Below are 90,531 nucleotides of genomic sequence, written 5' to 3' on the forward strand. Positions count from 1 at the left end.
GGGGGGAGCCACAGACCGTACTGGGCGCGGCCGTCCTCGTGCTCGTGAACTTCCTGTCGGTCAACTTCGCCGCGCTGGCCGTCCTCAGCTACCAGGGCTACCGACCGTTCCAGTGGTTCCGACAGGACGAGGCGACCGAGTCGACGTGGCGACGCATCGCCACCATCGGCGTCGTCCTCCTCGTGCTCTCGGCGTTCCTCGGCGGCGTGACGTTCACTACGCTCCAGACCTCGCAGTTCGAAGACGACACACGCGACGCCATCCAGAACGTCACTTCGGGGGCCGACGTTCGACTGCTCTCCATCGACTACGTCTACGGCGACTTCCCGGTTCGCCACCCACAGCAGGTGACGGTCACGGTAGGCTACCCGCCGACGGAGACGCCGCCGTCGCTCAAGTCGGAACTCGAACGGCGGATCAACGCCGCCTACGAGCCGCCGTTCGGCCTCGACGGAGACCACCACGTCGAGGTCGAAGTCCGCTACGTCGCCGTCGAGTAAGGCGAGACGGCGTGTGACGTGGCGAGCCGAGACAGAAGACATTTGTAATCACTCTCGAACCGTGAAACGATGTCGAGCGACAGGTCCTCACGTCGCGGGTTCCTCGCACTCGTCGGGGGTGCGGCGGCCGCCGGCTGTGCGACGCTCCCCTCCTCCGACGACTCGACGGCGACGACGTCACTACCACCGACGAGCGCACCGCTCGGCGACGCTCCGCCGGAGGGGTCGTGGCCGACGCTCGATCGCGACGCCGCCCGGACCGGGTTCGACCCGACGACGGCGGCGGCGGCGGAGCCCGCACTGACGTGGCGACGGTCGCTCGCGGGGCCGGCGACCTCGCCGGTCGTCGTCGGCGACACGCTCTATCTCACCAGAGGTGTGCCCGCCGACCGGGGCGCGGAGGCGACGCTCGAAGCGTTCGCACTCGAGTCGGGCGAACGCCGGTGGAGCGAGTCGCTCGGCGTCAGGTTCAGCGACTGGGCGCAGCCCGTCTACCACCGGGGCGTGCTGTTCGTCGCCACCGGCGGGGCGGCGTTCGCCCTCGACGCCGACAGTCGCGAACGGTACTGGCGGACGGTGTTCGAGGACCGGACGACTACGGACACACGAGGCCGGTCCGACACCGAACACCACAAGCTCGAGGGACCGATCGCCGCCACCGACGACGGCGTGTTCGTCTCGGACATCAGCCGCGCACTCGTCTGTTTGAACCGGGACGGCACAGAGCGCTGGCGGTGGGGCTCGAGACCGTACGTCCACCGCCCGCCGCCGGTCGTCGACGCGGTGAGCCTCGACGGGAAGAGGCGGTGGGCGAGAGAGACGTTCACCGACGGCGGGCTCCCGCCGGTCGTCGCCGACGACCGGCTGTACGTCGCCGACGACGACGGCAACGCCGCGGCCTTCGACCTCGAGTCGGGGCAGCGAGTGTGGGGGACGGAGCTCTACGACGAGGTCGACGGGAGTGGACGCCCCACCCTCGTCGACGGCGCGTTTCTGGTCTGCTACGTCGTCGACGGGCGCGTGACTCTCACGGCGCTGGACACCGAGTCGGGTGATCGACGCTGGCGACTCGCGCGCCACGCCGTCGGCGCGGGCGGACCGGTCGCCTCGAACGGGTGGTTGACGTTCGTCACGCGGACGACGGAGCGCGGCGGCGACCGCTGGACGGACGAACCCGCCGAGACGACGAGTTCGCTGTACGGGTTCTCGGCGTCGGCCACGGACGATATGTGAAACCGACCTTTGCGCTTAGCGCGTATTGAATATCGCGGCCGTCGAATAGCTCTCATGCGACCGTTACTTCCCGTCGTGTTCGCCGCGATGCTCCTCCTCGCAGGCTGTGTCGCTCCGCTACAGACAGACGGCGGCGTCTCCGCCGCCGGTTCCGACGACCCGGAGGTACCCCCGAGTATCTCCGTCTCCGGGACCGGAACCGCCTCCGCCGACGCCGACCTCGCGCTCGTCTCGGTGTCCGTGACCGCCCTCGAGGCCGACGCGGAGTCCGCCCGCGCCCGCGTCGCCGAGGACTCTCGGGCGCTGTTCGAGGCGCTAACGGACGCCGGCGTCGACACCGACGAGGCGGTGCGAACCACCGCGTTCCGCATCTCGCCGGAGTACGACTTCCGCGAGGGCGGCCGTGAGCTGCTCGGTTACCGCGCTGTCCACGCCTACGAGGTAGAGGTCTCACCAGAGCAGGCTGGCACGGTCATCGACGCCGCGGTCGGTGCGGTCTCCGGTGACAGCGACGGCGAGGACGGCATCGTCGTCGACGGCGTCCAGTACACGCTGAGCGAGGAGACGCGCGCCGAGGTTCGCGCCGAGGCGCTCGAGAAGGCCGTCGACGCCGCTCGCGCCGACGCCGACACCGTCGCCGGCGCGGCCGACGTGAGCGTCGCCGGCGTCCGCACCATCTCCGTCGGCGCCGACGTCGACTCGTTCCCGCAACCGCGCTTCGCCGCAGAGGCCGCCGACAGCGGGTCGACGGTGCTACAGCCCGGTCCGGTCGAGGTGACCGCGACGGTCACCATCAGCTACGACGTCGAGTAGACGCACGACCGCCGTCGACACACGCTACCACTGACACTCGCAGGCTCTCCACGCTCGCCACCCGGTCGGTGACCGACCCGACTCGAACAGACTCACGGGTCGCGAGACCGGCTATCCATCGGTCCTCTTTTGTTCGGTTTCCGACTCTCTAGAGAACGATATGCAGATGGGAACGGACACCCCCTCGTCGCGGTGCTCGTGATGCTGTTCGGGGGGTTCAGCCAGTCGAGCGACACCGGACTGTTCCTCGGAGACACCGGTCTCTACGTGATGGCCGTCGGGCTGTTCGTCGGCCTCCTCGGCTTCTGGCAGGCCGCGAGAGAAGCAGTCCGTGAGTAAGAGAAACCGGCTACGCCTGTCGCGACGGCGGGATGTCCGGCTCGAAGCCGACCGCCTCGACCGCGAGGTCCACCACGCCGTCGACGTTCTCGCCTTCGGTGACGCTCATGTAGGCGTCGGCGTCGACGTCGCGGGAGCGGTCGCTCTTGTTGCAGACGGTGAGCACGGGGATGTCGCGCTCGGCGAACCGCCGTTCGACGGCGTCGCGGAGTTCGAGCTGTGCCGCAAGCGGGTAGCCGCAGTCGCCGCTGGGGTCGACGAAGAACAGCACCGTGTCGGCGAGATGCTCGATGGCGCTGACGGCCTGCCGCTCGATGTCGTTGCGATCCGCCTCGGGTCGGTCGAGCAGCCCCGGCGTGTCGATGATCTGGTACCGGATGCGGTCGCGCTCGAAGTGACCGATCTGGACGCCTTTGGTCGTGAAGGGGTACTCGGCGATCTCGTTCGACGCGCGGGTGACCGCGTTGACGAACGAGGACTTGCCGACGTTGGGGTAGCCGGCGACGACGATGGCCGGTTCGTCCGGGCGGATGTCGGGCAGGTTCTTCAGCGCGTCGCGCGCCTCGCCGATGCGGAGCAGGTCGTCTTCGACCTCCTCGACGATGTCGGCCATCCGGGCGAACGCCTGTTTGCGGTGTTTGCGACCCGTCTCGAGGTTGGCGTTACGGAGCTTCGACTGGTACTCGCTGCGGAGCTCCGATATCTGTCGACTCGCCCACATCACCTCAGAGAGGCTCCGTCGCAGGTCGTCGACGTCGACGATGGCGTCGGCCAGTTCGTAGTAGAACTGGTCGACGAGGCTGAAGTCCGGCCACGCGACCGCGACGTTCTCGAGGTTGTCCGAGAGGATGTTCGACGCGGTGATCAGCATCGACTCCTGGGCCTCCAGACCGCTCTTGGCCCGGCCGGCCCGCGACGCCCGCGAGAACGCCTTGTCGATGAGCTCCTCCGACCGGGGCGTGGTCGGCAGGTTCTCGAAAATCATATTCACCAGTTCGTCGTCCGAGCGTAAAAGCCCGTTCGTTTGTCGACGCGCCCGATTTCGTGTGGAAGAGGCTGTCACACGAGAGTCGGTGCGACGCGGCTACACCACCCGGTTGACGGGTTCCTCGCGACGTCGGAGCCGCTCGACGTTCGTCCGCACCAACCCGGCGACGTCGCGGTGGTAGTCCCGCGTCTGCGCACCGGCGTGTGGCGTCACGACGACCTCCTCGAGATCCCACAGCGGCGACTCCGAACTCAGGGGTTCGGACTCGAAGACGTCCAGCGCCGCACCCGTGATCGCATCCGAACCGAGCGCGTCGACCAGCGCCGACTCGTCGACGACGGCCCCGCGCGCGACGTTGACGAGATAGGCGTCCTCGCGCATCGTCTCGAACTCCGGCGCGCCGAACAGCCCCTCCGTCTCCGGGGTGAGCGGCGTCGCCAGCGCGACGAACCGGGCGTCTTCGATGGCCTCGTGGAGGTTCTCGGTGGCGTAGACCTCGCGGACGCCGGGCACCGGGTCGGTCGAGCGGCGGACGCCGACGACGTCCATCCCGAGCGCGTCGGCCCGCTCGGCGATCCCCCGGCCGAGCGTCCCGAGTCCGACGACGCAGAGGCGCTCGCCCTCGAGCGTGAACGGTTCGGCGTAGGGGAGGTCGCGCCACTCGTGGTCGGCCTGCGCGTCGCGGTAGACGTGGAGGCGACGCGCGAACGAGAGCAGGTAGCCGGCGACCGTCTCGCCGATGGCCGTCCCGTGGATACCGGTGCTGTTGGTCAGCGTCACGCCCGCCGACTCGTACGCGTCGACGTCGAACTCGTCGTAGCCCGCGCGGATGCAGTGGACCCAGTCGGCGTCGAGGAACCCCGAACCCGGACCGAACGCGACGACGCCGTCGCCGGCGCCGAACTCCGTGTCGTCGTCGGCGACCGCGACCGCGACGTCGAGGTCGGCGAACTCGTCGAGCAAGAGCTGTGGTGGGAAGACGATGTCGACGGAGTCGTGGACGAACAGCCGATCGAGGTGCATGCGCATCGGTGCGGGGAGCGTCCTCAAGGAGATTGCGACTTCGGGGTAGAGTGTCGGACGCACCGCTCACGAGTTCGAGAGGGCGGCTCGGGAAAGTCCATCGTCACAAGGGGCTCGGTGGGGGTAACTGTCGTCACGGCCGCCCTAGAGGGGGCTACTGCGCGGCGGCTTTTGACGGTTGCCATCGCCGGTCGCCCGGTCCCGTCGAGAGTGACGAAAGCGTTCGGACAGTCGACTCGTATACTCTCTGAGAGTTATCAGAAGCAGCGTGCAACAGATAGAGGGTATATACAGCAGTTCGGTAGTGCCCGAGAGAGACTCTTCCTCGGGCTGGGGGTCGCAGTCGGGGGCAGAGGGGGATGTTCAGTCCTCCGACTTGTTCGAAAGCTTGAGTCCGGCGACGAGGCGAGCGGTAATGACCTGCTCGACGATGGCGAGCAACTGGGCGTCGTCAGTCGTGTAGTCGGCAAAAATCCCGAGCGGGATTTCACCGCCCGCCACATCATGGTGGCCACCGGCACTCCCGACGTCTTCGAACACTTCTCTGAGCACGTCCCCAATGTGGATGCGTGGATCTGGCGACCGCGCACTGAGGTGAATGGCGTCGTGGATGACCCCGAAGATGATTGTCGTGTCGACGCCCTCCAGCGTCGCGAGATAGTCGGCGGCCTGGGGGAGCGCATCCCGTTCGGTCGTCCGGCCGACGTGCGAGATGAGCACTGCCCCCTTCGTCATGCGGTTGTCTATCGCAGTCGAAATCGCGTCGATGGTTTCCCCTGTGACCGACGGGCTCGAAATCTGCCGAAGCAACTTCCGATCCGCGTGGGCGTGAAGGAAGCCCGCCGCGTCGTATTCCGCACAGGTCGCTCCCCGGAGAAACCCGAGGGTCTCGCTCCGGATGGCAAACAAGAGTGCTGTCGCGAGCGTATCGTCAAGGTCGACGTCGAGTTCACGCACGTACTGGGTGAGCATCGTCGCAGCGGCCCCGAGTTCCTCCCGGTGATCGACGAACCTGGCATCAATGCCTTCGGCAGGATGGTGGTCGATCACGATATCCACGGCAGTTCCCGGGGGAACCCGATTGTTCGCGCCCGGAACCGAGTGGTCGACGAAGGCCAGCAACGAGCCCGGAGGGAGATCCTGAATGGCCGCGGGATCGAATTGTTTGAGGTCGATCTCGAGCAGGTTGACGAACGCCCGATTCTGCTGGTGGGAAATATCGCCGCTGTAGAAGATGTGGCGCTCGTCGATGCCCGCCGCTGACGCAATCCGCCCCAACGCGAGCGCGCTCGCCAGGCAATCCGGATCGGGATTGTTGTGACAGACGATATTGAGCTCGCTGCCTTCGGTGAGGAGGTCGTGGAGTTGCTGGGCCGTGCTCATGGTCCTACCTAGACGCTCGAGCGAGTTAGGAGTGCGTAGCTGTCTTGCGTCGGTAAGGACAATCTCTCAGGCGACGATTGGTAGGAGATCCTGCAAGATGCGCGCTCTGTATCTAACGACGCAACCCGTCGATAGCGACTACTCCGTTCGTGACCGATTCGCGCTCTCTATTCAGCACACCGATTTCGACAGTTAAACGATGTGTAACGTCGGGAAAGTACGAAAGCTTACGCTAATTACTGTCGGGGTTGCTGTCGTTCCACGTCGCCATCCGCCGGTGCTCGGCGGCGATCTCGGCCACCTCGTCGGCGTCGAGCACGCCCGATTCAGTGACGAGACCGGCGACGAGGTCGCCCGGCGTCCGGTCGAAGATAGGGTTGCACACGTCGACGTCGCGGTCGCCGTCGTACACCGCCTCGGCGTCGCCGAACTCGGGGTGAAAGTCGTCGCCGGAGCTGATCTTGTCGCGGGCGGTGACGACGTAGAGGGGGACGTCCGCCCGCGCCGCGGCCAGCGCGAGCAGTCGCGTGCCGACCTTGTTGGCGACGGTCGCGTCGGCGAAGACGGTGTCCGCGCCGACAAACGCCGCGTCGACGGACTCCTCGGCGAGCACGTAGCCCGTCGCGGCGTCGGTGACGAGCGTCACGTCGAGTCCGGCACGGGCGAGTTCGTCGGCGACGCCGACACCCTCGCGAGCAGGCCGCGACTCGGCGACGACGACGCGGTCGGGTCGCGCCGAGAGCAACGCGCCGAGCACCGTCCCCGAGCGCGAGAGCGTGAGGACGGTCCCCGAGAGCAGTTCTGCGGCGTTCGCCGCCGCCTCCTCGTCGGCGCGGACCGCGTCGTCGACGGCGGCCTGCGCCCGGTCGCGTACCGCCTCGGGGATGTGACCAGCCTCGGCTGCCTCCGTCGTTTCAGTCGTCTCGTTGACCTCGGTCGCTTCACTCGCTTCGCTCATCACCCGGTCGATTCGGTTCCGCAGCGCGGCCATACTGGGACGTGCGTCCCGGAGCTCGCGGGCGACGGTCGCCACGGCCGCCCAGTCGTCGGCGACGGCCGCGCAGTCGCGGAGTACCTCGAGCGCCCGTACCGAGACGTACGCCGACCCGTGAGTCTCGTCGTCGCGGACGTCGGCGACGGTCGGTGCGACGGCCTCGTACGCCGCCCAGAGCGCGGGAACCGTCGCCCGATCGAGGACGGCCGGTGGGTGGACCCACTCGACGGCCGCCAGTTCCTCGTTCGGCGCGAGTTCGCCGTCGTCGTTCCACTCGAAGAGGAGGGGGTGGACCGTCCACTCGCGGTCGCCGTCGACGACCTCGATGGGGTCGCCCGCCCGGACGAGCGTCGCGTCGAGTACCCCGACTTCCTCGGCGAGTTCACGGCGTGCGTCGGTCAGCGCGTCGTCCGGGTCGCCCTCGACGTAGCCGGAGATCCCACCCCAGCGATCGGGATACGTCCCGACCGCGTCGCTGCGGCGGACGAGGAGAATCCGACCTCGATGGCGGAGAAAGGCGGTGACGACGTCGGTCATAGCTCTCCTTTGCCGTCGGGCACAACGACTTTTGCGGTGCTGAGCGGAGACCGGAGTATGGAACTAGCGCTCATCAGCGACACGCATCTGCCCGGACGAGCCAGCGACGTTCCCGACTGGGTACGGAGACGAGTCGAGGCCGCGGACCACACCGTTCACGCCGGCGACTTCGACGCGCCGGCGACGGTCGAGTTGGTCGAGTCGCTCGCCGACGGGAGCCTGACCGCCGTCGGCGGCAACGTCGACGGCGCGGACGTCGATCTCCCGGACGTCGCGACGCTCACCGTCGAGGGGGTCACGTTCGTCGTCACCCACGGCACCGGGTCGCGGGCGGGGTACGAAAAGCGCGTCGCCGGTCTCGTCCGTAACAAGGCCGGTCCGGACGCCGTCGGCGTCGCCGGCCACACCCACGAACCGATGGACGACGTCGTCGAAGGCGTCAGGCTGCTGAACCCGGGGACGGCGACGGCCGCGAACCCGGACGACGAGGCGACGATGATGACGCTCGACGTCGAGGACGGCGAGTTCACCGTCCACCTCCACCGCGAGTGAGCGGCCGGCGGCGTCGACACCGGTTCCCTTCGCCACCTTCGGCGGCCTTTTGAGCGCACGTCACACATCCTCGGTATGGAACTGTTCGCCGTCCCGGACCTCCCGGAGGTTCAACCGGGAGACGACCTCGGGGCACTCATCCGCGAGCGGGTCGACCTGCGCGACGACGACGTGGTCTGTGTCGCCTCCACCGTCGTCTCGAAGGCCGAGGGTCGACAGGCAGACCTCGACGACTTCCCGGCGGGGCCGCGAGCGACGGAACTCGCCGCTCGCCTCGGCGAGATCGCCGGCGAGGAGAAAGACCCCCGGTTCGCACAGGCGGTGCTCGAAGAGAGCACCGAGATCATCATGGAGGCACCGTTCCTCCTGACCGAGAGCAGGTTCGGCCACGTCGGCGTCAACGCGGGGATCGACCGCTCGAACGTCCCGGACGCCGATCTCCTCTTGCTCCCGACGCGACCGACCCGGAGCGCCGAGCGCATCCGTAGCGAGATCGAGGCCGATAACGTCGTCGTCACCGACACCTGCGGTCGACCCTTCCGCCACGGCCAGCGCGGCGTCGCAATCGGGTGGGCAGGGATCTCGGCGAGTCGCGACTGGCGTGGCGAGACCGACCGCGACGGGCGGGAGCTCGGCGTCACCGTCCAGAACGTCGTCGACGAACTCGCCGCCGCGGCCAACCTCGTCGCCGGCGAGGGTGCCGGAGGGACGCCCGTCGTCGTCGTCCGCGGGTTCGAGTTCGGCGACCACGCCGGCAGCGACAACCACTTCCGGGACGTCGAGAGCGACTTCGTCCGACAGGCGCTGCGCGAGTGGGAGTACGAGGGCTGATGTTCGGCGTCGAACTCACCCCCGAGCATCCCGTCTCGCGACTGACCGACCTCGGCGTGCGGGCCGAGGAGGAGGGGTACGACGTGGTCTTCACGAGCTGTCACTACAACAACCGCGACCCCTTCGCCGCCCTGACGAGCATCGCCGCGGCGACCGACGAGATCCGACTCGGGCCGGGCGTCGCCAACCCCTACGAGACCCACCCGGTGACGCTCGCCTCGAAGGTCGCGACGCTCGCGGAGACGAGCGACGGGCGGGCCGTCTTCGGCATCGGCCCCGGCGACCCCTCGACGCTCCGGAACCTCGGACTCGAGGACCAGCGCGGGCTCCGGCCGGTCATCGAGGCGTTCAAGACGGCCCGGAAGCTCTGGGCGGGCGAGCGCGTCGACGTCGACGGGACGTTCACCGCCCGCGACGCCGGGCTCAACTACGACCCGCCGGGCGAGATCCCGGTCTACGTCGGCGGCGAGGGACCGCACATGTGCCGGATGGCCGGCAAGCACGCCGACGGCCTGCTGTTCAACGGGTCGCACCCTGACGACCTCGCGTGGGCGCGCGAGCAGGTCGAGCAGGGGAAAGAGGACCGCCTCAGTGAGTTGGGAGCGTTCGACCTCGCCGCCTACGCCTCGGTGAGCGTCGCCGAAGACGGCGAGGCCGCCCGCGAGGCCGCCCGCCCGCCCGTGGCGTTCATCGCCGCGGGTGCCGCCCCACCCGTGCTCGCTCGCCACGGCATCGACGAGGAACTGGCGAGCGACATCGGCGAGAAGATCAGCGCGGGCGAGTTCTCCGAAGCGTTCGGCCTCGTGACGCCCGCGATGGTCGACGCGTTCTGCATGGCCGGCACTGTCGAGGAGGTCGGCGAGAGAATGGCGGCGGTGCGCGAACACGCGGACAGTCTCGTGGTCGGATCGCCGCTGGGCCCCGACCTCGAGGAGGCGATTACTCTTGCTGCGGCGGCTTCCCGGCTTCGAAGCTGATAGCGCCGCCGAACAGTTCGGCCACCGCGCCGAGCACAAGGTAGCCGAAGAAGGCGACCGAGATGCCGACGAAGATACTGCCGGAGACGAACGCGAAGATGGACAGCGGGTCGCCGCCGCCGACGACGTCGAACAGGAAGATCCGAACGAGGTCGACCACGCTCGTCAGCAACTGTACGATGAACTCCGTAACTGAGACCATGTCGAGTCCTTTGCAGTAGGGGTACTTGTGTGTTCGTGGTTGACGTGGGCGATCGGCGACTCGACGGAGCGGCGAGACGGTGAGCGCCGTTCGATCGGTGTCCAAAGACGCCGCGACGACCTCGCCGTCAGACGGGAGATTTCGGCGGTCGTGCTGAACGAGGGCGCACATGCGTCAGTAGAGTCAGCGATGACGAGATTCCTCTGAGGCGTAAGAGATGGGAACTACCGATACCGCGGAAGTCAGAGATCGTTGTGCCGAACCAACCACTGAGTCCGAACGGAACTAACGTATCCGTAGAGGGAAAAACTAAATCGGGCAGTAATTGGCCAATCATGGTATCATGTTCAACGATTTTTCAAAACGCCCGAGGCTTTATCCGCGTGAAGTGCTGTGTTTAGTGAAATGGAAACTGCAGTTCTTCACTCACACCGAGTCATCGGACTCGCGAAAGCGTTCGAGATGAACGGCCGCTCGAATCGACATCATGATTCAAGAGAAACTTGATCGGGATACGAGCGGCGAAGACGATCGATCGTCCCCTCCGCAAAACGAAGACGGATACTACCTCTGTTATCGGGAGTGTGAGGACGGGACCCCGTGTCAAAGAACCACGTTCACACCACGAAAACCCTGTTATCAGCACTTCGGCCGACAACCGGTGGAGATGGGAGGAGAGAACAGATGACCGAATCGAACGACAGGGAGACAGAGACAGTCTACAAATGCAGTAACGGGCGTTATTACGGTGATACGGACGTGTGGACCCGTCTCGAATCGGGAGCCTGGAAACCTTTTTGCTGGGATACGGAGTCTGGAGAAGAGTGGGTGGAGACACAACAGGAAGAGACACTCCTTCTGGTCCCGATCCCCCACAGCTCTCTGCCCGAGGAAGTGGAAACCGAACGTGTCTCTGCCGGTATCAGCGTCACTCTCAGTCGTTCCACCCATCCTGACGAACGATGAATAGACAGAGCCGCAAACTCCCCTTCGGGGAATCCCACGACTTCAGTCGTGTGGAGGATGTCGAGTCGATACGTCATCGTGTTCGCGAAATGGGAGCGACAGTCGTCACCCCTAAACAGGGTCGCCGACAGGACGAACCATGAACGAGGATCGGTCGCTGGACGACTTCGTGGAGAGCAACGCCGACGAAACCGGAGAGGACGAGAGCGAGAAGCGAGCGCAGACCGAACCGGCCACGCCGACCTACCGCTTCTCGCCCGAGGGCGTCGGCTGCGACGCCTGTGACGTCACGGTGCAGAAACGCTGGCAGGACGACGGACGGTTCGTCTGCGCCGACTGCAAGGAGTGGTAGCTACTCCGAGTCGTCGAGGTCGTCCGCGTCGTCCCGCCGCCTCTCACCGGTGTCCGTCTTCCGCTCGTCTCTCCCCATCTCCTTACGAATCGTCGACAGCTCGTCCTCGATCTCGTCGTCCGTCCGCAACTGGGCGAGCTCCGCCTCGAGATCCTCCTCGTCGTCGAAGACGCCGCGCTCCTCCAGCTCTTCGAGCGCCGCGGCGCGGGCCTCGCGCTCGTCGATCTCCTCGGCGGCGGAGTCGGCGTAGCGACCGGCCTCGCCGCCGACGTCGCCGACGCCGCCCTTCGCCGCGAGGTCGGCGTGAGCGGCCGTCTCGCGGGCGGCGGTCCGGGCGCGCTCGGCGCGGTAGTGGTCGACCCGACGTTCCAGCTCCTCGCTGCGCTCGACGAGTTCCTCCTGGGCGTCGGCGAGGTCGGCGATCTGCTCGTCGAGGTCCTCCAGGTCGTTCAACTCGCGCTGTTTCTTCCGAAGCAGCTCGCGGGCGAGGTCGTCGCGGCCCGCGGCGACCGCCTCGCGGGCCTGCTCGTTTCGCTCCTCGATCCGCTCCTGGAGTCGGTCGCGCCGCTGCTCCAGTCGTTTCTTCTCGGTGACGAGGTCGAGAATCGCCTCCTTGACGCGCCTCAGTTCGTCGCGGAGGCGTTCGACGGCGTAGTCTGCGCTCTCGGCGTCGTCTTCGAGGCGGTCGAGGAGGGCGTTCACGCGGGTGTTCAACAGGTCGGTGGTCCGGTCGGTGAGACCCATGCTTCGAGATAGCCGTCGCAGAACTTAGCAGTTGTCCGAGACGTGGAGCGCGCGAGGTGGCGAGCGCGTCACCCGAGTCGCGTCCCACCGCGGCCGAACCCCGTCGCGAACGTCTCCTCGTCGATGGAGAGTACCGTCGGCCGCCCGTGTGGACAGGCGAACGGTCGCTCGCACTCGCCGAGGCGGCCCAGCAGATCGGCCGCCGTCTCGCCGTCGAGCGTGTCGCCGGCCTTCAGCGACGGGTGACAGGCGAGATCCTTCAGCAACTCGTCGCGGGCGTCCTCGGGGTCGTCGCCGGCGCGGAGCGCGTCGACGGCGTCCCGGAACGCCGAGACGTCGGCCACGCGACCGAGCGGGGCCGGAAGCCCCGTCACTCGATACGTCCCGCCGCCGAACGTCGAGAACTCGAAGCCGAGTCGCGCGAGCGTCTCGCGTTCGTCGGCGGCGACGGCGGCCTCCGCAGGCGAGAGCGAGACGGTCTCGGCGGGGTCGACGAGCGCCGAGTCGACCGGCGAGTCCGCCAGCGCCGCTCGCAGTCGTTCGTAGTTGATGCGCTCGTGGGCGGCGTGCTGGTCGACCACGAGCAGGTCGTCGTCGGCCTCACAGAGCAGGTAGAGCTCTCTGAACTGGCCGATGACGGTCACCTCGTCGAACAGCGAGTCGCCGTCGACGCGTTCGAGCGTCGTCTCCAGATCCATCGCCACCTCGCCGCTCTGCCGGAGGTCGGCGGTCGTCAGCGCCTCGTGGACTGCTTCCTCGACGGCAGACTCGACTGCGTCGCCGTCGGCGAACGCCACCTCGTCCTTCGAGGGGTGGACGTTGGCGTCGACAAGCGCGGGCGAGAGCGACACCGAGACGACGGCGATCGGGTCACGACCCGAGGGGAGCAGCGTCCCGTACCCCGAGACGACGGCGCGCTTCAGCCCCGCGTTGCCGACGACCCGCCCGTTGACGGCGGCGTGGACGTGGTCGCGACGGGAGCGCGTCACCGAGGGGTAGACGAGCAGTCCCTCGACGGTGAGTGAGTGCTCGTCGCCGTCGATCTCGACCGCTGCCTCGTGGTCGAACGTCGTGCTCTGGCCGGCGACGGTGCGGTCGTAGACGCCGAGGACGGCGTCGGTGTAGCTCCCGGAGCCGGGCGTAGAGAACACGTCGCGGCCGTCGTGACGCAGCCGGAACCGGACGTCGGGTCGGACGAGCGCGTAGCGGGAGACGACGTCGCTGATCCGGCCGAACTCGGTGTTCGAAAGCGACTTTCGTCGGGCGGGCCGGTTGTGGAACAGCTCTCGGACCTCGACGGTCGTCCCGGTCGCCCGGCCCGCAGGCGACGTGGTCGTCTCGCCGTCCTCGACGAGCACCCGCGTGCCGCGTGGGCCGCCGTCGTTCGTCGTCACGTCGAGCGTCGCGACGGCGGCGACGCTCGGCAGCGCCTCGCCCCGGAAGCCGAGCGTCGAGACGCGCTCGATGTCGTCGCTCCCGCTCAGCTTGCTCGTCGTGTGGTGGTCCACGGCGAGTTCGGCGTCCGCCTCGGACATCCCGTGACCGTCGTCGGCGACTTTCAGCCGCTCGGTCCCGTCGCCGTCGACCTCGACGGTGACGCTCCCCGCGCCGGCGTCGAGGCTGTTCTCGACGAGTTCCTTCACGACACTCGCCGGGCGAGTGACCACCTCGCCCGCGGCGATGCGTTCGACCGTCTCGCTGTCGAGTCTTCTAACTGTCATCGAGTAGGTTCTTGAGGTCGTTCAGCGTGGTGAGCGCCTCCAGCGGCGTCGTCTGGGCGACGTCGACGGCGTCGAGCTCGGCGGCGACCGCTTCGAGCGCCGCCTCGCGTCCGTGTCGCGGTGTCTCGGCCCCGTCGCCCCCACCGACGCCGTTCGTCAGCGTCGTCTGCCGCCCGGCCTCTTGGGCACCCACCTCGCCGTGTCCGTTCGACCGTGGTTGGGGCCGCGGCGACTTGCGGGTTTCGTCCGGTGAACCCTCCTCGTCGCCCGGTGCGTCGTCGACGTCGTTTCTGTCTTCCGCATCGCTTCTGCCGTTCGCGTCGCTCCCACCGGCCTCGCTCTCGACCAGTTCCTGCGAGCGGGCGACGACCCGGTCGGGGACGCCCGCCATCCGTGCGACCTCGACGCCGTACGACGAGGAGGACGCGCCGGGTTCGACGCGGTGGAGGAACGTCACGTCGTCACCGTCGCTCTCCGCCGTGAAGTGGAGGTTGAACACGTCCTCGCGCTCGTCGGCGACGGCCGTGAGTTCGTGGTAGTGGGTCGCAAACAGCGTGTACGCGCCGACCTCGTCGTCGACGAACTCCGTCGTCGCACGGGCGATGGCCCGACCGTCCGCCGTCGAGGTGCCGCGACCGACCTCGTCCAAGAGGACCAGCGAGTGCTCGGTCGCACCGTGGAGGATGTCGGTCAGTTCGGCCATCTCGCGCATGAACGTCGACTGGCCGCCCGCGATGTCGTCACTCGCGCCGACGCGGGTGAACACGCGGTCGACGACGGGGAGCCGTGCGGCGTCGGCCGGGACGAAACTCCCGGTCTGCGCCAGCACGACGATCAGCGCGACCTGCCGCATGTAGGTGGACTTCCCGGACATGTTCGGCCCGGTGACGACGGCGACGTTCCCCTCGTCGCCGCCGAGTCGGGTGTCGTTCGGGACGAACTCCGACCGCGTGCGCTCGACGACGGGGTGGCGACCACCCTCGACGTGGATACCGCGCTCCCCGTCGGTGTGGAACGTCGGGCGGACGTAGTCGTTGTCGACGGCGACGGCCGCCAGCGTCGCGAGCACGTCGAGTTCCGAGAGCGCCGCGGCGACCGCCTGCACCCGGTCGGCTTCGGCGGCGACGTCGCTCCGGACGTCGGTGAACAGCTCGTACTCCAACTTGTCGGCCCGCTCTGCGGCGCCCAGAATCTCGTCCTCTCGGCGTTTGAGCTCGGGCGTGTAGAACCGCTCGGAGTTCTTCAGCGTCTGCCGGCGCTGGTAGTCGTCCGGAACCCGATCGAGGTTGGGGTTCGTCACCTCGATGTAGTAGCCGTGGACCTGGTTGTAGCCGACGTCCAGCGAGTCGATCCCCGTCCGCTCGCGTTCGCTCGCTTCGAGGTCGGCCACCCACTCGCGACCCTCCCGTTCCGTCCGCCGGAGGTCGTCCAGTTCGTCGTCGAACCCCTCGCGGACGACGCCGCCCTCCGTGATCTCGACGGGCGGGTCCTCGGCGACGGCGCGGTCGATCAACTCCCGGACGTCCGCGAGTTCGTCGAGCGCGTCGCGGAGTTCGCGGAGTCGCTCGGCGTCGACGTCGCGCAGCTCGGCTCTGAGTTCGGGGACGACGTCGAGCGTCGTCTTCAGCGAGCGCAGGTCGCGGGCGTTCGCCCGACCACGGGAGACCCGCGCGACGAGTCGCTCGACGTCGTAGACGTCTTTGAGCCGTTCGTGAACCGCTTCGCGGACGAGCGGCGTCTCGACGAACTCCGCGACGGCGTCGTGCCGCGCCGCGATACGTTCGCGGTCGACGAGCGGCCGGCGGAGCCACTGGGTTAGTTCCCGACGACCGAGCGCACAGGCGGTGTCGTCCAGCACGTCGACGAGTGCGTGGCCCGAACTCGCCCCACGTGTCTCGAACAGTTCGAGGCTTCGCAAGGCCGTCGCGTCGAGTCGAAGCGACTCCCGCGGGTCGTAGCGCGTCACCCGTGAGACGTAGTCCAACCGTTCGTCGCCTTGCGTGTACTCGGCGTAGGCGAGCAGGCCGCCGCACGCCCGGAGTTCGGCGTCGTTGGCGACGACGGCCTCCGGGGAGGGGACGTACCCGGCGAGCGTGTCGCGAGCGGAGTCGGGGTCGAAGGCGTCGGCGTCGAAGTCGGTCACCATCGCCTCGGCGGCGACGACGTCGGGGTCGAAGGCGTCGGCGTCGACGTCCGACCCGAAGAGCAGCTCGGCGGGTGCGACGCGTTCGAGTTCCTCGACGATTCGCTCGCGGTCGGCGCTGGTGACGAGACACTCGCCGGTAGAGACGTCGACTGCGGCCAGCGAGAACACGTCGTCTTCGCGGGCGAGGGCGGCGACGTAGTTCGTCGTCCCCGCCGACAGCAGTTCCTCGTCGACGACGGTGCCCGGCGTGACGATTCGGGTCACCGCACGGTCGACGAGTCCGGAGGCCTCCTCGGCGTCCTCCACCTGGTCGGCGACGGCGACGCGGTAGCCGGCGTCCAGGAGGCGTTCGACGTAGGAGGCGGCGTTGTCGATGGGGATGCCCGCCATCGGGTAGGTGCCCGTCGAGTCCTCGCGTTTGGTGAGCGTCACCTCGCAGATGCGGGCGACGGCCGCCGCCGCGTCGCAGAACGCCTCGTAGAAGTCGCCCACCTGGAAGAGCACGAGCGACGCCTCGTACTCCTCACAGAGGGCGAGATACTGCGACATCATCGGCGTGAGGTCCTCGCGGACGGCGACCATCTTCTCGGGTGGGCCGGTCACCGAAGTCATGTCCGAACGGGGGTGACGAACGGGCTTAAGCGACCGGGAAACGAGTCGGTAGTCGAGATGCAGTCGGACGAGGGGACCGCGTTACCTCCCGGCAGAGTTAGGTGGTTTCCGTGACAAGAGAGCCTGTGAATCGTGTGCACGGACCACGAACGGCGAACCACAGTCCGGCACAAGAGACTTATCAGCTGCCGGAGCAGTGTTCGGCGGGTCCCCAGAGATACAAATGACTGACGCAGAGACGACCGAGGCCGAAGTCAGCGACCGTACCGCACTCCCAGTGTCCGAGGCCGCCGACCTGAGCGCGCGCATCACCGAGAACGTCGAACGGGTCATCGTCGGTCACCACGACGCCATCGAGCACATCCTCATCGCCACGCTCGCCCGCGGTCATCTCCTCTTGGAGGACGTGCCGGGCGTCGGCAAGACGATGCTCGCACGCTCGCTCGCGAGGTCGGTCGACGGCAGTTTCAAGCGGGTGCAGTTCACGCCCGATCTGCTACCGTCGGACGTCACCGGCGTGAACGTCTTCAACCAGCAGACGCGGGAGTTCGAGTTCCAGCCCGGACCCGTGTTCGCGAACCTGGTGCTCGGCGACGAGATCAACCGCGCGCCGCCGAAGACCCAGTCGTCGCTGCTCGAGGCGATGGAGGAAGGACAGGTGACCGTCGACGGCGTGACGCGCGAACTCCCCGACCCCTTTACCGTCGTCGCGACGCAGAACGACGTCGAACAGGGGCGGACGTACGACCTGCCGGTCGCCGAGATCGACCGGTTCATGAAGAAACTGCGACTGGGCTACCCCGACGAGGCCGCCGAGACCGACATGCTGGGCCGGGTCGCCGGACGACACCCCATCGAGTCGCTGGAACCCGTCGCGACGGTCGAGGAACTCCGACGGGCACGTACGACCGTCGCCGAGGTCGAGGTGTCGGAGCCAGTGCGTAGCTACGTCAGTCGACTCGCGGGCTACACCCGGAACCGCGCGCAGTTGGGCGTCAGCCCCAGAGGGAGCATCGCCCTGCTCCGGGCCGCACAGGCGCGAGCGGTGCTCGACGAACGCGACTACGTCGTCCCGGACGACGTCCAGACGGAGGCGCCGACCGTCCTCAGCCACCGCATCGTCACACAGTCGGCGACGGAGACCGGAGGGGCGGTCGTCGAGGACGCCCTCGACGCCGTCGCGGTCGAATGAGGCTCACCCGCCGCGGGAAGGCGCTCGTCGCCGTCTGCGTCGGCGGGTTCGTCCTCGCCGCCCTCTTCGGTGCCCGCGCGCTGAACGCCGTCGTCCTCCCCGGCGTCGTCGCGCTCGCGGCCGGCGCGCTCCAGATCCGGAGTCTCGACCCACCGACCGTCGACCGCGACGTCCCAGGGGACGACTTCGTCGGGTCGACACACGAGGTGACCCTTCGGTTCCGCGACGTCGGCCGCCCGTTCGTCGGCACCGTCACGGACGAGGTCAGCGAGGGACTGACGAGCGAACAGCGGGAGACGACGACCACCGTCGGCGACGGACCGGTCACCTACTCGGTCACCTACGAGACCCGCGGCGAGCACCGACTCGGTCCCGCCCGCGTCGTCGGTCGGGACGTTTTCGGTCTGTTCGAGCGAGAGCTCCGCTGTTCCGGCGACGACTCGTTTCTGGCGTATCCGACGGTTTACGGCGTCGCCGGCGGGGTCAGACGTGACCTCCTCGCCCTGCACGAGACCGACAGCGCCGACGAGCGCGCGGAGTTCGACAACCTTCGGGAGTACGTCCGCGGCGACGCACTCAGAGACGTCCACTGGAAGTCCAGCGCCAAGCGCGACGACCTCGTCGTCCAGGAGTTCACCGCCGACCGCGACCTCGTCGACGTCACCATCGCCGGCGGCACGACGGCCGCGGGGGCCGACCGGTTGGCCGAGGCGGTCGCGAGTCTCGCCGCGGCTCTCAACGACGCGGACGTCCCGGTGGCGCTGGCGCTTCCGAACGGGCGCGTCGAGGCCGACGCCGACCGCGTCGGACGGACGCGCCTCCTCGAACACTGCGCACGGGTCGTCGACGGGCCGGTGCCGACCGACGAGGCGGACGTCGTCGTCGAAGCACGCGACTCGAGCGTCGAGATCAGACTCAGAGACCGACGGCTGACGTTCGACGACGTGCAGGGACGCGAGACGCTGTCGGCGACGGCGGATGGACCGCCGAGGGGGACGACCGCATGACGGCTGTCTCCAGAGACGGAGAGGGGGGCGGGGTCGGAGGCGAATCCGGCTTCGACCTCCGCCAACCGGCGCTGCTCGGGGTGGTCGCCCTGACGCTCTCGTATCTGAGCGTGCTCTACCACGTCACGGACGTCGTCGGCGGCAGCACGACGCTGCTGCTCGTCGTCGGCGCGACGCTCGCGCTGGCGACGGTGCTCGGCCGGTTCCTCCGCGTGCGGAGCGCGCTCGTCCTCACCGCGCTCATCCTCGGGGGCGGGCTGGCCGCGTACTTCTTCTCGGTGCCGGCGAGCAACCGGGCGCTGTTCACCGTCGAGCGGGTCGTCTCGGACACGGTCGCCCTCCTGACCGGGCTCTCTGTGCTCCGACTGACGAAGGCCGGCACGTGGGCGCTCGCCATCGCCCCCGGTCCGGTGTTTCTCTCGTGGTACCTCGCCGTCCGACGGAAGTACGTCTGGTCGGTCGTCGTCGGCGGCGGCGCGCTCGTCTTCTTCGTGCTGACGGGCGACGCCGGGACGACGACGACGCTGTTCGGCGTTGTCGGCGCGGCGGCCGCCGTCGGCCTCGCGACGCTCGGTGACCGCAGTGCGTGGGCCGCACAGCTCGACACGCTCGCGCTCGTGTTGGCGGCGATGGTCGTCCTGTCGGCGACGCTCTCTGTCGTCCCCGGCGGCGCGGCTCAACCGCTCCTACAGGACCGGGGGTCGCCGACCGTCGAGTCGAGTCTCGTCTCCTCGAACGACCAGGTGAACATCCTCGGGAGCATCCGCCTGTCGCCGGAGGTCCGCTTCGAGGTCAGAAGCGACTCCAGGGAGTACTGGCAGACCGCCGCGTACGACCGCTACACCGGCGACGGCTGGGTGCGCTCCGGCGAGGACGAGGCGTACTCGGGGCGACTCGGCGGGCCGCCGGGGAGTTCGCGAACCGTCGTCCAGAACGTGGAGGCGAAGACGCAGATGTCTGCGCTGCCGGCGGCGTGGAGGCCCGTGAAGGTCGACGGTATCTCGGAGTCGTCGCTTCGGGTCACCCACCAGGGGAGCGTCGTGACGACGGAGACGCTGGAGACGAACGACAGTTTCCAGGTCCGCTCGGAGGTGCCGCGCTACACCCGCGAGCAGCTCCGCCGCTCCGGCGACGACTACCCCGATCGCGTCGCGGAGAACTACCTCCAACTGCCGGGCACCACCTCGGACCGCGTCCGCGAGCAGGCCGCGGAGATCGCCGGCAACGAGACCAACGCCTACGACAAGGCACGGGCCATCGAGCGGTATCTCGAGTCGAGCAAGGAGTATTCGCTGACGGTCCAGCGACCCGACGGCGACATCACCGAGTCGTTCCTCTTCGAGATGGATGCGGGATACTGTACCTACTACGCGACGTCGATGGTCGTCATGCTCCGGTCACAGGGCGTCCCGGCGCGGTTCGTCACCGGCTACACGTCGGGCCAGCAGGTCGCCGACGACAAGTACGTCGTTCGTGGACTCGACTCCCACGCCTGGGTTCAGATCTACTTCCCCGAGGTGGGGTGGGTCGACTTCGATCCGACGCCCGGCGACGCGCGGGAGAACGCCGAGAACGCCCGACTGGAGGAGGCGCGCCAGAACCAAGCGGAGGGCGTCGACACCGACGAGACGACGCCGGAGACGCCGACGCCCGGCGAGGAGGACACCGAGACACCGACGCCCGGCGAGGAGGACACCGAGACATCGACGCCCGGCGAGGAGAACGCGACGAACCAGTCGACGACGAACCGATCGACGCTGAACCCGAACCGCATCCTCAGCGACGCGGCGGGCGGGGGGTCGTCGGCCGCGACGAGTCCCGTGACGACGCCCGACTCGAGCGGCGGACTGCCGTCGCTGCCGTCGCGTGAGACGCTCGGGGTGGGACTGGCGCTGATGGTCGGACTCGCCGCCGGAGCGCGACGGACCGGCGCGACGACGCGGGTCGCACGCTTCGTCTGGATGTACTACCAGGGGGCGCGACGTGATCCGACGACCGACACCGAACGAGCGTTCGGTCGGCTGGAGTATCTGCTCGAACGGCAGTACAGGCCGCGTCGGCCGCGTGAGACGCCGCGGAGCTATCTCACGGCGCTATCGAAGGTCGGCCTCGACGAGCGGGCGACGGAGGTCGGGCGTCTCTACGAACGGGCCCACTACGGGCCGGGTGTCTCACGCGACGAGGCGGACCGCGCAATCGAACTCGTCGACGAGTTAGTCCGCGAGCAGTTGCCGGTCGTCGGTCGACGCCGGAACTGATCGCGAACAGTCGTCGTCGCCGTCTTTTCCGCCGGTGTGCAAAGTCCCGATACTGTTTAATATCCCCATCGTGTAGATTGGGACTGTAATGTCGGAAGTCTGCTCGACGTGCGGGCTGCCCCAGGAACTCTGCGTCTGCGAGGACGTGGCCAAGGAGTCCCAGGAGATCAGCATCCGCATCGACGAGCGCCGCTACGGAAAAGAGGTAACGATCATCGAGGGGTTCGACCCGAAAGACGTCGACATGGACAGTCTCTCCTCGGACCTGAAGTCGAAGTTCGCCTGCGGAGGGACGGTCGAGGACGGCTCTATCGAGCTCCAAGGCAACCACACCGGCCGCGTGGAGGACTTCCTCCGCGACAAGGGCTTCAACGTCGCGTGATCGTACTGTAACGCCGGCGCGTCGAGCGATTTTTTCCAGAACCGTACCGAGAGCCACTGCACCGTGGGGACAACTGTCATTAGCCCGACCGGCGAACGCTCCGCATGGTCCGTGGCGTCGTCTTCCTGGTTGTCCTCGCGACGCTCGCGGGTGCCGTCGCACCGGTCGCTGGCACCGCGCCGAGCGACGTCGACGCCGACCGGACGGCGCGGCTGACGCAGTCGTCGACGGCCGAGACGCTCGACCTGACGACGACGTTCCGACTGACGCCGAAACGCCCAGGAGAGGTGGCCGTGGTACTCGAGTACGACGTCCCGAGTCGCGTCACCCGGGTCGAGACGCGCCTCCCGGCGAACGCGACGGTCGTCTCCAGCGACGGGTTCACGCGGCAGTCGACGGGCCGATACCGCTGGCAGGGCGACACCGACCGGCCGAGGCTCACCTACCGGCTCTCGGTGAACGAGACGGCGAACGGCCGACTCCCGCTGGCCAGCGACGGGAGCTACCTCTTCGCCGACGTCGGCCCGTGGGCGCTGTTCCGCCGTCCCTCGGCGGGGACGCGCTGGGCGTGGCACGGGAGCGAGGTGTCGCTCACGCGGTCGACGACCGTCGACGGCGAGGGCGTCGTCGGCAGCGAGTTCGTCTTCCTCGGTGAGTACACCGACCACCGACGCGAAGCCGACGGACAACGGTTCCGACTCGTCGTCCCCGAGGCGGCACGGCTGTCGGCGGAGCCGTCGGCGATCCTCGACAGCTACGCCGACGCCTCTGATCGACTCCGCGTCGGCGAGCGCGACGATCGGGTGTTGGTCGTCGCGGCACCGACGGAGGGGATAGAGTGGGGCGTCCGCGGGCTCCACACCGGCGAGTCGGACATCTGGGTGCGGGACCACGAGTCGCTTTCGACGCCGAACAACGTCTGGCTCCACGAGTACGTCCACAGCCGGCAGTCGTATCGGCCGGCGACGAAGATCAGGTGGCTCACCGAGGGGAGCGCGACCTACTACGCGGCCGCACTGACGCTCCAGCAGGGCCGAATCGGTTACAGCGAGTTCGCGGGGTGGCTCGCACTCGGCGGGAGAGATCCCTACGCGGAGACGGTGCTCGCGACGCCCACGACGTGGGGACGGGAGGGCCACTACCACAAGGGAGCGCTTGTCGCGGGCTATCTGGATTACCGCATCCGCGTCGCTTCCGACGGTGAGGCGTCGCTCGACACGGTGCTCGCGGCGACGAACGATCACGAGGGGACCGTCACCGCCGAGCGGTTCTGGAGGTTCGTCGGCGACGCGGGCAACGCGTCGGTCCGCGAGGACGGAACACGGTACGCGACGACGCGAAACGCCCCGTCGACGTGGACGCACCCCCAGCACGTCGACGCGTTCGGCCCGTTCCCGCCGCACGTCGACGCGCGGTTCACAGTCGACCCGTCGACGCCGGCGCGCGTGACCGGACCGTACCGGAACGGGACCGTCACGCGCGCCGGCGTCGTCCTCGTGCCGAACGAGACGCTCGAACTCCCGGTCGACGTGACCAACGACGGCGGCAGTCGAGGGTCGTACGACGTGGCGGTTCGCACCGATGGGCAGGTCGTCGAGCGACTCACGGGCGAACTCGACTCGGGAGAGACGGCGACCGAGACCGTCGGTCGGACGTTCGAGACGACGGGGACCTACACGCTCACGGTCGGCGAGGAGCGGTACACCGTGTTCGTCCGCGACCCAGCGGAGGCGCAGGTCGTCGACCTGTCGGCGACGCCGCTCCGGGTCCGTGCGGGCGAGGAAGTGACCGTGCGAGCGACGGTGAGGAACCCCGAGTCGCGTCCGGCGGCGACGACGGTGACGGTCAGACTCGACGAGGAGGTCGTCTCCCGCCAGCGGGTGCGTGTCGACGCCGAGAGCGAGACCACCGTGTCGACGACGGTGATGCCGTCGATCCCGGGGACGTACCGGCTCGACGCGGGTGGGCCGACGACGATACTCGTCGACGTCGTCGCCGCGACCGACGGGACGGCGGCCGCCGTCGACGAGGGAGCGACCTCGGCGGCGGGCGAGTCGTCGACGACGACGCCCGGGTTCGGATGGGTCGTCACGCTGTTCGCCGCGGTCGTCGGGATTGTCGTGACTCTCGTCGCGGCGAGGTGGCGGACGCGGTGAGTCCGGGGCGCGAACCGGAGAACAGCGAGCGGGGAGCGAAAAGCGAGACGAGTCCGAGAACGCGAGAGAGGGGAGGGAGACCGCTCAGAACGGCGCGTCGGGTCCCTCGTCGGCCGTCGCCTGTTCGACGTCGGTCTCGAGGTCGCCCGACCAGGCGTCGAGTCCGCCGGCCATGCTGTCGACGCGGGCCTCGCCGGTTCCCTCGTAGGACTTGATGAGTCGGGCCGCCTGGACGCTCGCCTGTCCGTGAGGGCAGACGGTGACAATGTGGTCTGCACCCTCGAGCGACGCGATGCGGTTGGGGAGTTCGTTGAAGGGGACGTTCTCGCTGCCGGGGATATGTCCCCGAGAGAACGACGCCGGTTGGCGGATGTCGACGATTCGGGGTGGGGCGTCGCTCCGAAGGAGTTCTTCGACCTCCTCGGGGGAGATTTCGCCGTCCATACAGGCACCAAACGACCGAGGTGGATAAGTGCCTCGCCTACAGCAACCCTTCGTCCTGGGCGAGCAGGATCCCCTCGACCGTCGCGTCGTTGGTCGGTGACGCGCGAGCGACGTCGAGCGCCTCGTCGACCGGGATCGACCGCGGCGTCAGGAACTCGTTGGAGTCGAGTTCGCGCTCGCCGAGTTCGAGCCCCTCGGCGAACACGAAGCCGCGGCGGTGCCGGAGCAGCCCGGTCGAACACCAGAACTCCTGCAGCAGCGACGTGCTCGACGGGTCGAAGCCGGTCTCCTCGCGGAGTTCGCGTGCGGCGGCGGCCGTGAACGACTCGCCGCCCTCGACGATGCCGGCGGGAAGTTCTAGTTGCGTCTCGCGGATGGTCGGCCGGTACTGTTCGACGAAGAGCACCTGCCCGTCGGTGACGGCGACGACGACGACAGCCGTCGCGAGTTCGGCCCAGTAGTACTTCTTCCGACTCCCGTCGGGCTGTTCGACGAGGTCGTAGCCGCCGGTGAACCAGCCCGTCTCGTACTCGACTTGCGAGTCGAGGACGGGCCACTCGGGGTCGGGAAGCTGTTCGTGTCGACGGCCGTCTGACTGCTCGCTCATGGGTGGACGACTTCGACACGGTAGCGCTCGCCCTTATACTCCACGAGGACGGCGTCGCCGTCGCGGGCGTCGGGGTTCTGGACGACGAGCGAGTCGAACTCGTCGAACGGCGAGTGGGTGAACGACCCCTTCAGACCGAGCGGCCCCTTCCGGTAGCCGTCCGATCGGCCGTCTTCGAGCGCCCCCGTCAGGTAGGGGTAGCGCCGGGCCGAGACGTTGCTGACGTCGACCGTCTCGACCGACTCGTTCGTCCTGTCTGCTGTCTCGGCGGTCAGATAGTACGGATCGCCCGTCCCGAGATAGCTCGGCAACGCGCCGAGCGCCAGCAGGGCGACGACGACGAGACCGATACCGACGAGGAGATTTCGCGTTACGCGTCGCACGGGTGGAGTTGGGGAGCGGTGGGTATGGTGGTTTCGACCGCCAGCGAGAGACTACTCCTCGAACGCCGGTCGATAAATCCGACCGAACGCCTGTCGCCGGAGCGTCCCCACGGCGGCGTCGCGCTCCTTCTGGTAGGTCGCGGCCACGGCCGTCTCCGCGAAGGGGGCAGCGTGCCAGACGACGTTGTCGACGTTCTCGCTACCCGTCTCGTGGATCTCGTAGTCGGGGTGGCTCTCCCGCCACTCGTCGAACGCCGCTCGGTCGCCGACGTGAACCTCCAAGAGCGAGGCGAACAGCGCGTCGCGGGCCGTCTCGACGACGTCACTCGTCACGCGGTCGCGGTACTCCTCGCGGTCGAACGCCATCGCCCGCACCGTCTCGCGGACGACGACCTGAGCGGCGGGACCGGCGTCTGCGTAGGCGTCGCTCGCCTCCTCGATCGTCTCGGGTGCGTAGACCCCCTCTGTCTCCATGTTCGGGTGGTCTCGCGCGCGACGCTTACACCTTTCCGTCTCTCGGTTCGGTGGCTACTGCTCGTCGTCGTCGGCCGCGTCCGTCTCGGCGGGGTCGTCCGCGGCGTCCTCGTCGCCCGCCATCATCTGCTCGGTGAGTTCCTGTGCCTCGCGGAGCACCTGCTGGGTCTCGCCGTCGAGGTTCCCCCCCTGCCGGATAGCCGGACCGCCGCGACCGCCGGCGTGGTCGTGCGGGTGGTCGTGTCCGTCGGTCGTGTCCTCGAACACTTCCTCGAAGTCCCGCTCGTCGGCGTGGTCGACGACGCGGTCGGCGAGTTCGGGAGCGTTCAGCTCGCTCCAGCCGTCGACGTGGTCGTCCAGCCACGTCTCGTGGTCCTCGTGGCGGAGCAGCGCCGTGAACGCCAGATGGTTGGCGAGATGCTTCCCGTCGCGCTGTGGCACGTCGCAGACCGGGCAGGCGTATCCCATACGCGCCGTTCGACACCGAGAGACAAAAGGAGCGCGCACTCCGAGCCCGTCGGCGGCGTCACCTGTCGTTGCCGTCGGCGTCGACGGCGACGTCGAGATCCGGGCCGGCCGGCGTCCCCGTCGCCCACTCGTCGAGGTCGAGCACCATCACGAGCGCCGCCTCGCCGTCCTGATAGTAGCGGGGGACGCGTCGCATCGGTTCGAACCCCTCGTCGCGGTAGAGCGCGAGCGCCGGGTCGTTGCTCTCGCGGACCTCTAGTTTGACGAGGCCGACGTCGTCGACGAACAGGTCCGTGAGCGCTCGGTTCAGTAGCGTCCGGCCGATGCCCTGTCCGCGGGACTCCGGGTGGACCGCGAGGTCCTTGATGTGGCCGATGTCCCGGCCGTAGTTCGGGACGACGTCGGCGACGGTGTAGCCGAGGACGACGCCGTCGCGTTCGGCGAGGAGAAACCCCGACTCGTCGAGGAACTGCTCGAAAGCGGCGTACGGCCACGGTTGGGAGAAGCACTGCTTCTCGATGCGGAAGACGTCCAGCAGATCCGCGCGCTCGACCTGCCGGATGGAGAGCGGCCGACTGTCCGCGGGAGCAGTTGTCACGGGCCGACGTTAGCACTTCACCGCTAAAAACGGTGCGGCTAGACGACTCGACGTCCGTTCCGTGGTATCCCCGGCCTACCGTCGGTACGGAGTGTGTACGACACACACAGTCACTCCAGAGTTATACCGGCGACCGTCGTCGTCTCAAGACGAGAACGACGGGTCGACGACCCGCACTCACCGACCACATGCCCTCCACACTGCGAGAGACGGCCACTGGATTCGCCCGCACCGGAGACTGGCTGGACGTCGTCGAACACGGCGAACACGTCTCCTGTGCGCTCGTCGAACTGGACGCGATTCGAGACGACTTCGCCGACTCGGTCGCCGCGTGGGAACGCTGGCGGCCGAAGGCAGACGAACGACTCCGTCGCGACGTCGGCGTCCGCACCGCCGACCACACGAGCGGCCACGGCGACGACACCGAGCGGGACCCCCGCTGGCGACGGGGACTCCGTCGCGTCGAGCGGTTCCTCTACCTCCACGTCATGACGCTCGTCTCGCCGTACTACTTCGACACGCCCCACCTCCACGCGAGCATCGACCGCCACGACTCGCTGCGTCGACGACAACGCTACCGACTCGACATCTCCGTCGTCGACGACGACCTCCGTGCTCGGATGCGCGAACTGCTCTACGAGTACGAGACGTCGGTGCCCCGGTGGCATCTCGCCGCCGCGAAGACGACCGAGACGGTCGTCGCCGCCGAGGGTCACGACCTCTCGCCGCGAGAGGAGACGGACGCCACCGACGCGCCGCTCCAACACGCGGTCAACCTCTCGCAACTGCAGCGAGCACACGCCCCGGCCGACGACTGAGTGCGAACGGAGGATGGAGCAGCGCGCGAACGCTGGCGCTCACAGCGCAGCGTCGAAAAAATGGGGACGGTCGTCGGTGCAGGAGACTCAGTCGTCTGCGGGTGCAGCGCCGGAGTCGGACTCGTACTGCTGTTTCGTCCACGAGAGCTTGCCACCGGCGGCGAGGATCTTGCGCTCGCGCTCGGAGGCCTTCAACGTGGCCGTCGCCTCCCAGTCGTCGTTCACGCGGACCGTGAACTCTTCGGCACCGGACTCGACGGCGTCGGCGACGTCGTCGACGATCTCGACGTCGTCACCCTGCTCGATCTTCTCGTACGTCTCCTCGTCGATGGTGAGGGGAACGATACCGAAGTTGAACAGGTTCGCCTTGTGGATGCGGGCGAACGACTGTGCGAGGACGCCCTCGATGCCGAGGTACATCGGGCACATCGCGGCGTGCTCGCGGGAGGAACCCTGCCCGTAGTTCTCGCCGGCGACGAGGAAGCCGCCGTCGGCGTCCGCGGCGCGCTGGGCGAACGTCTCGTCGACGCGCGAGAGCGTGAACTCCGAGAGCCGCTCGATGTTCGAGCGGAACTTGAGGATGTCCGACGTGGCCGGGATGATGTGGTCCGTCGTGATGTTGTCCTCCATCTTCAGCAGCGCCTCGCCCTCGATGTCGGCGGCGAGCGGGTCCTTCAGCGGGACGTTGCCGATGTTGGGGCCCTTGATGAGGTCGTCGTCGATGGCCTCGTCGGGCGTGATGATGTCGGACTTCGAGCCGTCGTACTTCTCGGGGAGCTCCATGCCGGGCGCCTCGAGGTCGCCGAGTTCGTCGGCGAGGTCACGCGGGTCGACGATCTCGCCCTTGATGGCGGCAGCAGCCGCGACTTCCGGCGAGCAGAGGAAGACGGAGTCGTCCTCGATGCCGGAGCGACCCTCGAAGTTGCGGTTGAACGTGCGCAGCGAGACGGAGTCGGAGGCGGGGACGTGGCCGATACCGATACACGGTCCACACGTCGCCTCGGAGACGTTGACGCCTGCGGCCATCATCTCGGCGGTCCAGCCCTGGCGGGCGAGCATCTCGCTGGCCTGCTTCGAACCGGGTGCGACGATCATCTCGATGTGCTTCGCGATCTCGCGGTCCTTGACCATCTTCGCGGCCGGGAGGACGTCCTCGTAGCCGCCGTTGGTACAGGAACCGACGATGACCTGCTCGACGCGCTCGCCCTCGACTTCGCGGACGGGAACGACGTTGTCCGGCATCGACGGCTTGGCGATGAGTGGTTCGAGGTCGGCGAGGTCGATGACGACCTCGTCGGCGTACTCCGCGTCCTCGTCGGCCGAGAGTTCGACGTACTCGTCGCCGCGGCCCTGGCGCTCCAGGTAGTCTTTCGTCTTCTCGTCGGTCTCGAAGAGAGAGGACGTCGCGCCGAGTTCGGTCCCCATGTTGGTGATGGTGGTCCGCTCGGGGACGGTAAGCGACTCCGCACCCTCACCGGTGTACTCGAAGACCTTGCCGACGCCGCCCTTCACGCTGAGGCGACGGAGCATCTCGAGGACGATGTCCTTGGCGGTCGCCCACTCGGGGAGCTCGCCTTCGAGTTTGACGTTGACGACTTCCGGCATCTCGACGTAGTACGCGCCGCCACCCATGGCGACGGCGATGTCGAGGCCACCCGCACCGATCGCGAGTTCGCCGAGGCCACCGGGCGTCGGCGTGTGGGAGTCCGACCCGAGCAGCGTCTTGCCGGGGGCGGCGAAGTTCTCCTTGTGGACGTTGTGACAGATACCGTTGCCCGGACGGGAGAAGTAGGCACCGTACGTGCCGGCTGCCGAGCGGAGGAAGCGGTGGTCGTCCGTGTTCTTGAAGTCGAACTGGTAGGTCTGGTGGTCACAGTACTGCGCGGCGAGCTCCGTCTGGACCTCGTCGAGGTCGAGCGCCTCGAACTGCAGCCAGACCATCGTTCCGGTCGTGTCCTGTGCGAGTACCTGGTCGATCTCGATACCGATCTCCTCACCCGGCGTGAGGTCGCCCTCGACGAGATGATCGTCGAGGATTTTCTCTGTGAGCGTCTGTCCCATAACGTCCGTTGGTCGTTCCTCTGCGGATATAAATCCCGCGTGTTTCCGTTCCAATTACCGTGTGAAATAAGCGCTGTCCGGCAATTTTCGCGCGTGGTTCTAAACTAACTCGTGTCTGAGTTGTAATCCTCTGCAACGAGTCAGCAGTTTTTTCGTCGGGTGAGTGGACGAACGACCATGTACAAAGCCGGGTCGTTCGTCGCAGAACACGTCAGTCCGCTCACCGAAGCGCAGATCCAGCCCAACGGCGTCGATCTCACGCTCGACGCCGTCTTCGAGCAGCGCGACCCTGGCCGCATCGGCGTCGACGGGAAGGAGATCGGCGAGCGGCAGGCCGTCGAACGGGAGGAACGGGACGAAGGAACCGACTCGTACTACCTGCCGGCGGGTGGCTACATCGTCCGCTACGCGGAGACGGTCCACATCCCCGAGGGTCACGTCGGCTTCATCTACCCGCGGTCGTCGCTGATGCGGAACTCCTGTATGCTCAACACCGCCGTCTGGGACGCCGGCTACGAAGGGCGAGGCGAAGGACTGCTCCAGGTGCACCACGACGTCGAACTCGAACGCGACGCCCGGATCGCGCAGTTGGTGCTCGCCGAGGGGAGCCACGACGACGCCTACGACGGGAGCTATCAGGGCGAGAACCTCGAGTAGTCGACGTGTCTGCACGGCGAGACTGTCACCCCGGTCGATCACGTCCCGAAGTCATCTCTTTTCGGACAGTCTAGCCACAATCAAGCCCTCAGCGAGCGATATCTCTCTTCGGAGGAGGGAGACACAATGGTAGAGACAACACAGGTACGAATCGGGCACTGCTGTCCAGACGCGTCGGGCGTGGACATCTATCTGAACGACGACCGGGCGTTCGACAACGTCAAATTCGGGAACGTCAGCGAGTACGCCTCGTTGCAACCGGGCGAGTACGAGATCGCGGTCGTCCCGAAGGGTGAAGACCGCTCGAAAGCGGTCATCGACGAGACGCTGACCCTGAAGCAGGGTCAGGACTACTCGGTGCTCGCGACGGGGTTCGCCGACGACATCCAGCCGCTCGTCCTGACCGACGAGAACGGGGACGTCCCGCAGGGGAAGTGTCACGCGCGCTTCGTCCACTGTTCGCCGGACGCCCCGAAACTGGACGTCCGAACGACCGACGGGCAGACGCTCTTCGAGAACGTCGGGTTCCGGAAAGCGAGCAACTACGAACCCGTCGACGCCGGGACCTACGACCTCGAACTGTGCCGCGCCGGCACCGACGAGGTCGTCCTCGAACTGTCGGACTGCCAGTTCGAGGGCGGCGAGACGTGTACGGTGTTCGGTATCGACACCGCCTCGTCGCTGGAGGCGATTATCACCCGCGACGCCGGGTCACCGGCGGCGAAGGGCGGCGGGAAGCGCGGTCGGGCGTACTGACGACCGACGTCGACAAAGTACGCCACAGAGCCGGTTTTTTAATTCAGAACTGACGAGCGCAGAACGACTTATCTCTGTTGCCGGCAGCTACGTGTCGTGAATACAGGGGACGTTGGAACTCTCGGTCTCGGCGTCGTCTTCGGATTCGTCGGCTGGTCGTTGTTCAGTCCGCTCGGGGCAGTTCCCGCATTTCTCGTCGGTACGTGGGTCGGTGGAAGACTGGCGACGTTGAGCGAGCAGATCGAGTCGTTGGAAGCGCGGATTGTGGAACTAGAAGCGGAGCGAGATGGGGGACGTGTGATTGCAGAACCGAACAACCGCCGTGGCGCGTGGCTTCGCGGCGACGGCCGCGAACCACGCACGCGAGGTTTTCGCGAGCATCGCGAGCGAAGGGCAGCAAGAGCGAAGCTCTTGCGAGGGATGACTGAGTGAACGAGCACTGCGAGTGAACGAAGGAATCGGTTGGGGAGGGTGTGGCCGTGCTGTCAGGGCGGGACTTTCGAGGTGTCCGTAGCGTACTTGCCACTGCAAGGTAGCACATCAACGAAAGTGGGCCGGGAGGGACTTGAACTACGCCCAGACGTGCTCGCTCACTTACGTTCGCTGCGCGCGACTGGTCTGCTTCAAGTCCCTCGTAGCCGCACACTGCAACACGCGAGTGGCGAGCACACGAGGTGCTCGCTGGCGTGTAGGTTCCGTAGAAGCGGGCCGGGAGGGACTTGAACCCCCGACCGTCTGGTGTCTCCCGCAACCACGCGCAAAACCGCTCGCGTAGTCACGATAAAAGCCAGACGCTCTGCCGAACTGAGCTACCGGCCCTCACTTCCACCTTACTGCACTACCGTATAAGCGTTTACGATTATCTCGAAGCCCTTACCGCACCACTCCTCGTCACCTCATCCATGACAGACCTCCGGACGTTCGCCGAAGCCCTCCTCCGATTCGACACGACAGGCGGCGACGAGGCCGCCGCGCAGGCGTGGTTCCGCGAGCGACTCTACGATCTCGGGTTCGAGACCTACGAGTGGACCGCCGACGCCGACCAACTCGCCGAGCACCCCTCCTTCCCCGACGACCCCGCCGACATCGACGTGGCGGATCGACCGAGCGTCGGTGGCGTTCTGGAGTTCGGAGACCCCGAGGCGGGCAAGACGCTCGTCCTGAACGGCCACGTCGACGTGGTGCCGGTCGAACGCGACCTCTGGAGCAGCGATCCGTTCGAACCGACGTGGATCGAAGACGGGGAGAACCTCCGAGCACGCGGCGCGGCGGACATGAAGTCCGGACTCACGGCGTGCGTCTTCGCGGCACTGGCGCTGCGGAAAGAACACGACGAGCACGAGTCCCTCGATGGCCGCGTCGTCGTCGAGTCCGTCGTCGGCGAAGAGGAGGGTGGCATCGGTGCGGCGGCCGCGGCGCTCGACAACCCCTACCCCTTCGAGCGGGACGCCGCGCTCGTCGCCGAACCGACTAATTTGCGGGTCGTGACGGCGACGGAAGGGAGCGTGATGAAGCGACTCCATCTCACCGGTCGGTCCGCGCACGCCGCGACGCGGTGGGTCGGCGAGTCCGTGCTGCCACACTTCGAGACGGTTCGCCACGCCTTCGAGGAGCTGGAGCAGGAACGAGGCGAGTCGGTGTCACATCCGCTGTACAACGAGTTCCCGATTCCGTGGCCGGTCGTCTTCGGAACCGTGCAGGCCGGGTCGTGGGCGTCGACGGTCCCGGCGGAGTTGACGGCTGAGGTCCGCATCGGCGTCGCCCCGGGCGAGACCGTCGACGAGGTCGAAACACAGTTCGAGGAGCGACTGGCCGAGGTCGTCGCCGACAGCGAGTGGCTCTCGGCACGCCCGCCGAAGTTCGAGCGGTTCTCCGTCCAGTTCGAGGCGGGTGAGACCGCCCCCGACGAGTCGGTCGTCGCGGCGCTCCGAGGCGGGATGCGAGAGGCGGGACTCGACGACACCGACCCGCGAGGTGCGACCTACGGGGCGGACTCGCGACACTACGTCGCCGCCGGGATCCCGACGGTGCTCTTCGGACCGGGAACGATAGAACAGGCGCACTACCCCGACGAGACGGTCCGTTGGTCGGACGTCGAACGAGCGCGCGAGACGATTACCGCGAGCGCACGGCGCTATCTCTCCGCGAAGTAGTCGTCGAGGGCGTCGGCGACGACGTCGCCGGGCGTCCGGTTCTGCACCGACGCGCGGCGGCGGAGTTCGTTGTACAGCTCCGGCGGCAGGTCGAGACCGATCCGCCCCGGTCTGACGCCGTAGCCGCGGAGCGCGTCGGCCGGATCGGTGCCGTCGTTGATCTCGCTGGCGATGGCGCGCACCTCTCGGACCGTCAGGTCGCTGTCGATGGTCGCCCACGCGAGTGTGAACCGCGCCTCCCCGGGGACGCGAGCGATGTGTTTCGCCGCCGTCGGCGCGATGTGGCCGCGGGCGACGTGTCGCCGGATCGACTGCGGGAGGTCGTGCACCCGCGCCCACTTGCGGATGAAGGCGATCGAGGCGACGCCGTCAGTCCGTTCTGCGGCGGCCTTGTAGGAGCCGACGCCGCGGACGAGTGCCGCACACGCTGCCGCCCCGCGGAGCATGTAGACGTTGTCCTCGGCACCGGCGGTATTCTGCGCGAACGCGCTGACCGTCTCGGCGGCCTCGGCGACGCTCTCGGGGTCGTCGGGGTCGAAGCCGACCGCCTCCGAGGCCCGTTCGCCGGTGACGGCCGGGTCCGCACGCACGACGGGCTCGCCGACCGGTTCTTCGCGGTCGGCCGGCAGTCTCGTCTGCGGCGACTCGTCTGTCATACAGTGTCAGATTGTGTGGTTGCTACCAAAAGCATCTCGCTGTCGCGTAAGATTTGCACAGGTGGGTCGGTTCGTGGTACGTCGGTGGGTTACGAAGTGGCTACTCGTCCGCTTCCTCCCGGCGCTCCGAGAGATGTTCCCAGATCTCGGTACAGCCGGACCCGTCTTCGAGGTCGTTCAGATGGGCGTCGTGTCGCTCGTCGGCGTCGTTGAGTTCGGCTGCGGGCTCACTCATCGGTCCGCGCCCCCTGCGAGGGTTCGTACAGTTCCGGGGCGACGTCTGCGGAGACGTGGTCGCGAACGTCGCGGTCGGGTTCGTGGCTACTCATCATCACCTCGTTAGACGAGAACGTCCATAAGGCCGCCTCTAGACGTAACCTTCACCCCTGCTCCCGCGTCCCAGACTGTGTTGCCGGTATCTCTGACGACGAATTTCGTCGAAACCGCACGACGGGGTCGGTACCTACACGAACCTTCCCGTCGCGAACTCGCCGCAGGGTTTGCAGTCGCCGACTGCTACAGGAGGGTGGAGGACGAACGAGAGAGTATGTCCGTCGCCCTTCGCATCCTCGACGACGGTGCGTGGATCTCCGTCAACGACCACAGAGAGGTCAGCGTCAGCGAACTCTGGCGGTTCGTCGATCCGGAGTTCTGCGCCTGTCGCCTCCCCGATATGGTCGTCGAGAACTTCATCGAGGTCGGCGTCGACGGCCGCACCGTCGAGGTCCGCGTCTACGGCCAGTGTATCGCCTGCGGAGCGAAGGAGACGACCCAGTGGCTTCCCGTCGGGCGAATCCGCGACGGGGAGTTCCACGGCCTCGACCGCGAGAACGTCCTCGCACCGACCGGCGTGACAACGCGCCGAGAGTAGGCAACAATCTCCTGTTTGTGGGAGCACCGGGAAGGGTTGACGGCATGCGCGCCCCCTTACGTATGTGTCCAAAAGGGAGGCACAGAGATGCCTACGGACGTCGAAAACTGGAAGTCGGAGGTGTACGGCAACGAGATTCGAGAGCACCTCCTCGAATTTGCCGAGAAGGGGTGGGACTCGATTCCCGAAGACGAACACGACGCCTGGTTCGAGCGCTTCAAATGGTGGGGGCTGTACCACCAGCGCAACGGACAGGAGAGCTACTTCATGATGCGGATCGGGACGCCGAACGGCGTGCTGACGCCGGGGCAGACCGAAGTCGTCGCCGAAGTGGCAGACGAGTACGCCCGCGGCCCTGCCGACAATCCCATCTTCGGCGACGGCTACGTCGACTGGACCACCCGCCAGTCGATCCAACTACACTGGATCAAACTCGAGGACATCCCGGAGATCTTCGACAAGCTCGAATCCGTCGGGCTGTCGACCCAGCAGGCCTGTGGTGACTCCTGGCGGAACATCGTCGGCTGTCCCGTCGCCGGCAAGGACAAGCACGAACACGTCGAGGCGCTCCCCGTCGCGATGGAGCTCAACGAGGAGTACAAGGGGAACGACGACCACTCGAACCTCCCCCGGAAGTGGAAGGTCTCGATCACCGGCTGCCGCGAAGGCTGTGGCCAGGGCGACATCAACGACCTCGCGCTCGAACCCGCGACGAAGGAGATCGACGGCGAGGAGGTCAAAGGGTTCAACATCCGCGTCGGCGGCGGCCTCTCGCGGAACGAACCGCGACTCGCCCGCGACATCGACGTCTTCGTCACGCCCGAGCAGGCTTCGGAAGTCTCCGGTGCCATCTCCGCGCTCTTCCGCGACAACGGCGACCGCGAGAACCGGTACAACGCCCGCATCAAGTTCCTGATGGACGAGTGGGGACCGGAGAAGTTCCGGAACGTCCTCCAGGAGGAGTACGTCGACTACGAACTGAAAACGGCAGGGGAAGACCTTCGCTCGGAGTACTCCTACAACTCCGGCTACGCCAACGGCGGTCACTCCGACCACGTCGGTATCCACGAGCAAGCCGACGGCAACTACTACGTCGGTCTCGACGTCCTCGTCGGTCGGATGGGCGTCGACGACACGAAAGAGCTCGCCCGTCTCGCCGACGAGTACGGCTCCGGCGAGATCCGCATCACGCAGCGGCAGAACGTCATCGTCACCGACGTCCCCGAGGAGAAGCTCGACGCGCTCAAGCAGGAGGACCTGCTGGAACACTACTCGCCGGACCCTCATCCGTTCATGCGCGGGTCGGTCGCCTGTACGGGCACGGAGTTCTGTTCGCTCTCCATCGTGGAGACGAAGAACCGCCAGGTGCGCTACGCCCGCTGGCTGAAGGAGAACGTCGACCTCCCCGACGGCGTCGAGGACTTCCACATCCACCTCTCGGGCTGTACGGCCTCCTGCGCACAACCGCAGATCGCCGACGTCTCCCTGCGCGGCATGAAGACCCGCAAGGACGGCGAACCGGTCGAGGCACTCGACATCGGTCTCGGCGGCGGTCTCGGCGAGAACCCGCACTTCGCCGACTGGGTCGCCCAGCGTATCCCAGTCGACGAGGTACCCGGTGCCATCAAGAACCTGCTCGCGAACTTCGAAGAGCAGAGGGAAGGAGGCGAGACGTTCCGCGAGTTCGTCGAGCGCACCGACGAGGAGAGCCTCGCCGACCTGATCGAACCCGAGGAGACCAGCTACGACGACCCGATGATGCACAACACGAAGATGACGTGGTACCCCTACGCCGACGACGACTCGATGGACGCGAGTCCCGCGCCGACGGACGGCGAGGGTAACACGCTGCCCGCGGACGACTGAAAAATCCCGGCCAAAAAAGGCCGCGAGGCCTGCGAGGCCCGAGAGGCCCGAGCTTCGCGGTGAGTGAACTGGTTCCTACCGCCGTCGTCGCCTCACTGCCCGCCGCCACCGAACAGCACCATCGGATCGCGCGTCTGGACCCAGACGCGACCGTCGCCTTCCAGCCGCGTGACGAACCCCTCGCCGCCGAGCAGCGAGGATTTGATGTTCGAGTCCTTCGTTCGCGAGACGGAGAGGCCATCCGTCCACGCGAGCAGGTGGTCCTCGTCGACGACGAGCGGGTCGTCGGGAGTGACAGTCTCCTCGCGCACCGCGCCGAACGCCGAGACGAATGCAGTGCCGGAGCCGCCGAGTCGCAGGACGGTGAGTTCACCCGACGAGAAGAAGTTCCCCGCCTCGTTGGCGGCGGTACTCCGCTCGACGTCGGTCGTCCACGCGAGCAGCCCACCGGACTGCACCTTCACGGGGCCGGTCTCGTCGAGGTCCAGTCGAGTGATGTCGCCGAGGTAGTCCGGGGCGAGAACAGTCCGTGACCCGTCAGCCTCGGCTTCGAGGAACGTCGTGAGCACGTCGAGTTCGTCGGAGATGGCGCGTTTGAACATCCCCCCGAGGCCGCCCTCGCCCGCGTTCGTCTCCGAGCGGATGGCGTCGCTCCGCGTCACCATCGAACCGGGGTCGACACCGATGCGGTCACCGGCATCCATCGTCACTTCCAGCGTCGCGTAGCTCCGTCCGTCGGCGATCTCGAACTTCATACTCGCGAGTATCTCGGCCTCGTATAAATTATTGGTGAGGTGAAATGTGAGAACGACGAACGTCGCGACTGCCGAGTCCCGAACCGTCGGGTCGAGGTCGGAGGGTCCGCTACGGCGTCCGATAGACGCTGATGACGCCGTCGTTCTCGACGACGACGCGGAACTGCTCGACGTCGAACTCGAACCGCCAGTGTCCGCCGATGACGTCGCTGTACCGGTCGAACAGCGCGTCGAGCGCGCTCGGGTCGATGTACTCTGCGAGCGTCCACCCCGTCGCCGTCGGTTCGGCGTCGTCTGCCGCCGCCACCGCCGACGCGACCGCGGTACTGAGCGGTTCGCCGCTCTCGTGGGCGTGTCGCGTCATGTGAACCAAGGACTGCTCGGAGGGGACAGTCACTTGCGTTCGTGCCATTGTACCAGAATGTTCTCGGGAGAAGATAACTGTTCCCCCGCCGGACTCCGTGGCGACAACCGTTTGTACGCGAGGGTCCCACGAGTTCCCATGCCCGACCGACTGCTGCGCATCAACGCCTACACCACGTTCGACATGCTCGACGGCACCGCCACGGGACACGACTTCGAAGAGGCGGCCTTCGCGGTGCTCAACGTCACGGCACCCCGCGAGAACCCCGACCACGTGAAACTGGAACTGGAACTCGACAACACACAGTTGGACCGCCTCCCCGCGCACGCCGACCGCGTCACGCTCTCTGCGGATCAGGCGCGGACGCTCGCCGGCGAGTTAGAGAAGTACGCTGACCGCGTCGACGCCGCCCGAGACGAGGAGTAGCGCCGTCCGTCGGCCCACAGTCGCCGACCCGCCCCGACTCGTTCTCACACGCTCCGTGTCCGACGACCGCCGGATCGACACCACCTCGGATAGACAGTGTCTACCGTGTCCTCTTCTGACGCGTGTGAGTGGCATATTGTCACGCTAGATCGCCACCCAACGAAAATAAGTAGTAGCGAACACAGCGTTTAGTTGAGGAACCCAACACATGGGCTGTCAGTATCTCGACGTGCGTTCTCGTATCGGCTCGACGACTCCCGGTTTCGGTGCCCGCAATACACACAATGCGGGCGTCCCGAAACCGGGGGTGCGGCGATGAGTTCCCGCGGTACGCTCACTCTCTTCGGTGCGGCGTCGGTGTGTCTCGGCACCTCCTTCGTAGCCATCAAAGCCGGACTCGCGACGGTGCCGCCGGTGCTGTTCGCCGCCTTCCGGTTCGACGTCGCCGCCGTCCTCCTCCTGGCGTTCGTCGCCGTCGCCTACGACTCGTGGCTCCCTCGAACGCGCAGCGACGTCGTCGGCGTCGTCGCCAGCGCCGTCTTCGTCGTCGGCGTCAACAACGCGCTGCTGTTCGTCGGCCAGCAGTACACCGCCAGCGGCGCGGCAGCCGTCATGTACAGCCTGATGCCGGTCGTCTCGCCGGTGTTCGCCTACCTCGCGCTCGGCGACCGGGTCGCACGCTGGGACGTCGCCGGCATCCTCCTGGGACTGGTCGGCGTCGTCGTCATCGTCCAACCCTCGCCCGACCAACTCGGCTCGGGGACGTTCGGCCAGTCGCTCGTCCTCCTCGCCGCACTCAGCGTCTCGCTCGGGAGCGTCCTGCTTCAGCGCGCCCGACCGCAGTTGGCGACGCTGCCGCTGTCGGCGTGGGCGATGCTCGTCGGCGCGGTCGGCCTCCACGTCGCCAGTCTCGTCGTCGGCGAGTCGGTGGCGACGATACCGTGGACGGCGGAGACGATCGTCGCAGTCGGCTACGTGGGCGTCCCCGGGACGGCCGTCGCCTACGGCGCGTACTTCCTGCTCATCGCGGAGGCCGGACCGGTCCGCGCCAACCTCGTCTCCTACGCCGTCCCCGCGGTGGCGTCGGTGACGGCGTGGCTGCTGCTCGGTGAGCAGCTCGCGGCGACCACGCTGGTCGGCTTCGGCGTCATCCTCGTTGGCTTCGCGGTGCTCCAGCGCCGACAGCTCCGTACGGAGATCGACCGCCTCGTCGCGACCGTCGAACGCGACGCGAGACGGTTCGACGCCGACCGCGACGACTGAGCGAGCTCCCCACCTCACTCTTCGGACCGAACCTGTCGCGCTCAGATGTCCTGGAGTCGTCCGTCCAGTTCGACGTCCAGCCCCCGCTCACGGGCGTAGGCGACGATGGCGTCGTACTGGACGCCGTGGTCGGCGACGACGTCCTCCCGGGTCGGAGCCGGGAACTGCTCGGCACCGACGACGAACCCGTTGGTCGCGAGCGTGTACGTCGCCGCCGGGTCCACCGGATCGCCTTCGTGGGTCAGTTCGACGAGCTCCATCGCCTCGCGGTCCCACACGACCGCCAGCCCCGAGACGTGGCCGAACCAGCGCTTGCCGTCCAGGTCTGCCGAGAGCGTGGCCGCACGCTCGACGAGCGCACGTAGGTCGTCCCCGCGGACTTCGGCCGTCCGGAGTCGCCCCGCGAACGGCGAGAGGCCGACGAGGTCGGCGACGGTCACCTCGCCGTCGAGCGACGGGCCGTCGCGCAGTCCGCCGGTGTTGGTGAAGGCGACGTCCGCGTCGGTCACCCAGCGGTAGGCGTCGGCGACGAGGTTGCCGACGCGACACTCCCCGCCGAACCGCCGCTCGCGGTCGCGGACGATGGGGTCGGACGCGACGGCGACGACCTCCGAGAGCCCCGTCGCGTCCATCAGCGTCCGGAGTCGGTCGGCGACGGCGGCGTCGACGGTCGTCTCGGTGACGTCGTGGCGCGTCGCCGTCGCCCCCGTTTCGTCGAGTTCGACCTCCCACAGCACCGCTCCGTTCGGGCCAGGGCGAGTCAGGAGCGTCCCCGCGACGCGGTCACGGCGTTCGCTGTGGAGGTGGCCGCCGAGAATCACGTCGACGTCGACGGTGCGGGCCAGTTCGTCGTCGCCGCGGCCCAGATGTGAGAGGACGACGACGTGGTCGACGCCGCGGGCGCGCAGGTCGGCGACGGTCTCGCGGGCCGCCGCCACGGGGTCGGCGAACACGAGGTCGGCGGCGGGGGGACACATCGCCGGCGTCTTCGGGTCGGTGAGACCGAGCAGTCCGACCGAGGTTCCGTCGCGCTCTATCACGAGGCCGGGTGCGGCGTCGGCGAACCGTCGCTCGCCGTCGGGCTCGTAGACGTTCGCGCTCAGCCACGGTTGGGGAGAGTCGGCGACGACGTCGCGGGTGTTCGCGGGACCGAAGTCGAAGTCGTGGTTGCCGAACGTCTCGGCGTCCGGGGCGACGGCGTCGAAGAACTCCAGCGCCTGCCGTCCCTCGGTCTCAAGGGCGAGCACGCCCGGGGCGGTGTCGTCGCCGGTACCGACGACGAGCGTCCGGTCGTCGCGACGGGCGTCGATGGTCGCGGCGAGCCGACCGATCCGGGTCGGGTCGTCGTAGGCGTTCTCGAGATCCGAGTAGTGGAGGAGGCGGAGAGTCATACGACCGAATCTGTATACTGTGTGAAAAATCTTCAGGCCGCGAGAGACACAGCGTGTGCCACCAGTCGGAGCTTCGTCGGCGACTCAGAGTTCGCTGCCGAGTACCGTCGCCCCGGTGAGTACGGGGACTCACACCGGACAGAACGCCAGCGCATAGGCGGGGTCGAGCCGTTCGAGTTCCGACACGGGCGTTCCGGCGTCGCGTGAGTCTGCAGACGATGGCGGCCCGTCGAGAACGGACCCCGACTCACAGCTCGACGACGTCGCCGACCGCGGGCGCGCTGGCGTCGTAGTCGTCCTCGCGCAGCTCGGCGGCGAAGCTCTCGCAGTCGTCGCCGTGGTTGACGAGCACCCGTGTCCCTTCGTACGGGGCGAGGAACTCTCGGAGCCCGTCGTGGTCGGCGTGTGCGGAGAAGTCGTAGGACTCTGCCCGCGCCGAGATCGGCATGATCCGCCCGTCGATCTCGGCGCGACCGCGTTCGAGCAGTTCGCGACCCGGCGTCCCCTCGACCTGGTATCCCGTCATCGTGATCTTGTTCGTCGGGTCGCCACGAACCTCGGGTATGTACGTCATCGCCGGGCCGCCCGAGAGCATCCCGCTCGTGGTGACGACGACGGTGTTCTGTCTCGCGATGCGCTTGCGCTGGCCGTCGCGTCCGGTGACGAACCGGGCGTGGGACGTCGCCCGGCTGAGGGCGTCGGCGTCGCGGACGAACTCGGGGTGGTTCCGCAGCATCCGAGTGACGTCCTTCCCCATGCCGTCGACGTAGCATTCGAGGTCGTGGGCGTCGCAGACCAGCAGCATCTCCTGGGTGCGGCCGATGGCGAACGCCGGGACGACGACGGTGCCGCCCTCCCACATCGTCGTCTGGAGGCTCTCGGCGAACCGGCGTTCGACCTCCTCGCGCGGGTCGTGGTCGACGCCAGCGTAGGTGCTCTCGCAGACGACGACGTCGGCGTCGGGCCGTGCGGTCGTCCCCGAGACCAACCGCTGGTCCCCGGTGTGGAAGTCGGCCGTGTAGAACAGCCGCGTGTCGCCGTCGTCAACGAGGACGTGCGCACTGCCGGGGATGTGACCGGCGTTGTAGAGCGTCACCTCGTGGCCCGCCGCCTCGAACGTCTCGCCGTACCCGTGGGGGTTCGACACCTGCGTCATCCGCTGGACGTGCGTCTCGGTGAACGGGCAGTCGTAGGTGCCGCCGTGCAACTTGAGCGTGTCGCGGGCGAGCGTCATCGCGAGTTCGTACGTCGGCGGCGTCCAGTGGACCGGTGGGCGACGGTCACCCGAGAGGAGCGTCGGCACCGCGCCGACGTGGTCGAGATGACCGTGAGAGACGACGACCGCTTCGGGGTCCGGGGAGGCGACGGGGTACTGCGGCGGGTTGCCGGTCAGCATCCCGTAGTCCAAGAGCAGGGCGTCGTTGACGAGGATGGCGCTGCGCCCCACCTCGCGTGCCCCGCCGAGGAACTGGAGTTTCATTGCCAGCGAGTAGCGACTCGGGGCCTATTCGTTCGTCGGTTTCGTGACGTGGGAATCTAAGTGTCGCCGTCGTGGTAGCTCAGCCGTGACGCCCTCCACTCCGCTCTCCCGCCGTGGGCTTCTCGGTCTGGCCGGCACGGCCGCCGCCGGGAGCGTCCTCCTCGACCCCGCGTGGTTCCGCAGCCCCCAACGACTCGACGCCACCGTCCCAGACGACGCGTGGCCGATGGCCCGCCGCGACCCCGGTCGGACGGGGTTCGCAGAGCGGGGGCCGACCGAGGACGTCGGCGTCGCGTGGGCGCACGAACTGGACGACTCCTTTCCCGGCATCGGTCCGCCCGTCGTCGTCGCCGACGGAACCGTGTTCACGGCGACGCGCTGCCTGGTCCACGCGCTCGACGCCGAGTCGGGCGAACCAGACTGGCAGTACGAGTTCGGCAGCGACGGCTGGCTCGGGGGCAGAGCGCAGTTCGTCCAGAGTCGGCCGGTCGTCGACGACGAGGGCGTCTACGTCAGCGCCGGGGTAAGTCTGTTTTCGGTGACCCACGGTGGCGGGTCGCGTTGGCAGTACGAGACGACCAGCAGTTTCGATCGACCGCTCGTCGCGGGCAACACGGCGTACTTCACCTCGGATCTCGACGACGACACGCTTCTCGCACTCGACACGGCGACGGGGCTCACCCGGTGGCGGGACGCGCCCGCGACGATCCGGCCCGAGGCGTACGCCGACGGCGTGGTCGTCGGTGCGGCGGTCGAGGACTCGGAGACGACGCTCGGCGCGCTGTTCGCACAGACGGGGCAGACGCGCTGGACACGCGATCTCCCTGTCGGCGACAGCACTCGACTCCTCCCGACCGTCTCTGACGGCACCGTCTTCTACGGGACGGGGACGCTCTACGCGCTCTCGCTCGACGACGGGTCGACACAGTGGAGACGGGACGTCAGCGAGGAACCGAGAGGTCTCCACACCGTCGTCGACGACGAGACGGTCTACACCGTCGCTGCCGATGCCGGGCGGGTCGTCGCCCTCGATGCCGACACGGGCGAGACACGGTGGGAACACGCCGTCGAGGCGCTGCGAGCGACGCTGTCTCCGGCTGTGACGGACGACACGCTGTACGTCTCGGCGGGACCGATGGTCGTCGCTCTCGACACCGAGGACGGGTCGGAGCAGTTCAGGCTCCGCGTGCCCGGGAGTGGGGCGGAGTTCTTCGCGTTGGCAGCGGGGACGCTCTACGCCGGGAGCGGGCAGACCCTCGTCGCGCTCCGGGAGGGCGCACGATGAGCGAGAGCGGGTGGAACGCGACGAAACGAGCGTTCGGGGAACTCGGCCGCTTCCTGCTCGTGGTGTTCGGCCTGAGCCACGTGGCCGGTGTCGGACTCGCGCTCGTCGTCGCCCCGGCCCTCGTCAACGAACCGTGGAACCTCGCGACGTCGTGGGCGCTTCCCGTGACCGGTGTCGTCGTCGTCGGTCTGCAGCGGATGGACGTGCACCCTACCGTCCGTCAGACGTGGACGTTCGGCGTCGCGGCGCTCGTCGGCTTCCTCTGTCTCCGCCTCGTCGGCGTCGGCGACGTGCGACTCAGCGGATCGCTCTACCCGGTGCTCCACGGACTGCTGGCGTACGTCGCCGTCCTCGCGTTTGCCGGATTCGTCGCCGATGTCGGCGCAGACGACGTGCGGCGACTGGCGAAGACCGGAGACTGACTCGCAGTGGGCGAAACTACTCGTCGCCCGTCTCCTCGTCGTACCTCACCGCCACCGCCACCTCGTTGCGCCGCATGAACGGCGGTGTGAAGGGGTCGTTGTACTGCAGGAGGAACGGGTCGCCGCGGCGGTCGACGTCGTGCTCGGCGAGCGTGTCGAGGAGTGCAGACTGCTGCTTCGCGACCCGCCCGTCCGTCGCGTACCACGAGAAGGCCTTCACGGCGAGCGTCTGCGACGGTTGCACGACCAGCCGGACCCGCGAGTCGGTCGGCGTCGGTGCCGTCGCCGGCGTGTAGTCCGCCGGGAGGTAGAACGACATGGTGACGTCGCCGCCGTCGCCCGTGGTGCGGACGGGTGCGGTCATCGATACGTCCTCGTTCGACTCGCGCTCGTCGGCCGCGCGGTCCGTGCGTACCGGTGTAGTCATCGACACCGACTCGCCGCTGCTCGCTTCGTCGGCGTCGCTGGCGACGGGGGCCGTCATCTCGACGTCCTCGCTCGACTCGTTCGCGCCGGAGATGTACCGGAACAGGCGGCGGAACGCTTCTTCGTTACTGTCGGCCGTCGTCTCGACGAGCACCGTCCGCGGGTAGCGTCGGATCTCGACGTCGCCGACGGTGGCGACCGACTCGTACGGGACGCGTTCGGTCGTCCGGTTCACGTACAGTCCCCACCCGATCCAGCAGGCGAGTGCGCCGCCGCCGACCGCGAGCAGTCCTTTCGAGAGGTGTCGCATAGGGGAACAAGGCGCGCAAGCGACAAAACGTGTCCGTTCACTTCACCGTCACGTAGGTAAGAAATGCGATGGCGACGAGTTGGAGGCACCGGAGCGCGAGGATGGCCGTCTGGACGACCGGGTCGCCCGAGTAGAGCATCGTCGTACTGAAGAAGAAGTAGATGGCCAGCGCGTTCTCCAAGAGCATCGCCACGCCGAAAGCGATGAGTCCGAGCGTCAGCGTCGACTCGAACGTCCGATAGTTCCGTACCCACACCGCCGTCAGGACGGACAGAAGCAGGATGCTCAGCCCGGACAGCGCGGTCGCGATCGTCAGCGTCGTGCTCATTGCCATGGTTAGTCCATCTTCGTCAGAATCTCTTCGAACTGCTCGCGGTGTTGCTCGAAGCGGTCGGTGAGAAAGTACATGGTCCCGTAGGACTCCTCGCCCTTCTCGACGACGTCGTGCTCGACGAGTAGATCGAGGTGGTAGCGGACAGTGTTGTACTCGACACCGAGAACGTCGGAGAGTTGGTTCGCGTTCCGAGGGCGCTCGATGAGCGCACGGATGATTCGCGCCCGGTTCTCACCGCCGCGCATCCCGGCCAGCAGATACCAGAGCGCTTTCTCCATCCGATCTCACCTCTACTATCTGAGAGAAGCGGGATATAGGTAGTCATCGCCCCTGGACGGTCCGCGACACCCACCCGGACGGCCCACTCGGAAACGGCGAGGCCTCCTCTCGTGACTGGAGTGTCCCGGTCCCGTCAGTCGCCCGGACGACCACCTCGTGTTCGTCCGCCGGCCGGTCGTAGCTGTAGAGCCACTGTCGCCAGACGTCGGTGCCGGGCAGCGGTTCGGAGAGCGTCGCGTCGGCCCACGTCCGACCCCCGTCGACCGAAACTTCGACGCGTTCGATACCGCGCGTCCCGGCGTAGGCGTGCCCTGCGACCCGCTTCCGGCCGTCGCCGAGATCGGTGACGACGTGGAGTTTCGCGACGGTGTTCACCGGGCCGGTGCCGTGCCAACCGCGTTTCTCCCAGTAGCCGTCTTCCGGCCGTTCGAGAATCTCGATCTCGGTGAGCCACTTCACGTTGATCTCGCCCCAGTGGCCGGGGATGAGCGCCCGTGCGGGGTAGCCGTGGCCGACCGGGAGCACGTCGCCGTTCATGCCGAACGCGAGAAAGCCGTCTCGGAGGGCCGACAGCGGGAACTCCTCGTAGAAGCCGTCGGCAGCGCGGAGCATCACACAACAGCCCTCGGACACCCCGGCCGGTTCGACGAGGTCCATGATTGGGACGCCGGTCCACAGCGCGTTGTCCAGTTTCTTCCCGTTGAGCGACTCGCCGACGCACCGCAGCGAGACGAACCGGTGTTCCGGGTCCATCGTGGCGACGTCCGCGTAGCTGTAGCTGACCTCCTCGTCGACTGCGCCGGTAACCGTCAGCGTCCACTCGCTGGCGTCGACCGTCGGGTTCGTCGAGTTGATGTCGACCTCGTAGAACTGGTCGCTGACGAGGGGTTCCAGCCCGTCGACACCGAGTGACTTCTCGGTCGCCTCGGCCAGCAGTGCGTCGACGTCCGGCCCGGCCCACGGTTGGCCGACGTCGACTGTCGACTCGGTGGTCGACGACTGCCGCTGTCTCTGGGCACCGAGGACGTAGCCGCCGACGGCGAGCGGGAGCGCAGTCGCGACTGCTGCGAGGACGCGCCGTCGTTCGGTTCTCGGGTTACCGGACTCGCTTCCGAGTGTCGTGGGCACCCCACGAGTCGCGACGAGGTCGGCGACGGCGACGACGACGCCCGTCGCGACACCTGCGCCCAGCGACGAAACGAGTGCGCCGGTCACCACGAACGCGACTGCTGCCACCGATGCCGCCGCAACCGGCCCGGCGACCAGTCGGTCGAGTCGTCGACCGAGTCCGAGCGCGGCCAGCGCCGCTCCCGCGAACAGGAGAACCGAGAGGACCAGCGCCGTCACCACGTTGAGTTGACTCCCCAGGTCCCCGAGCACCACGATGCCGAACGTGATGACCGACCCGGGAAGCCGGCGAGCGAGAAAGCCCGCGATAGGACCTGCGACGAACGCGGGCGTGAACGATGCGACGGCGAACGAACCGGCGACCCCCGCTGTGCCCGCTAACAGTGCCACGAGGGCGGTCCATGCAGGAGGGAGGCGGTCGGCGAGGGTGCGTGGTGTTCGAGAGGCCATAGCGCGGAGTAGATCGGTCGGACGACCGTCGTTACCCATCCATCGTTTCGCCCGGCGTGACGGTGAGTTTGACGACGGAAGCAGTATCCGGGTAGTCGTACCCGTCGTCGACGTCGCTGATTCGGCGGACCGTTCCATCCTCGCTCGGCCCGGTGTCCGGCCCGGACTGCCGCGGGGCCTGGTTCGGCCCGACACCGGGTTCCTCGTTCACTTCGGTCCCGGCGTCCCACAGCAGGAGCAGCTCGGTCTTGTCGCCCTCGATGGGTTGCTCATCCTCGAACAGCGGGATACCCGCCGGTTCGGGCGCGTAGAACAGGTCGTTCGACTGGACGAACATCGTCGCCAGCGAGAGTCGTTGGCCCGCGTGAGCCTCGACGGAGAACGTGTACGCACCGCCGGGACCGATTGGACCGGGTGTCTCGCCACCCTTGGGGACGGCGGCCGAACCGGCTTTGTCGACACTCATCGATACCTCTTCGACGAGTCCCGTCGGCCCACCGTCCTCGGCGAGCATCTCCAGTCCGTCGCCGGCAGCCTCACCCTCGGTGAACAGCGAGACGTCCGCTCCGTGGACTGCGTAGGCCACGGGAGCGAGCACCATCGGGACCGGACCCTCTGACGTCCGGAGCGACTCTTCAGTTCCAACGTTCTCGACGCGAACCGTGAACCTCGTCGCCATCATCTCCGACGACTCGGTCGTCGTCTCGTTCATCCCGTCGGTCATCTCGGAGGACGTCGTCTCCGTCATCTCGGCGTCACCCATCCCGTCGGTCGTCGTGGCTTCGCTCCCGCCGCCACCACCGGTACACCCGGCTATCGCCACCGTGCCGACTGTTCCGACACCTAGCAGGAACCGCCGCCGCGTCGTACTTTGCGACATGACGAGAGAAGAGATGTCGTCTTCGACGATATCAATTTTTCAAACTCGAACTCAATTCGAATGAAACTCTCTTGTAACTCTCTCTAGAGTTGGGCACAGTATGCCGACACGCCGGTGGACTCATCTCGTCAGCCACCTACATCACCGCATGGTCAACACCGAGACACAGTCACTGCTCTCGGAGCTCGCCGCCCGACTCGACGCGACGGCCGAGCGGCCGATGCGGCCCGAGGTGACCCACTGGGTCGCCGAAGCCGACGCCGTCGCGAGCGACGTCGCCGATGCGGACGCCGACCTTCCGGTCGACGTCGTCCGCACACGCGTCGGGCACGTCAGAGAGCTCCTGTCGCACGTCGAGGAGACAGGCGACGAGGAAGCCGACGAACACGTGACGGCGGCCAAGACGCTCGCCGACGAGGTTCTGGACCGACTCGACTGAGGCGTTCACACCACCACAACACACTTCTCGAACAGCCGGAACAGCTATCGACCGACGACTCGCCGAGAGACGGTAGGTCGCCTGGGCAACCAGCTACTCTCGCGGGACGCGCTCGACCTGGAACTCCCGGTAGTCGCCGTAGGCGACGTCGAGCGCGCCGAGCCACCAGTTCCAGCGCGACGGGAGAGCGGTTCCCTCGGGGGCGTCCGCGAGGTTTTCGATCACTTCCTCGACCGTCAGCGGGCGGCCACGGTCGGCCTCGTGTTTCCCGGAGTCCGAGAGGTCACGAGCCTGTCGGGCGACGACGCGTCGCTCCGCGTCGGTGCCGCCGAACGCCGATTCGAGCGCCGTCTCGAGCTCTTCGGGGTCCATGTCGGCGACGAAGCGGTCGACGCACGTGAGTGTTCGCCCTACGCGACCCACGCCAGCAGAACGAACAGCGCCCCCCACGCGGCGAGCACCCAGCCGATGCCGTCCGTCTGCGTGGCGAATTCGAGCGCCGCCGCGACGGCGACGAACAACAGCCCGATCCCGACGAGGATCGCCCGGTCGGCGGTCAGTTTCGGTTCGCTCGCCTCGTTCCGTTCGCTCAACTGTCTCAGTGCGGGGCGAACCTCGTCGAACACGTCCGCGGGGACGACCAGTCCGAACGGTGCGTCGAGCGCGTTCCCCTGCGTGTGACGGAGCGCACAGACGACGTACGGGCCGAGTCGGAACGATCGAAACGACTTGAGCCCACTGAGGTCGTGTTCGAGTCGTCGGTCGTCGTGCTCGCGGGTGAGCACACCGGTCTCGGTGTCGAGCGTCCCACCCTTCGACCCGGTGGTCGCGACGGTCCACGCGAAGAGGCCGACCACCGTGTAGACGAGAATCAGCCACGGGGCCGCCCCGAGGCTCAGGAAGAGCGCGAACCCGACCGGCGTCGCGAGCGCGAGCCACCGGAGTTCGAGCTCCGGGAGGTGGTCGCGGAGCGTCCGTTTCTCCTCGTCCTCGCCGTAGCGAAGCGCGTACCAGAGGTAGAGCAGCGAGAACGGCCCGCCCACGACGAGGACGACGACGAAGAGGAGGACGAACTCCAGCGACCCGCCGAGCGCCACCGCGGCGATAGCGAACGCGAGCGAGAGCGCGACGGCGAGGTAGACGCCGGCACCGACGTGTCTGACGACCGCGGCGAGTCGGCCCGGCGGCCGACCCGACCACTCGACCGTGGAGGGGACCATGCGGTGGGCTACTCAGCTACTCGACAAAAGACTGGGGTCGAGCGGTCAGTTCCACCACTCGCTGCGCCGCTCGCGGTAACTCGCGTCGCGGAACGGGTCGGGTCGTTCGGCGGCGTCCTCCATCCCGAGCCCGTAGGCCAGCCAGTTGCCGACGTGCCAGCCCACGGCGGGCGTGTCGAGGTCGACGAGCGTGATACGGAGCGTGGCGTAGGTCTCGATGGCGCCGTCGCCGTCGGGGTCCGGACCGAGCGTCTGGAAGCACGAGCCCGCACCCTGTCCGCAGGGAGAGGTCTCGCTGAACTGGACGACGACGTCCGCCCGCTCGGGCGAGTCGACGAACCGGAACGAGAGGTTGCCGGGGACGCTGTTGCTCCCGTCGGCACCGTTCTCGTAGTAGGTCAGCGCGTGCTGGACCTGCTCGCGCGTCGCCGCCGGGTCCGAGACGTTCCGCTCGTCGACGTAGACGGTGAACTCGGAGTCGGGCCACGGGAAGTCACGGTCGGTCGCGTTCGGCTGTTTCGGGGTGTAGAGCACCGACTCGGCGCGCATCACGTCCTGTGGGGCGTCGTCGTGGCGAAGCCCGAGCGTGTGTCCGAGTTCGTGTCTCAACACGAGCGTCGTCGACTCCGTGGAGAGACCAGTCTTCACGTAGACCTGTTCGGGACGGTCGATCTGTCCGGCGTCGGTGACGAGCGGGGCACAGCCGACGGCGTCGTGGGTGTCGCCACAGGCGGGGACGTCGTCGACGAAGTTCACGACGAGATCCGGCTCCTCGGCGTCGGGGACGACCCGGTAGTCGACGTCGAAGCCGGCGTACTGTCTCGCCCGTTGTTCCCAGTAAGCGGTCGCAGCCTCGACGACGTCGACGTGCCCCCGGTCGGCGGGCCCCTCGACGCCGACGACGAGCGGGTCGTCGCCCCACGGGTTCGGCTTCGCCGGGACGGCCGTCCCGGCGGCGGCGGTCGCGTTCGCCGTCGAACCTACGGGGGTCCCCGTCGCGGTCGCCGTCTCCCCGCTGTCTGCTAGCGGATCGTCGGTCGTCGGAGGAGCGGCGTCGTCGAACGTCACGCCGAGACAGCCCGAGACGAGTAACAGACAGACGAGAGCGAGTGTGAGCGCCGCGTTCCGCATTGTTTCATTCTCCGTCGGACGAACGTAAGAGCGTTGCGGCGCAGGTCACTACCTCGGTCTGTCGGCCGACGTCACACCGGTCAATCGTGGGTCGTCGGTCGGTGACAGTCGAAGGCGGCGGTCTCGACGTGTGCGCCCTCCAACTGGAGCGTGGCGTGGTCGACGCCGAACCGGTCGCCGAGCAGTCGCTGGGTCTGCCCGAGAATCGCGTCGCCGTCGGCCTCGGCGGTCGTGACGAGATGACCGCTCAGCGCGACCCGCTGTGAGTCGAGCGCCCAGACGTGGAGATGGTGGACGTCGGCGACGCCGTCGACGGCGGCCAGCGCCGCGCGTATCTCGTCGACGTCGAGTCCACGGGGCGTCCCCTGCAAGAGGATGTTGAGACTGTCGCGGAGCAGGTCCCACACAGAGTAGGAGACGAGCGCGGCGACGACGAGCGCGAACACCGGATCGAGCACGTACCAGTCGGTGACGAGGAGAGTGAGACCGAGAACGACGGCGGCGACGCTCCCGGCGGCGTCGGCCAACAGGTGGAGGAACGCCCCTTCGACGTTCAGCGAGTCGCGGTGACCCGAGAGCACCCACGCGGCGACGAGGTTCGCGACGAGGCCGACGACGCCCACGGCGACGACGAGCGACGCGTCGACCGGACGTGGGTCGCCGAACCGCCGGAGCGCGTCGTAGACGACGTAGCCGACGACGCCGAGGAGAAACAGCCCGTTGACGAGCGCGCCGAGCACCTCCGCCCGGTGGTAGCCGTAGGTGCGCCGGGCGTCTGCCGGGCGGGTCGACACCCACGCGGCGAACAGCGCCAAGAGGAGACTGGCGCTGTCGGTGAGCATATGCGTCGCGTCGGCGAGGAGCGTCACCGAGTCCGCCAGCAGCGCTCCGACCAGTTCGACGACGAAGAACGCGGTGTTGATCGCGAGGGCGACGAGGAGCGCCCGCCGACTGGCGGCCGCGTGGTCGGGGTGACCGGCGTGGCTACCGTGCCCGGCGTGCCTCGCGTCCTCGCCGTGGCTGGGGTCGCCGGACATCGGAGCACCTCAGTCGTGGTCGGTGTGACTGTGGTCGGCGTGGTCGTGGCCGTCGTGACCCTCGTTGCCGCCGTCGCCGTGTTCCCACCCGTTCGACTCGGGGGAGACGCCGGCGAGTCGCATCGCGTTGCCCGTGACACCGAGGCTCATCCCCATGTCGCCGACGACGACGGCGACGATGACGGAGACGAGACCCAGCGGCGCGCCGACCGCGAGGACGGCCTTCACCGCGAGCGACGCCCAGATGTTCTGCCGGATGACGCTGTTGGCCTGCGAGGCGAGGTCGTAGAGGTAGGGCATCCGCGTCAGGTCGTCGGCCATCAGCGCGACGTCCGCCGTCTCCAGCGCCGTGTCGGTGCCGGCCGCACCCATCGCGATGCCGACCGTCGCCGTCGCCAGGGCGGGCGCGTCGTTGACGCCGTCGCCGACCATCGCGACGCCGCCGTCGTACTGCTTGCGCAGGCGTTCGACGACTTCGACCTTCTGTTCGGGCAGCAGATCCGCCCGCACTTCGTCGACGCCGACCTGCTGGGCGATGGCCTGCGCGGTGCGTTCGTTGTCGCCGGTGAGCATCACGACGTGTTCGACGCCGAGTTCGCGCAGTCGTGAGACGGCCCACTTCGCCTCCGGGCGGACCGTGTCGGCGATGGCGACGACGCCCTCCAGTTCGTCTTCGGTGCCGACGAGGACGACCGACTTCCCCTCGGCCTGCAGTCGGGGGATGGTCTCGTTGACGAGATCGAGGTAGGTGCCGTGCTCGCAGTCGCGGGGGGCCGCGGCGTCGCCGTCGTCGCCGGCGACGATTGGACCACTACCCGTCGCCGCGCCGCCATCGGTCCTGATGTGCGTGTGCTCCAACTCGAAGCCGAGCTCCGCGAACAGACCGGGTTTGCCGGCGTAGTGGGTCGTTCCGTCGAGGTCGGCCTTCACGCCCTTGCCGGTGATCGCCTCGAAGTTCGCGATCTCGCGGTCGGGGACGCCGTGGCGCTCGGCGTGGTCGACGATGGCGGCGGCGATGGGGTGTTCGCTGCGCTGTTCGAGCGCGCGGGCACAGCGCAGGAGGTCCGACTCGGACGTGCCGTTGAGCGTGATGACGTCCGTCACGGCGAGTTCGCCGGTCGTGAGCGTCCCCGTCTTGTCGAAGGCGACGGCGTCGACCTCGCCCATCGCCTCGAGGTGGTTTCCGCCCTTGATCAGCACGCCGTTTCGAGCGGCGCTCGTGATACCCGAGACGACCGAGACGGGCGTCGAGATGACGAACGCACACGGACAGGCGATGACGAGCAGCGTCAGACCGCGGACGAACGCCTCGGTCCACGTGACGCCGAAGACGGTCGGCGAGAGCAGCGTCGTCCCGATCGCGAGGGCGACGATCACCGGCGTGTAGTAGCGCGCGAAGCGGTCGACGAACTGCTCTGACTCCGTTCTGTTGGACTGGGCGTCCTCGACCATCTCGATGACGCGCGAGAGCGTCGACTCCGCCGCGGTCGTCGTCACTTCGATCTCGAGGTAGCCGCTCTCGACGATGCTGCCGGCGTACACCTCGTCGCCGGCGGCCTTGTCGACAGGGACGCTCTCGCCGGTGATCGGCGACTCGTCGATCGGACTCGACCCCTCGCGGACGACGCCGTCGATCGGTACCTTGTCGCCGGGGCGGACGACGACCGTCTCGCCGACGGCGACGTCCTCGACGGCGACGGTCGTCTCCTCGCCGTCGCGGAGCACCGTCGCGGTGTCCGGCGACAGCTCCATCAGCTCTCGCATGGAGTTGCGCGCTCGGTCCATCGAGAACCGCTCGAGCAGTTCGGCCACGCTGAACAGCACGGCCAGCGTCGCCGCCTCGAACGGCAGGTCGACGAGCAGTGCGCCGACGATCCCCGTCGCCATCAGGAAGTCGATGTCGAGATTGCGGTTCTTCGCCGAGTAGTAGCCGTTACGGACGATGGCCTGTCCGGCAGCGAGGACGGCGGCGAGGTAGAACGCCCACGCGACGGTGACGTCGCGGCTGAAGACGGTGACGAGCGTCACGTCGAGACCGGTGAGCAGGAACTCGACGACGATTCCGAAGAGCAGGAACACGGCACCTGCAATCGTCTTCAGTGCGCGGGGACTCCGCCAGACGGCGCTCGAGGAGTCGTCGGTGTCGCCGGACTCGACGGCGTAGCCAGCGCCCTCGATGGCGGCGACGACCGACCCGCGACTCGTGCGGGCCGGGTCGTAGGTGACGAGGACGCGCCCCGTCGTCGGTTGTGTCTCGTACTCGACGACGCCGTCGACGGTGGCCAGCGCGTTCTCGACTTTCCCCGCGCAGGAACCGCAGTCCATGTCGGGGACGTCGAACGCCTCCTGCTCGCTGTCGGCGACGGCGTACCCCGCACCCTCGACGCGCTCGCGGATGGCGTCGGGTCCCGTCACTGCCGGGTCGTACTGGACGACGAGCGTCCCCGTCGTCGGCCGCGGGTCGGTCGCGTGGAGCCCGTCGAGACCAGCCAACGCGTTCTCGACTTTCCCCGCACAGGAACCGCAATCCATCTCCGGTACCGACAGCTGGAGCGTCTCGCCGCGCTCGGCCGTCGGTGTCGCGTCGGCGTGGACGTGGCTCTCTTCCGCCTCGTGGCTACAGCCACACGAACCGCCGCCGCAACTGTTCTCCGTCTCGTCAGTCATTGGCTGAGCGTAGTAACTCCGGGAGTATTAATCTCTCTGCCACAGCTACATCAGTGGATAATACAGATTAACAATTTTTAACGACATCGTTAATAACTCGTCGCTCGAAGTCGTCACTTCGGGGTCCGTGACGTGGCTGAGAGGAGTAAGCCCCCTTCTGTTCCTCCCGACATTCGGCTGAGCGTCCGCGTCCGTCGTCCGGACTACCTTCGGGCGGCCGACGACACACGAATCGTGTCCTCGGCCGCCGCGTGGCGCGGACTTGCACCGGCGAGGATTCGCCGTTCCATCCGTTCTCGGCCGTCGGTGGCGGGCGTGACGCCCGCACACGGGGAGATGCTGATCACATCTCGCGACCCTCGACGGGTTAACTCCCCTTCCTCGCGGTCGGGTTCGCACGTCTCATCGGTCGGGCCGAGTGGTCTCGTTTCTGTTCCAGAGCCAGTCGTCTCCGACTCCGGGCTTGCGCCCGGTCACCTGTCCGGACGGTGGGGGGACTTTCCTCATGCCCCGCAGAACGGGGCACGGGGGTCGGGCTCTCTCTGCCGACTGGACCTAGCTTGGCCACTTAAATAAGCCGTTCGATACCGTTAACCGTCTCCTAATATTCCTCATGATTCATCTTGTCCGAAGGGAAGCGTTCAAGTCTCTCGGTACCTAGTGTGCGGGTATGTCCGAGGCGCAGACCGTACGCCTCTCCTACGAGGATGGGGCTCGGGCGGTCGAACTAGCGCGGGAGTCGGTCGAATCGTACGTTCTTCACGGGCAACGTGAGCAACCCGGCAGCATGCGGGACGCCTTCTACAACCGCACCGGGGCGTTCGTCCGGATAACCTCGACGCGGGGTCGAGGTCGCGTGCGCGGCTGTGCGGGCACCTATCGAGGAAAGAACCAACTCGGTCACGCCATCGTCGACGCGGCCATCCAGGCCGCCTCCGGCGACTCCTGTGGCTCCGAAATCGAACCGCCCGAACTCCAGAATCTCAACATCTCGGTCTGCATCGTCTCGAACCACATTCTCACCAACGACCCGCTCGCCGATCTCGAACTCGGCAAACACGGTGTCGCCGTCGACAAGGGTGGTAACCACGGCTGGCTCTACCCCACGATCCCCGTCGAGAACAACTGGAGCGAGGAGAAGTACCTCAGTCGCGTCTGCCGCAAGGCCAAACTGTCGCCGCTGGCGTGGCAGGACGACGACACGATGGTGACGCTCATCGAGGGACAGGTGTTCCGAGAGCGTCCCGACGGCGGCAGCGTCCAAGAGCTTCAGATCAAGTAACGCCGCCTCTTCTCACCCGTTCGCCGAGATCGGAGGGCCCGCCTCTCGAAGACGGACATCCGCCACGACGAGTGACTACTCTTGGGTCGCGGTTCCGAACCCCGTCAGCGCCGCGTCCTCGACCGCCCGTTCGGCCGCCGAATCCAGGTCGAACGCGTCTTCGGCGACGAGTTCGCCGTCCCGGAGCAGCGGTTCCAGCAGCGACTCGGCGTCCGCCGGCGCCTCTCGCCCGCGGAGTCCGACGTGGTGGCCGCCGTCGGCCGTCCGGTAGACCTCCTTCACACCCGAGAGTTTGCCGCGTTTGGCCGCCGGTTCGCCCTCGATCTCGACGATGTCGAGCGCGAAGTCCACCGGGTCGGCGTTCGAGACGTACCCGCCGACGCCGAACCCGTCGACGACGTCGCGGAGTCGTCGCAGGTCCGCCGGCCCGAGTCCGCCGCTGACGAAGATGTCGACGTCGTCCTTCCCACGGGCTTCGAGTTCCCAGCGCACCTCCCGGCAGATGTGCCGGAAGTCGCCGCGGCGCGAACTCGTCGTGTCGAGTCGGACCCCCGAGAGGCGGTCGCCGAGCGCCTCGACGGCCCGGACGACCTCGTCTTTCTCGTCGGAGTAAGTGTCACAGAGCGCGATACGTGGGACGTCCTCGTCGACGGCCTCGTCGAACGCCAGCCACGCCTGCTCCTGGTTGCCGCGGCCGAACGCGATCAGCAGCGCGTGCGGCATCGTCCCGCCTGCCTCCCGACCGAGGACGTCGCCCGCGGCGACGTGCGAGAAGCCGTCGAACCCCCCCAGCAGCGCGCTCCGTTCGACCATCGCCGCCATCGACGGGTGGACGTGGCGCGCACCGAACGACAGCACCTGGGAGTCGGGTGCCGCCCGGCGGGTCTCGAGGGCGGCGGTCGCGATCCCCGAGGCGTGCGAGAGGAAGCCGAGGAGCGACGTCTCCAGACGGCCGAACTCGAGGTACGGTCCCTCGATTCGCATCACCGGGCCGCCGTCGAACAGTCGGCCCTCGGGGACGGCGTCGACGTCGACGGCATGTCCCTCCAGGAGATGCGCGGCGTCTTTCAGTCCGGCGAGGAGCTCGAATCCGCCGTCGGGGAACTGGTCGGCGGTGACTTCGGCGACGACGTGGGGGTTCTTCCCCGCGTGGCGGAGCGTCGTCTCCGTGCGGTCGAAGTAGGCGTCGGTGGCGCGACCCGACAGGATGGCCTCCTCGTCGACGATGTCGAACGCGGTCATTGGGCCCCCTTCTTTCGGGGAATTGAAAAAGACACCCGTTCGGTCGGTGACGTCGAAGAGAATCCGTCTTCGATGTCGGGTCCGGTACTCAGTTCCGCCGGTGGACGGCGGCGAGTTCCGCCACCGACGGGGCGTTGACGATCGTGACGCGACTGCCCCGATGAGTCACTCGGAAGGCGTCGCCGAACGGGCGGTCCTCGGGGACCCGGTAGACGCGCGGAGCGACGCGTTCGCCGCCCAGTTCGTCGACGAGGATGCTCTCGTAGGCGGAGACGAACTGACGGGCGTCCCGCTCTGTGTCCCACTCGAGCGCCCAGACGTAGCCGTACTCGTTCTGGCCGCTCTCGTACGGGACGACCCGGTCGCCGCCCCACCCGGCGCTCGCCGGATGCGTGTAGTTGTACGCGGAGTAGTCGCTCTCGTCCTGCCGGAACGACGCCCGGTCGACGTAGCCGTTCTGCCACAGCATGGCGTACAGCGACGCCTCGCCGACGGTGTCGGCCTGCGGGTTCAGGTCGAACCGGGACCAGTTCCCCGCAGAACGATCCGGGACCGACACGTCGACGGGAGCCTCGTCGGGGTACGTCTCGGGATGAATGAGCTGCTCCGTGCTCGCCGGGGAGTTCTCGTAGACGGCGTCGACAGCGTCCCAGCCGCCGCGTCGGTACAATCGGTCGACCAGTGCGGGACCTTCGCTGTACGGCGTGTAGACCGTGACGAAGACGCCGGGGACCGAGAGGCCGCTCGCGCCGCCGCTCGTCCCCGACTCGGGCGTCGGGACGCAGTCGAACGTCCCGCGCTCACACCGCTGTTCGTACAGATACTCGACGTACCGCGCGTCGCCCTCGACGATGCCGCTGCGGGCGAGTTGGCCGTCCTGCGTCCGGGCGTCGTTGCCGAGGCCGAACTGCTGGTCTTGGAGCGCGTGGACGAGTTCGTGTGCCAGCGTCGCGCGGTCGATCTGTGGCGTCTCCGAGTCGCTGACCACGACGATGCGCTCGCGACTCGACGAGTAGAACCCCGCGACCGACCCGCCGTACAGCTCCTCCAGCACGTCGCTCGCCTCGCGGTCCTCGCCGACGAGGAGCAGCGCCTCCCACACCTGGTCGTTCCACGCCCGGTACTCGGCGTTCCGGTCGCCCTGCGTGGACCGACCCTGTCGGCTCTGTCGGTACTGTTCGCGGCTGACGACGTCGACGGGGACGGGGCGCTCGAACTCCAGCCCGCGGATGCGTTCGACGCGGGCCATCGTCCGCGCGACGAGCGCCTCGCGTTCGTCCGCGTCGAGTCCGTCCGACTGGTCGACGTCGAGCGACTCGTTGTACCAGTAGCCGTTCTCCCAGCCGAGACGGTCGCTCGGCGGGTCGTCAGGCCACTCCCAGTCCGGGTCGGCGGCCGTCGGCGGCGTCACCGGCGCTGCACACCCGGCGAGCACGACGAGGAAGACCGCGAGCACGGCGAGTTGTCGGGACACGTCGACTCTCGGTCGGCCGTCGACAAAGGTCGTTCGCCGACGGCGTCGCGGTGGACCGGGAGCGCGACGGTGACTCGCTGCCTGTCGGGCCCTCTCCCCGTCAGTCGTCGTTCGCGGGTGCGTGGACCCGCGAGAGGTCGTCGACGGTCGGCGCGTTCGTCACGACGACGGTGTCGCCGCGCTGGACGACGCGGAACGCGTCGCCGAACCCGTTGGGGTCGTCCTCGGCGATGCGGTAGACCGTCCCCGGACTGTCGGCGTCGGCGACCTCGCTGGCGTTCCGGTGGTCGAGCAGCTGGCCGTAGCCGTCGCGGAACTCGTCGGCCGACGACTCGTTCTCGAACTGGATCGTCCAGACGTAGCCCGTCTCGTCGTCGGCGTTCACGTAGGAGACGAGTCGGTCGCCCGCGAAGCCGTCGGTGTACGGGTTGTCGTAGCTCAGCGGGTCGAACTGTCGCGGGTCGCCGCTCTCGTTCGTGTTGAGCCACTGTTCCGGCGAGACGATGCGTGCCCCCGGCTTCTCGTACAGCGGCGTGACGAGCATGCTCGCGAGCCCCGCCTCGCCGACCTCGGCGTAGTTCGCCCGGCCGTCGACGTCGATGCGCTCCCAGGACCCCGACGTCCGGTCTGTGACTGTCGGTTCCGTCGGAGCGTCGTCGGGGTACTGCTCGGGGTGGATGACCTGCGACGTCGACGCCGGCGGGTTCTCGTAGACGGCGTCGACGGCGTCCCAGCCACCCGCCTGGTACGTCGCGTAGACGAACGCCGGCCCGTCGGAGTAGGGCTGGTACTTCAGGAGGTACGGGCCGATGGCGGAGAGGCCGCCGGAGCCGGTGTCGCTCGCGTTCGCGCCGCCGCCGCTCTGACCGGCCTGACCGCTCTCGCCGTCCGCGGTCTGACCGTCGGTCAGACAGGACCACTCGTCGCCACACCGCTGACCGTACAGGTAGTCGACGAGGTTCCCGTCGCCCTCGACGATGCCGTCGACGGCGTTGTGGTCCTCGCGGGTCGACTGCTCGTACGAGGAGATGTCGAACTGCTGGTCCTGCAGCGCGTGGAACAGCTCCTGAGAGAGCGTCACTTCCGAGAGCTTCGGCGACTCGGAGTTCCCGCTGACGAGGACGATCCGCTCCTCGCGCGGCGAGTAGTAGCCGCCGATGGCGGCCTGTCGGTTCTGCGTCTGGACGGCCAGCGAGTCGGTCGACTCGTTGATCATGAACAGCGCCTCGAACTTCGCGTTGTCGAAGCGACTGCGGTTGGGCGACGTAGTGTTGTTGTTACTGGGGGTCGAGAACTCGTCGCGGCCGACGACCTCGACGGGGACCGACCGCTCGAACTCCAGTCCACGGATGTACTCGACGCGGGCCATCGATCGGTTGGTGACGGCGGCGAGTTCCGAGTCGTTCAGTCCGTCGGACTGATCGACGTCGATCGACTCGTTGTACCAGTATCCGCCCTCCCAGCCGAGACGGTCCTCGGCGGGGTCCGAGAGGTCGGCCGGCGCGGGTTCGACGTCGGCGTGGACGTCGTCGTCGGGGACGACGGTGTCCGAAGCGCTGCCGGAGTCGGCGAACGGGACCGACCCGACACAGCCAGCGAGCAGTACGAGAGCAACGGTAGCGAGAGCAGGGAGGCGACGCACGTCTGTGCCGACGTTGGGGGTCGAGACGCAAAGGTCTGCTGTCCGAGCATCTCTCGGACGTCCACAAAGTCACGTAAGGCGTGCGATCGAGGCGGTGCCAACGCGTCAGCGACGGCCGACCGCAGCAGCGAGCGCGACGAGTACGACTGCGAGCGCCGTCAGGGCCGCGAGGACGCCGAGCCCGGGGGCGGTGGTCGACGACGTCTCCGGCGCGGTCGTCTCACGCTGTCCACGCGGGCGGACGTCGGCGAGGTCGTCGGCCGTGGGCGCGTTGACGACGGTGACCGTGGTCCCCTGGCGGGTGACTCGGAACGCGTCGGCGAACTCGCCGTCCTCGACGACGTAGACGTCAGACCCCTGCGACTCGGCCCCGTTCGCCCGCAGCATAGAGAGGTACGTGCTGCGGAACTCGCGGGCGTCCTTGGGCGTGTCCCACTCTAAGAGCCAGACGTAGCCGTACTCGGCGTCGTCGCCGCTTCCCTTGGCGTATGGGAACAGCCTGTCGTTCGCCCACCCCTCGGTCGGCGTCGACTGGTAGTTGTAGCGGTCGTACCGGCTCTCTCTGTCGGCGATACGCTGCCACTCGAAGCCGTCGAACCCCTCGGTGGCGATTCGGTCTTGGTACCAGAACATGGCGAACAGCGATGCCTCGCCGACGGTGTCCGACCCGTTCTGCCCCTCCTCGAACAGCGACCAGCCGTCGCGGGCGCGGTCGGTGTAGTCGATGGGCACCGGCTGCTCGTCGGTCCGGTGGATCACCTGTTCGGTAGAGACCGGCGGATCCGCGAACCGGTCGTCGACGGCGTCCCAGCCGCCGTCCTGCCGCAGGTCGTGGACGTACGGCGGCCCGTCGGAGTACGGCTGGAAGATGGTGAGGAAGATCCCGAGGTTGACGTCGCTGTCGCCGGGACCGCTCCCGCCCGAACGGGGCGTCTCGACGCACTCCCACTCGCCGCCGCATCGGTCCGCGTAGAGCTGTTCGATGTAGTTGGCCTCGCCCTCGACGACGCCGGAGACCGCGAGGTCGCCGTCCTGCGTCTTCCCGGTGTAGGTGTCGCTCGACAGGTTGTGGTACTGGTCCTGCATCGCGTGGACGAGTTCGTGGTGCAGCGTCGCGTTGTCGACGACCGGTTCGTCGGGCGAGTCGGTGACGATCTTGATCTCACTGTCTTTCGGCGAGTAGAACCCGGCGACTGCCGACCCGAGCGTCGACCCGAGTTCGCGCTGAACGTTCTCCTGTTCGCCGGTGACGAACAACGCCTCCCACACCTGGTTGTTCCACGCCTCGAAGGAGGCGTTGGTCTTCGACTGGTTCGCGGAGCGCTGTCTGTACTGCTCGCGGGAGACGACCGACACCGGCACCTCCTCTTTGAACTCTCGGTCTCTCAGGTGCTCGACGCGAGCCATCGACCGGGCGACGTACGCCTCGAGTTCGGCGTCCGAGAGCCCGTCAGACTGGTCGATATCGATCGACTCGTTGTGCCAGTAACCGTTCTCCCAACCGACGACGTCGCTGTCGGGGTCCGGCGGCGCGTCGGTCTGCTGGGCGGCGGCGTCTGCGGTCGCGACCGGCACGAGACCGGCGGAGACGACGAGCGAGACGAGACAGAGGGCGAGGAACCGTCGCATACTCGGGAGTGGGACCGGTGTGTGAAGTACCTTGCCCGCGTACGGCGGTTCGAGGAGTTTGAGTCCACTCGTCTCGGCGGCACTTCGACTGTGCTCCGAACCGACGTTGTCGTGTTCCTCGTGTTTATGTAATTGTCAGGCGCTAAAACCCCGTTCTTCAGGGCGGGGAAACAGCGCCGTCTTTGGTTGTGAACACTGTGAACCGAACGTACAACTGCTCACACGACGTTTCTGTGACTGTCGTTGCGATGGTTCCTCCATCGTGATTGACTGTCCGAAAACTGGCAGTTGACTCGGTGTTTGCCTCATCAAAACGTAATCCTTCGGACGACCCAACCGACACAAAATAATCAGATAACTCTGAGTCCTCGTGGAGAGGATAGGAGTAACGGTAGCGTGGCCCTGCCAGCACTTGTCGGGTGTTAAACCGCAAATCTCCCAACTCAGCGGGCCTTTGCTCGTGGGAAGCCCCGCCGTTTACGGCGGGGAGGAGGTCACTCTAGCTCCGGCAAAACAATCACACATGAGAATCGGTCCCGGAACGAAAGTCGTCCTCCTCGACGCGTTCCTCGCCGCCTCCACGTTTCTCCAGTACTGGTTGACTCGACAGTTCACGACGAGCGACGACTGGTGGATCGCTGGCGTCGTTGCGCTCGTTACGTTCGTGCTGTTCACTGCCGCCGATAGGAGTCGCGTCGGCCTCTGGGCGCTGGTTGCTGCAGGGTTGCTCGCGATGGCGGCGTTCGTCTGGATGGGTGCGACCGGCACGCTCGGAACGTACCCCTTCGGATGGTTCTTCCTCGGACTCACTATCGCGATAGCCGTGAATCGCTTCGCTTTCGGCGTGGTTCGCCCCGTCCCGGAAGCACGTCGCCGCCGCGTGGATCCATCATACTGGGTGAACGAGTAACGAACCGAGCCAACCGTTTTGCTCCTCTCTCCCGAACCGACAGCTATGAGCTTCGACCCCGACCGCACCGCCGTCGTCGTCGTCGACATGCAGAACGGGTTCTGTCACCCGGACGGGAGCCTCTACGCACCCGGAAGCGAAGACGCGATCGACCCCGTCACCGACGTCGTCGCGATCGCCCGCGAGGCCGGCGCGGCCGTCGTCTACACGCGCGACGTCCACCCGCCCGAACAGTTCGAGGGGAACCACTACTACGACGAGTTCGACCGCTGGGGCGAACACGTCGTCGAGGGCTCCTGGGAGGCCGAACTGGTCGACGAGCTCGACGTCCGCGAGGAGGACCACGTCGTCGTCAAGCACACCTACGACGCCTTCCACCAGACCGAGTTGGAGGGGTGGCTCGACGCCCACGGCGTCGACGACCTGCTGATCTGCGGGACGCTCGCGAACGTCTGCGTGCTCCACACCGCCGGCAGCGCCGGCCTCAGAGACTACCGACCGGTGCTGGTCGAGGACGCGCTGGGGTTCATCGAGGAGGACCACCGCGAGTACGCCGTCGACCACGCCGACTGGCTGTTCGGCGAGCTGACGACGCGCGACGAACTCGGCCTCGAGTGAGTCCGAGCGTGCGAGGAGTCACCGAAACAGTCGGTAGGCCGCCTGCCCCGTCGCGACCGCTTCGGTGCCCCCCTCGGGCGTCGGACTCTCGACGGTGACGGTGCTGACGCCGATAGAGCCGCCCGCACGGACGACGTCGGCAGTCGCGGTGAGGTTGCCGGACGCCCGTCGGAGGTAGTTCACGTTGAGGTTCACCGTCACCACGCCGCCGTCCAGCGGGTCGTCGAGCATCGTCCGCTGGGCGACCCCGCCCGCCGTGTCGATCAGCGTCGCGGCGACGCCGCCGTGCATCCCCAGCGAGTCGGCGTCAACCTCTCCGGCGGGGGGTTTGTTCGTGAGTTTCTCGTCGAACGGGACGGTCATCACGACGCGTCCGTAGTCGATGGCGTCGACGGTCGTGTTCAGCCACGCGAGGAAGTCGTGACGGTCCTCGATGTACTCTTGGACCCAGCGGGCGGTGTCCGCGGGGAACTCGTCTGTCGGCATACCTCCACCACACGGAACACGGGTTTGTAGTCGTCGGTCGGCGGCGTCGACCGCCAGACTCGACGGGAACCGGGGGAGGGCGGGGAGTTGTGATGCGTCGGCCAAAACGCGTTACTGCCGGAGACACCACCGCCCGAACATGAGCACGTACACCGCGCTCGTCGACGTCGCAGATGCCAACGTCCAGAACGTCCAGGAGTTCGCCTCCGTCTGGGGCGACATCAGACAAGACATCGAGGGCTGTGGCGGCGAACTGCAGGACGCCTACGCCATCCTCGGCGAGCACGACTTCCTCGTGCTGTTCGAGGCCGAAGACCAGCAGGCGGCGCTGCAGATCGCTCTCTCGATGGAGCGGTACGGACTCGACACTCAGACGATGGAGATCATCCCCGTCGAACGGTTCGGCGAACTCGTCGAGGACATCTAGGCCGACAGAGCGAGGTGACCGGCCGTCGAAGTGAACCCCGTGACCGGAGACGACGGCCCCGAGTACGACACTGATTTTCGCGACCGTCCCGAGGAGTACCGCGTCGGTCGCGGCGAGGAGGACGTGTTCAAGATCGGGCCGACGAGGCGGGTGAGGCTATCTACGAGCGCTTCTGCGAGTACCGCGAGAACGACGAGTTCGTCGGGATGGACATGGCGCGGAAGTACCTCCAGATGGGATACACACGGGCGATGCGCTACGCGCGGTATCCCGGTGGCCGGAAGTACGGCGACGATGGAGCCGAACGCGACCCCGAACACTGGGCCGACCACGACAAGCGCGAGGCGGCGCTGGGGTACGAGGTCTGGTGGAACCGCGTCGAGGACAACGAGGCCTACCAGCGGGCGAAGGAGGCCCACCGCGAACGCGTCGACTAACCGAGTCGGACCGGGTCGTCGGTCGGCCGGATCGTCAGTTCGACCGCGTCGCCGACGGCGAACTCGTGGTCGAAGGCGACGAGTTTCGCGCCGAACGCGGCGTCCTGCGCGGCGAAAAGCGAGAGACCGACGATGCGCTCGCCGTTCGCGAGCAGTTCGACGTCGTCCCACGCCACGTCGCGTCCGTCGGCGACGCCGACCGGCGTGCCGAGAAACGAGAGCGGACCGCGCGGTCCCTGCGTCGCCCGCGGCGTCAACACGCCGCCACCGCCGTAGTGCGTGAGTCCGCCGTCGAGCACCGCGCCGTCGTCGGCGGCGATACCGACGAACGACTCGCCGGGTGCGGGGTGCGTCGGGGCGTCGAGCACGGCGTACGTCTCGCCGACGGCGACGACCTCGCCCGTCCCGTCCCACGCCAGCGGTTCGACGTCGACGGCGACGTCGACGGGCAGCGATCCCGAGGCGCGGTACGGGTTCTGCCCCCGTTCGCGGAAGCCGAGGTGGACGTGGTTGTCGACCCACTGACCGAAGAACCCCGAACGGACCATCTCCCCGAGCGAGTCGCCGACGGCGACGACGTCGCCCGCCTCAACCGCCGGGTCGACGTGGAGGACGCGCGCGAGAGCGTCCCCGCAGTCGAGGACGATCAGATGGTCGTGGTCGGTCGCGTACGAGCGGTCCGGACAGCGGACGGTCCGCGTGGCGACGACCTCGCCGGCGACGGGCGAGATGCCCTCGTTCGTCTCGGGGTAGAGATCGATCGCACAGCCGTGGTCGTGGGCCGGATACGGCGAGTTGTACAACGAGAAGCGTCGGTAGCGCCGGAGGACGTCCGCCGAGAGCGTGACCGCCATGGACGCTCTCGGCGACGGGAGCGCTTAGGTACGTCGGGTTCTATCGTCGACTATGCGCGTCATCCGCGGGCGGGCGGCGACCCCCGAAGCCGACCGGGAACTGACCGCCGAGCTGCTCGCCGAGGTGGCCGAGCGCGGCGTCCCGGCCATCCGCGTCTGGGCCCCCCACCGACAGGTCGCCTTCGGGCGGCGGGACAGCCACGCCGACGGCTACGAGCGTGCGAAGAACGCCGCCGAGGAACGCGGCTACCCGGCCGTCGAGCGGAGCGTCGGCGGACGAGCGGTCGCCTACACGGGCGAGACGACGCTGGCGTTCGCCACGGCGGTCCCCGTCGACGACCTGCGGCAGGGGCTCGACCGCCGGTACGAGGAGACGACGACGACGGTGCTCGACGCCCTCCGCGACCTCGGCGTCGTCGCCCGACGCGGCGAACCCGACGAGTCATTCTGTCCGGGCGCGCACTCGGTGCAGCGCGACGGGAAGCTCGCGGGCATCGCCCAGCGCGTGACGAGCGGGTCGGCGCTGGTCTCCGGCTGTCTGCTCGTCGCCGAGCGCGAGGAGGTCGTCGACGTGCTCGACCCGGTGTACGACGCGCTGGACGTCCCGTTCGACCGCGACTCCGTGGGCACCGTCGCCGACGCCGGCGGCCCCGACGACCCCGAAGACGTTGCCCGCGCCGTCGAACGAGCGTTCGTCGGCGACGACGAGATGGACGTGGAATCCGTCGACGACCGATCCTGACCCCACTGGCGCGCGCTGGCAGTCGCTCCGTCGACTGCCGAGTGCGTGCGAGGGACGAGGGAGAGAACGCAGTGAACGAGCGAATCGGTTGGGGAGGGCGTGGCCGGTGCGGTCTGCTGTCTCTCGGTGTATTTCGGGAGTCGTGGAGCACTCACCGAGACTACCTCACGACGAGCAACAGAGCTAACAGATATCACAGTGAGAGGTCGGTAGTGAACCACGCGAAGCTCTCCTGACACCTCGGACTCGCGGGCGGTGCACTCACCGCCGTGGCGTCGGGGTCTCGTCTCCCCTCGGAGTGTCGAACAGACCTCGCGCTCGCGACGAACGCGCTGGGTGTCGTCGGTGGCCTGATCCTCGTCGTCGCCACGGCCTCCATCCTCCTCGTGTCGACTCGCCGGAACGACTCCTCGATCGAACACTCTCCACCCGAAGCCACGACCTTTAGCACCCGGCGACGAACACTCCCGATATGCTCTTTCAACACGCGACCCTCGCCGACGGGCGGACCCGCGACGTCCGCGTCGAGGGTGAGCAGATTGCAGCGGTCGACGCCGACCTGACTCCCGCAGACGACGAGCGCGTCGTCGACGCCACCGACAGACTCCTGCTTCCCGGCGCGATCGACGCGCACGTCCACTTCCGGCAACCGGGGTACGAACACAAAGAGACGTGGGAGACGGGGTCGCGAAGTGCCGCCGCGGGCGGCGTCACGACGGTCGTCGACCAGCCGAACACGTCGCCGCCGACGACCTCCGGCGAGGCGTTCGACGAGAAGGCCGCGTTCGCCGAGCAGTCGCTCGTCGACTGGGGGATCAACGGCGGCGTCACCGGCGAGTGGGACCCCGACTCGCTGTTCTCCAGACCGCTCTTTGCGCTCGGCGAGGTGTTCCTCGCCGACTCGACGGGCAACATGGGTATCGAGGCCGACCTGTTCGCCGACGCCGTCGCCCGCGCCGCCGAGGAGGACGTGGTCGTCACCGTCCACGCCGAGGACGCCACGCTGTTCGACCAGTCGGCGAAGGAACGCGCCGCCGACGACTACGACGCCTGGAGCGCCTACCGTGCTGCCGAGGCCGAGGCGGCCGCCGTGGAGCGGGCGCTGGCGGTCGGCGGCGACTCCGCCGCACAGATCCACATCGCCCACACCTCCACGCCCGAGGGCGCAGACCTCGCCCACGACGCCGGGGCGACCTGCGAGGTGACGCCGCACCACCTCTTTCTCTCCCGGGACGACTACGACGAACTCGGGACGAAGGGGCGGATGAACCCGCCGCTGCGGAGCGAGGAGCGCCGCGCCGGGATGGTCGACCGCCTCGTCGACGGGACGATCGACGTCGTCGCGACCGACCACGCGCCGCACACCGAAACCGAGAAGGACGCCGGCATCTGGGACGCGCCGAGCGGCGTCCCCGGCGTCGAGACGATGCTCCCGCTGCTGCTCGAAGAAGCTCGCAACGGGACGCTCTCCCACGAGCGCGTCCGGGACGTCACCGCCGCGAACGTCGCCGAGATCTTCGATCTGCCCCGGAAGGGGAGCGTCGAGGTCGGCAACGACGCCGACCTCGTGCTCGTCGACCCCGAGGCGAGCAGGGAGATCCGCGGCGACGAGCTCCACTCGAACTGCGGGTGGACGCCGTTCGAGGGCCGACAGGGCGTGTTCCCCGAGTTGACCCTGGTTCGCGGCGACGTCGCCTACGAACGCGACGGGGACGGCGGCGAGTCGTTCGGTGACGCGGCGGGACAGAACGTCCGGCAGTAGGTAGTTACGGCCGCGGTTGCCGCGAGCGGGCGAGGCGACTCTACTCGACCAGAGAGAGAAGTACGCCTCGCTGTGGCGTGCGCAGACGGGGAGTGAACTGCCGCAGTAGTGGGGTCTGGTGTGCCGCTTCGTTGCCCTGTGCGACAGAGTCATCTGCGCGAGGCCGACTGACTGACTGACCGCGGAAGTCGGTCGAGAGAGGGTGCTCTACACCGCGACGTCACCACCCGAACGAGACGGCCCACAGGCCGACGACGACGAGGAACAACGCACCGAATCGGTCGGCAGTTCGCCCGGCGTCACTGCGTTCGGCCGTGTCGAAGAAGGGGTCGAGCCGGTAGAGGAGCGACGGGTCGGAGAACCCGACCACACCAGTGACGATGGCGACGACGCCGAGTGCGACGAGGGAGGGGTGTTGCACGGCCGAGAGGTTCTCAGAACGATGTAAAAAACGACGGGCTGGTCAGACTCCACCGACGACGACCGTCGCCACCGCCGACCCGACCATCACGCCGAAGCCGAAACTCCCGATCCGAGCCATCGCGCGGCGGGAGTTCGTCTCGGTCCACCCCGACGCCGCGTCCAACTGGTCCTGCATCGCCTCGACGCTGTTGGCGGCGAGGATCGACCCCGACCAACCCAGCAGTCCGAACCCGAAGGCGAGCGCCCCGAGGAGAAACACCGTGTCGCTCGCGGCGCGGACGCTCCCGAGTGCGACGACGGCGGAGAGGAGTCCGGCCGCGCCGACGACGAGTCCGACCGCGAGGGCCAACCCGACGAGGCGCAGTCGGGACATCTAGTCGACCGCTTCCCGCATCCGCGGGTCGAGCGCGTCGCGCATCCCGTCACCGAGCAGGTTGAAGCCGAGGACGGTGATGGCGAGAAGCAAGCCGGGGAAGAACGACCACCACCACTCGCCGGTGAGCAGCCCCTGTTTGACCCCGTTCGAGAGGATGAGCCCCCACGAGGGCGTCCCGGCCTCGGCACCGAAGCCGAGGAACGAGAGCGCCGCGAGGTCGAGGATGGCCAGCCCGAAGTTGAGCGTCGACTGGACCGTGATGGGAGCGAGGCAGTTCGGCAACACGTGCCGGACGAGCACCCGTGGGTCCTTCGCGCCGAGCGCGACGGTCGCGTCGATGTACTCGTCTTCGAGCACCTTCAGCGCCGCGCCGCGGACGACGCGGGCGAACCGCGGCGTGTAGACGAGCGTCAGCGCCGTCACCGCGCGCCACAGGCCGAGTTCGTCCGGGAAGATGGCGACGAGCGCCAGCGCGAGCAGCAGCGACGGGAACGCCAAGAGGACGTCCATCGTCCGCATGATGACGTTGTCCGTGATGTCGCCGTAGTACGCCGCGACGATGCCGAGGCCGACCCCGAGCGTCGTCGAGATGCTGACGGTGACGGTGCCGAACATCATCGCGAGCCACGCGCCGTAGAGCACGCGACCGAAGATGTCGCGCGCCTGGAGGTCGGTACCGAACGGATGTTCTGCGCTCGGCGGGGCGAGACTGGGGTTCGTGCCGATCTGCGTCGTCTTCAGCGTCGCAAGGTCGGGTGCGATACCGACGAGCGCGCCGAAGCGCGCGTAGAGAGCGATGGCGACCATCGCGAGGATGATGAGCATCCCGGCGACGGCGAGGCGGTTCGACAGCAGATCAGAGAGGAACGGTGACGCCTGCAAGCGAGCGAGAAAGCCCCGCTGGGTGGCAGTGCGCTCCGCGTTCTGTGTTTCCGTGCTCATTGTTCGATCCTCGGATCGAGATACGTGTAGGTCAGGTCGACGCCCAGGTTCACCAGCGTGAACAGGAACGCGAACACCAGCACCGTCCCCTGGACGAGCGGGTAGTCACCGACCTCGATGGCGGTGACGAGTAGAGTTCCGATGCCGCCGATACCGAACACCGTCTCCGTCAGCACCGCGCCGCCGAGGAGCGTGCCGAACTGGATGCCGATGACGGTGATGACGGGGATCATCGCGTTCCGGAACCCGTGTTTCATGATGGTGATCTTCGCGCCCTGCCCCTTCGCGCGGGCGGTCCGCATGTAGTCCTGGCGGACGACCTCGAGCATCGACGAGCGCATCATCCGGGAGATGAGCGCCATCGAGTAGATGCCGATGACCGCCGCGGGCAGCAGCATGTGAGCGAGAGCGGACTCGAACGCCCCGAACCCGCCGCCCGTGAGCCCGTACACCAGCGAGTCGAGCGTGATGAGCCCCGTGTAGACGGGGACGTCGTAGGCGGAGGCGATACGACCGCTGGCGGGCAGCAGGTTGAAGAACTGCGCGAAGAGCAGGATGAGAAGCGGCCCGCTCCAGTAGATGGGGACGCTGATCCCCGTCAGTGCGCCCACCCGCGTCAGGTGGTCGGTGGCGGTGTCCTGTTTGACGGCGCTCAACACGCCCAGCGGGATTCCGAACAGGATGCCGAGGATCTGTCCGTAGACGGCGAGTTCGAGCGTGACGGGGAGTCGTGCGCGGAGGACGGTCAACACCGGGACGCCTCTGCGGACGATGTACGAGTCGCCGAGATTCAACGTGACGATGTCAACCAGGTAGCGGCCGTACTGGACCCAGATCGGGTCGTTCAATCCGAGTTCCGCTTCGACGGCAGCCACCTGCTCGGCCGTGGCTCGTTGGCCGGCGATGACCCGTGCCGGGTCGCCGGGGCTGAGATGGAGGATGGCGAACACGAGCGTCGCCACTCCGAACAGCACCGGAACGAGCAACAGCAGCCGCTTCAGCAAGAAGCGTTTCGAGACCATAATGAAGGAACTGAGAGTTGGTTACTTGAGGCTGACGAGGTTCAGGAACGGCCCGCCGATGGGCGCGAGCGTGAACCCTTCGACGCGGTTTCCGACTCCGCGCAGTTCCTTCGCGTGGTCGATGAACACCCACGGTGCCTCGTCGTGGGCGATCTGTGCGGCCTCCTTGTAGTTGCTCGTGCGGGCGCTCTCGTCGTACGTCTTCTGCGCCTCCTCGACGAGCGACATGAAGTCGGTGTTGGCCCACCCGGCGGAGTTGAGCGTGTTGTACCCCTCCGCGTCGAAGCTGACCCAGTCCTGTCCGTCCGGCACGTCGTCGGTGGAGACGCCGGGGTGGAGCAGGCTGTAGTAGAAGTTGTCTGGGTCGGCGTTGTCAGTCATCCAGCCGAGGAAACAGGCGTCGTGGTTACCCGCCGACGTGTAGTCGAGGAACGGGTTGAACGACTGCTGGTTGATGCTGACCTCGATGCCGACCTCCGCGAGGTTCGACTTGACCGTCTGGGCCGCCTGGATGGGCGAGGGGTTGTACGTCCGCGGGTTCTTGAACGTCGCGAGCTCGAAGCTGAACCCGTCGCCGTAGCCCGCCTCCTCGAGCAGCGACTGGGCCTGGTCGAGATCCTGCGGATACGGGTCGAGGCTCTCGTTGTAGCCCATCACGTTCGAGGGGATCGGCTGACTCGCCTGCTCTGCGATCCCCTTGTAGATGGTGTCGACGATGGCCTTCGTGTTGACGGCGTAGCTGATGGCCTGGCGGACCTTCTTCTCGCGGAACGCCTCGACCTTCGCCATGTTGAACGCCATGTAGCCGATGTTGATGCCAGCCTTCTCGACGAGTTCGGCGTTCGAGGAGTTGTCGACGATCTTCGACGCCTGCGCGCCGATGCCGTCGATGATGTTGGCACCGCCGGAGTCGAGCGTCTGGGCGCGACTCGTGTTGCTCCCGACGGCGGTGAAGACGACCTCGTCGACTTTCGGCGCGTCGCCCCAGTAGTCGCCGTTTGCAGAGAGACGAATGCGCTGGTTGGAGTTATCCCAGTTCTCGAACTGGAACGGTCCCGTCCCGATAGGGTTGCTCTTGAGGTCCGTCCCCATCTCCTCAATGGCCTTCTTCGAGAGGATGGAGGCCGCGAACATCGCGAGGTTGCGGAGGAACGGCGCGTACTGCTGGCTCAGCTGCATCGTCACCGTGTAGTCGCCGTCCGTGGTGACCTCGTCGACCCAGTTTCCGAGCGTGAACGGGCCGTACGCGGAGATGTAGTCGTCACCCGGATAGTGTTCGTAGTCGGGGTTGACGAAGCGGTTGTACGTCGCGACGACGTCCTCGGCGGTGAACTCCTCGTCGTTGTGGAATTTGACGCCCTCGCGGAGCGTCAGCGACGCCGTCGTCCCCTCGAGTGACCAGTCGGTCGCTAACCCCTCCCGGAGCGACGTCTCGCCGGGCTTGAACATGATGAGCTGATCGTACACCTGGTTGGTGACCTTCACGTCCTCCCCGCTGGTCGTGTTCTGCGGGTCGAGCGTCCCCGAGTCGTTCCCGCGGGCGTACGTGAGGACGTTCCCCCCACCGCTGCCGCCGTCTCCGCCGTCGGAGGCGTTCCCCCCACCGCTGCCGCCGTCTCCGCCGTCGGAGGGACTTGTCTCGTCGGGGTCGGCTGCACAGCCTGCGAGGGTTGCTGCGGCCGCCGCACCGCCGGCCGCTTTCAGGAAACTGCGACGATTGACAGCGCTATCGCGTGGCATACGGGCACAACAAACACGACGTTCCTAAAGCTATCGATAATAATTCCGGGAGATATCGAGAAAACCACTCGGAAACAATTCCTCCGTCGAATTATATTTCGTTCACTATCTTTCCGTATATATGTTCTCTCACAGGTCGTAGAGGTGACACGCGGCCGGATGGGGGCCGTCGTCGAGGTCGGGGTTCTGTCGTTCACAGACGCTCTCGAAGCGGTCCCGGAGCAGCGTCTCCGCCGTCTCCCAGTCGTCGCCGGCGACGGCGGCGAGCGCGTCGTCGACGACGGCGCGGTTCTCGCCGGTGAGTTCGGTGTCGAAGAGGTGGTTCCGCAGGGCCGCGACGGCGGGGCGACCGCCGTCGGCGGCAGTGGCCTGCGGTGCGTCGGCCGTCCGGTCGCCGTCCGCCTCGACGGCCTCAAGGTCGAGACTCCGCGACTCGACGCGCTGACGGAGGTCCATCACCTCGCGGAACGTCTCCTGGTCGATGACGACGTCGTCGGGCGGGATCACCTGCGGGCAGCGCGTCCGGAAGTGACAGCCCGACGGCGGGTTGATCGGCGAGGGGACGTCGCCTTCGAGGATGATGCGCTCCCGCGAGACGGTCGGGTCGGGGACGGGGATCGCCGACAGCAACGCCTGCGTGTAGGGATGTTTGGGGTTGTCGAACAGTTCGTTGGTGTCGGCCGTCTCGACGATCTCGCCGAGATACATCACGGCGATGCGGTCGCAGATGTGCCGGACGACGGAGAGGTCGTGAGCGATGAACAGGTACGTCAGCCCGAACTCGTCTTGGAGGTCCTCCATGAGGTTGAGGATCTGCGCCTGCACCGAGACGTCGAGTGCGGAGACCGGTTCGTCGGCGACGATGAAGTCCGGGTCGACGGCGAGCGCGCGAGCGATGCCGACGCGCTGTCGCTGTCCGCCGGACATCTCGTGGGGGTAGCGGTCCACCTGTCCGGCCTCGAGACCGACAGCCTCCATCAGTTCGACGACGCGGTCCTTACGCTGCTGACGCCGGGACTTGTCCTCTGACGGTTCTGCCTCGGGCAGATCGTGAATCTTCAACGGTTCGGCGATGATCTGTTTGACCGTCATCCGCGGGTCGAGACTCGACATCGGGTCCTGGAAGATCATCTGCATGTCGCGACGCTTCGCCCGCATCGCTGACCCGTCGAGGTCGGTCAGATCCTCGCCTGCGAAGACGACGCGGCCGTCGGTCGGTTCGAGCAGTTTGAGCAGCGTCCGGCCCGTCGTCGACTTCCCGCATCCCGACTCGCCGACGAGACCGAGCGTCTCGCCCTCGTAGACCGTGAAGTCGACGCCGTCGACCGCCTTCACGCTCGCATCCTCCAGTCCGAGCCACTCGTCGAGTAGCCCGTCCGCCCGCGAGAAGTGCTTCTTCACACCCTCCGCTTCGAGGAGCGGCCCGCCGATCTCGTGATCGCCCGTCGAGAGCGCCTCGTCGCTCCCGTACTCGTCGGTGTCGAACTCCTCGAGGATACACTTCGCTCGGTGGTCCACGTCGTCGGGGCCGTGCTGGAGATGCGGGATCTCGCCGTGGGTACACTCCTCTTTCGCCCACGGACACCGCGGGGCGAAGTGGCAGCCGTCGGGCATGTCGACGAGGTCGGGGACGTTGCCTTCGATCGGCGTCAGTCGCTCCTTGTCCTCCGTCGGGATCGATTCGAGCAGGGTGTAGGTGTAGGGGTGAGAGGGGTTCTGGAAGATCTCCTCGACCGGTCCCTCCTCGACGATCTCGCCGGCGTACATCACGGCGACGCGGTCGCACGTCTCGGCGACGACGCCGAGGTCGTGAGTAATCATCAGCACCGACATCCCCAACTCGTCTTGGAGGTCGTTGATGAGTTCCAGGATCTGCGCCTGGATGGTGACGTCGAGCGCCGTCGTCGGCTCGTCGGCGACGAGCAGTCGCGGGCGGCAGGCGAGCGCGATGGCGATGAGCACGCGCTGGCGCATCCCGCCGGAGAACTCGTGGGGGTACTCGTCGACGCGGGAAGTCGGTTCGGGGATACCGACCTCCGAGAGCACTTCGACCGCCCGTTCGAGCACCTCCTCGTCGACCTCCTTCCCGCCGAGCTTCGGGAGAAGTTCGCGGACGCCGTTGAGCCACGTGTCCTTCTTCCGGCCGCCGTACTGGTGGAGGCGCAGCGACTCTTCGACCTGCTCGCCGACGGTCAGCGCCGGGTTGAGCGAGGTCATCGGGTCTTGGAAGATCATACTCATCGCGCCGCCACGGACCGCTCGGAGCGCCTCCTCGGGCGCGGCGGTGAGGTCGATCCGGTCGCCGTCGACGAACTGTGGGTTCGAATACTGGTCGCGGAACTCCGCGGCGAGGTCGGGTTCCCGGAGCGTCACCTCGCCGCCGACGATCCTGCCGGGATCGTCGACGAGCCCCATCGCCGAGAGCGCGGTGACGCTCTTGCCCGACCCGGACTCGCCGACCAGTCCGACGGTCTCGCCCTCGTGGATGGTGAGGTCGACGCCGTCGACCGCCTTCACCTGACCGCGGTCGGTCGTGAACTGCGTTCGGAGGTCCGACAGAGTGAGTAAGTCAGCCATTACCACAGGATTGTCCGGGCGGGGCGCAAATACCTTTTCACATCTATCGGCCGCGTCAAATCTCGCCCGTGGCGATCTCGGCCGGTCGCCAGACCGGACCGACCTCCGGTCCGATCTCACTGCGACGGTAGCGACGGGAAACGAACGTTTTTCCCGTGGCCCCACAGCAGAGTGTGGCATGGACAACCATCCGCTCGAAGGGGTGCTCGACGTCTGGGAGGGCGTCGTCGAGGACATGGAGGCTACGGCGGCGGAGTACCGCGAGAACGGTTGGGAGACGCTGGAGCTACATCCCGGCGACGTAAACCCGCTGCCCGCCGTCGAGGAGCGCACGGAGGGACGGTTCGGACTCGACGTGCTCGTCCCCGGCGAGGAGTACGAAACCGTCTCGACGCTGGTCGCGGACGCCGAGTTCGACGAGTACGAGGTGTTCCGTGCACAACGGGGTGGCGTCGTCTTCCTCTTACTGGTGACGAAGTCGACGGCGGCGGAGCAGGTCGTGTTGACACCGCTGTACTACGGCGTCGAGGACGCCCGACTGATGCTCGAGCGCGCCCGCGAGGCGGACGTGCTGTACACGCACGTCCGTCCGCTCTCGGGCGACGAGCACGTGACGTTCACCCAGCAGGACCCCGAGTTACTGTTCCCGGAGTAGTCGGCGGCCGCTCTCGACGCCGCGTCTCCCGAGGAGAGTGCCTGAGAGCTCCTGCGAGACTCCGCTTCCCTACCCGTCGGGCGGTAGCCGACAGCCGCCGCTTCGTCGTTCAGCGACCAGACAGTCGAAAACGAGACACGAGAGAACGCGACGGCTCAGGGTTCGTGGACGTGCCCGCACTCGGGGCACTCGACTTCCTCGCCGCGGAGTTGTGCGCTCTCCTCTCGTACCTCGCGCATCACGCGCGAGATGCGGTCTTCGGCTTCCAGTTCGTCCTCGACGGAGAGGTCGACCCCCTCGACCTCCAGCAGGAACTTCGCGATCTCGGTCACCTCGTACATCATCTCGTCCAGCTCCTCGGCCGTGAAGAAGCCGCACATCGCGCCGTAGAGGAACGTCGCGCCCGACTGTTTGATCTTCCCCTCGAACGACGAGCGGGCCTGGTTGACCGCCTGCGGGGTGTAGGTGTCGGTCATGAACGGGACGAGTCGGGGGAGGTTCTTCCCGATCTTCGTCATCTCGACGCCGGTCTCCGTCCGGAAGTCCGCACAGAGACGGGCGATGGCCCACTCGCGGGCGGTGATGTACGTTCGGTCGCGGAGGAAGGAGTTGACGCGGTCGTACTGCGCGCCGTCCATCTTCTTGAACCGCTCGTACTTGCGGACGTCTTCGGGAACGTCGCCGGCCGGTTGCTGGGTCGTCTCCGTCTCGTCGCCAGCGGTCGCCGGATCGCCTGCCTGCGCCGCTGAATCGTCCGCCTCCTTCGCCACCGAGTCGGCCGTCTCCTCCGCCGCCGAGTCGTCCGTCTCCGAGGTCGACGGCTCCTCGTCGAACTCTGCCGTCGCCGCGGGGTCCTCACTCATATCCGCCCTTGCCGGGCGGGGTCTAAAAGGGTTGTCGTGCGTCGAATCGGGGGGGATTCTGCTGCAACACGAGAAACTGTTTTCTATCACGACGCCGACCCCTCGCCCATGAAGGTACTGCTGGGCATCGGCGGGAGTGAGGACTCCATCCGCGCGCTGGAGCAGACTGTCGAGCGTGCGCTGGCGGCCGGAGACGATCTCACCGTCGCCATCGTGGAGAACCCCAACACCGACGTCGCGCCCGACGAGATCGAATCGGAGGTTCGAGCGGTGCTCGACGAGGCGGGACTCGCCGCCGACGTCCGCCACGTCGAGGGCGACCCCGGAAGTCACATTGTCGATATCGCCGAGGAGGAAGGATTCGAACAGATCGCCCTCGGCGGCGGCGAGACCAGTCCGATGGGGAAGATCAACATCGGCGGGATCGCCGAGTTCGTCCTCCTGAACTCCCACGTGACGGTGAAACTGGTGCGATGAGCGACCGAATCTACCCCGAGGCGCCCGCCGAGGCGTTCACCGAACCGCCAGTCGAGTTCGAGGACCGCGAGGGACGAACGATCGAGATCCGCTCGTACGACGCGGCCGCCGACACCGACGCCGACGAGGAGTTGGAGGCGCTCGTCGAGATGTATCTGGAGTTCGACCCCGCCGACCGCGCACAGGGGATCCCTCCCGGCCGCGAGAGCCGCGTCCGCAGCTGGCTGGAGAACATCCTCGACGGCGACTGTCTGAACGTCATCGCGTGGGACGGCGACCAGGTGGCCGGCCACGCGACGCTCGTACCCGCTGAGGACGACGCCTACGAACTCGCCATCTTCGTCCTCCAGAAGTACCAGCAGGCGGGGATCGGGACGAAGCTCATCGAGGTGCTACTCGGCTACGGCCGCGCCAACGACGTGGGGAAGGTCTGGCTCACCGTCGAGCGCTGGAACCGCGCGGCGGTGTCGCTCTACAAGAAGATCGGGTTCGAGACGAGCGACGCAGAGAGCTTCGAACTCGAGATGACGCTGCGTCTCTAAGGGGGGCGTCGTCTCGTCTCGGCGAGGCTGCCGGTCGTCACTGCGACCGTGACGGGTCGGTAGTGTCGACCGCCGTCGACGCCGGTTCCGTCTCAAACCGACAGGATCGGCTGTGTCGCGTACAGCAGCACGTACTCGGCGGCCTTCTCCAGCACCTCGCTCGGGTCGTCGGACATCGGTTCGCGGGGGACGACGACGAAGTCGGCGTCGAGGTCCTCGGCGGTGTCGAGGACGACGCTGCCTGGGTGACGCGTCTTCACTCGCGTCGAGAAGCCGTAGGCAGTCGACGTCGTGAGTTTCACGTCGCTGTCGGCAGCGATCTCCTTCGCCGAGGTGGTGAACGACTCGGTGTCGGCGGCGACCTCCTCCTCGTCGACGACGCCGTTTTCGATGGCGCGGACGATGTCTTCGCCGAGGACGTAGACGGTGTGAACCGAGGCGTCGTACTCCGCGGCGATGGCGACCGCGTACTCGACGGCAGTCGTCGACTCCTCGCTCCCGTCGACCGGGACGAGCACGAGGTCGATGTCGAGTGCATCCATACCTGCCCCTGCGAACCGGGACGGCAAAAACACTCCCCCGTTCGTCGTCGACCGATGCGGCGCAGTTTTATGACACGGGCGAGCGAACGCCGCGGTATGTTCGACCGCATCGTCATCTCGACCGATGGCTCCGAGAGCGTCCGCCGGGCAGTCGACGTCGCCCTCGACCTGGCCGACCGGTTCGACGCCGAGGTGCACGTTCTCTCGATCGTCGACACCGGCGAGGTCGAGTCGTCGCCGGACCGCCTCCGCGAGGAGATGCGCGACGCACTCACCGAACAGGCCGAGGAGGCACTCGAGAGCGTCCGCGAACTGACCGACCGCGACGTGCAGACCGCCGTCCGCGAGGGGCGACCGGCCGCGGAGATCACGTCCTACGCTCGCGAGGTCGACGCCGACGTCGTCGCGACGGGGACGCGGGGTCGACACGGCGAGAACCGCTTTCTCATCGGCAGCGTCGCCGAGCGCGTCGTCCGAACCTGCCCCGTCCCGGTGTTGACCGTCCGGCAACTGGCCGACGAGGAACGCTGAGCGGCCGGCCGCAGACCGAGGGCGGCGGCCCGGAACACGGAGCACGGGAGTTTTCACCCGTCGCACCGACTCGTCGGTATGGACGACGATCTCATCGACAGCAGTCGCCTCCCGCTCTCGCGGAAGTCGCTACTCCCGGGGACCGGATTCTTCTATCCCGACTCGCTTGACGAGGACCGAGACGACGAACGCGTGCAGGAGGCGGTGGAGGGTGCGGAGGTGGTCGTCATCGCCGACGCCGACGCCGACGGCCTCGGCAGTGTTGCACTCCTTCGTGAGATGTACGACGCCGCACTCGACGTCGAACCGTTCGAGGCGGCCATCGCCGAGCGGTTGGCCGGCGAGGAGTGGTCCGACGAGGAGGACGAGGAAGACGACGACGCACCCGAATCACCCGTCGCGCTCGTCGGTGCCTCGCCGCACAACCTCGAAGACGAGATGGCCCGCGTCGCCGAGTTCGCCGACGACGGCGTCGAAGTGTACGTCTGTGACCTCTGTCCGGACCGCTACGAGTACGTCGAGGAGGAGTTGGCGGACCTGTTGGCACACGCCTCGTCGGTGCGCTGGTTCGACCACCACCAGTGGCGCGACGAGGTCGCCGCGGAGGTCCGGGAGGCCGGCGTCGACCTCGTCGTCGGCGAGTCCGAGGAGGAGTGCACCACCGACGTCGCGCTCCGCTCGCTGGACTACGAGTTCGACGAGAAGTTCGTCGACCTCGCCACCGTCACGCGTGACCACGACCTGTGGCTTCGGGAGGACCCCCGCAGCGACGACCTCGCGGACTACGCCTACTGGACGGGTGCAGAGGAGTACGTCACCGTCGTCGGCACGTACGGCGCGGAGTTACCAGAGATCGTCGAGGAGTACATCGCCGAGCGTCGCGTCGAGAAAGAGCAGCTCATCGACCTGGCCGTGAGTCGCGCAGAGATCAAGGAGGTCGGCCCGTGGACGGTCGGCATCACCTACGGCCGCTGTTCGCAGAACGAGGTCGCCGAGGCACTCCGCGAGCAGGGCACCGACGCCGCGGTGATCGTGAAACCGGCCGGCAGCGCCAGCATCCGCGGCACCGAGGGGTTCGAGCGCTGTCACGAGGTCGCCGCACAGGTCAACGGCGGCGGCCACCCGAAGGCCGCCGGCTGCAAGCCCGACATCTACGACGACATGCTCGACTACGCCCACCACTGGTCGACGCAGGGCTCTGCGGCGAAGCGCGTCATCCTCGCCGCGTTCGAGCGGTTGGCCGAAGAGGAAGCCGAAGAAGTCGACGACGCAGAGGGCGACGTCGTCGACGAGGGTGAGTCGGACGGCGACAGCAGTGACGAAGAGTCAGCCGACGGCGACGACGAAGGCATCGAGACCGAGCGATAGCCCGTCGAACCCCCTCCGTTTCGGGTCGAACGACGACTGAACCCCTTCGTTTCGAGTCGAAAACGAGCCGAACAGCCGCGATCCCGACGTTACTTCTCGCCGACGACCCAGCGGTCGGAGTAGGCGGTGCCGCACTCACACTGCGCGTAGGCGTGGATGACGTCGCCCTCCTCGTAGAGACCGCCGACCTCCTCGTTCTGCTCCTCTGCGAAGGCGAAGACGAACTTCACGTTGTGGTTCTCGTCGGGTTCGGCCTCGGGGCAGTCGCCGCCGCCGAGATCGGCGCCGATCTCGCCGCGGTTGCCCATCGCACCTTGGGCGAACTCCATCGCGTCCATCCCGGTGCCGGAGGCGAACATCCCGCGGCCGTCGTCGCCGTCGACGACGAGGACGACGCCGTTCTCGACCTCCTGGCCGTAGTTTGCGATCTTCCCTTCTTCGTCGAGATACTCGTGAGTGAGAAAGAGTGCAACGTCCTCGAGGCGCTCGCCCGCGAGGAACTCGTCGAGTTTGCTCATGGGGAGGGTTCGTTCGTCCAAGGGTAAAAAGCGCCTGTCCTCTGTTTTAGCTGGCTGGTGACTGATACGTTTCTTCGACGGTGCTGGATAGAGAGTCTATTCAGCAAAGTAGTAACCTGACAATACATAATACAGTTCCAACAAATGAGTGTAACTGTGGTTGACTCCACGTGAAAGGGTCGCTCAGCCTGGCCAGAGCGCCCACCATCGCGGTGGGTGGCCTGAAATAGAGCCACGATGGTTCAAATCCATCCCCTTTCGTTCTGTTCCCCGTTTGGGCTTCGTTGGTGTGAGAGGAGAAGTTCAGTGACCGACTTGCGCGAGCTATTCAGCACGACAATTCTGTCGGCCGAGAGAAGTTTTGGCTGCGTTTCAACAGAGTCGGTCGACGTGAGAGAGTCCCCCTCGAAAGCCCCGAGTCGCTGAACTCGGAAGTCTGGCGAGACCTCCGGTCTCACTGCTTCCTGCTCGCACTGCTCGCAGGAGCCTCGCTGTGCGCGCTCGCTTCGCTCGTGAAGACCTCGCGCGAGTGGCTCGCGGCAACGCGAGAGCCACAGGCTCTTGCTGGCCTTCGCTCGGGTCCCTCGCGAAGACACGCAGGCCGCGCAGCCACGCGCCACAGTTGTCACTGAGCACGTCGCGAGTCCACCGAAAGGTCAGCACGACGACTAGTTGTCTTCCAGTTTCTCCGCGATCGACGCCAGCGAGTCGTTCGGTTTCTGTGGGACGTCGTAGACGACGCGCTTGCCGGGGACGCGCACGCCGTAGAAGAACTCCGGTTCGACTTCGTCGACTTCGACGCTCGAACCCGGGTCGCGGCCGGTCGTCCCGCACCACTCGACGAGGCGGTTCTCACTCTCGCCGGGGTTGCGCGCGAGACGCTTGTTGTCGTACGCGCCGCGGACGAGCAGACCTTCGGCGTCTTCGACGACAGGTGCGTGGTACGTCTCGCCGCCGAGCGAGAGGCGGACGACGTCGCCGCCCGAGAGCGAGAGTTCGCTCGGGAGGCGGAGACAGGGGCGGGTGGTGCCGCCGCTGCGGACGATCTTCGCGCGGACTGTCGAGACCGACGGGTGGTCGCTGGGGACGCGTTCTGCCATTGAAAGAGAGAAGAGACGTCTACTCGTCGGCGTCCTCGTCCTCGTCCTCGGCGTCGCCCTCGCCGAGCGCGGTTTCGACGTCGCCCTCACCGAGCGCCTTCACGTTGATCTGGACGGTCTCCTCGGAGACCTCGCGGCCGCGGACGGTGATGCGCTTGCGCTCGCCGTCACGGGACGGCTTGTAGCCGACGCCGCCGTCGAGGAGCACTTCCTTGAGGTTCGGGCCGGCGACGTCCTTTCGCATCGGACGACCTGCCTTGTCCGAGCCACCGGTGAGTTCGAGCGTGAACCCGTCGAGACCGACGGCCGCACCGTCGACCTCCTCGCCGAGCGAGCGCCCGAGGAAGCGGTTGGCGTCCTGTCCGTCTACGTCCATCTGATACGTGTTGCCGGAGTCGGGGTCGGCGACGACGACTTTGAAATCTGCCATAGGCGGGATGAAACGGTCGGCGATAAAAAGTACGTCGAAACGGTCGCCGCCGAACGCCGTTGGCCGTGAGAACAGTGACCGTGGGCCGTGTCGCTCCCACAGTAGCCTCGGTCTACGCCGACTGTCGCTTCGGCGGCCGTCCCAGTGCCTCCTCGACAGCAGCGACTCGATCTGCAGTGTGCTCGCTGCGGTCGCGGCGGTCGTCGATCTCGAGCGACGTGATGATGCGGTCGGTGTCGACGGCCTCGTGAGCGGCCTGCGCTGCGGCGAACACTTCCGCGGTCGACTCCGCCTCGATCACGGTGTCCATCGCAGTCGTCTCGTAAGAGACGTCGAAGTCGTCAAGCGCGGCGACTGCGCGAGCGATCTCCTCGGCCATGCTTCCCTTGTGTACCGGTGTGATTTCCAGTCGTGCGATGACAGTCATCTGTGGAACCTCCGATTGCGGGGAGGGCGCAGAGCGCGTCGTCCCCTCTCGTGATAGACACTAGCGACGGGCAAATCGTTTTGTACGCGTTCGACAGAACGACCGTCGACGACGAACGCTGAGAACTGGACTCGGAAACGGCTCGCTATCCCTCGAACCCGTCTTCCCACCGGAACGTTCCGTCGCGCTGGACGACCTCGCCGTCGACCTCCAGTCGGGAGTCCTCGCTCACGTCCGTGATCATGTCGACGTGGACGGCCGACTGGTTCGCCTCGTCCTCGTGGCCGTCGGGGAAGTTCGAGCCGTAGGCGCGGCCAACTGCCAGATGAACGGTGTCGCCCATCTTCTCGTCGAACAGGATGTTGTCGGTGAAGCGGTCGATGCCGCGGTTCATCCCGATGCCGAGTTCGCCCAGTCGGCGGGCCCCCTCGTCGGTGTCGAGGACGTCTGCGAGCGCCTCCTCGCCCGACTCGGCCGAGAAGTCGACGACCTCGCCGTCCTCGAACGTCAGATGGACGTTCCGGACGCGCTTGCCCGAGATGGTCATGGGCACGTCGAAGAAGACGGTGCCCTCGGTAGCGGTGGGGGCAGTGAACACCTCGCCGGAGGGGAGGTTGTGGGAGTCGTAGACGACGGAGGCCGCGGAGTTGACGGCGACGCGGTTCTCGATCGACATCGTCAGGTCGGTGTCCTCCTTGACGATGCGGACCTCGCTGCCCGCGTCGAGGACGTCTTTCATCTCGGCCATCTGCTCCGCCAACTCCTCCCAGTCGCGCAGGACGGCGTCGTAGACGAACTGCTGGTACTCCTCGTAGGCCATCCCAGCCTGCTGGGCGAGCGAGCGAGTCGGGTGGACCGTCGACATCCAGTCGGTCTCCATGCGGGCCTCGCGGATGCCGGTCGTCGCCTTCGAGAACGCCTGCTGTCTCTCGCCGGGGACGTCCGCCGTCGCCGACGTGTTGCGGCCGCCGCCGAGGAACAGGACGGAGTCGGCGTTCTCGTAGAGCGCGAGTTCGTGTGCCGGGTCGTCGTCGAAGTCGCCGTCGTGCGCCTGCAGGTACGCACGAGAGACTTCGCTGGAGGCGTAGGTCGTCACGACGTTCGCGCCGCGGTCACCCAGCTTCTCGGCGACGGCGACGGCCAACTCGTGGGCGTCTTCGGCGACGGAGAGGACGACGTCGTCGCCGCGCTCGATTCGAGCGCTCCAGTCGACGAGGGTCTCGGCGTGGTCGTGGATTCTCGGGTCCATACCGCCCGGTGGACTGGCGTCGTGAAAGTCCCGACGGTCCGTGTGGTCTCGGTCGGCGACGCGGTTCCGGCGAGAGCGACGGCTGGCCGCGGGAACCGCAACCCCTACCTCTCCGGACGCGACAGCCCACACCATGCAACTGGGCGTTATCGGACTCGGACGGATGGGGCAGATCGTAGTGAACCGCGTGCTCGACGCCGACCACGACGTCGTCGCGTTCGACCTCTCGGCGGAGGCGGTGGCGACGGCAGCAGACGCCGGCGCGGAACCGGCAGAGTCGGTCGAGGACCTCGTCGACCGCCTCGGCGACGACAGACGCATCTGGCTCATGGTCCCCGCAGGGAAAGCCGTCGACGCGACGCTCGACGAACTGGCACCGCTACTCGACGCCGAGGACGTCGTCGTCGACGGCGGCAACTCCCACTTCGAGGCGTCGACACGCCGCGCGGAGTCCGTCGACGCGGCCTACCTCGACTGCGGGACCTCCGGCGGCCCGGCCGGCGCAGAGCTCGGTTTCTCGCTCATGGTCGGCGGTCCCCAGTGGGCCTACGACGAGCTGACACCCGTCTTCGACGCCGTCGCCACCGGCCCCGACGGTCACGACCGCATGGGACCGGTCGGGTCGGGTCACTACGTGAAGATGGTCCACAACGGTGTCGAGTACGCGCTCATGCAGGCCTACGGCGAAGGGTTCGAACTGCTCGCCGAGGGGCGCTACGACCTCGACCTCGAAGCCGTCGCCCGCACGTGGAACAACGGCGCCGTCATCCGCTCGTGGCTGCTCGAACTCTGTGAGGAGGCGTTCCGCGAAGAGGGGACCGACCTCGGCGACGTCTCCGACCACGTCGCCGGCGGGTCGACGGGAACGTGGACGGTCCAGGAGGCGCTCGAACAGGAAGTTCCGGTGCCGCTCATCTACCAGGCGCTCGCCGAGCGGTTCGGCAGTCGTGCACCCGAGACGGGCCGGTTCTCGCGACGACTCGCGAACCGACTCCGGTACGGGTTCGGTCGGCACGAAGTCGCCCGCGAGGAGTAGCCCCGCGAGCGGATTCCCACGGGTGAAACGAGTGGGAACGAGACAGAACGTGCTCTGTCGGAGCGAGCGCAGAGCAAAAGGTGGGAGCGAAGACGCGAACAGAGTCGGCCGTGGACGACGATTCTCCCGAGTCACTGTCGTACGACAGCGGACGCACCAATCATAACCCTGTTAAACCCACACTCCGAACCCCTCGCTATGGCAGAGGTAAATCTACTGGGAATCGGCCTCGGCGCGACGCTGACGCTCATCGCCGTCGCCATGCACTTCTCGAAGGGGACTGGATGGACCCCGACGCAGGACATCTCACAGGACGTCCTCGAGAAGCGCGCGTCGACGGTCCCCGAGACCGACTTCCCCGAGCCGATGAACCGCGCCATCGGCGGTGGTGGCGGCGCTGCCGCCGGCGCGGTCGCCGGTGAGGAGGGTGCCGAACTCGAAGAGGGCGCCGAAGAGGAAGAACAGAGCCCGGCAGACATGCCCGAAGACGAGGTCGAGTACTTCGAGATCGAGTTCGTCAAGGAGGGCAAGACGATCGAACTCGCCAGCAACGAGACGATCCTCGATCAGGCCGAAGACGAAGGGATGGACCTTCCCTACGCCTGTCGACAGGGACAGTGCGTCTCGTGTGCCGCCCACATTCCGGACGGCCCCGGCGACGACTACGTCACCCACTTCAAACAGGAGACGTTCTCCGACGATGAGATCGGCGAAGGGTACATCCTGACCTGCGTCGCCTACCCGAAGGCGTCGTTCTCCATCGAAACGAGCGAAGCGCCGTAACCGGGTTCGATTCGCGGCCGATACGATCTTTCGACTCCCTCTCTGCTTTCTCACGTCGTGACGCCACTCCGGTTCGGACGGTGTGGAGCGGACGAAGTCACCGACTGTGACTCCACAACGGTTAAACGGAGGTAGAGTGTACGAACTGGCGAGGGCCCGTAGCTCAGTGGACAGAGCACTTGGTTCCGGACCAAGATGCCGCGGGTTCAAATCCCGTCGGGCTCGTCATTTCTCGTGACGCTCCAAAGTCGGCCACGTCTTCGTCGCAAAGCGGTAGAGTTGTCGCCTCGACGAGAGACGATTGGATTCTCTCGTCACTTCCGTCCCAGAACATTCACGTCCGCCACCCGAGACTACGAGCTATGGCCAGTGTGGCGTCGCTTTCGGAACCGGAGGTCCTCGCACACACGAAACGCCGTCTTTTCCCGGACACAGAGGAGCCGAACACCTACTCTGTCGTCGATACGCAGTTCGCGATAGAGGAGTGGCTCCCGGGACAGCCGATCTCGTCAGAGGTACGTGAGCAGCTGGCACCCTTCAATCACGTTCGGTTGGGTTCGGGCTATCCGGATCTCGTCGGGGTCCGTCTCCTCGGGTCGGATCTTCTCGCAGTGGAACGGTTCGGCGACCAGCCACCGCTCGTCGCCGTCGAGGCGAAAGGATACACCGATACCGGTGCAGTCGACGTCGAACGGGGGGTCAGACAGGCGTACGATCGCCTCCACGAAGCCAACGCCGCCTACGTCGCAGCACCTGTTCGAGCGATCTCGCAGTCGGTCCGGACGCTCGCTCGCGAACTCAACGTCGGTGTGCTGGGCGTCGACACTGGAGGTGCTGTCGAACCGCTCGAAGTCCCGCGTGTCGTCGGGAACCGAACCTCCGACGACGCGACGGCTATCCGTTTTCAGGCGACGGCACAAGGCGTCGCCGACAAGTCGTTCGGTTTGAACCATCCGAAGAACTATCTCGGCGTCCCGCTCGCACTCTACCACGACGACGACACCGACGAGCTCCTCGCCGAAGAGTCGTGGGAGCGACGACCGATGCCCGCCGAGGAGCGACCTTTCTCGGGCTGATCGAAGAGAACCCGGACCGAACCGAGCTCACGTCGCTCGGCGAGGAGGTCGTTCGGTTCGCGCTGCACCGCTACGGGTCGGCCGACGCCGCACTCACGTCGTTCGAAGACTGGCGAGGGTCGCGGAATCGGTTCTGTGACCTCGCGCCGGAGTGGGGACTGGTGACCAGACGCGTCGTCTGGGCGTATCCGGCGACCCAACTCCTCGTCGAAGAGCTCCAGACCATGCACGACGACGGAGTCGACGAGCCGTCGCTCGTCGACCTCGTCGAGTGGCTCCACGTCCAGCATCCGACGTTCACCGTCGAGCTGTTCCTTCGCGGGAGCGACGACGTGCGCAGTAGGGTGCTCGACGAACAGGGTGGTCTTCGGGTGAGAGAACTGAACGACGGAACCGTCTTCCACTCACCGACGGTGTTTCAGTTGAAAGCGATGCTCTATCACGGCGGCATCCTCATGGAACGAGGGGCCGAACCCCACCGACTCGATCCAGAAACCGACGTCTGGGCGCTGCGCGAACCACTGGAGTTCATCTAAGAGGGATGTGGGTCACTCAGGTGTGACAGTCGTCGTCTCGTCGTCGCCGTGGTCGATGTCGACCGTGTGTCGCGTATGTCGGGCGTGAATCTCGGCCCAGCGCCGAGCGGGGCGTTCGGACAGAAACTCGTCGCCGTCGGGACACTGCCGACAACGGGCGACCCACGGACTGACGCTGTCGGGGAAGTGTCCCGTGTGACGCATGTGGTCGAGAGCGAACTGTTCGACGGACTGGTTTCCGACCTGCAGGTCGTCGAGTTCGTAGGAGAGCTCCCACTCGCAATTACAACGACTGCAGGAGACCGTCGGTACGTTGTCGTAGTCGGGCTCGCCGTCGTCACTCTCGTCGGACACGGTTCTTCGTATGCAGTGACTTCCTTTCTGTGTGTCGGTACGACCGGTGGTCGACACGCTGAAACTCGACAAGGAGACTGGAATAAACGGTGGCGTGACCGGCGAAAGTCAGACCGGTCACGACGAACGTGCAACGCTGTCAGACGAGGGTTGTGAACCTCTCGTTAAATCCCCGTTTTCTGTTCGATCGGATCGCTTCCGTCGCTCGATCAAAGTCGGTCGACCGCTTCGACTCCCGTCTGAGGCGGGAGACTGTACGTTCGAAACCGTCGTCCGTCCGTCAGAGGCCTCGACAACTCAGTCGAACCGAACCTCGAGGCGGTCCCATCACACCTGCTCGCTGCTCACGTACTGCGGTGAGAGCGTACCGACCCGTGTGTGAACTGCGAACCGGATAACCGGCTTCGTCGAACTCACAGGCGAACGTCCGGACTGTGAACGACAGGTGTCGTCGGTGGCGGCCGATACAAGCGAGCCTCGACAACCGACGAGGCGGCTCTGGTGGGTGTCGCCACCGTCATTGCCGCGGTCGTCGTGCATACACCGTCTGCTCGCTGTGCGAGCGGTCGAACCTCCATCCGTCGCGTTGGATTTGGAGATACGTTCCTCACCGACGAGTGTCCGTCGTTCGGAACGGTCGGTTCCGGTCCAGTAGTCGTCGACTGCGCTTACGGAAGCAGCCCTCACGACGGCGACACGACTAATATCGCCGAGAGTTGGACCGACTAGCAGCGTCGTCGGTTCAGTGGTCTCCGTCTCATCGCCGAAGTCCGTTCGAGTACTCGGTCGCGAACGACCGTCGACGGCTGGTAGTCGGGCCCCACCGTCTTTGTTAATCTCGCACAAGAGGTGTACAGATGCGAATCCCATACAGTGGTTCTCTCTCGTAGTGTCTCGGAAAGCATACTCTCTACTGCGAGCGAAACGTTGCGGGATCCGGAGAAACGGCCGAAGTCTGGTCCTAACGGGGCGACGACAGCTAGGTCTTTCGATCCAAAGACCGATAAGAGAGTGACTAACTCGACGGTCCCTCGTAAGTCGACTCCGACGTTAGTGTCGGTCACCGCCGAGGAAGACGGACGACGTACTAAGCAAAAAAAGCGAGATGGCGAGAAGGACGAACGACGCAGTTAGTACCGCGAGGGCAGGTACGCCATCCCGACGAGGAGCACCGCGACGGATCCACAGAGGATGACGATCCCCCAGAGTCCGTTGACCTGCTCGTGGAACTCGGCGATACTGTTCGTCTGCATTCGGTAGCTCTCGAAGTTCTGCGTGAGAGCGACCGTCTCGTTGTCTTGGAAGTGGACGAGGTACGTCTGGTTACCGAGGGTGACGTTCCCCTCGTCGCTCAGTTCGGCGGTGTTAGTCTTCTCTCCTGTCCACGCCAGTGTGACCGACTCGTTTTCGACCGCGTCGACCGTCGTCTCGTTACCCTGGTACGTCAGCGAGTCGTTCTCGCTGTACTGCTGGGTGGACGGTTCGGGGAAGTACTCGTCGACCGGGACGGCGTTCAGACTCCCGTCTTCACCTTCGACGAGCACGACACGTTCGCCGTTTCGCATGACCGTCTGGTTGTCCGCTGCGGGATCGTTCTGGAGGACCTGCGTCTGGTTGATCTCCTCCCGAAGGACGAAGTCCGTCGGGTTCCCCGACGTCTGCTGAACGAGGACACGGTAGGTGGTGTTGTTCTGCCCCATGTTCACCGTCGTGTTGTTCTCCCACTGGGCGGTGTAGCGGGCTGAGTCGTTCACCCACGAGACTTGCCCGGAGCGGACGAGTTCTCCACCGCCACCACCACCGCCGTGGCCGCCACCACCGCCACTCTGAACCTCTGCAGAGATGCTCGTGACGTTGTACGTCTGTCCCTCGACTTGGAAGGTCTCTCCCTGACTGAGTTCGTATTCGGGGTTCTCGAACCCGATCGTTGGAGTCTGGGCGGTCGCGATGAGCGAGTAAGCGCCCGCGCCGATGACCAGGAAGAGCGCGACGTAGATGGCCGCAGCGCGTCGTTGCATACGTGGGCCAAAGGCTACCCGGCGTATAACGGTTACTTTTCGGCTGACAGACCTTCGGTCCCGTGAAGTTGAACGGACCGACTCACGAGCCGCCCCGACCGGGAAGAACTTCGACGAGCAGTACGAGAAATACGACACCCACGGCGACGACAGCGACCACGAGGCTCTCGAGACTGAGCGGGAAAAGCGAGGAGACGGCAACCACACCGGCGCGTAGTCCGCAGCGGATCGCGGGACGCCACGGGAGATGGAGATACGCGAGGACGGTTATCGAAACGGCGAACACGTAGTCGAGAGTGTCTAAGTACGCATTGGTGAACTGACGGCCAACGAGTCGGTCTCTCCCTTGCGTACGAGAACTAGCGAGTTAATCTTTCGGCTGTTGGGGTTGCTCTAGAGCCTCATCTCTGTCGTTGCGAGCGCCGAGTTATCTGCAGACAAAATCGATGTCTCCGGAACGGTAGGTGGCGTCTCTGATTGGTCTCAATCGGAGATAGAGAAGCCAAGGGCCGGATTTGAACCGGCGATGGGCGGCTCTGCAGGCCGCTGCGTTAGGCCGGACTCTGCCACCTTGGCGCAGTTGACCGTAGAGTAGTAGCGCGCTTAAGCCTAGCGGTCTCAGGTCGACTGCTTCGTTCGATTACGCCCGATCAAGCGGTTCCCACCTTCGCGCCGCCAGGCGCGATGGTGGGCCCTGTCTGCTGATGCTGTGCCGTCGCTGCCGCGGTACTGTCGTTGCTTGTGTGATACTGACTGTTTCGTCGCGGACGCGGGGCTGTCGGTAGCTCGTCGCAGACGCGGTGCTGTCGCTGTCCGGTGCTGTCGCTCGTCGCTACAAATGAAATAAGCCCCCGAGCACCGAATGCTCGGGGGCTGAGATATGAGTGGAGGCGGCGAAGAAGTGTTTCCAGAGGGTCTCCCACTCCAGTACTTGCTTCCACGCTGGTGAGCTTAACTTCCGTGTTCGGGATGGGTACGGGTGGAACCTCACCGCTGTGGCCGCCTGAACGCCGACCTACGGAATCGAACCGTAG

92 protein-coding genes, 4 tRNA genes, 1 rRNA gene, 1 other RNA gene and 2 pseudogenes (1 of these 100 running past the window's edge) are annotated in these 90,531 nt (G+C 67.0%); 43 read left to right on the forward strand and 57 right to left on the reverse strand.

The features are described from left to right. From BSG17_RS14820 to BSG17_RS27085, 4 genes are all read left to right on the forward strand, one after another. Nucleotides 1-500, forward strand: partial view of a TIGR00341 family protein gene (locus BSG17_RS14820; protein ID WP_170864819.1) — the final stretch only. It extends 805 nt beyond the left edge of the window; only the last 500 of its 1,305 coding nucleotides appear in the window; its start codon lies beyond the left edge, outside the window; the stop codon is at nt 498-500. 69 nt (nt 501-569) lie between these two features. Next, nucleotides 570-1,733: an outer membrane protein assembly factor BamB family protein gene (locus BSG17_RS14825; protein WP_089825447.1), complete on the forward strand. Its 1,164-nt coding sequence runs from the start codon at nt 570-572 to the stop codon at nt 1,731-1,733. A 54-nt stretch (nt 1,734-1,787) separates the two neighbouring features. Then, nucleotides 1,788-2,546 carry an SIMPL domain-containing protein gene (locus tag BSG17_RS14830; RefSeq protein WP_089825449.1) on the forward strand — a complete coding sequence of 253 codons (759 nt, stop codon included), beginning with the start codon at nt 1,788-1,790 and terminating at the stop codon, nt 2,544-2,546. 201 nt (nt 2,547-2,747) lie between these two features. Beyond that, complete coding sequence (locus BSG17_RS27085; RefSeq protein ID WP_170864820.1) at nt 2,748-2,885, forward strand: hypothetical protein; 138 nt, start codon at nt 2,748-2,750, stop codon at nt 2,883-2,885. Between the two features lie 10 nt (nt 2,886-2,895). Here the strand turns inward: BSG17_RS27085 and BSG17_RS14835 are convergent, their stop codons facing one another. From BSG17_RS14835 to BSG17_RS14850, 4 genes are all read right to left on the reverse strand, one after another. After that, nucleotides 2,896-3,870 carry an NOG1 family protein gene (locus tag BSG17_RS14835; RefSeq protein WP_089825452.1) on the reverse strand — a complete coding sequence of 325 codons (975 nt, stop codon included), beginning with the start codon at nt 3,868-3,870 and terminating at the stop codon, nt 2,896-2,898. 99 nt (nt 3,871-3,969) lie between these two features. Further along, complete coding sequence (ddh, locus tag BSG17_RS14840) at nt 3,970-4,896, reverse strand: D-2-hydroxyacid dehydrogenase (RefSeq protein ID WP_089825628.1); 927 nt, start codon at nt 4,894-4,896, stop codon at nt 3,970-3,972. Nucleotides 4,897-5,259: 363 nt separating this feature from the next. After that, a complete protein-coding gene (locus BSG17_RS14845) occupies nt 5,260-6,279 on the reverse strand; it encodes a DHH family phosphoesterase (protein ID WP_089825454.1) in 1,020 nt (339 codons plus the stop codon). A gap of 232 nt (nt 6,280-6,511) precedes the next feature. Further along, complete coding sequence (locus BSG17_RS14850) at nt 6,512-7,810, reverse strand: eIF2B alpha/beta/delta subunit family protein (protein WP_089825456.1); 1,299 nt, start codon at nt 7,808-7,810, stop codon at nt 6,512-6,514. A gap of 57 nt (nt 7,811-7,867) precedes the next feature. Between BSG17_RS14850 and BSG17_RS14855 the strand changes: the two genes are divergently transcribed. The 3 genes from BSG17_RS14855 to BSG17_RS14865 all read left to right on the forward strand — a co-directional run bounded on the left by BSG17_RS14855 (nt 7,868) and on the right by BSG17_RS14865 (nt 10,170). Continuing rightward, entirely contained in the window at nt 7,868-8,362 is a 495-nt protein-coding gene (locus tag BSG17_RS14855) for a metallophosphoesterase family protein (protein ID WP_089825458.1), read from the forward strand. A gap of 75 nt (nt 8,363-8,437) precedes the next feature. Further along, nucleotides 8,438-9,193, forward strand: a complete 756-nt coding sequence (locus BSG17_RS14860; RefSeq protein WP_089825460.1) for a coenzyme F420-0:L-glutamate ligase — start codon at nt 8,438-8,440, stop codon at nt 9,191-9,193. Then, entirely contained in the window at nt 9,193-10,170 is a 978-nt protein-coding gene (locus BSG17_RS14865) for a 5,10-methylenetetrahydromethanopterin reductase (protein WP_089825462.1), read from the forward strand. Before BSG17_RS14860 ends, BSG17_RS14865 begins: the two co-directional genes overlap by 1 nt. Here the strand turns inward: BSG17_RS14865 and BSG17_RS27520 are convergent. Beyond that, complete coding sequence (locus BSG17_RS27520; RefSeq protein ID WP_089825464.1) at nt 10,133-10,543, reverse strand: DUF8024 family protein; 411 nt, start codon at nt 10,541-10,543, stop codon at nt 10,133-10,135. The two genes, BSG17_RS14865 and BSG17_RS27520, sit on opposite strands and share 38 nt — an antisense overlap. Before the next feature lie 429 nt (nt 10,544-10,972). On the opposite strand from BSG17_RS27520, the gene BSG17_RS14875 reads away from it, so the two are divergent. Both BSG17_RS14875 and BSG17_RS14880 read left to right on the forward strand, forming a co-directional pair. Then, entirely contained in the window at nt 10,973-11,338 is a 366-nt protein-coding gene (locus BSG17_RS14875) for a hypothetical protein (RefSeq protein WP_139246617.1), read from the forward strand. A 139-nt stretch (nt 11,339-11,477) separates the two neighbouring features. Then, nucleotides 11,478-11,690: a DUF7573 domain-containing protein gene (locus BSG17_RS14880; RefSeq protein ID WP_089825468.1), complete on the forward strand. Its 213-nt coding sequence runs from the start codon at nt 11,478-11,480 to the stop codon at nt 11,688-11,690. Here BSG17_RS14880 and BSG17_RS14885 read toward each other — a convergent pair whose 3' ends face one another. From BSG17_RS14885 to mutS, 3 genes are all read right to left on the reverse strand, one after another. Then, a complete protein-coding gene (locus BSG17_RS14885; RefSeq protein ID WP_089825470.1) occupies nt 11,691-12,434 on the reverse strand; it encodes a PspA/IM30 family protein in 744 nt (247 codons plus the stop codon). A gap of 68 nt (nt 12,435-12,502) precedes the next feature. Continuing rightward, complete coding sequence (mutL, locus tag BSG17_RS14890) at nt 12,503-14,155, reverse strand: DNA mismatch repair endonuclease MutL (RefSeq protein WP_089825472.1); 1,653 nt, start codon at nt 14,153-14,155, stop codon at nt 12,503-12,505. Then, nucleotides 14,145-16,913 carry a DNA mismatch repair protein MutS gene (gene mutS / locus BSG17_RS14895; RefSeq protein WP_089825475.1) on the reverse strand — a complete coding sequence of 923 codons (2,769 nt, stop codon included), beginning with the start codon at nt 16,911-16,913 and terminating at the stop codon, nt 14,145-14,147. Before mutS ends, mutL begins: the two co-directional genes overlap by 11 nt. A gap of 223 nt (nt 16,914-17,136) precedes the next feature. Between mutS and BSG17_RS14900 the strand changes: the two genes are divergently transcribed. The 5 genes from BSG17_RS14900 (at nt 17,137) to BSG17_RS14920 (ending at nt 23,908) form a co-directional block, all read left to right on the forward strand. Next, the gene (locus tag BSG17_RS14900; protein ID WP_089825478.1) at nt 17,137-18,105 is read left to right on the forward strand and encodes an AAA family ATPase; all 969 of its coding nucleotides are present in this window, start codon (nt 17,137-17,139) and stop codon (nt 18,103-18,105) included. Continuing rightward, nucleotides 18,102-19,112, forward strand: a complete 1,011-nt coding sequence (locus BSG17_RS14905; protein ID WP_089825480.1) for a DUF58 domain-containing protein — start codon at nt 18,102-18,104, stop codon at nt 19,110-19,112. The genes BSG17_RS14900 and BSG17_RS14905 overlap by 4 nt, the downstream gene beginning before the upstream one ends. Further along, on the forward strand, nt 19,109-21,370 hold the full coding sequence (locus tag BSG17_RS14910) for a transglutaminase TgpA family protein (protein ID WP_089825483.1): 2,262 nt from the start codon (nt 19,109-19,111) through the stop codon (nt 21,368-21,370). Before BSG17_RS14905 ends, BSG17_RS14910 begins: the two co-directional genes overlap by 4 nt. A gap of 88 nt (nt 21,371-21,458) precedes the next feature. After that, nucleotides 21,459-21,752 (forward strand): stress response translation initiation inhibitor YciH, encoded by a 294-nt coding sequence (gene yciH / locus BSG17_RS14915; RefSeq protein WP_009733138.1) that lies wholly within the window; start codon nt 21,459-21,461, stop codon nt 21,750-21,752. 104 nt (nt 21,753-21,856) lie between these two features. Then, nucleotides 21,857-23,908: a CARDB domain-containing protein gene (locus tag BSG17_RS14920; protein WP_089825485.1), complete on the forward strand. Its 2,052-nt coding sequence runs from the start codon at nt 21,857-21,859 to the stop codon at nt 23,906-23,908. An 84-nt stretch (nt 23,909-23,992) separates the two neighbouring features. On the opposite strand, the gene BSG17_RS14925 is transcribed toward BSG17_RS14920, so the two are convergent. Genes BSG17_RS14925 through rimI form a run of 6 tightly spaced genes read right to left on the reverse strand, consistent with a single transcriptional unit; the run spans nt 23,993 to nt 26,882 of the window. After that, nucleotides 23,993-24,352 (reverse strand): rhodanese-like domain-containing protein, encoded by a 360-nt coding sequence (locus BSG17_RS14925; RefSeq protein ID WP_089825487.1) that lies wholly within the window; start codon nt 24,350-24,352, stop codon nt 23,993-23,995. Nucleotides 24,353-24,389: 37 nt separating this feature from the next. Then, nucleotides 24,390-24,959, reverse strand: a complete 570-nt coding sequence (locus BSG17_RS14930; protein ID WP_089825489.1) for an NUDIX hydrolase — start codon at nt 24,957-24,959, stop codon at nt 24,390-24,392. Further along, on the reverse strand, nt 24,956-25,342 hold the full coding sequence (locus tag BSG17_RS14935; RefSeq protein ID WP_089825491.1) for a hypothetical protein: 387 nt from the start codon (nt 25,340-25,342) through the stop codon (nt 24,956-24,958). The genes BSG17_RS14930 and BSG17_RS14935 overlap by 4 nt, the downstream gene beginning before the upstream one ends. A 51-nt stretch (nt 25,343-25,393) precedes the next feature. Then, nucleotides 25,394-25,816 carry a DUF5809 family protein gene (locus tag BSG17_RS14940; RefSeq protein WP_089825493.1) on the reverse strand — a complete coding sequence of 141 codons (423 nt, stop codon included), beginning with the start codon at nt 25,814-25,816 and terminating at the stop codon, nt 25,394-25,396. A gap of 54 nt (nt 25,817-25,870) precedes the next feature. Further along, nucleotides 25,871-26,284 carry a DUF5810 domain-containing protein gene (locus tag BSG17_RS14945; RefSeq protein WP_089825495.1) on the reverse strand — a complete coding sequence of 138 codons (414 nt, stop codon included), beginning with the start codon at nt 26,282-26,284 and terminating at the stop codon, nt 25,871-25,873. Between the two features lie 58 nt (nt 26,285-26,342). After that, entirely contained in the window at nt 26,343-26,882 is a 540-nt protein-coding gene (gene rimI / locus BSG17_RS14950) for a ribosomal protein S18-alanine N-acetyltransferase (protein WP_089825497.1), read from the reverse strand. A gap of 188 nt (nt 26,883-27,070) precedes the next feature. On the opposite strand from rimI, the gene BSG17_RS14955 reads away from it, so the two are divergent. Continuing rightward, nucleotides 27,071-27,700, forward strand: a complete 630-nt coding sequence (locus BSG17_RS14955) for a DUF5828 family protein (RefSeq protein WP_139246618.1) — start codon at nt 27,071-27,073, stop codon at nt 27,698-27,700. A gap of 87 nt (nt 27,701-27,787) precedes the next feature. On the opposite strand, the gene BSG17_RS14960 is transcribed toward BSG17_RS14955, so the two are convergent. Continuing rightward, on the reverse strand, nt 27,788-29,761 hold the full coding sequence (locus BSG17_RS14960; protein ID WP_089825501.1) for an aconitate hydratase: 1,974 nt from the start codon (nt 29,759-29,761) through the stop codon (nt 27,788-27,790). Between the two features lie 177 nt (nt 29,762-29,938). Here BSG17_RS14960 and BSG17_RS14965 point away from each other — a divergent pair, with 177 nt between their 5' ends. From BSG17_RS14965 to BSG17_RS26050, 3 genes are all read left to right on the forward strand, one after another. Beyond that, nucleotides 29,939-30,418, forward strand: coding sequence for a deoxyuridine 5'-triphosphate nucleotidohydrolase (locus BSG17_RS14965; RefSeq protein WP_089825503.1), 480 nt, complete (start codon nt 29,939-29,941; stop codon nt 30,416-30,418). A gap of 126 nt (nt 30,419-30,544) precedes the next feature. Then, nucleotides 30,545-31,174 (forward strand): DUF4397 domain-containing protein, encoded by a 630-nt coding sequence (locus BSG17_RS14970; protein WP_089825505.1) that lies wholly within the window; start codon nt 30,545-30,547, stop codon nt 31,172-31,174. 96 nt (nt 31,175-31,270) lie between these two features. Then, nucleotides 31,271-31,606, forward strand: a complete 336-nt coding sequence (locus BSG17_RS26050) for a hypothetical protein (RefSeq protein WP_139246619.1) — start codon at nt 31,271-31,273, stop codon at nt 31,604-31,606. A gap of 272 nt (nt 31,607-31,878) precedes the next feature. Here the strand turns inward: BSG17_RS26050 and BSG17_RS14975 are convergent. Next, nucleotides 31,879-31,993: transfer RNA gene (locus BSG17_RS14975), tRNA-Lys, on the reverse strand. An 83-nt stretch (nt 31,994-32,076) separates the two neighbouring features. Here BSG17_RS14975 and BSG17_RS14980 point away from each other — a divergent pair. Beyond that, nucleotides 32,077-33,327 (forward strand): M20/M25/M40 family metallo-hydrolase, encoded by a 1,251-nt coding sequence (locus BSG17_RS14980; RefSeq protein ID WP_089825507.1) that lies wholly within the window; start codon nt 32,077-32,079, stop codon nt 33,325-33,327. Here the strand turns inward: BSG17_RS14980 and BSG17_RS14985 are convergent. Then, nucleotides 33,309-33,983 carry a DUF7119 family protein gene (locus BSG17_RS14985; RefSeq protein ID WP_089825509.1) on the reverse strand — a complete coding sequence of 225 codons (675 nt, stop codon included), beginning with the start codon at nt 33,981-33,983 and terminating at the stop codon, nt 33,309-33,311. The two genes, BSG17_RS14980 and BSG17_RS14985, sit on opposite strands and share 19 nt — an antisense overlap. Before the next feature lie 100 nt (nt 33,984-34,083). Next, a complete protein-coding gene (locus BSG17_RS28300) occupies nt 34,084-34,218 on the reverse strand; it encodes a hypothetical protein (RefSeq protein ID WP_280141184.1) in 135 nt (44 codons plus the stop codon). Between the two features lie 312 nt (nt 34,219-34,530). On the opposite strand from BSG17_RS28300, the gene BSG17_RS14990 reads away from it, so the two are divergent. Together BSG17_RS14990 and BSG17_RS14995 are read left to right on the forward strand one after the other, a co-directional pair. Next, complete coding sequence (locus BSG17_RS14990; RefSeq protein ID WP_089825630.1) at nt 34,531-34,854, forward strand: DUF8134 family protein; 324 nt, start codon at nt 34,531-34,533, stop codon at nt 34,852-34,854. 87 nt (nt 34,855-34,941) lie between these two features. Continuing rightward, complete coding sequence (locus BSG17_RS14995; protein WP_089825511.1) at nt 34,942-36,720, forward strand: nitrite/sulfite reductase; 1,779 nt, start codon at nt 34,942-34,944, stop codon at nt 36,718-36,720. 92 nt (nt 36,721-36,812) lie between these two features. Here BSG17_RS14995 and BSG17_RS15000 read toward each other — a convergent pair whose 3' ends face one another. Then, nucleotides 36,813-37,475 (reverse strand): TIGR00266 family protein, encoded by a 663-nt coding sequence (locus BSG17_RS15000; RefSeq protein ID WP_089825513.1) that lies wholly within the window; start codon nt 37,473-37,475, stop codon nt 36,813-36,815. Between the two features lie 109 nt (nt 37,476-37,584). After that, nucleotides 37,585-37,887: a HalOD1 output domain-containing protein gene (locus BSG17_RS15005; protein WP_139246621.1), complete on the reverse strand. Its 303-nt coding sequence runs from the start codon at nt 37,885-37,887 to the stop codon at nt 37,585-37,587. A 90-nt stretch (nt 37,888-37,977) separates the two neighbouring features. Here BSG17_RS15005 and BSG17_RS15010 point away from each other — a divergent pair, with 90 nt between their 5' ends. Both BSG17_RS15010 and BSG17_RS15015 read left to right on the forward strand, forming a co-directional pair. Next, complete coding sequence (locus BSG17_RS15010; RefSeq protein ID WP_089825517.1) at nt 37,978-38,265, forward strand: DUF6360 family protein; 288 nt, start codon at nt 37,978-37,980, stop codon at nt 38,263-38,265. A 315-nt stretch (nt 38,266-38,580) separates the two neighbouring features. Beyond that, complete coding sequence (locus BSG17_RS15015; protein ID WP_089825520.1) at nt 38,581-39,528, forward strand: DMT family transporter; 948 nt, start codon at nt 38,581-38,583, stop codon at nt 39,526-39,528. A 41-nt stretch (nt 39,529-39,569) separates the two neighbouring features. Here BSG17_RS15015 and BSG17_RS15020 read toward each other — a convergent pair whose 3' ends face one another. Both BSG17_RS15020 and BSG17_RS15030 read right to left on the reverse strand, forming a co-directional pair. Next, entirely contained in the window at nt 39,570-40,919 is a 1,350-nt protein-coding gene (locus BSG17_RS15020; protein WP_089825521.1) for a bifunctional metallophosphatase/5'-nucleotidase, read from the reverse strand. A 247-nt stretch (nt 40,920-41,166) separates the two neighbouring features. Next, the gene (locus tag BSG17_RS15030; RefSeq protein WP_089825526.1) at nt 41,167-42,399 is read right to left on the reverse strand and encodes an MBL fold metallo-hydrolase; all 1,233 of its coding nucleotides are present in this window, start codon (nt 42,397-42,399) and stop codon (nt 41,167-41,169) included. An 85-nt stretch (nt 42,400-42,484) separates the two neighbouring features. Here BSG17_RS15030 and BSG17_RS15035 point away from each other — a divergent pair, with 85 nt between their 5' ends. Beyond that, nucleotides 42,485-43,684, forward strand: coding sequence for an outer membrane protein assembly factor BamB family protein (locus BSG17_RS15035; RefSeq protein WP_089825528.1), 1,200 nt, complete (start codon nt 42,485-42,487; stop codon nt 43,682-43,684). Continuing rightward, complete coding sequence (locus tag BSG17_RS15040) at nt 43,681-44,106, forward strand: hypothetical protein (RefSeq protein ID WP_089825530.1); 426 nt, start codon at nt 43,681-43,683, stop codon at nt 44,104-44,106. Before BSG17_RS15035 ends, BSG17_RS15040 begins: the two co-directional genes overlap by 4 nt. Before the next feature lie 16 nt (nt 44,107-44,122). Here the strand turns inward: BSG17_RS15040 and BSG17_RS15045 are convergent, their stop codons facing one another. Genes BSG17_RS15045 through BSG17_RS15065 form a run of 5 tightly spaced genes read right to left on the reverse strand, consistent with a single transcriptional unit; the run spans nt 44,123 to nt 47,913 of the window. Next, nucleotides 44,123-44,842, reverse strand: a complete 720-nt coding sequence (locus BSG17_RS15045) for an SOUL family heme-binding protein (RefSeq protein ID WP_089825532.1) — start codon at nt 44,840-44,842, stop codon at nt 44,123-44,125. Nucleotides 44,843-44,879: 37 nt separating this feature from the next. After that, entirely contained in the window at nt 44,880-45,176 is a 297-nt protein-coding gene (locus tag BSG17_RS15050) for a DUF8036 family membrane protein (protein ID WP_089825534.1), read from the reverse strand. Nucleotides 45,177-45,178: 2 nt separating this feature from the next. Further along, nucleotides 45,179-45,454 (reverse strand): winged helix-turn-helix domain-containing protein, encoded by a 276-nt coding sequence (locus BSG17_RS15055; RefSeq protein ID WP_089825536.1) that lies wholly within the window; start codon nt 45,452-45,454, stop codon nt 45,179-45,181. A 43-nt stretch (nt 45,455-45,497) separates the two neighbouring features. Continuing rightward, entirely contained in the window at nt 45,498-47,033 is a 1,536-nt protein-coding gene (locus tag BSG17_RS15060; RefSeq protein ID WP_089825632.1) for a molybdopterin-dependent oxidoreductase, read from the reverse strand. 31 nt (nt 47,034-47,064) lie between these two features. Next, on the reverse strand, nt 47,065-47,913 hold the full coding sequence (locus BSG17_RS15065) for a spondin domain-containing protein (protein ID WP_089825538.1): 849 nt from the start codon (nt 47,911-47,913) through the stop codon (nt 47,065-47,067). A gap of 148 nt (nt 47,914-48,061) precedes the next feature. Between BSG17_RS15065 and BSG17_RS15070 the strand changes: the two genes are divergently transcribed. Next, the gene (locus tag BSG17_RS15070; RefSeq protein WP_089825540.1) at nt 48,062-48,352 is read left to right on the forward strand and encodes a DUF8152 family protein; all 291 of its coding nucleotides are present in this window, start codon (nt 48,062-48,064) and stop codon (nt 48,350-48,352) included. A gap of 93 nt (nt 48,353-48,445) precedes the next feature. On the opposite strand, the gene BSG17_RS15075 is transcribed toward BSG17_RS15070, so the two are convergent. The 6 genes from BSG17_RS15075 to rnpB all read right to left on the reverse strand — a co-directional run bounded on the left by BSG17_RS15075 (nt 48,446) and on the right by rnpB (nt 54,954). Beyond that, nucleotides 48,446-48,724 carry a WNWW family protein gene (locus BSG17_RS15075; RefSeq protein ID WP_089825634.1) on the reverse strand — a complete coding sequence of 93 codons (279 nt, stop codon included), beginning with the start codon at nt 48,722-48,724 and terminating at the stop codon, nt 48,446-48,448. 38 nt (nt 48,725-48,762) lie between these two features. After that, complete coding sequence (locus BSG17_RS15080) at nt 48,763-49,572, reverse strand: hypothetical protein (RefSeq protein WP_089825542.1); 810 nt, start codon at nt 49,570-49,572, stop codon at nt 48,763-48,765. 45 nt (nt 49,573-49,617) lie between these two features. Further along, nucleotides 49,618-50,703: a zinc metalloprotease gene (locus tag BSG17_RS15085; protein ID WP_089825543.1), complete on the reverse strand. Its 1,086-nt coding sequence runs from the start codon at nt 50,701-50,703 to the stop codon at nt 49,618-49,620. An 80-nt stretch (nt 50,704-50,783) separates the two neighbouring features. Then, nucleotides 50,784-51,740: a cation diffusion facilitator family transporter gene (locus BSG17_RS15090; RefSeq protein ID WP_089825545.1), complete on the reverse strand. Its 957-nt coding sequence runs from the start codon at nt 51,738-51,740 to the stop codon at nt 50,784-50,786. A gap of 9 nt (nt 51,741-51,749) precedes the next feature. Beyond that, the gene (locus tag BSG17_RS15095; RefSeq protein ID WP_089825546.1) at nt 51,750-54,407 is read right to left on the reverse strand and encodes a heavy metal translocating P-type ATPase; all 2,658 of its coding nucleotides are present in this window, start codon (nt 54,405-54,407) and stop codon (nt 51,750-51,752) included. A gap of 134 nt (nt 54,408-54,541) precedes the next feature. Then, nucleotides 54,542-54,954, reverse strand: an RNA gene (gene rnpB / locus BSG17_RS15100) — RNase P RNA component. A 123-nt stretch (nt 54,955-55,077) separates the two neighbouring features. Here rnpB and BSG17_RS15105 point away from each other — a divergent pair. After that, nucleotides 55,078-55,689 (forward strand): TIGR00296 family protein, encoded by a 612-nt coding sequence (locus tag BSG17_RS15105; RefSeq protein ID WP_089825548.1) that lies wholly within the window; start codon nt 55,078-55,080, stop codon nt 55,687-55,689. A 75-nt stretch (nt 55,690-55,764) separates the two neighbouring features. On the opposite strand, the gene BSG17_RS15110 is transcribed toward BSG17_RS15105, so the two are convergent. The 4 genes from BSG17_RS15110 to BSG17_RS15125 form a co-directional block, all read right to left on the reverse strand. After that, nucleotides 55,765-56,931, reverse strand: a complete 1,167-nt coding sequence (locus tag BSG17_RS15110; RefSeq protein WP_089825550.1) for a nicotinate phosphoribosyltransferase — start codon at nt 56,929-56,931, stop codon at nt 55,765-55,767. Between the two features lie 88 nt (nt 56,932-57,019). After that, nucleotides 57,020-58,405, reverse strand: coding sequence for an Hvo_1808 family surface protein (locus BSG17_RS15115; protein ID WP_089825552.1), 1,386 nt, complete (start codon nt 58,403-58,405; stop codon nt 57,020-57,022). 100 nt (nt 58,406-58,505) lie between these two features. Continuing rightward, on the reverse strand, nt 58,506-60,047 hold the full coding sequence (locus tag BSG17_RS15120; RefSeq protein WP_089825554.1) for an Hvo_1808 family surface protein: 1,542 nt from the start codon (nt 60,045-60,047) through the stop codon (nt 58,506-58,508). Between the two features lie 105 nt (nt 60,048-60,152). Next, a complete protein-coding gene (locus BSG17_RS15125; RefSeq protein ID WP_089825556.1) occupies nt 60,153-61,676 on the reverse strand; it encodes an Hvo_1808 family surface protein in 1,524 nt (507 codons plus the stop codon). Between the two features lie 523 nt (nt 61,677-62,199). On the opposite strand from BSG17_RS15125, the gene BSG17_RS15130 reads away from it, so the two are divergent. After that, nucleotides 62,200-62,586, forward strand: a complete 387-nt coding sequence (locus BSG17_RS15130) for a hypothetical protein (RefSeq protein ID WP_089825557.1) — start codon at nt 62,200-62,202, stop codon at nt 62,584-62,586. Nucleotides 62,587-62,631: 45 nt separating this feature from the next. Continuing rightward, entirely contained in the window at nt 62,632-63,204 is a 573-nt protein-coding gene (locus BSG17_RS15135; protein ID WP_089825560.1) for a cysteine hydrolase family protein, read from the forward strand. An 18-nt stretch (nt 63,205-63,222) separates the two neighbouring features. Here the strand turns inward: BSG17_RS15135 and BSG17_RS15140 are convergent, their stop codons facing one another. After that, nucleotides 63,223-63,690: a PaaI family thioesterase gene (locus BSG17_RS15140; RefSeq protein WP_089825563.1), complete on the reverse strand. Its 468-nt coding sequence runs from the start codon at nt 63,688-63,690 to the stop codon at nt 63,223-63,225. A gap of 139 nt (nt 63,691-63,829) precedes the next feature. On the opposite strand from BSG17_RS15140, the gene BSG17_RS15145 reads away from it, so the two are divergent. Both BSG17_RS15145 and BSG17_RS15150 read left to right on the forward strand, forming a co-directional pair. Beyond that, a complete protein-coding gene (locus tag BSG17_RS15145) occupies nt 63,830-64,117 on the forward strand; it encodes a GYD domain-containing protein (protein ID WP_089825566.1) in 288 nt (95 codons plus the stop codon). A 30-nt stretch (nt 64,118-64,147) separates the two neighbouring features. Beyond that, nucleotides 64,148-64,554, forward strand: a pseudogene (locus tag BSG17_RS15150) (DUF4385 family protein). Here the strand turns inward: BSG17_RS15150 and BSG17_RS15155 are convergent. Then, nucleotides 64,551-65,408, reverse strand: coding sequence for a DUF8155 domain-containing protein (locus BSG17_RS15155; RefSeq protein ID WP_089825568.1), 858 nt, complete (start codon nt 65,406-65,408; stop codon nt 64,551-64,553). The pseudogene BSG17_RS15150 and the gene BSG17_RS15155 overlap by 4 nt on opposite strands. Nucleotides 65,409-65,460: 52 nt before the next feature. Between BSG17_RS15155 and BSG17_RS15160 the strand changes: the two genes are divergently transcribed. Both BSG17_RS15160 and BSG17_RS15165 read left to right on the forward strand, forming a co-directional pair. Beyond that, the gene (locus BSG17_RS15160) at nt 65,461-66,150 is read left to right on the forward strand and encodes a lipoate--protein ligase family protein (protein ID WP_089825570.1); all 690 of its coding nucleotides are present in this window, start codon (nt 65,461-65,463) and stop codon (nt 66,148-66,150) included. Nucleotides 66,151-66,622: 472 nt separating this feature from the next. Continuing rightward, the gene (locus tag BSG17_RS15165) at nt 66,623-67,912 is read left to right on the forward strand and encodes a dihydroorotase (protein ID WP_089825572.1); all 1,290 of its coding nucleotides are present in this window, start codon (nt 66,623-66,625) and stop codon (nt 67,910-67,912) included. 220 nt (nt 67,913-68,132) lie between these two features. On the opposite strand, the gene BSG17_RS15170 is transcribed toward BSG17_RS15165, so the two are convergent. The 6 genes from BSG17_RS15170 to BSG17_RS15195 all read right to left on the reverse strand — a co-directional run bounded on the left by BSG17_RS15170 (nt 68,133) and on the right by BSG17_RS15195 (nt 74,992). Further along, nucleotides 68,133-68,333: a DUF6199 family natural product biosynthesis protein gene (locus BSG17_RS15170; protein ID WP_089825574.1), complete on the reverse strand. Its 201-nt coding sequence runs from the start codon at nt 68,331-68,333 to the stop codon at nt 68,133-68,135. Nucleotides 68,334-68,375: 42 nt separating this feature from the next. Continuing rightward, nucleotides 68,376-68,708 (reverse strand): DUF7268 family protein, encoded by a 333-nt coding sequence (locus tag BSG17_RS15175; RefSeq protein WP_089825576.1) that lies wholly within the window; start codon nt 68,706-68,708, stop codon nt 68,376-68,378. Continuing rightward, entirely contained in the window at nt 68,709-69,653 is a 945-nt protein-coding gene (locus BSG17_RS15180; protein WP_089825577.1) for an ABC transporter permease, read from the reverse strand. It lies immediately after the preceding gene. Beyond that, complete coding sequence (locus BSG17_RS15185; RefSeq protein ID WP_089825579.1) at nt 69,650-70,675, reverse strand: ABC transporter permease; 1,026 nt, start codon at nt 70,673-70,675, stop codon at nt 69,650-69,652. Before BSG17_RS15185 ends, BSG17_RS15180 begins: the two co-directional genes overlap by 4 nt. Before the next feature lie 21 nt (nt 70,676-70,696). Continuing rightward, a complete protein-coding gene (locus tag BSG17_RS15190; protein WP_089825580.1) occupies nt 70,697-72,415 on the reverse strand; it encodes an ABC transporter substrate-binding protein in 1,719 nt (572 codons plus the stop codon). 129 nt (nt 72,416-72,544) lie between these two features. Further along, on the reverse strand, nt 72,545-74,992 hold the full coding sequence (locus BSG17_RS15195; RefSeq protein WP_089825582.1) for an ABC transporter ATP-binding protein: 2,448 nt from the start codon (nt 74,990-74,992) through the stop codon (nt 72,545-72,547). 178 nt (nt 74,993-75,170) lie between these two features. On the opposite strand from BSG17_RS15195, the gene BSG17_RS15200 reads away from it, so the two are divergent. Beyond that, nucleotides 75,171-75,647: a DUF7529 family protein gene (locus BSG17_RS15200; RefSeq protein WP_089825585.1), complete on the forward strand. Its 477-nt coding sequence runs from the start codon at nt 75,171-75,173 to the stop codon at nt 75,645-75,647. Between the two features lie 155 nt (nt 75,648-75,802). On the opposite strand, the gene BSG17_RS15205 is transcribed toward BSG17_RS15200, so the two are convergent. Continuing rightward, the gene (locus BSG17_RS15205) at nt 75,803-76,510 is read right to left on the reverse strand and encodes a DUF5806 family protein (RefSeq protein WP_089825586.1); all 708 of its coding nucleotides are present in this window, start codon (nt 76,508-76,510) and stop codon (nt 75,803-75,805) included. Nucleotides 76,511-76,618: 108 nt separating this feature from the next. On the opposite strand from BSG17_RS15205, the gene BSG17_RS15210 reads away from it, so the two are divergent. Together BSG17_RS15210 and BSG17_RS15215 are read left to right on the forward strand one after the other, a co-directional pair. Continuing rightward, entirely contained in the window at nt 76,619-76,987 is a 369-nt protein-coding gene (locus BSG17_RS15210) for a universal stress protein (protein WP_089825588.1), read from the forward strand. After that, entirely contained in the window at nt 76,984-77,529 is a 546-nt protein-coding gene (locus BSG17_RS15215) for a GNAT family N-acetyltransferase (RefSeq protein ID WP_089825590.1), read from the forward strand. Before BSG17_RS15210 ends, BSG17_RS15215 begins: the two co-directional genes overlap by 4 nt. Before the next feature lie 92 nt (nt 77,530-77,621). Here the strand turns inward: BSG17_RS15215 and BSG17_RS15220 are convergent, their stop codons facing one another. After that, the gene (locus BSG17_RS15220; protein ID WP_089825592.1) at nt 77,622-78,071 is read right to left on the reverse strand and encodes a universal stress protein; all 450 of its coding nucleotides are present in this window, start codon (nt 78,069-78,071) and stop codon (nt 77,622-77,624) included. A 96-nt stretch (nt 78,072-78,167) separates the two neighbouring features. Here BSG17_RS15220 and BSG17_RS15225 point away from each other — a divergent pair, with 96 nt between their 5' ends. Then, nucleotides 78,168-78,602, forward strand: coding sequence for a universal stress protein (locus tag BSG17_RS15225; protein WP_089825636.1), 435 nt, complete (start codon nt 78,168-78,170; stop codon nt 78,600-78,602). Between the two features lie 78 nt (nt 78,603-78,680). Next, the gene (locus tag BSG17_RS15230; RefSeq protein ID WP_089825594.1) at nt 78,681-79,970 is read left to right on the forward strand and encodes a DHH family phosphoesterase; all 1,290 of its coding nucleotides are present in this window, start codon (nt 78,681-78,683) and stop codon (nt 79,968-79,970) included. Between the two features lie 89 nt (nt 79,971-80,059). On the opposite strand, the gene BSG17_RS15235 is transcribed toward BSG17_RS15230, so the two are convergent. Then, nucleotides 80,060-80,488: a DUF5807 family protein gene (locus BSG17_RS15235; RefSeq protein ID WP_089825596.1), complete on the reverse strand. Its 429-nt coding sequence runs from the start codon at nt 80,486-80,488 to the stop codon at nt 80,060-80,062. A gap of 172 nt (nt 80,489-80,660) precedes the next feature. Between BSG17_RS15235 and BSG17_RS15240 the strand changes: the two genes are divergently transcribed. Beyond that, nucleotides 80,661-80,749: transfer RNA gene (locus BSG17_RS15240), tRNA-Phe, on the forward strand. Nucleotides 80,750-81,156: 407 nt separating this feature from the next. Here BSG17_RS15240 and BSG17_RS15245 read toward each other — a convergent pair. The 4 genes from BSG17_RS15245 to BSG17_RS15260 all read right to left on the reverse strand — a co-directional run bounded on the left by BSG17_RS15245 (nt 81,157) and on the right by BSG17_RS15260 (nt 83,694). Continuing rightward, a complete protein-coding gene (locus BSG17_RS15245) occupies nt 81,157-81,588 on the reverse strand; it encodes a DUF7112 family protein (RefSeq protein WP_089825598.1) in 432 nt (143 codons plus the stop codon). A 19-nt stretch (nt 81,589-81,607) separates the two neighbouring features. Beyond that, a complete protein-coding gene (locus tag BSG17_RS15250) occupies nt 81,608-82,018 on the reverse strand; it encodes a 30S ribosomal protein S6e (RefSeq protein ID WP_089825600.1) in 411 nt (136 codons plus the stop codon). Nucleotides 82,019-82,130: 112 nt separating this feature from the next. After that, entirely contained in the window at nt 82,131-82,445 is a 315-nt protein-coding gene (locus tag BSG17_RS15255) for a thiamine-binding protein (protein ID WP_089825602.1), read from the reverse strand. Between the two features lie 145 nt (nt 82,446-82,590). Next, nucleotides 82,591-83,694, reverse strand: a complete 1,104-nt coding sequence (locus tag BSG17_RS15260; protein WP_089825604.1) for an aminopeptidase — start codon at nt 83,692-83,694, stop codon at nt 82,591-82,593. Between the two features lie 133 nt (nt 83,695-83,827). On the opposite strand from BSG17_RS15260, the gene gnd reads away from it, so the two are divergent. The 4 genes and pseudogenes from gnd to BSG17_RS28615 all read left to right on the forward strand — a co-directional run bounded on the left by gnd (nt 83,828) and on the right by BSG17_RS28615 (nt 87,125). Next, nucleotides 83,828-84,730, forward strand: a complete 903-nt coding sequence (gene gnd / locus BSG17_RS15265; RefSeq protein ID WP_089825606.1) for a phosphogluconate dehydrogenase (NAD(+)-dependent, decarboxylating) — start codon at nt 83,828-83,830, stop codon at nt 84,728-84,730. Between the two features lie 198 nt (nt 84,731-84,928). Continuing rightward, complete coding sequence (locus BSG17_RS15270; protein ID WP_089825608.1) at nt 84,929-85,513, forward strand: 2Fe-2S iron-sulfur cluster-binding protein; 585 nt, start codon at nt 84,929-84,931, stop codon at nt 85,511-85,513. Between the two features lie 152 nt (nt 85,514-85,665). Next, nucleotides 85,666-85,738: transfer RNA gene (locus BSG17_RS15275), tRNA-Arg, on the forward strand. 137 nt (nt 85,739-85,875) lie between these two features. Next, a pseudogene (locus BSG17_RS28615) lies at nt 85,876-87,125 on the forward strand (hypothetical protein). Between the two features lie 12 nt (nt 87,126-87,137). On the opposite strand, the gene BSG17_RS15285 reads toward BSG17_RS28615, so the two are convergent. From BSG17_RS15285 to rrf, 5 genes are all read right to left on the reverse strand, one after another. Further along, nucleotides 87,138-87,479 (reverse strand): DUF8062 family protein, encoded by a 342-nt coding sequence (locus BSG17_RS15285; RefSeq protein WP_089825609.1) that lies wholly within the window; start codon nt 87,477-87,479, stop codon nt 87,138-87,140. Nucleotides 87,480-88,609: 1,130 nt separating this feature from the next. Further along, nucleotides 88,610-89,497, reverse strand: a complete 888-nt coding sequence (locus BSG17_RS15295; RefSeq protein ID WP_089825612.1) for a hypothetical protein — start codon at nt 89,495-89,497, stop codon at nt 88,610-88,612. Nucleotides 89,498-89,579: 82 nt separating this feature from the next. Then, the gene (locus BSG17_RS28305) at nt 89,580-89,702 is read right to left on the reverse strand and encodes a hypothetical protein (RefSeq protein WP_280141185.1); all 123 of its coding nucleotides are present in this window, start codon (nt 89,700-89,702) and stop codon (nt 89,580-89,582) included. Between the two features lie 295 nt (nt 89,703-89,997). Further along, a tRNA-Cys gene (locus BSG17_RS15305) sits at nt 89,998-90,073 on the reverse strand. A 309-nt stretch (nt 90,074-90,382) separates the two neighbouring features. Then, a 5S ribosomal RNA gene (gene rrf / locus BSG17_RS15310) occupies nt 90,383-90,504 on the reverse strand. Nucleotides 90,505-90,531 lie beyond the last annotated feature (27 nt).

Origin of the sequence: Halogranum amylolyticum, from assembly GCF_900110465.1 — an archaeon.
GTDB classification, from domain to species: domain Archaea; phylum Halobacteriota; class Halobacteria; order Halobacteriales; family Haloferacaceae; genus Halogranum; species Halogranum amylolyticum.

Excerpts from the sequence above, each read along its gene's own strand:
- BSG17_RS14825 (WP_089825447.1), top strand. The coding sequence starts at position 570 with ATGTCGAGCGACAGGTCCTCACGTCGCGGGTTCCTCGCACTCGTCGGG.
- BSG17_RS14830 (WP_089825449.1), top strand. The coding sequence starts at position 1,788 with ATGCGACCGTTACTTCCCGTCGTGTTCGCCGCGATGCTCCTCCTCGCA.
- BSG17_RS27085 (WP_170864820.1), top strand. The coding sequence starts at position 2,748 with ATGCTGTTCGGGGGGTTCAGCCAGTCGAGCGACACCGGACTGTTCCTC.
- BSG17_RS14835 (WP_089825452.1), bottom strand. The coding sequence starts at position 3,870 with ATGATTTTCGAGAACCTGCCGACCACGCCCCGGTCGGAGGAGCTCATC.
- ddh (WP_089825628.1), bottom strand. The coding sequence starts at position 4,896 with ATGCACCTCGATCGGCTGTTCGTCCACGACTCCGTCGACATCGTCTTC.
- BSG17_RS14845 (WP_089825454.1), bottom strand. The coding sequence starts at position 6,279 with ATGAGCACGGCCCAGCAACTCCACGACCTCCTCACCGAAGGCAGCGAG.
- BSG17_RS14850 (WP_089825456.1), bottom strand. The coding sequence starts at position 7,810 with ATGACCGACGTCGTCACCGCCTTTCTCCGCCATCGAGGTCGGATTCTC.
- BSG17_RS14855 (WP_089825458.1), top strand. The coding sequence starts at position 7,868 with ATGGAACTAGCGCTCATCAGCGACACGCATCTGCCCGGACGAGCCAGC.
- BSG17_RS14860 (WP_089825460.1), top strand. The coding sequence starts at position 8,438 with ATGGAACTGTTCGCCGTCCCGGACCTCCCGGAGGTTCAACCGGGAGAC.
- BSG17_RS14865 (WP_089825462.1), top strand. The coding sequence starts at position 9,193 with ATGTTCGGCGTCGAACTCACCCCCGAGCATCCCGTCTCGCGACTGACC.
- BSG17_RS27520 (WP_089825464.1), bottom strand. The coding sequence starts at position 10,543 with ATGTGCGCCCTCGTTCAGCACGACCGCCGAAATCTCCCGTCTGACGGC.
- BSG17_RS14880 (WP_089825468.1), top strand. The coding sequence starts at position 11,478 with ATGAACGAGGATCGGTCGCTGGACGACTTCGTGGAGAGCAACGCCGAC.
- BSG17_RS14885 (WP_089825470.1), bottom strand. The coding sequence starts at position 12,434 with ATGGGTCTCACCGACCGGACCACCGACCTGTTGAACACCCGCGTGAAC.
- mutL (WP_089825472.1), bottom strand. The coding sequence starts at position 14,155 with ATGACAGTTAGAAGACTCGACAGCGAGACGGTCGAACGCATCGCCGCG.
- mutS (WP_089825475.1), bottom strand. The coding sequence starts at position 16,913 with ATGACTTCGGTGACCGGCCCACCCGAGAAGATGGTCGCCGTCCGCGAG.
- BSG17_RS14900 (WP_089825478.1), top strand. The coding sequence starts at position 17,137 with ATGACTGACGCAGAGACGACCGAGGCCGAAGTCAGCGACCGTACCGCA.
- BSG17_RS14905 (WP_089825480.1), top strand. The coding sequence starts at position 18,102 with ATGAGGCTCACCCGCCGCGGGAAGGCGCTCGTCGCCGTCTGCGTCGGC.
- BSG17_RS14910 (WP_089825483.1), top strand. The coding sequence starts at position 19,109 with ATGACGGCTGTCTCCAGAGACGGAGAGGGGGGCGGGGTCGGAGGCGAA.
- yciH (WP_009733138.1), top strand. The coding sequence starts at position 21,459 with ATGTCGGAAGTCTGCTCGACGTGCGGGCTGCCCCAGGAACTCTGCGTC.
- BSG17_RS14920 (WP_089825485.1), top strand. The coding sequence starts at position 21,857 with ATGGTCCGTGGCGTCGTCTTCCTGGTTGTCCTCGCGACGCTCGCGGGT.
- BSG17_RS14925 (WP_089825487.1), bottom strand. The coding sequence starts at position 24,352 with ATGGACGGCGAAATCTCCCCCGAGGAGGTCGAAGAACTCCTTCGGAGC.
- BSG17_RS14930 (WP_089825489.1), bottom strand. The coding sequence starts at position 24,959 with ATGAGCGAGCAGTCAGACGGCCGTCGACACGAACAGCTTCCCGACCCC.
- BSG17_RS14940 (WP_089825493.1), bottom strand. The coding sequence starts at position 25,816 with ATGGAGACAGAGGGGGTCTACGCACCCGAGACGATCGAGGAGGCGAGC.
- BSG17_RS14945 (WP_089825495.1), bottom strand. The coding sequence starts at position 26,284 with ATGGGATACGCCTGCCCGGTCTGCGACGTGCCACAGCGCGACGGGAAG.
- BSG17_RS14955 (WP_139246618.1), top strand. The coding sequence starts at position 27,071 with ATGCCCTCCACACTGCGAGAGACGGCCACTGGATTCGCCCGCACCGGA.
- BSG17_RS14960 (WP_089825501.1), bottom strand. The coding sequence starts at position 29,761 with ATGGGACAGACGCTCACAGAGAAAATCCTCGACGATCATCTCGTCGAG.
- BSG17_RS14965 (WP_089825503.1), top strand. The coding sequence starts at position 29,939 with ATGTACAAAGCCGGGTCGTTCGTCGCAGAACACGTCAGTCCGCTCACC.
- BSG17_RS14970 (WP_089825505.1), top strand. The coding sequence starts at position 30,545 with ATGGTAGAGACAACACAGGTACGAATCGGGCACTGCTGTCCAGACGCG.
- BSG17_RS14980 (WP_089825507.1), top strand. The coding sequence starts at position 32,077 with ATGACAGACCTCCGGACGTTCGCCGAAGCCCTCCTCCGATTCGACACG.
- BSG17_RS14985 (WP_089825509.1), bottom strand. The coding sequence starts at position 33,983 with ATGACAGACGAGTCGCCGCAGACGAGACTGCCGGCCGACCGCGAAGAA.
- BSG17_RS28300 (WP_280141184.1), bottom strand. The coding sequence starts at position 34,218 with ATGAGTGAGCCCGCAGCCGAACTCAACGACGCCGACGAGCGACACGAC.
- BSG17_RS14990 (WP_089825630.1), top strand. The coding sequence starts at position 34,531 with ATGTCCGTCGCCCTTCGCATCCTCGACGACGGTGCGTGGATCTCCGTC.
- BSG17_RS14995 (WP_089825511.1), top strand. The coding sequence starts at position 34,942 with ATGCCTACGGACGTCGAAAACTGGAAGTCGGAGGTGTACGGCAACGAG.
- BSG17_RS15000 (WP_089825513.1), bottom strand. The coding sequence starts at position 37,475 with ATGAAGTTCGAGATCGCCGACGGACGGAGCTACGCGACGCTGGAAGTG.
- BSG17_RS15005 (WP_139246621.1), bottom strand. The coding sequence starts at position 37,887 with ATGGCACGAACGCAAGTGACTGTCCCCTCCGAGCAGTCCTTGGTTCAC.
- BSG17_RS15010 (WP_089825517.1), top strand. The coding sequence starts at position 37,978 with ATGCCCGACCGACTGCTGCGCATCAACGCCTACACCACGTTCGACATG.
- BSG17_RS15015 (WP_089825520.1), top strand. The coding sequence starts at position 38,581 with ATGAGTTCCCGCGGTACGCTCACTCTCTTCGGTGCGGCGTCGGTGTGT.
- BSG17_RS15020 (WP_089825521.1), bottom strand. The coding sequence starts at position 40,919 with ATGACTCTCCGCCTCCTCCACTACTCGGATCTCGAGAACGCCTACGAC.
- BSG17_RS15030 (WP_089825526.1), bottom strand. The coding sequence starts at position 42,399 with ATGAAACTCCAGTTCCTCGGCGGGGCACGCGAGGTGGGGCGCAGCGCC.
- BSG17_RS15040 (WP_089825530.1), top strand. The coding sequence starts at position 43,681 with ATGAGCGAGAGCGGGTGGAACGCGACGAAACGAGCGTTCGGGGAACTC.
- BSG17_RS15045 (WP_089825532.1), bottom strand. The coding sequence starts at position 44,842 with ATGCGACACCTCTCGAAAGGACTGCTCGCGGTCGGCGGCGGCGCACTC.
- BSG17_RS15050 (WP_089825534.1), bottom strand. The coding sequence starts at position 45,176 with ATGGCAATGAGCACGACGCTGACGATCGCGACCGCGCTGTCCGGGCTG.
- BSG17_RS15055 (WP_089825536.1), bottom strand. The coding sequence starts at position 45,454 with ATGGAGAAAGCGCTCTGGTATCTGCTGGCCGGGATGCGCGGCGGTGAG.
- BSG17_RS15060 (WP_089825632.1), bottom strand. The coding sequence starts at position 47,033 with ATGGCCTCTCGAACACCACGCACCCTCGCCGACCGCCTCCCTCCTGCA.
- BSG17_RS15065 (WP_089825538.1), bottom strand. The coding sequence starts at position 47,913 with ATGTCGCAAAGTACGACGCGGCGGCGGTTCCTGCTAGGTGTCGGAACA.
- BSG17_RS15070 (WP_089825540.1), top strand. The coding sequence starts at position 48,062 with ATGGTCAACACCGAGACACAGTCACTGCTCTCGGAGCTCGCCGCCCGA.
- BSG17_RS15075 (WP_089825634.1), bottom strand. The coding sequence starts at position 48,724 with ATGGACCCCGAAGAGCTCGAGACGGCGCTCGAATCGGCGTTCGGCGGC.
- BSG17_RS15080 (WP_089825542.1), bottom strand. The coding sequence starts at position 49,572 with ATGGTCCCCTCCACGGTCGAGTGGTCGGGTCGGCCGCCGGGCCGACTC.
- BSG17_RS15085 (WP_089825543.1), bottom strand. The coding sequence starts at position 50,703 with ATGCGGAACGCGGCGCTCACACTCGCTCTCGTCTGTCTGTTACTCGTC.
- BSG17_RS15090 (WP_089825545.1), bottom strand. The coding sequence starts at position 51,740 with ATGTCCGGCGACCCCAGCCACGGCGAGGACGCGAGGCACGCCGGGCAC.
- BSG17_RS15095 (WP_089825546.1), bottom strand. The coding sequence starts at position 54,407 with ATGACTGACGAGACGGAGAACAGTTGCGGCGGCGGTTCGTGTGGCTGT.
- BSG17_RS15105 (WP_089825548.1), top strand. The coding sequence starts at position 55,078 with ATGTCCGAGGCGCAGACCGTACGCCTCTCCTACGAGGATGGGGCTCGG.
- BSG17_RS15110 (WP_089825550.1), bottom strand. The coding sequence starts at position 56,931 with ATGACCGCGTTCGACATCGTCGACGAGGAGGCCATCCTGTCGGGTCGC.
- BSG17_RS15125 (WP_089825556.1), bottom strand. The coding sequence starts at position 61,676 with ATGCGACGGTTCCTCGCCCTCTGTCTCGTCTCGCTCGTCGTCTCCGCC.
- BSG17_RS15130 (WP_089825557.1), top strand. The coding sequence starts at position 62,200 with ATGAGAATCGGTCCCGGAACGAAAGTCGTCCTCCTCGACGCGTTCCTC.
- BSG17_RS15135 (WP_089825560.1), top strand. The coding sequence starts at position 62,632 with ATGAGCTTCGACCCCGACCGCACCGCCGTCGTCGTCGTCGACATGCAG.
- BSG17_RS15140 (WP_089825563.1), bottom strand. The coding sequence starts at position 63,690 with ATGCCGACAGACGAGTTCCCCGCGGACACCGCCCGCTGGGTCCAAGAG.
- BSG17_RS15145 (WP_089825566.1), top strand. The coding sequence starts at position 63,830 with ATGAGCACGTACACCGCGCTCGTCGACGTCGCAGATGCCAACGTCCAG.
- BSG17_RS15155 (WP_089825568.1), bottom strand. The coding sequence starts at position 65,408 with ATGGCGGTCACGCTCTCGGCGGACGTCCTCCGGCGCTACCGACGCTTC.
- BSG17_RS15160 (WP_089825570.1), top strand. The coding sequence starts at position 65,461 with ATGCGCGTCATCCGCGGGCGGGCGGCGACCCCCGAAGCCGACCGGGAA.
- BSG17_RS15165 (WP_089825572.1), top strand. The coding sequence starts at position 66,623 with ATGCTCTTTCAACACGCGACCCTCGCCGACGGGCGGACCCGCGACGTC.
- BSG17_RS15175 (WP_089825576.1), bottom strand. The coding sequence starts at position 68,708 with ATGTCCCGACTGCGCCTCGTCGGGTTGGCCCTCGCGGTCGGACTCGTC.
- BSG17_RS15180 (WP_089825577.1), bottom strand. The coding sequence starts at position 69,653 with ATGAGCACGGAAACACAGAACGCGGAGCGCACTGCCACCCAGCGGGGC.
- BSG17_RS15185 (WP_089825579.1), bottom strand. The coding sequence starts at position 70,675 with ATGGTCTCGAAACGCTTCTTGCTGAAGCGGCTGCTGTTGCTCGTTCCG.
- BSG17_RS15190 (WP_089825580.1), bottom strand. The coding sequence starts at position 72,415 with ATGCCACGCGATAGCGCTGTCAATCGTCGCAGTTTCCTGAAAGCGGCC.
- BSG17_RS15195 (WP_089825582.1), bottom strand. The coding sequence starts at position 74,992 with ATGGCTGACTTACTCACTCTGTCGGACCTCCGAACGCAGTTCACGACC.
- BSG17_RS15200 (WP_089825585.1), top strand. The coding sequence starts at position 75,171 with ATGGACAACCATCCGCTCGAAGGGGTGCTCGACGTCTGGGAGGGCGTC.
- BSG17_RS15205 (WP_089825586.1), bottom strand. The coding sequence starts at position 76,510 with ATGAGTGAGGACCCCGCGGCGACGGCAGAGTTCGACGAGGAGCCGTCG.
- BSG17_RS15210 (WP_089825588.1), top strand. The coding sequence starts at position 76,619 with ATGAAGGTACTGCTGGGCATCGGCGGGAGTGAGGACTCCATCCGCGCG.
- BSG17_RS15215 (WP_089825590.1), top strand. The coding sequence starts at position 76,984 with ATGAGCGACCGAATCTACCCCGAGGCGCCCGCCGAGGCGTTCACCGAA.
- BSG17_RS15220 (WP_089825592.1), bottom strand. The coding sequence starts at position 78,071 with ATGGATGCACTCGACATCGACCTCGTGCTCGTCCCGGTCGACGGGAGC.
- BSG17_RS15225 (WP_089825636.1), top strand. The coding sequence starts at position 78,168 with ATGTTCGACCGCATCGTCATCTCGACCGATGGCTCCGAGAGCGTCCGC.
- BSG17_RS15230 (WP_089825594.1), top strand. The coding sequence starts at position 78,681 with ATGGACGACGATCTCATCGACAGCAGTCGCCTCCCGCTCTCGCGGAAG.
- BSG17_RS15235 (WP_089825596.1), bottom strand. The coding sequence starts at position 80,488 with ATGAGCAAACTCGACGAGTTCCTCGCGGGCGAGCGCCTCGAGGACGTT.
- BSG17_RS15245 (WP_089825598.1), bottom strand. The coding sequence starts at position 81,588 with ATGGCAGAACGCGTCCCCAGCGACCACCCGTCGGTCTCGACAGTCCGC.
- BSG17_RS15250 (WP_089825600.1), bottom strand. The coding sequence starts at position 82,018 with ATGGCAGATTTCAAAGTCGTCGTCGCCGACCCCGACTCCGGCAACACG.
- BSG17_RS15255 (WP_089825602.1), bottom strand. The coding sequence starts at position 82,445 with ATGACTGTCATCGCACGACTGGAAATCACACCGGTACACAAGGGAAGC.
- BSG17_RS15260 (WP_089825604.1), bottom strand. The coding sequence starts at position 83,694 with ATGGACCCGAGAATCCACGACCACGCCGAGACCCTCGTCGACTGGAGC.
- gnd (WP_089825606.1), top strand. The coding sequence starts at position 83,828 with ATGCAACTGGGCGTTATCGGACTCGGACGGATGGGGCAGATCGTAGTG.
- BSG17_RS15270 (WP_089825608.1), top strand. The coding sequence starts at position 84,929 with ATGGCAGAGGTAAATCTACTGGGAATCGGCCTCGGCGCGACGCTGACG.
- BSG17_RS15295 (WP_089825612.1), bottom strand. The coding sequence starts at position 89,497 with ATGCAACGACGCGCTGCGGCCATCTACGTCGCGCTCTTCCTGGTCATC.